The 88,737-nt window shown below is 65.0% G+C and carries 90 protein-coding genes (1 of these 90 cut by a window edge); 49 read left to right on the top strand and 41 right to left on the bottom strand.

Features of this window, described 5'->3' with window-relative positions:
* The 4 genes from CH262_RS23145 to CH262_RS23130 form a co-directional block, all read right to left on the bottom strand.
* Window positions 1-969 (bottom strand): MFS transporter (locus CH262_RS23145; RefSeq protein WP_094718515.1); only part of this gene is annotated, 969 nt, incomplete at its 3' end.
* Window positions 966-1,517, bottom strand: a complete 552-nt coding sequence (locus CH262_RS23140) for a 3-isopropylmalate dehydratase (protein WP_032392540.1) — start codon at window positions 1,515-1,517, stop codon at window positions 966-968. The genes CH262_RS23140 and CH262_RS23145, both read right to left, overlap by 4 nt.
* Window positions 1,514-2,779 carry a 3-isopropylmalate dehydratase large subunit gene (locus tag CH262_RS23135; protein ID WP_371828548.1) on the bottom strand — a complete coding sequence of 422 codons (1,266 nt, stop codon included), beginning with the start codon at window positions 2,777-2,779 and terminating at the stop codon, window positions 1,514-1,516. The genes CH262_RS23140 and CH262_RS23135 overlap by 4 nt, the downstream gene beginning before the upstream one ends.
* On the bottom strand, window positions 2,776-3,636 hold the full coding sequence (locus CH262_RS23130) for an isocitrate lyase/PEP mutase family protein (RefSeq protein WP_027495170.1): 861 nt from the start codon (window positions 3,634-3,636) through the stop codon (window positions 2,776-2,778). The genes CH262_RS23135 and CH262_RS23130 overlap by 4 nt, the downstream gene beginning before the upstream one ends.
* A gap of 149 nt (window positions 3,637-3,785) precedes the next feature.
* Between CH262_RS23130 and CH262_RS23125 the strand changes: the two genes are divergently transcribed.
* On the top strand, window positions 3,786-4,586 hold the full coding sequence (locus CH262_RS23125; RefSeq protein WP_094718514.1) for an IclR family transcriptional regulator: 801 nt from the start codon (window positions 3,786-3,788) through the stop codon (window positions 4,584-4,586).
* A 48-nt stretch (window positions 4,587-4,634) separates the two neighbouring features.
* Here CH262_RS23125 and CH262_RS23120 read toward each other — a convergent pair whose 3' ends face one another.
* Entirely contained in the window at window positions 4,635-5,468 is an 834-nt protein-coding gene (locus tag CH262_RS23120; protein ID WP_094718513.1) for a DUF72 domain-containing protein, read from the bottom strand.
* Between the two features lie 69 nt (window positions 5,469-5,537).
* Between CH262_RS23120 and CH262_RS23115 the strand changes: the two genes are divergently transcribed.
* Window positions 5,538-7,082, top strand: coding sequence for a metallophosphoesterase (locus CH262_RS23115; protein ID WP_094718512.1), 1,545 nt, complete (start codon window positions 5,538-5,540; stop codon window positions 7,080-7,082).
* Between the two features lie 38 nt (window positions 7,083-7,120).
* Window positions 7,121-8,245 carry a S1C family serine protease gene (locus CH262_RS23110; RefSeq protein WP_094718511.1) on the top strand — a complete coding sequence of 375 codons (1,125 nt, stop codon included), beginning with the start codon at window positions 7,121-7,123 and terminating at the stop codon, window positions 8,243-8,245.
* 10 nt (window positions 8,246-8,255) lie between these two features.
* Here the strand turns inward: CH262_RS23110 and CH262_RS23105 are convergent, their stop codons facing one another.
* Window positions 8,256-8,633, bottom strand: coding sequence for a VOC family protein (locus CH262_RS23105; protein WP_032385144.1), 378 nt, complete (start codon window positions 8,631-8,633; stop codon window positions 8,256-8,258).
* Window positions 8,634-8,692: 59 nt separating this feature from the next.
* Between CH262_RS23105 and CH262_RS23100 the strand changes: the two genes are divergently transcribed.
* From CH262_RS23100 to CH262_RS23075, 6 genes are all read left to right on the top strand, one after another.
* The gene (locus CH262_RS23100) at window positions 8,693-9,670 is read left to right on the top strand and encodes an LLM class F420-dependent oxidoreductase (protein WP_179275088.1); all 978 of its coding nucleotides are present in this window, start codon (window positions 8,693-8,695) and stop codon (window positions 9,668-9,670) included.
* A 65-nt stretch (window positions 9,671-9,735) separates the two neighbouring features.
* Window positions 9,736-10,344 carry an AIM24 family protein gene (locus tag CH262_RS23095; RefSeq protein WP_027495163.1) on the top strand — a complete coding sequence of 203 codons (609 nt, stop codon included), beginning with the start codon at window positions 9,736-9,738 and terminating at the stop codon, window positions 10,342-10,344.
* A gap of 1 nt (window position 10,345) precedes the next feature.
* Complete coding sequence (locus tag CH262_RS23090; protein ID WP_027495162.1) at window positions 10,346-11,023, top strand: AIM24 family protein; 678 nt, start codon at window positions 10,346-10,348, stop codon at window positions 11,021-11,023.
* Window positions 11,024-11,032: 9 nt separating this feature from the next.
* A complete protein-coding gene (locus tag CH262_RS23085; RefSeq protein ID WP_032367735.1) occupies window positions 11,033-11,776 on the top strand; it encodes an AIM24 family protein in 744 nt (247 codons plus the stop codon).
* 57 nt (window positions 11,777-11,833) lie between these two features.
* On the top strand, window positions 11,834-12,157 hold the full coding sequence (locus tag CH262_RS23080; RefSeq protein ID WP_027495160.1) for a hypothetical protein: 324 nt from the start codon (window positions 11,834-11,836) through the stop codon (window positions 12,155-12,157).
* Window positions 12,158-12,176: 19 nt separating this feature from the next.
* Window positions 12,177-12,635, top strand: coding sequence for a hypothetical protein (locus CH262_RS23075; RefSeq protein ID WP_094651302.1), 459 nt, complete (start codon window positions 12,177-12,179; stop codon window positions 12,633-12,635).
* Here the strand turns inward: CH262_RS23075 and CH262_RS23070 are convergent.
* Together CH262_RS23070 and CH262_RS23065 are read right to left on the bottom strand one after the other, a co-directional pair.
* Window positions 12,628-13,797, bottom strand: coding sequence for a macrolide family glycosyltransferase (locus CH262_RS23070; protein ID WP_094718521.1), 1,170 nt, complete (start codon window positions 13,795-13,797; stop codon window positions 12,628-12,630). The two genes, CH262_RS23075 and CH262_RS23070, sit on opposite strands and share 8 nt — an antisense overlap.
* Window positions 13,798-13,831: 34 nt before the next feature.
* Entirely contained in the window at window positions 13,832-14,146 is a 315-nt protein-coding gene (locus CH262_RS23065; protein ID WP_027495157.1) for an ArsR/SmtB family transcription factor, read from the bottom strand.
* Window positions 14,147-14,233: 87 nt separating this feature from the next.
* Here CH262_RS23065 and CH262_RS23060 point away from each other — a divergent pair, with 87 nt between their 5' ends.
* From CH262_RS23060 to CH262_RS23045, 4 genes are read left to right on the top strand one after another with little or no spacing between them, the layout of a single operon-like run.
* On the top strand, window positions 14,234-15,517 hold the full coding sequence (locus CH262_RS23060) for an MFS transporter (protein ID WP_094718510.1): 1,284 nt from the start codon (window positions 14,234-14,236) through the stop codon (window positions 15,515-15,517).
* The gene (locus CH262_RS23055; RefSeq protein ID WP_032367733.1) at window positions 15,486-16,073 is read left to right on the top strand and encodes a GNAT family N-acetyltransferase; all 588 of its coding nucleotides are present in this window, start codon (window positions 15,486-15,488) and stop codon (window positions 16,071-16,073) included. Before CH262_RS23060 ends, CH262_RS23055 begins: the two co-directional genes overlap by 32 nt.
* A gap of 9 nt (window positions 16,074-16,082) precedes the next feature.
* Entirely contained in the window at window positions 16,083-18,452 is a 2,370-nt protein-coding gene (locus CH262_RS23050; protein WP_032367732.1) for a lysylphosphatidylglycerol synthase transmembrane domain-containing protein, read from the top strand.
* Between the two features lie 55 nt (window positions 18,453-18,507).
* The gene (locus CH262_RS23045) at window positions 18,508-20,328 is read left to right on the top strand and encodes a bifunctional diguanylate cyclase/phosphodiesterase (protein ID WP_256988931.1); all 1,821 of its coding nucleotides are present in this window, start codon (window positions 18,508-18,510) and stop codon (window positions 20,326-20,328) included.
* Here the strand turns inward: CH262_RS23045 and CH262_RS23040 are convergent.
* Together CH262_RS23040 and CH262_RS23035 are read right to left on the bottom strand one after the other, a co-directional pair.
* On the bottom strand, window positions 20,306-20,602 hold the full coding sequence (locus CH262_RS23040; RefSeq protein WP_032367731.1) for a putative quinol monooxygenase: 297 nt from the start codon (window positions 20,600-20,602) through the stop codon (window positions 20,306-20,308). The two genes, CH262_RS23045 and CH262_RS23040, sit on opposite strands and share 23 nt — an antisense overlap.
* A 39-nt stretch (window positions 20,603-20,641) precedes the next feature.
* A complete protein-coding gene (locus CH262_RS23035) occupies window positions 20,642-22,207 on the bottom strand; it encodes a PucR family transcriptional regulator (protein WP_094718509.1) in 1,566 nt (521 codons plus the stop codon).
* 90 nt (window positions 22,208-22,297) lie between these two features.
* Between CH262_RS23035 and CH262_RS23030 the strand changes: the two genes are divergently transcribed.
* The 7 genes from CH262_RS23030 (at window position 22,298) to CH262_RS23000 (ending at window position 32,205) form a co-directional block, all read left to right on the top strand.
* Window positions 22,298-23,164, top strand: a complete 867-nt coding sequence (locus CH262_RS23030; protein ID WP_094718508.1) for an FAD binding domain-containing protein — start codon at window positions 22,298-22,300, stop codon at window positions 23,162-23,164.
* Between the two features lie 2 nt (window positions 23,165-23,166).
* Complete coding sequence (locus CH262_RS23025; protein WP_032378620.1) at window positions 23,167-23,640, top strand: (2Fe-2S)-binding protein; 474 nt, start codon at window positions 23,167-23,169, stop codon at window positions 23,638-23,640.
* Window positions 23,637-24,989: an 8-oxoguanine deaminase gene (locus tag CH262_RS23020; protein WP_032392547.1), complete on the top strand. Its 1,353-nt coding sequence runs from the start codon at window positions 23,637-23,639 to the stop codon at window positions 24,987-24,989. The genes CH262_RS23025 and CH262_RS23020 overlap by 4 nt, the downstream gene beginning before the upstream one ends.
* Window positions 24,986-27,310 carry a molybdopterin cofactor-binding domain-containing protein gene (locus CH262_RS23015; RefSeq protein WP_256988929.1) on the top strand — a complete coding sequence of 775 codons (2,325 nt, stop codon included), beginning with the start codon at window positions 24,986-24,988 and terminating at the stop codon, window positions 27,308-27,310. Before CH262_RS23020 ends, CH262_RS23015 begins: the two co-directional genes overlap by 4 nt.
* Before the next feature lie 109 nt (window positions 27,311-27,419).
* Window positions 27,420-28,862 carry an NCS2 family permease gene (locus CH262_RS23010; protein WP_094718507.1) on the top strand — a complete coding sequence of 481 codons (1,443 nt, stop codon included), beginning with the start codon at window positions 27,420-27,422 and terminating at the stop codon, window positions 28,860-28,862.
* A 1-nt stretch (window position 28,863) separates the two neighbouring features.
* Window positions 28,864-29,940: an XdhC family protein gene (locus tag CH262_RS23005; protein WP_218829323.1), complete on the top strand. Its 1,077-nt coding sequence runs from the start codon at window positions 28,864-28,866 to the stop codon at window positions 29,938-29,940.
* Window positions 29,941-30,093: 153 nt separating this feature from the next.
* On the top strand, window positions 30,094-32,205 hold the full coding sequence (locus CH262_RS23000; RefSeq protein ID WP_094718506.1) for an HNH endonuclease signature motif containing protein: 2,112 nt from the start codon (window positions 30,094-30,096) through the stop codon (window positions 32,203-32,205).
* Here CH262_RS23000 and allB read toward each other — a convergent pair.
* The 7 genes from allB to CH262_RS22965 are packed head-to-tail and all read right to left on the bottom strand — an operon-like array spanning window position 32,202 to window position 39,635.
* The gene (gene allB, locus CH262_RS22995) at window positions 32,202-33,557 is read right to left on the bottom strand and encodes an allantoinase AllB (RefSeq protein ID WP_094718505.1); all 1,356 of its coding nucleotides are present in this window, start codon (window positions 33,555-33,557) and stop codon (window positions 32,202-32,204) included. The two genes, CH262_RS23000 and allB, sit on opposite strands and share 4 nt — an antisense overlap.
* The gene (alc, locus tag CH262_RS22990; protein WP_094718504.1) at window positions 33,508-34,551 is read right to left on the bottom strand and encodes an allantoicase; all 1,044 of its coding nucleotides are present in this window, start codon (window positions 34,549-34,551) and stop codon (window positions 33,508-33,510) included. Before alc ends, allB begins: the two co-directional genes overlap by 50 nt.
* The gene (locus CH262_RS22985) at window positions 34,548-35,693 is read right to left on the bottom strand and encodes a glycerate kinase (protein WP_094718503.1); all 1,146 of its coding nucleotides are present in this window, start codon (window positions 35,691-35,693) and stop codon (window positions 34,548-34,550) included. The genes alc and CH262_RS22985 overlap by 4 nt, the downstream gene beginning before the upstream one ends.
* A gap of 2 nt (window positions 35,694-35,695) precedes the next feature.
* Window positions 35,696-37,495, bottom strand: coding sequence for a glyoxylate carboligase (gene gcl / locus CH262_RS22980; RefSeq protein WP_094718502.1), 1,800 nt, complete (start codon window positions 37,493-37,495; stop codon window positions 35,696-35,698).
* A 1-nt stretch (window position 37,496) separates the two neighbouring features.
* Window positions 37,497-38,393, bottom strand: coding sequence for a 2-hydroxy-3-oxopropionate reductase (locus tag CH262_RS22975; RefSeq protein ID WP_094718501.1), 897 nt, complete (start codon window positions 38,391-38,393; stop codon window positions 37,497-37,499).
* 9 nt (window positions 38,394-38,402) lie between these two features.
* Entirely contained in the window at window positions 38,403-39,227 is an 825-nt protein-coding gene (locus tag CH262_RS22970; protein ID WP_094718500.1) for a hydroxypyruvate isomerase family protein, read from the bottom strand.
* A 12-nt stretch (window positions 39,228-39,239) separates the two neighbouring features.
* Window positions 39,240-39,635: an allophanate hydrolase-related protein gene (locus CH262_RS22965; protein ID WP_094718499.1), complete on the bottom strand. Its 396-nt coding sequence runs from the start codon at window positions 39,633-39,635 to the stop codon at window positions 39,240-39,242.
* Window positions 39,636-39,868: 233 nt separating this feature from the next.
* Here CH262_RS22965 and uraD point away from each other — a divergent pair, with 233 nt between their 5' ends.
* From uraD to CH262_RS22940, 5 genes are read left to right on the top strand one after another with little or no spacing between them, the layout of a single operon-like run.
* A complete protein-coding gene (gene uraD, locus CH262_RS22960) occupies window positions 39,869-40,408 on the top strand; it encodes a 2-oxo-4-hydroxy-4-carboxy-5-ureidoimidazoline decarboxylase (protein WP_256988927.1) in 540 nt (179 codons plus the stop codon).
* Window positions 40,401-40,739 carry a hydroxyisourate hydrolase gene (uraH, locus tag CH262_RS22955; protein WP_094718497.1) on the top strand — a complete coding sequence of 113 codons (339 nt, stop codon included), beginning with the start codon at window positions 40,401-40,403 and terminating at the stop codon, window positions 40,737-40,739. The genes uraD and uraH overlap by 8 nt, the downstream gene beginning before the upstream one ends.
* A gap of 5 nt (window positions 40,740-40,744) precedes the next feature.
* Window positions 40,745-41,668, top strand: a complete 924-nt coding sequence (gene pucL, locus CH262_RS22950) for a factor-independent urate hydroxylase (RefSeq protein ID WP_094718496.1) — start codon at window positions 40,745-40,747, stop codon at window positions 41,666-41,668.
* A gap of 12 nt (window positions 41,669-41,680) precedes the next feature.
* A complete protein-coding gene (locus tag CH262_RS22945) occupies window positions 41,681-43,081 on the top strand; it encodes a nucleobase:cation symporter-2 family protein (RefSeq protein ID WP_094718495.1) in 1,401 nt (466 codons plus the stop codon).
* A 43-nt stretch (window positions 43,082-43,124) separates the two neighbouring features.
* On the top strand, window positions 43,125-43,886 hold the full coding sequence (locus CH262_RS22940) for an IclR family transcriptional regulator (protein ID WP_094718494.1): 762 nt from the start codon (window positions 43,125-43,127) through the stop codon (window positions 43,884-43,886).
* Here the strand turns inward: CH262_RS22940 and CH262_RS22935 are convergent.
* Genes CH262_RS22935 through CH262_RS22920 form a run of 4 tightly spaced genes read right to left on the bottom strand, consistent with a single transcriptional unit; the run spans window position 43,883 to window position 46,508 of the window.
* On the bottom strand, window positions 43,883-44,701 hold the full coding sequence (locus tag CH262_RS22935) for a spermidine synthase (protein ID WP_094718493.1): 819 nt from the start codon (window positions 44,699-44,701) through the stop codon (window positions 43,883-43,885). The two genes, CH262_RS22940 and CH262_RS22935, sit on opposite strands and share 4 nt — an antisense overlap.
* Window positions 44,694-45,134 carry a cupin domain-containing protein gene (locus CH262_RS22930; protein WP_094718492.1) on the bottom strand — a complete coding sequence of 147 codons (441 nt, stop codon included), beginning with the start codon at window positions 45,132-45,134 and terminating at the stop codon, window positions 44,694-44,696. The genes CH262_RS22935 and CH262_RS22930 overlap by 8 nt, the downstream gene beginning before the upstream one ends.
* A 10-nt stretch (window positions 45,135-45,144) precedes the next feature.
* The gene (locus CH262_RS22925) at window positions 45,145-45,810 is read right to left on the bottom strand and encodes an SDR family NAD(P)-dependent oxidoreductase (RefSeq protein ID WP_094718491.1); all 666 of its coding nucleotides are present in this window, start codon (window positions 45,808-45,810) and stop codon (window positions 45,145-45,147) included.
* Window positions 45,807-46,508, bottom strand: a complete 702-nt coding sequence (locus tag CH262_RS22920) for a TetR/AcrR family transcriptional regulator (RefSeq protein ID WP_032369984.1) — start codon at window positions 46,506-46,508, stop codon at window positions 45,807-45,809. The genes CH262_RS22925 and CH262_RS22920 overlap by 4 nt, the downstream gene beginning before the upstream one ends.
* Before the next feature lie 187 nt (window positions 46,509-46,695).
* On the opposite strand from CH262_RS22920, the gene CH262_RS22915 reads away from it, so the two are divergent.
* The 5 genes from CH262_RS22915 to atzF are packed head-to-tail and all read left to right on the top strand — an operon-like array spanning window position 46,696 to window position 53,399.
* Window positions 46,696-48,243, top strand: coding sequence for an amino acid permease (locus CH262_RS22915; RefSeq protein ID WP_094718490.1), 1,548 nt, complete (start codon window positions 46,696-46,698; stop codon window positions 48,241-48,243).
* A 6-nt stretch (window positions 48,244-48,249) separates the two neighbouring features.
* Window positions 48,250-49,032, top strand: coding sequence for an urea amidolyase associated protein UAAP1 (locus tag CH262_RS22910; RefSeq protein WP_094662307.1), 783 nt, complete (start codon window positions 48,250-48,252; stop codon window positions 49,030-49,032).
* On the top strand, window positions 49,029-49,655 hold the full coding sequence (locus CH262_RS22905) for an urea amidolyase associated protein UAAP2 (protein ID WP_094651324.1): 627 nt from the start codon (window positions 49,029-49,031) through the stop codon (window positions 49,653-49,655). Before CH262_RS22910 ends, CH262_RS22905 begins: the two co-directional genes overlap by 4 nt.
* Complete coding sequence (locus tag CH262_RS22900) at window positions 49,652-51,676, top strand: 5-oxoprolinase/urea amidolyase family protein (RefSeq protein WP_094718489.1); 2,025 nt, start codon at window positions 49,652-49,654, stop codon at window positions 51,674-51,676. Before CH262_RS22905 ends, CH262_RS22900 begins: the two co-directional genes overlap by 4 nt.
* Entirely contained in the window at window positions 51,666-53,399 is a 1,734-nt protein-coding gene (gene atzF / locus CH262_RS22895) for an allophanate hydrolase (protein WP_094718488.1), read from the top strand. Before CH262_RS22900 ends, atzF begins: the two co-directional genes overlap by 11 nt.
* On the opposite strand, the gene CH262_RS22890 is transcribed toward atzF, so the two are convergent.
* Window positions 53,349-53,990 (bottom strand): LysE family translocator, encoded by a 642-nt coding sequence (locus CH262_RS22890; RefSeq protein WP_048318865.1) that lies wholly within the window; start codon window positions 53,988-53,990, stop codon window positions 53,349-53,351. The genes atzF and CH262_RS22890 overlap by 51 nt on opposite strands.
* Window positions 53,991-54,051: 61 nt before the next feature.
* A complete protein-coding gene (locus CH262_RS22885; protein WP_218829322.1) occupies window positions 54,052-54,939 on the bottom strand; it encodes an SGNH/GDSL hydrolase family protein in 888 nt (295 codons plus the stop codon).
* A gap of 252 nt (window positions 54,940-55,191) precedes the next feature.
* Between CH262_RS22885 and CH262_RS27830 the strand changes: the two genes are divergently transcribed.
* Window positions 55,192-55,350 carry a hypothetical protein gene (locus CH262_RS27830; protein ID WP_167328122.1) on the top strand — a complete coding sequence of 53 codons (159 nt, stop codon included), beginning with the start codon at window positions 55,192-55,194 and terminating at the stop codon, window positions 55,348-55,350.
* Here CH262_RS27830 and CH262_RS22875 read toward each other — a convergent pair.
* Complete coding sequence (locus CH262_RS22875) at window positions 55,347-55,535, bottom strand: hypothetical protein (RefSeq protein WP_230593523.1); 189 nt, start codon at window positions 55,533-55,535, stop codon at window positions 55,347-55,349. The two genes, CH262_RS27830 and CH262_RS22875, sit on opposite strands and share 4 nt — an antisense overlap.
* Window positions 55,536-55,826: 291 nt before the next feature.
* On the opposite strand from CH262_RS22875, the gene CH262_RS22870 reads away from it, so the two are divergent.
* The gene (locus CH262_RS22870; RefSeq protein WP_032385174.1) at window positions 55,827-56,816 is read left to right on the top strand and encodes an NAD(P)/FAD-dependent oxidoreductase; all 990 of its coding nucleotides are present in this window, start codon (window positions 55,827-55,829) and stop codon (window positions 56,814-56,816) included.
* Window positions 56,817-56,825: 9 nt separating this feature from the next.
* On the opposite strand, the gene CH262_RS22865 is transcribed toward CH262_RS22870, so the two are convergent.
* Window positions 56,826-57,536, bottom strand: a complete 711-nt coding sequence (locus tag CH262_RS22865) for a Clp protease N-terminal domain-containing protein (protein ID WP_176457183.1) — start codon at window positions 57,534-57,536, stop codon at window positions 56,826-56,828.
* 198 nt (window positions 57,537-57,734) lie between these two features.
* Between CH262_RS22865 and CH262_RS22860 the strand changes: the two genes are divergently transcribed.
* Window positions 57,735-59,957 (top strand): putative bifunctional diguanylate cyclase/phosphodiesterase, encoded by a 2,223-nt coding sequence (locus CH262_RS22860; protein WP_032385175.1) that lies wholly within the window; start codon window positions 57,735-57,737, stop codon window positions 59,955-59,957.
* A gap of 36 nt (window positions 59,958-59,993) precedes the next feature.
* Window positions 59,994-61,916, top strand: coding sequence for a gamma-glutamyltransferase (gene ggt, locus CH262_RS22855; RefSeq protein WP_032385176.1), 1,923 nt, complete (start codon window positions 59,994-59,996; stop codon window positions 61,914-61,916).
* Window positions 61,917-61,935: 19 nt separating this feature from the next.
* Here the strand turns inward: ggt and CH262_RS22850 are convergent, their stop codons facing one another.
* The 8 genes from CH262_RS22850 to CH262_RS22815 all read right to left on the bottom strand — a co-directional run bounded on the left by CH262_RS22850 (window position 61,936) and on the right by CH262_RS22815 (window position 70,588).
* The gene (locus CH262_RS22850; protein WP_032369992.1) at window positions 61,936-62,613 is read right to left on the bottom strand and encodes a response regulator; all 678 of its coding nucleotides are present in this window, start codon (window positions 62,611-62,613) and stop codon (window positions 61,936-61,938) included.
* Window positions 62,610-65,063 carry a sensor histidine kinase gene (locus tag CH262_RS22845; RefSeq protein WP_052056554.1) on the bottom strand — a complete coding sequence of 818 codons (2,454 nt, stop codon included), beginning with the start codon at window positions 65,061-65,063 and terminating at the stop codon, window positions 62,610-62,612. Before CH262_RS22845 ends, CH262_RS22850 begins: the two co-directional genes overlap by 4 nt.
* Window positions 65,047-65,703 carry a potassium-transporting ATPase subunit C gene (locus CH262_RS22840; RefSeq protein WP_032385178.1) on the bottom strand — a complete coding sequence of 219 codons (657 nt, stop codon included), beginning with the start codon at window positions 65,701-65,703 and terminating at the stop codon, window positions 65,047-65,049. The genes CH262_RS22845 and CH262_RS22840 overlap by 17 nt, the downstream gene beginning before the upstream one ends.
* A gap of 2 nt (window positions 65,704-65,705) precedes the next feature.
* Window positions 65,706-67,718 carry a potassium-transporting ATPase subunit KdpB gene (gene kdpB / locus CH262_RS22835; RefSeq protein WP_032385179.1) on the bottom strand — a complete coding sequence of 671 codons (2,013 nt, stop codon included), beginning with the start codon at window positions 67,716-67,718 and terminating at the stop codon, window positions 65,706-65,708.
* Complete coding sequence (kdpA, locus tag CH262_RS22830) at window positions 67,715-69,379, bottom strand: potassium-transporting ATPase subunit KdpA (protein ID WP_032367713.1); 1,665 nt, start codon at window positions 69,377-69,379, stop codon at window positions 67,715-67,717. Before kdpA ends, kdpB begins: the two co-directional genes overlap by 4 nt.
* Before the next feature lie 7 nt (window positions 69,380-69,386).
* Window positions 69,387-69,470, bottom strand: a complete 84-nt coding sequence (locus CH262_RS22825) for a potassium-transporting ATPase subunit F (protein WP_072691966.1) — start codon at window positions 69,468-69,470, stop codon at window positions 69,387-69,389.
* A gap of 117 nt (window positions 69,471-69,587) precedes the next feature.
* Complete coding sequence (locus CH262_RS22820; protein WP_032385180.1) at window positions 69,588-70,046, bottom strand: hypothetical protein; 459 nt, start codon at window positions 70,044-70,046, stop codon at window positions 69,588-69,590.
* The gene (locus CH262_RS22815) at window positions 70,031-70,588 is read right to left on the bottom strand and encodes an RNA polymerase sigma factor (RefSeq protein ID WP_052056556.1); all 558 of its coding nucleotides are present in this window, start codon (window positions 70,586-70,588) and stop codon (window positions 70,031-70,033) included. The genes CH262_RS22820 and CH262_RS22815 overlap by 16 nt, the downstream gene beginning before the upstream one ends.
* 120 nt (window positions 70,589-70,708) lie before the next feature.
* Between CH262_RS22815 and CH262_RS22810 the strand changes: the two genes are divergently transcribed.
* Genes CH262_RS22810 through CH262_RS22780 form a run of 7 tightly spaced genes read left to right on the top strand, consistent with a single transcriptional unit; the run spans window position 70,709 to window position 73,565 of the window.
* A complete protein-coding gene (locus CH262_RS22810) occupies window positions 70,709-71,197 on the top strand; it encodes an Asp23/Gls24 family envelope stress response protein (protein WP_027495128.1) in 489 nt (162 codons plus the stop codon).
* Complete coding sequence (locus CH262_RS22805; RefSeq protein ID WP_027495127.1) at window positions 71,194-71,484, top strand: Asp23/Gls24 family envelope stress response protein; 291 nt, start codon at window positions 71,194-71,196, stop codon at window positions 71,482-71,484. The genes CH262_RS22810 and CH262_RS22805 overlap by 4 nt, the downstream gene beginning before the upstream one ends.
* A 19-nt stretch (window positions 71,485-71,503) precedes the next feature.
* Window positions 71,504-71,788: a hypothetical protein gene (locus CH262_RS22800; RefSeq protein ID WP_162182897.1), complete on the top strand. Its 285-nt coding sequence runs from the start codon at window positions 71,504-71,506 to the stop codon at window positions 71,786-71,788.
* A 39-nt stretch (window positions 71,789-71,827) separates the two neighbouring features.
* Window positions 71,828-72,007: a hypothetical protein gene (locus CH262_RS22795; RefSeq protein ID WP_027495126.1), complete on the top strand. Its 180-nt coding sequence runs from the start codon at window positions 71,828-71,830 to the stop codon at window positions 72,005-72,007.
* Window positions 72,000-72,413, top strand: coding sequence for an Asp23/Gls24 family envelope stress response protein (locus CH262_RS22790; protein WP_032370065.1), 414 nt, complete (start codon window positions 72,000-72,002; stop codon window positions 72,411-72,413). The genes CH262_RS22795 and CH262_RS22790 overlap by 8 nt, the downstream gene beginning before the upstream one ends.
* Window positions 72,410-72,952 (top strand): DUF6286 domain-containing protein, encoded by a 543-nt coding sequence (locus CH262_RS22785; protein ID WP_052053617.1) that lies wholly within the window; start codon window positions 72,410-72,412, stop codon window positions 72,950-72,952. Before CH262_RS22790 ends, CH262_RS22785 begins: the two co-directional genes overlap by 4 nt.
* 13 nt (window positions 72,953-72,965) lie before the next feature.
* Window positions 72,966-73,565, top strand: a complete 600-nt coding sequence (locus CH262_RS22780; protein ID WP_052056557.1) for a hypothetical protein — start codon at window positions 72,966-72,968, stop codon at window positions 73,563-73,565.
* Here CH262_RS22780 and CH262_RS22775 read toward each other — a convergent pair.
* The 3 genes from CH262_RS22775 to CH262_RS22765 are packed head-to-tail and all read right to left on the bottom strand — an operon-like array spanning window position 73,558 to window position 77,171.
* Entirely contained in the window at window positions 73,558-74,538 is a 981-nt protein-coding gene (locus CH262_RS22775) for an endonuclease/exonuclease/phosphatase family protein (RefSeq protein WP_052056559.1), read from the bottom strand. The two genes, CH262_RS22780 and CH262_RS22775, sit on opposite strands and share 8 nt — an antisense overlap.
* 14 nt (window positions 74,539-74,552) lie before the next feature.
* Complete coding sequence (locus CH262_RS22770; protein WP_032385181.1) at window positions 74,553-75,851, bottom strand: lipase family protein; 1,299 nt, start codon at window positions 75,849-75,851, stop codon at window positions 74,553-74,555.
* Window positions 75,852-75,911: 60 nt separating this feature from the next.
* Entirely contained in the window at window positions 75,912-77,171 is a 1,260-nt protein-coding gene (locus CH262_RS22765) for an HNH endonuclease signature motif containing protein (protein ID WP_143547157.1), read from the bottom strand.
* Between the two features lie 161 nt (window positions 77,172-77,332).
* Here CH262_RS22765 and CH262_RS22760 point away from each other — a divergent pair, with 161 nt between their 5' ends.
* From CH262_RS22760 to lppU, 4 genes are all read left to right on the top strand, one after another.
* On the top strand, window positions 77,333-78,235 hold the full coding sequence (locus CH262_RS22760; protein ID WP_032385387.1) for a TIGR04222 domain-containing membrane protein: 903 nt from the start codon (window positions 77,333-77,335) through the stop codon (window positions 78,233-78,235).
* On the top strand, window positions 78,208-79,068 hold the full coding sequence (locus CH262_RS22755; protein WP_094718487.1) for a DUF692 domain-containing protein: 861 nt from the start codon (window positions 78,208-78,210) through the stop codon (window positions 79,066-79,068). The genes CH262_RS22760 and CH262_RS22755 overlap by 28 nt, the downstream gene beginning before the upstream one ends.
* A gap of 311 nt (window positions 79,069-79,379) precedes the next feature.
* Entirely contained in the window at window positions 79,380-80,609 is a 1,230-nt protein-coding gene (locus tag CH262_RS22750) for a molybdopterin-dependent oxidoreductase (protein WP_052056662.1), read from the top strand.
* Between the two features lie 106 nt (window positions 80,610-80,715).
* On the top strand, window positions 80,716-81,315 hold the full coding sequence (gene lppU / locus CH262_RS22745; RefSeq protein WP_094718486.1) for an LppU family putative lipoprotein: 600 nt from the start codon (window positions 80,716-80,718) through the stop codon (window positions 81,313-81,315).
* Here the strand turns inward: lppU and CH262_RS22740 are convergent.
* Genes CH262_RS22740 through CH262_RS22730 form a run of 3 tightly spaced genes read right to left on the bottom strand, consistent with a single transcriptional unit; the run spans window position 81,312 to window position 83,558 of the window.
* Window positions 81,312-82,073 carry a class I SAM-dependent methyltransferase gene (locus tag CH262_RS22740; RefSeq protein WP_052056563.1) on the bottom strand — a complete coding sequence of 254 codons (762 nt, stop codon included), beginning with the start codon at window positions 82,071-82,073 and terminating at the stop codon, window positions 81,312-81,314. The two genes, lppU and CH262_RS22740, sit on opposite strands and share 4 nt — an antisense overlap.
* A 27-nt stretch (window positions 82,074-82,100) precedes the next feature.
* Window positions 82,101-82,550 carry an SRPBCC family protein gene (locus CH262_RS22735; protein ID WP_032385183.1) on the bottom strand — a complete coding sequence of 150 codons (450 nt, stop codon included), beginning with the start codon at window positions 82,548-82,550 and terminating at the stop codon, window positions 82,101-82,103.
* A 54-nt stretch (window positions 82,551-82,604) separates the two neighbouring features.
* Window positions 82,605-83,558, bottom strand: coding sequence for a D-2-hydroxyacid dehydrogenase (locus tag CH262_RS22730; protein ID WP_032385184.1), 954 nt, complete (start codon window positions 83,556-83,558; stop codon window positions 82,605-82,607).
* 29 nt (window positions 83,559-83,587) lie between these two features.
* Between CH262_RS22730 and CH262_RS22725 the strand changes: the two genes are divergently transcribed.
* A complete protein-coding gene (locus CH262_RS22725) occupies window positions 83,588-84,094 on the top strand; it encodes a GNAT family N-acetyltransferase (RefSeq protein WP_032385185.1) in 507 nt (168 codons plus the stop codon).
* Window positions 84,095-84,104: 10 nt separating this feature from the next.
* Window positions 84,105-84,665, top strand: a complete 561-nt coding sequence (locus CH262_RS22720) for a sugar O-acetyltransferase (protein ID WP_032385186.1) — start codon at window positions 84,105-84,107, stop codon at window positions 84,663-84,665.
* On the opposite strand, the gene CH262_RS22715 is transcribed toward CH262_RS22720, so the two are convergent.
* Both CH262_RS22715 and CH262_RS22710 read right to left on the bottom strand, forming a co-directional pair.
* On the bottom strand, window positions 84,657-86,240 hold the full coding sequence (locus CH262_RS22715; RefSeq protein WP_032385187.1) for a hypothetical protein: 1,584 nt from the start codon (window positions 86,238-86,240) through the stop codon (window positions 84,657-84,659). The genes CH262_RS22720 and CH262_RS22715 overlap by 9 nt on opposite strands.
* Window positions 86,237-87,037: an ABC transporter ATP-binding protein gene (locus CH262_RS22710; RefSeq protein WP_052056565.1), complete on the bottom strand. Its 801-nt coding sequence runs from the start codon at window positions 87,035-87,037 to the stop codon at window positions 86,237-86,239. Before CH262_RS22710 ends, CH262_RS22715 begins: the two co-directional genes overlap by 4 nt.
* A gap of 35 nt (window positions 87,038-87,072) precedes the next feature.
* Between CH262_RS22710 and CH262_RS22705 the strand changes: the two genes are divergently transcribed.
* The gene (locus CH262_RS22705) at window positions 87,073-87,876 is read left to right on the top strand and encodes an SDR family oxidoreductase (RefSeq protein ID WP_027495114.1); all 804 of its coding nucleotides are present in this window, start codon (window positions 87,073-87,075) and stop codon (window positions 87,874-87,876) included.
* 32 nt (window positions 87,877-87,908) lie between these two features.
* Window positions 87,909-88,737, top strand: the 5' portion of a protein-coding gene (locus tag CH262_RS22700) for a Na+/H+ antiporter (RefSeq protein ID WP_045841719.1). It continues 737 nt past the right edge of the window; only the first 829 of its 1,566 coding nucleotides appear in the window; the start codon lies at window positions 87,909-87,911; its stop codon lies beyond the right edge, outside the window.

Here is an 88,737-nt window from a genome sequence, read left to right as displayed (position 1 = left end):
CGCAACGTAGCCGCTGAGCAGTACCGGTTTGCGACCGAATCTGTCGGTGAGCATGCCGCTGAGCGGGAAGGTCGCACAGGCCAACGCAATTGCGATCGCCGATGTCCAGTAGACCGAGTCCTTGGAGAATCCGAGGTCGTTGATCAGGTACACGCTGAAGTACGTCAGACCGATGTAACCGGATCCGTTCATCGCGATCGCAATTCCGACGACACGTAGCACCGACCACGGCTGCTTCTTCACGACATCGCTGAGCGGGCTTTTCGCAACCTCGTTCTTGGCTGCCATTTCCTCGAACTCGGGGCTGTCTTCGAGCTTCAGCCGCACTCGCAGACAGACCAGAGCGAGGGGAAGTGCAAGCAGAAACGGAATGCGCCAGCCCCACGACGACATCTGGTCGTCGGTGGTGACGAGGGCGACCACACCGACAACGGCTGCGGCGACCGCGAATCCGAGGGTGGAACCGACCGGCGTGAACGACCCGAAGAAGCCGCGACGGTTCGGCGGTGCAGACTCTGCGATATAGGTTGCTGCACCGCCGATTTCACCTCCTGCAGAGAATCCTTGGGCGAGTCGGATGATGACGAGCAGAATCGGTGCCAGCACGCCCACACTCGAGTGTGTGGGCAGCATTCCCAGGACTCCACACGCGATACCCATACAGACCACTGTCACAACCAGAGCCTGCCGACGACCCTTTCTGTCGCCGAGGCGTCCGAAGAAGATTCCACCGAGCGGACGTGCAACGTATGCGACGCCGAATACTGCCAGGGTCGCGAGTATGGATACGCCGGGGCTCGTGGACGGAAAGAACAGTGGCGCAATGACTACGGCGAGAAATCCGTAGACGGCGAAGTCGTAGTACTCGATGAGCGTGCCGACGCCACCGGCGAGCGCGGCACGGCGCGCGGTGGTGGTGTCGGCTTTCGGTGCGCTGGTGACCGCAGAAGGCTGGTCGACGTTCGTCATCGCGCTGTTCCCTGTCCTGTGAGTGGTTGCTTGCTTCGGTGTTCGGCCAGAAGTAGTTCGTACGATCCGCCGGCCTCGATGACTGCGACAGTACGAGGGCTGGGCGCACTACCTACCAGGGATCGCCCATCGGCAGTGGTCAATGCTGCTCGTCGCCAATCGAGTTCGACGGCATCACCGGTGACGACCGCGCCGGAGACATCCGGAATGGTGATGAGGGGTACTCCGTTGAATGTCTCTCCGCGCCAGAATCCCGGCGAGAACGACTCGGCCACGATGGCCTGGATACCGGCGTTGCGCAGAGCCACCATCGGCGGATAGTGCGGGTGGCCGTAGCCGAAGTTCCGGCCGCCGACGATGATGTCGCCCGGCCGAACGCGATCGACGAAACCCGGATCGTATGCGGTCATGCAGACCGACCTCAGATGCTCGGGATCGTACGACTTGATATTCGCAACGCCGACAACGAGATCGATGTCGAAGTCGTCGCCGAAGACCCAGGCAACTCGGCCGGAGATGATGTCGGGCGGGGGTGGGTAGGCGCTCACGAGCCCACCTGCTGGATCGTACCGGCCAACGCGCTGGCGGCGACGGTATACGGAGAACCCATGTAGATGTTGGCGTCGGAGCTACCCATCCGGCCGGAGATGTTGAGCACGCCGGTCGATATGCAATTCTCGCCCGCCGCCAACGGCTTCTGATAGCCGAAACAGAAGTCGCAGCTCGACACTGCAATGTGCGCACCCGCCGCGCGCAATACGTCGAGCAGCCCCTCTCGCTCGGCCTGATCGTGCACCTTCTGCGACGTGGGCACGACATTGAGCTCCACACCGGGAGCCACGGTGCGTCCGTCGAGCACGAGTGCCGCGGCCCGCAGATCCTCGATTCGTCCACTGGCACAGGATCCGATGAACGCCTTGGTGATCGGAGTGCCGGCGAGTTCGGCTGCTGTGTGGGTGTTGGCTGCACGCGCCGAGCCGGGCTGCACGACCTGCGGCACGATCTGGGCGAGGTCGATGGTGTGCCGAGCTGCGTAGGTCGCATCGGAGTCTGGGTAGACCGGTGTGAACGACTGTCGCGCAACATCGTTGGCGTAGTCGAGTGAGGTCTCGTCCGGTTCGAATATCGCGGACACGGCTCCGGTGAACATCGCCATGCCGCACAATCCTTGCCGGTGATCGATCTTCATCGACCGGGCACCGGGGCCACCGAATTCCATCACCTGGTGTGCGCACCCGTCTGCCCCGACGAGGTCGATGATGGTGTGCACCAGATCGCGGCTGTCCACTCCCGGCGCGAATTCTCCGTACAGGTCGAACCGCGTGGTCGCTGGAATGTCCACGTAGAGTTGGCCGGTCACCCATGCCTCGATCAGATCGCGGCGGATACCCCAGCCCAGCGCACCGAACGCCCCGATTCCGCTGATGTGGCCGTCGAAGTGGACGAGGAAGTCACCGGGGATGGCCAGGCCGAGTTCGGCGGTAAGTTGGTGTCCGATGCCGCGGCCCTCGTGCAACTCGATTCCGTAGTACTCGCACCAGTCTCGGGTGACCTGGTGTACTTCTTGTTCCCGGTCGTTGCGCTTGGTCAACATGTGATCGATGAAGACGACGTACCGAGACGGGTCCTCGAGTGAGGTGATACCGAAGTCGTCGCGCATCTGCCGGAACATCACATCGGTGTACCCGGGAAAGTCGTACGCGATCATCCGCGCCGGTCGTACCGCATGGTTCTCACCGGCACGCACTGGGTCACCGCCACAGGTCCTACCGAGGATCTTCTCGACCATCGTGAACGCGGCCGATGTCATCGGTTCGCCTCCGCAGGAAGGTACTTACGCTGCTGCGCTTCGACTTCGGGAAAACCGATGAGGTCCACGAACTCGTGGTGCTGCAGCGCGTCGGCACTGACGTCGGCGGGAGCTTCGCCTGCGGCCAGGCGACGCAGGGTCTCGCGTGCGGCACCGGTTGCGGCCATCAGCACCTGAGTGGGCAGCAGGGCCAGCCGCACTCCGATCTGTGCCAGAACCTCCGGAGTGAACTCCCGTTCGGTCCAGGTCGACGCGGTGAGCGTGGCCATCAGCGGAACCCCGACCGCTCGGTGACAGTTCTCCCACTGCTCGACGGTCTCGAACGTCTTCGTCACCGGCATGATCATGTCGGCTCCGGCGTCGACGTAGGCCTGTGCGCGCATGATCGCCTCGTCGCCACGTGCGTCGGTGCGTGCGATGAGCAGAACGTCGTCCGGCATGGAATCACGCACCGCCCGAACCTTGCCCGACGCCTCCTCGACGGAGATCAAGTCCACCGGCTCGCCGACGCAGATCGGGCATTTCTTCGGCGACAGCTGGTCCTCCATGAACACACCCTGGACGCCGGCCTCGGCGAACCGCGTCGCGGTGCGCGCGGCGTTGACGGCGTTTCCGTAGCCCGTGTCGATGTCCGCGACGAGGGGCAGAGACGATGCCTCGCGAATGGTCCGGACGGCCTGCAGGTTCTCGGTCATGGTGTAGAGCTCGGCGTCGGGCAGTCCGAGTGCAGCCGATACGGCGAAGCCGGACGCGCACAGCGCCGAGAAGCCCGCCTGCTCGGCCAGCTTGGCCGTCAACCCGTCCCAGACGCCGGGCGCATACACCAGGCCTTGTTCGGTCAGGCCTCTCAAAGTCATCGTCACGAGCACTCTCCGTTTCGTATTGCGGAACGCCTTCCGAATTTAGAGTGGCTCGGATCACAAGTCAATACCCGTGGATCGATAGCGCATCGCGCGTCGGTTCGTAGGATGGCGACGACGCTCCACCCGACCGGAAGGAACAACTCGTGGCAGTTCCCACCGAGTCCGACGCCCAGGCCGGCCGCGACATCGTCGGTGCCGTCGTGAAGGCATGCGCTCTGCTCGACCATTTCGACACGACGCATCCCGTGTGGACGCTCAACGACCTGACGACGGCGAGTCGAATGAACAAGACGACCGTGCATCGTCTGATGACGACGTTGATCCATGCCGGCTGGGTGGACAGAACAGCGGAGGGTTCGTACCGGATCGCCATGCCGGTGTTCGAGATCGGATCGTCCGCGTTGACACAGCTCGACATCCGCGGTGCCGCCCAGCCGTACCTGTCCGAGATCGCCGAAAAGTTCGGCGACACCGCCTATCTGATGGTTCCCGCTGACGAGGGCGCGGTGTGCATCGACCGCCACGAGGGCAGCAATCCCCTTGTGGTAGCGGGTATTTCGATTGGATCCGTTCTTCCGTATCACGCCACGGCCGGGCCGATGGCGATGCTCGCATTCTCCGCTCGCATTCGCGACCGCTGGCTCGGCGGAGAGCTTGCTGCATACACGAGCCGAACACTGACGTCACCAGACCAATTGATGGATCATCTCGACCGGATCCGAACGCAGGGATACGCGCTGAGCAACTCCGACTACCTGGCCGGCGTCGCGGCGGTGGGCGCACCGATTCTCGGACGCGACGGGGTGGTCGTCGCGTCGATCAGCGTCGGTGGCCGCGTGGAGACATTCGAGGGCGACGCCTTGACGGACAAGGTGGACACGATTCTCGCGGCGGCGCGAAGCCTTTCACGTGTCGCAGAGGCTCTACCTGCATCGAGTCAGTAGCTACACGAGTATCGACTTCTCTAGATTCGATCCTAGAGAGACGAATACTCAGCTACCGACGCGCTCGATGAGTTTCATGGCGTCGAAGGGTGCGTAGCCCTTGATGTCGTTGTCGAAGTACACGAAGACGTCCCGGCCCGCCGACGTCCACTCGGAGATCTTGGTGGCCCATCGATCGAGAGCGTCGTCGGTGTAGCCGCTGGCGTACAACTCTTCGTCTCCGTGCAGTCGGGCATACATGAAATCCGCTGTGGGGGTGTCGATGTACGGGTACTTTCCGGCGGTGTCGGCAACCACGATCGCAATGTCGTTCTCACGCAACAGTTCCACTGCCTCGTCGGAGGCGAAGCTTGCATGTCTGGCCTCGATACAGTGCCGCAGTGTCCGAGACGTCGCAGCCGGCAACAGCACTCGGTCCTCGGACAATTTGTCGTCCCGCGACTCCGCCAGAGTTACTGCGGCAGAGACAGTTCTGGGCAACAGGGCGCAGAAGTCCGTCATCTTCTGCGCGTCGAACTCGAGATTCGGTGGGAGTTGCCACAAGAAGGGCCCCAGCTTGTCACCGAGGGTGAGGACCCCGGTGGCGAAGAAATTCGCCAATGCCGACTCGACACCGACGAGCCGCTTGATGTGCGTGACGTACCGCCCACCCTTGATGGAGAACACGAAGTCGTCGGGAGTCTCGTCGTGCCACTTGGTGAAGCTCGACGGCTTCTGCATCGCGTAGAACGTGCCGTTGATCTCGATCGACGTCAGGTGCTCGGACGCGTACCCGAGTTCCTTGCGATGCGCGAGACCGCTCGGGTAGAAATCCCCTCGCCACGGCGCGTACGTCCAGCCGGAGATACCGATCAGAACCCGAGGGCGATGCTGCGCGGACATGAGCCGACTGTAGCCGGGCAGCCCTGCGGTTTCCGCGGCTCCGGCGCTGGTATCGGTAACCTCGATGGCATGAAGCGCCCATCGGCATTCGGCTCCCTGGCGCTGACGTGTGTGCTGCTCGCCCTCACCGGTGCCGATGCGGCTGCCGAGCGCCGCGACCAGCCGACGCCTCGCCAGGCGGCTGCGGTACCGGGGATCGGTTTGACGACGGTGCCCGCGGCGATCACCACGTCCATGGTCGCGGGTGTCGCAGACGCGCCGGATCCGCCGACTCACGAGGTCGGTGTCGAGTCGTCGACGACGGAGATGCGAACCTCGGGGTGGGACGAATATCCCTATCTCCGCTACACCGCGACGTTCGCGCCGGGTACGGACACGGCGACGCTGACGTGGTCCGGCAGATCGGTGAACACCAACGATCTGGCGTTGCATGTATGGGACCAGTCGGGCAACACGTGGGGCCCGGCCATTGCCACGGCCGACCCGGTTGCGCCCGGCGGTTCGGTGGAATTGAGTGCCGAGATCTCCACCGACAGAGGCACTGTCGAAGTACTGGTCATCGACAACCCGCGTGCAGATCGTTCTTTCGCCGAAACCAACGCGCGCCCCGACAGCAGCTTCGCCGATCCGAGCACGTACGATTTCGCGCTCCAGCACATCACCGACACGCAGTACATCGCCCGTGACGATCCCGGCGTGTACTCGGAGATGACGCAGTGGACCGCCGACAACGCCGACGAGCTGAAGATCGACTACAGCATGCACACCGGCGACCTGATTCAGAGCTGGATCAGCCCGGGGCGTCCGGATACTCAGGCGCGCACGGAGTTCGAGGCCGCCAGCGAATCGATGCAGATCCTCGAGGATGCGGGCATCGCCCACGGCGTTCTGCCCGGTAACCACGACAACATCTGGAACGTTGCGGGCAAATTGGTCCCCGGGGAGCACGAGAAGAACCACGCGCTCTACAACGAGTACTTCGGCCCTCAGCGTTATCGGGATCAACCCTATTGGGGCGGTTCGTTCACCGACGAGGACAATTCGGCGCACTACGACCTGGTCGACATCGCGGGTGCCAAATTCTTGATGCTGTACATCGGCTACAACCCGCCGGAGAAGGTCATGCAGTGGGCCGAACGAGTTCTCGACGAGAACCCCGACCGCAATGTCGTCATCGGCACGCACTACTACCTCGACGAACTCGGCGAGAAGAAACTGATGGGGTTCGGCGACATCGGGTCCAGCTCCGGCCAACAGATCTGGAATCGACTGGTCGTTCCACACGAGACCGTCTTCCTCGTCCTGTCCGGGCACGTCGACGGCCAGGTCGCGGTCGTCGACGAGCACGTGGGAGAGACCGACCGCACCGTCGTGCAACTGCTGGCCGACTACCAGTACTTCGAGGTCGACGGCGAACGCAGCACCGGCTTCCAACGCCTGCTCCAGTTCGACGTCGACGGTGGCTCGATGGCCGTCACCACCCATTCGCCGTCACTCGACGCGTTCGACGTCGAGAGCTACGACATCAAGAATCGATACGGCCCCGAGGACGGCGAATTCGTCACCGACTTCACACTGCGCGCCGACGTTCCCCGAGCCGTGATCGCAGACTGACTGGCACGGTGCTCGGCATCGGACCATAATCGATTTTCATGCAGTCGGGTGGGCGAGCGTGGGTACTGACGCTGGTCGCCGCCGGTGTCTGGTTCCTCGCCACGCCGCTGAGTCCCGGAGTGCTGAGTCCCGGAATTGTAGGCACCGACGTCCAGCTGCAGGCCCCCGAGGTCACGTCCATCCCCGTCGTCGAGCCGCCCCCGCTCACTCTCGAGGACCTCTCGGCGCGAGTGAACCCCACCGTCGTCACGATCTCCGCCACCGCCGGCTACTCCGGCGTCGCAGGTACCGGCTTCGTCGTTGCCCCGGACGGCCTGGTGCTCACCAACTTCCACGTCGTCGAAAACGCGACCGAGATCAGCGCCGTGCACATGGGCAACGGACTGATCTACGACGCCACCGTGCTCGGTTACGACAAATCTCGTGACCTGGCGGTCATGCAGTTGATTTCCGCGGCCGACCTGCCGGTGGTCGAGTTCGCTCCGGACTCACCTCCCGAGGTGGGGGATGCGGTCACTGCCGTCGGGAATGCTGCTGGCGCAGGTGTTCTGGTGCCCGCCCCGGGTGCGGTGACGGCTCTGGATCAGCAGGTGCGTACCCGTAGTTCGGTGGACGGTTCGCGGAACACTCTGGATCGGATGATTCGAGTCGATGCCGATGTGCGAGCGGGTGATTCGGGTGGCCCACTGTTCGATGCCTGGGGTCGTGTGGTGGGCGTCAATACAGCGGGGCTTTCGGACGAGGCGCGCACCGGCTCCGAGAGCAGGCCCCCGCAGGCACCCGAGGCGTATGCGGTTCCGATCACGGAGGCTGCTGCCGTACTCGATCAGGTCGTCGCGGGGCAGTCCGGCGGGACGGTTCATGTGGGCCCGACCCCGTACTTCGGGGTGTCGGTGCGAGATGTGTCCGTGTTCGACAACAAGCCGGCGATGGGTGCCGAGGTGGTGACGGTGGCTACCGATTCTCCGGCCTCGGCAATCGGACTGTCCGGCGACGATGTGATCGTCGCCTTCGACGGTGCCGGTGTCGGTTCGTCGTCGGATCTGGCCCAGGCCCTCATCGGACGTCACCCCGGTGATGTCGCCGTCGTCGAGTGGGTCGATCCCCGGGGCGTACGACGTTCCGCGACAACAGCTTTGGCGGAAGGGACCCCGGCTGCCTGAGCGGTCGAGTTCAGTCCTGCAGCACCGACAACACGTTGCCCGCCGGATCGGTGAACCAGGCGATGAGCGGTCCGCCGTGCCGGAAGATCCCCTTCTCGTCGGTGCCCATGTCCGGATACTGTTGGAACACCACTCCTTTGGCGATCAAAGCATCCACTGCGACCTCGATGTCAGCCACCGGGAAGTTGAGGATGGTGTACTGCGCCGGCACGTGACCGGGACGAGGATAGATCAGTACCGTCGCCGCTCCGAGGTGGAGTTCGAGCATCCCCATCTCGTTCTCGGTCACCTCGAGACCGAGGGTGTCCGCGTAGAACGCGCGAGCTGCCGGCAGGTCGTCGACGGCAAATCCGGAGAACGGCGCTCGGGCCAGATCGATGGTGGTCATGGACGAATTATCGCGCTCTCCCACGTGCTGTGGGCCGATATCCGAGTAGCGTGGCTCCCGTGACTATTCGCCTCGGTTACCAGATGCCCAACTTCAGCTACGACGGTTCGGTCGCGGAACTCTTTCCCCAGGTCATCGCGCAGGCGCGTGAGGCCGAAGCGGCCGGGTTCGACACTGCGTTCGTGATGGATCACTTCTACCAACTTCCCGGAATCGGAAAGCCTGACGAGCCGATGCTCGAGGCCTACTCCGCCCTGTCGGCGCTCGCGACGGCTACAGACACCATCCAGCTCTCCGCCTTGGTCACCGGGAATACGTATCGCAACCCGGCGATCCTGGCCAAGACCGTCACCACGCTCGACGTCGTCAGCGGCGGCCGGGCCATTCTCGGTATCGGTGCCGGCTGGTACGAACTCGAGCACCAGAGCTTCGGACTCGAATTCGGTACGTTCACCGACCGATTCGAGCGCCTCGACGAGGCCCTGCAGATCATCGAACCCATGCTGCGCGGCCAGCGTCCCACGTTCGACGGCCTCTGGTATCAGGTCGAGAACGCGATGAACGAGCCCCGCATCCGCGATGATCTGCCGATCATGCTCGGCGGTGGCGGCGAGAAGAAGACCTTCGGCTTGGCCGCACAGTTCGCCGATCACCTCAACATCATCTGCGACGCAAACGAACTGCCCCGCAAGATGGCGGCCGTTCAGGCCCGTTGCGAGGAAGTCGACCGCGATCCGAAGGATCTCGAGACGAGCTTCCTCGCCTTCGTCATCATCGACGAGGACGGCGACAAGGCCAAGGAGTTGCAGCGGGAGTTCGTGCTGAAGCAGGGCCTCGATCTGACGAATCTCTCCGAGGAGGACGCAGCGAAGGCCACCGATCGCCACTTCTGCGGAACGCCCGACGATGTCGCCGAGCAGGTGCAGAAGCGCGTCCTCGATCAGGGCATCGACGGCGTCATCATCAACCTGATCACCAACGGACACCAGCCCGGTGCCGTCGAATTGGCGGGCGAGGCTCTGAAGCCACTCGTCTAGATTTTCTCCAGCAGTAGCCGCGGGGGTGCGAGCGGTGGCATAGTTCCCCCGTGGCTCAGCTGAGGATGAACGGGCACCGTGTCTTGGTCGCAGACCTGACCGGTGACTCTCTGCGCGCGATGTCGGGTTCGATGGTTGCCTACGAAGGCGATGTCGCCTTCAAGAGCGCAGGCATGGGCGGTGGCGGCGGTTTTCGCGCCGCGCTCAAACAGAAGGTGACCGGCGAGTCGTTGTCGCTGATGGACGTGTCCGGCAAAGGCACGGTGTACTTCGCGGTCGACGCCCAGGACATCACTCTGGTCGAGGTGCAAGGCGACAACCTGCACGTCGAATCGTCTCAATTACTTGCTCTCACAGGTCAATTGAAGACGGACGTGAAGTTCTCCGGCCTTCGTGGTGCGACGTCGGGGCAGGGACTGTTCACCACCGTCGTCAGCGGCTCCGGGACGGTGGCGCTGCTGTCGAAGGGTGGGCCGATCATCGCGCTCGCCGTCGATCCGCAGTATCCGCTCGTCGTCGACCCCGACGCCTTCGTCGCCCATCGCGGACAGCTCAACCAGAGCTTCGTCACCGACGTCACGTGGCGCTCCGCGATCGGCGGCGGCAGCGGCGAGGCGTTCTCACTCCGCTTCGACGGCCAGGGCGTCGTCTACATCCAACCCGAGGAGCGCTGACGTGCCACTCGAACTCGTCAACAGCAAAGTCGTCAAATCCGTTCTGGCACCGAATCAGAGCGTGCTCGCTCGACGCGGATCGATGCTCTACTACACCGGCGACGTCCGGTTCGTCCCGCATTCCATGGGCGGCGGCGCGGGTGCCATGCCCGGCATGAGCGGCGTCGCGGGGATGGCCGGCCGCATGATGGCAGGCGAGCACGTGGCGATGATGGCCGCCGAGGGTCAGGGCGAGGTCTTCTACGGCCACGCCGGGCTGTACGTCGAAGTGATTCACCTCGACGGCTCGTCCATGCTCACCGTGGAGGCCGACCGACTCCTGGTGCACGACGGCTACCTGCAGAGTTCCATCGTTGCCCTCACCTCCCAGGGCGGCGTCCGCGGAGCAGTGCGCGGTGCCATGACCGGGCAGGGTCTGTTCACGACGCAACTCACCGGGCAGGGCAGCGTCGCGGTCCTGTCGCACGGCGGCGCGACTCCGCTGCAGGTCGGGCCCAACAACCCCATGGTCGTGGTCGATCCGCAGGCGTACGTATGCCACATCGGCAACATCAACGTCGACATCTCCGCCAACGTCGGTTGGCGTGACGCCGTCGGCAAGGGCAGCGGCGAGGCGATTCAGTTGAAGATGACCGGCATGGGCACCGTGTGGGTGCAGGCGTCCGAGCAGAAGTTCTAGGGAGCGGCAATGAGTTTGGAGATTCACACCCCGTACACCCTGCCGGTCAACGACAACGTGCCCGGCAACGATTACGCGTTCTGCGTCGAACTCGCAGGCCAGCCGTGGTTCACGTCGAAGGGCGCGATGATCGCGTACTACGGCAATGTTCGCTTCGAACCGCTCGGGCAGACGTCCATGCCCGCCATCGTGGCGGCGCGGTTCTCGTCGCCGCTGTACTCGAACGACTGGGTGCTGGCGCAGGGGCAAGGCAAGCTGATCCTCGGGGATCGCGGGTTCAACATCAACAGCTACGACCTCGACGACGGCAACCTGACGATCCGAGCCGCGAATCTGCTGGCCTTCGAGCCGACTCTGGACCTCAAGCAGTCCATCGTGCCCGGCTTCCTGACCCTGCTCGGTACCGGCAAGTTCTTGGCCTCGTCCAACGGCACGGTCATGTTCGCCGAGCCGCCACTACGCATCGACCCGGAAGCGCTTGTCGGTTGGGCGGATTGCCCGTCGCCGTCGCATCACTTCGATGCCGCCTGGATGCAGAACTTCCTCGGTGCCGCGCGCGGATTTCTGGGGGCCAACAGCGGCGAAGAGCGTCAGTTCGATTTCACCGGTGCCGGCACGGTGCTGATCCAGTCGAGCGAGAAGGTTCTCAACGACACCCACCTGTTGCGGCACATCGAATCTCAGACGGTCTCGCTCGGCCAGAACTCACTGCGGGCTCTGCACAACACCATCGGGGCCCGACTGCAGCAGTAGCTGCTCGCCCATTCGGAGAAAACGCGCATACTGGAGTTTCACTCAGGAGGTAGCGCCATGGCCAACCAGGGACCCTTCGGATTCGGATCCGACGACTTCGACAAGTTCGCGCGTGAAGCAACCGAGGGCCTGCGCGAGGTGGTCGGCTCGCTGTTCGCCAACACGGGAGCACCCAAGGCCCCGCCCGAGCCGGAAACCACAGGCCAGAAGGGTGACGGCGTCTGGGCGATCTACAGCGTCGACGATGCCGGCTCGGCGCAGGTCGATCAGCTCTACGCCACCGAACTCGATGCGTTGCGGGCACACAAGGACAACACCGACCCGCGTCGACGGGTTCGTTTCTTGCCCTACGGCGTGAGCGTCAGCGTTCTGGAGGACTGAGTCGGTACCTTTGATTCTCGTGACTACACAGCAGGATGCAATCTCGATTCCGTTGGGCCGGCCCGTGTTCGTTCAGGCGCTGAGGTACACCGCACTGTTCGATCAGAAGCCGTTCGCCGAGGCGTTGTTGATCTACACCGACAACGGCGCGTACAAGATCATGTCTCCGGGAGAAGACCATTACGGAAGCTACGTCTCGTACACCGACCCCGCCGAGAGTCCTCGGCACGTGATCTTCCTGTCGTGGCCGTCGGAGGATTGGGGCCGCAACGTCGCCTCGCACACTCTGACGTTCAATCCCGATTCTGCAGCGTTCACGCAGGTACTCGTTCTGCCCGGTAGCCCGGTGCCGCGCTCGCAGTACGGATACGCGGTACCGATCGCCGGTCCGGAGAGTGTGGACATGACTGCTTCCTGGGATCAGGTCCGCGACACGTACGCCGAGACGTTCGAGGAATTGGCGACGCTGGCTACGTAGCCGCGCCGCCGGCATCGACACCGAATGCTTCGATCGCATTCGCGGCCTGGTCGACGCCGCCGTGCGCGCGCACCTCTGCACTGATCTCACGTGCGCGCGGCGCGAGTCCCCGGGCTTGTTCGACGGCGTCGCGCAGTCCTGTCGCCGTCATCCCGTCGAAGTCGACGTGCACTCCCACGCCGAGTTCGGTGAGCATCGCCGCGTTGCCGAATTGGTCGACCGCCTGCGGTAGGGCAACTGTCGGTACGCCGAACCACAGGGCTTCGGTGCACCCACCCATTCCGGCGTGGGTGACGAACACGGTGGCGGCGTCGAGCACCGCGAGCTGCGGAACATGTTTGTGGACTTCAACATTCGTGGGCAGATCCCCAAGTACGGTGGGGTCGACGCGTCGGCCGATGGAGATCACCACGTGCCAGTCCGTGTTCGCGAACGTCTCGATGCACAGCCGGTAGAAGTCGGGGCGTTCGTTGTACCCGGTGCCGAACGATACGTAGAGAACGGGCCCCTCGGGCGCGGACCACGATCGGTCGTGCAGTCGCGCCGGATCGAGACACGGGCCGACGAACTGCACCGAGCTGGGGACTCGATCGGCGTTCGGCTGCATCACTTTCGGGATCAACGACAGGCAGTGCTCCGGGTACGTGATCCAGTCCCACGGGTCGGCGTCGATGTCGTTCTCTCGCAACCAGGTCGCATAGGTATCGCGATACGCAACGCCGGTTGTCGACTCGCGGATAGAGGTCATCCCGTCACCGAGATCCTCGACGTAGCCGTCCCAGGCGACATATGTAGGGGAGAGCTGCACGGCCGTCACGCCGTACCGGACGCCGAGGATCGGGGCGGTCAGGCCGCCGATGTCGTAGAGGATCACATCCGGCTGATCGTCGTCGTAGAACGCGGTGAGCACGGGAAAGGACGCGATCGCTTCGTCGAGGAACACCTGCATCGCCGACGCCGGGTCGTCCGGCCAGGAGCCCTCACCGTCGGGAAGTATCGAGGGGAACGCCACCACCTCGACTCCAGCCGGTTCCACCAAGTGCCGCAACGACTCACCGACGGCATAGGTGACACGATGCCCGCGTCGGACCAATTCGGCGACGACGGCAAGCGAGGGGTAGATGTGACTCGGTGCCGTCGTGCCGATCATCGCGAAGTGCATGCCGCCCACCGTAGGACGCGAAGAGGGTGCGGGGCTACCGGTTTTCGTTGGCGATCAGATCGAGCAGACCGGGGAATCGCTCTTCGAGCTCGTGGCGACGCAGCGTCACTTTGCGACTGTTTCCGCGATCGACCTGGAACACGAGGCCTGCCTCGCGTAGCACTCGAAAATGGTGCGTCAGAGTCGATTTGGTGACACCGAGCTCGAACGACATACACGTCCGCTCGGCTCCGTCGTCGTCGCCGACGAGTTCGGTGACCACCTGGCGACGCAACGGATCGGCCAACGCGGACATCACCGCACCCAGTTGCATTTCCTCGGGCTCGGGATGCCCGTCCTTGTCCGCCATGCGCTCCTCCTACAAGGTACGACTTGCGCCGTACCTTGAAACCTGGTCTAGTACGACAACCATCGTACCTACGGTTCAGGGGGACACATGAAGGCAGTGCTACCGGTCGTACTCGCGGCTCAATTCGTCGTACCGATGTCCATCTCGGGTACTGCACTCGCCCTTCCGGCCATTGCCGGCGACCTCGGCACCGATCCGACGCCTCTGCAGTGGGTCGTCAACGGCTTCAACATTGCGTTCGCGCTGTTCACCGTCGTCTGGGGCGCGGTGTCGGATCGAATCGGTCATCGCACGTCGTTCCGTATCGGGGTGGCGCTGACGGCCGTCGCGAGTGCGGTCAGCGCCGTCGCGCCGTCGTTGTACCTACTCGATGTCGCGCGGGTGTTCGCGGGCATCGGAGCCGCAGCAGTTCTGGTGGGCTCCACTTCCATTCTCTCGCTTCACTTCCACGGCACGGCCAGAGCAACCGCGTTCGCACTGTTCGGCACCGTGAACGGTCTCGGTCTGGCACTCGGGCCCACCATCTCCGGGTTGCTCGTCGCGGCGTTCGAGTGGCGGGGCGTGTTCGCCGCCCAGGCGGCCGTCCTGGCTGCGGCGGCCATCGGAACTGTCGCTCTGCCGGCTCTGCGAACCGAATCGACGGCGCACCGCCTGCTCGATTTCTCGCTACTGCGCAACCGGAGATTCCTGGCCCTGTGCCTCGTTCCGGTGGCCGGGGCCATCGGATTCGTCACGCTGCTCACGTATCTGCCCGCTGCGCTGAGCGCTGTCGCGTCGCTGACGCCGGGGCTTGCCGGAGTGTTCATGCTGGCCATGACCATCCCCGTTCTGCTCGCTCCGCTGACCGTTGCCCGCCTGAGCCGCATGTTCGACGCCATCACCCCCACTCGCGTCGTGCTGGTCAGCCTCGGCTGCCTCGTACTCGGCAATCTGGGCATGCTGGCGCTGCAACCAGGTGTCCCGCTCGGTGCCGTCGTGGTCCCGATGATCGCATTGGGGCTCGGATTCGGACTCCCGATCGGCTTGGTGGACGGCGAGGCACTGGCTGCGGTGCCGCCGCACAGCAGCGGTACCGCGGCGGGCGTGCTGAACCTGTTTCGCATCGGCAGCGAGGCCCTGATGGTGGCCGGATATGCCTGGTTGTTGACCGTCCTGGTCCGCGGCGAGCTACCCGACCGAGCCGACGCCGATGCCGCGGCAGCCGGACGCCCCGGGTTTGCCGACGCCTACGCGCACGCCTACACCGAGGTCGTGTCGATCGTCGTCGTAGCTCTCGTCGTCACCGCGGCGGTGATCTTCTCGCTGTTGCGAACACCACGCCGGGACGTATCGTCGGCCAATGTCCTTTCTGCAACCGGTGACCCTCACTGACGACCTCGTGACCCTCGAGCCGCTGAGCCGCGACCACCTCGAGGGGCTGTGCGATGCCGCCCGCGACGGCGAGCTCTGGAACCTCTGGTACACGAGCGTTCCGAAACCGGAAGACATGGCCGCAGAGATCGATCGCCGGCTCGGACTGCTCGACGCGGGTACCATGCTTCCATTCACATTGCGGCGCAACGACACCGGGCAGATCCTCGGCGCGACGACCTTCTGCAACGTCGACGCGAACAACCGCCGCGTCGAGATCGGGTACACCTGGAATGCACGCTCCGCCCACGGAACCGGTACCAACGCGTCGAGCAAACTGCTGTTGCTGACGCACGCTTTCGAGGAACTCGGTTGTATCGCGGTGGAATTCCGCACCCACTGGATGAACCTCCAATCGCGGACGGCCATCGCGAAACTCGGAGCCAAGCAGGACGGCATTCTGCGCAATCACCAACGCATGGCCGACGGTTCACTGCGCGACACCGTCGTGTTCTCGATCATCGAATCCGAATGGCCCGCCGTGCGCAACGAACTCCGTCGGCGTACCGCACGGTAAGTTGAGCCCATGCGCGTGGATGGGCGGGACGTTCCCGTAGCGGGAAACCTGCTGCAGCCGCTGGTGAGAAGAACCAGTGACATCATTCGGGTCGTTGCCGCCTCGGTGTTCTTGAGCTTGGTCATCGCCGGCTCGCTCATCACCCGAAATCAGTGGGACGCACTCGAACAATCGGTGTCCAACATCGTCGGCGTGCTCAGCCCCGATCAGTCCAACGCCGTCTACATCGTCTACGGCGTCGCGATCCTCGCCCTCCCGTTCGGAGTGTTGATCGGGCTGATCGCCGGACGTAAATGGAAACTGTTGGCCGGGTACGCGGCCGCAGCTCTGATCGCCGCGCTGGCTCTGTCCATCACCGGTACCGGAATCTCGACTCCGACGTGGGACCTGGACGTGCCCGAGCGACTCGACACGTTCCTGTCGCAATTCCTCGACGATTCGCGCTGGATCGCCATGCTCGCCGCGGCACTCACGGTGTCGGGACCGGGCCTGCCCGCGCGGTGGCGTCGAGCATGGTGGGCACTGCTGCTCGCCTTCGTACCGATACACCTGGTCGTGTCCACGGTGGTCCCGGCCCGTTCGCTGCTCGGGCTGGCCGTCGGTTGGCTCGTCGGTGCGATCATCGTGCTGCTGGTCGGCACTCCGGCACTGGAGGTTCCACTCGACGCGGCCGTGCGCCTGTTCCGCAGCCGGGGCGTCGACGTCCGCAGCTTCACCGTCGTGCGCCCTGCGGGCCCGGGCCCGTTGGTGTTGAACGCACACACCCCGGACGCCGATGTGGTGGTCGAACTCTACGGACAGAACCAGCGCAGTGGTGGTGCGCTGCGCCAGTTCTGGCGATGGATCACCCGGCGCGGCAGCGAGACAGCGCCGTTGCATGCGTCCATGCGCCGCGCCGTCGAGCATCGCGCGTTGATGGGCCTGGCCATCAAGAGTATGAACGCCGCAGGCAGCGACCCGTTGGCGGTAGCAGCACTCGACCGCGGCTGGACGTTGTACGCGCACAGCCAGCCCATCGGCGATCCCATCGAGGCCGAGCTCGACGATGCCGCGCTCAGAGCTCTCTGGTCGGCTCTGAACACGTTGCACGAGAACCAGATCTCGCACGGTGACCTGCATCGGGGTGAACTGCGGCTCCACAACGGCGCGGCACTGTTCTGCGGGTTCGGGCACGCAGAACTCGGCGCGTCGGACGCCCAGATGCAATCCGACGTCGCACAGCTCTTACTCACCACCGCAGACCTTTTCGGCTCCCATCGCGCCGTGGCCACGGCCGTCGAGGTACTGGGAATCGACGTCGTGATCGCGGCGTCCGGTCGATTGACCAAGTCCGCCATCCCCCTTCGGGTCCGCCAGTCGGTTGCCGATGCAGGAAAGACGATGAAGTCCGTCCGGCTCGAAGTGCTCGATCAAACCGGTGCCGCGAGGATCGAGGCCGAGCAGGTCACTCGATTCAGCCGCAACCAGATCATCTCGCTCGTGTTGCTGATCGGATTGGTCTACGTCGCATACCCGTTCATCAGTGCAGTTCCCGCGTTCGTCGTCGAATTGGGCTCGGTCGACTGGTGGTGGGCACTTCTCGGTCTGGCCGTTTCCGCACTGACCTACATCGGTGCGGGTGCCGCATTGTGGGCCTGCGCATTCGGCAAGGTCAGCTTCAGGAATCTGACGATCATGCAGGTAGCGAATACTTTTGCCGCGACCACGACACCTGCGGGCGTCGGTGGCCTGGCCCTGAGCGTTCGCTTTCTGCAAAAGGGTGGATTGGGTACCGTCCGCGCGACGGCCGCTGTGGCACTGCAACAGTCGGTTCAGGTGATCACCCATGTCAGCCTGTTGATCTTCTTCAGCGTCGTCGCCGGAACGTCGTCGGGGCTGTCCAACATGGTGCCGGGCAACACCGTGCTGTACCTCATCGCCGGCGTCGCATTCGGAGTCGTCGGGACCTTCATGTTCGTGCCCAAGCTGCGACTGTGGCTGAAAGTGGCCGTCCGGCCCCAGGTTGCCGAAGTGCTCACCGAGCTCGGCGAACTCGCCCGCGACCCGAAACGGTTCTCGATCATCATTCTGGGTTGTGCCGCAACCACTTTGGGTGCTGCGCTCGCCCTGTGGGCGAGTGTCGAGGCGTTCGGCGGCGGAACGACGTTCGTCACGGTGACAGTGGTGACGATGATCGGTGGCACATTGGCCTCGGCCGCCCCGACGCCGGGCGGTGTGGGGGCCGTGGAAGCAGCCCTCATCGGCGGGCTTGCCGCGTTCGGTCTCCCCGCCTCCATCGCAGTCCCGTCCGTGCTGCTCTATCGCGTACTGACCTGCTGGTTACCGGTGTTTCTCGGCTGGCCGACGTTGCGCTGGCTCACCAAGCACGACATGGTCTGAACGGCTGCATCCCCACTACGGCGCCCGTTGTGGGTGCTAGCGTTCACGCAGGTTAGTGGCTGGTTCTACGGAGGGCGTCACCATTTCCGAACCGGGAGACTTCGCACCCACCGCGGAGGAACGCTGGGTGCGGCTGTTCATCAGCGGAATGACGCTCACGTTCGGCCTCGCCGGGGCCCTGATGGTCCCAGCCGGTCAGTTCTCCGACCCCATGTCGATCGCCGTGCTCCTGGCGTCCGTCACCACGGTGCCGGTGGCGATTGCCTGGTACCTCCGGCCGTGGGCGTCCCCGAGAATGGCGATCGTCTACATCCTCTACGCCGACGTCGGTATCGTGACCGTTCTGTTCGCCTTCCAAACGCACTTCGATGCGATGCCGGGCTGCGCGATGTTCTCGATCGTCGCAGCGTTCATCGTCGTCGCGAGCTCGCACCGTGTCATGTTGATTCACTTGGCAATCGGCGCACTGACCCTCGCGGGCCTCGCCGCTCTGGCTGTCTCGGAGGGCGCCGATCCATGGTCCACCACTTCTCGGATGGTCACCATCGGATCCCTCTACGCCGCCCCCTTCATGATCAAGTCGTACATCGGTCAGCTGCGAACGAGCGCGGCGAGGGCATTGCGAGATCCGTTGACCGGCCTGTGGAACCGACGTGGGCTACTCGATACCGTCGACTCGTTGCGCCTGTCCCCAGCAGAGGATCGCGCACAGCAAGCGGTCGGGGTGACCGTCCTCGACATCGATCGGTTCAAGCACATCAACGACAGGTTCGGCCATCCCTCCGGTGACGCAGTGCTCGTCGAGGTCGCCCGTCGCCTGTCCTCTGCGGTGGGGGACAAGTCCGCGGTCGCACGACTCGGCGGCGACGAGTTCGTGGTCGTCAGCGTCGGAACCAGAGAGTCGATCGCCGAATCGGACAACAGGATTCGCGCTTCGCTGGAGGAATCGTTCGACGGCCCGCCGTTCACCACCAGTGTGGGCTCGGCCGTGGAGACGCCACCCGCCGACACCGGCCTACATGTCCTGGTCCGACGGTTGATCGCTCTCGCCGACATCGAGATGTATCGCTTCAAAGCACGGACCTCGGGAAAGTTTCCGGAGACGGGACTGTCCGCAGCGGACGCCCGCGAACAGGCCAGGCAGAGAATCGATGCGCTCATCGAATCCGGCGGTCCCGACATCTTTTTTCAGCCCATCTGCGACACGGTCACCGGTTCGACCGTCGGCTACGAGGCACTGTCGCGGTTCCCGTTCGGCCACGGATCGCCCCTGTCGTGGTACCGCGCCGCAGCCGAGGCCGGCGTCGGTCCACGGCTCGAACGCGCAGCGCTGGAACAGGCATTGGCGGATGTTCACCTGCTGCCACCGGGGCCGTTCGTGTCGCTCAATGCGTCGGCCGACACCATCCGCACCACCGACCTACTCGACCGGTTGCGTCCGCATCTGGCAACCCGAACCTTCCACCTCGAGATCACCGAGCACGAACGCGTCGACGACTACCGTGCGGTCACCCGCGCCATCGAGAGCCTGCGCGACGCCGGAGTTCAGATCTCCATCGACGACGTCGGAGCCGGATTCGCGGGTATGCGCCACATCGTCGAACTCAGGCCCGACACCCTCAAGATCGACTACGCACTCGTGCACGGAATCGACCGGGACTCGTTCCGTCGCGCCGCGGCCACGGCGATCATCGACTTCGCCCGACAGATCGGTGCCGGCGTGATCATGGAGGGTGTCGAGACCGACGCGGAATTGCGGGTGGCGGCCGATCTCGGTGCCGACATGGTGCAGGGGTTCCTCACCGGTCGACCACAACCGGCCACCGTGGCCGGTGGCCGGATCGACGAATCCGCTACACCGAGGAATCGACGGTGAATTTCGTCAACGACGGTGCTGCGGCGAGCAGCGGCGGCAATTCGACGATCTTGCCCGGTCCGGCGCGGAACTCGCGGTACTTCGCGTCGGCCTCCGCCGACTCCCACGTCTCGTGCGCGACGACGTGCGCTTCGTTCTCTTCGTCGACCCACACCTCGACGCCGAGGCACCCCTCGAACGCGCGGGTGTCCGCGAGGACGGTCCGCAGCAGCGCCCGTGCTTCGGCAAGGGATTCGGGCTTGAACGTCAGATCCAACAGTGCAATGAGAGCCATACCGTCACCCTAGACCCGCTCCGCGAGCGCGTCGCAGACTCATCTCAATCGCAGTGCCAGATAGAACTCGATCCGGTCCTCGAGGCGCGACAGGTCCCGTCCGGTGAGTTCCTCGATGCGCGCAATTCTGTATCGGACCGAGTTGACGTGCATGTGCAGGTGCTCGGCGCACCGTGTCCACGCACCGTTGGTGTCGAGATACACCGACAGCGTGGCGATGAGATCGGTGTGGTGTTGGGCGTCGTACTCGGTGAGCGGGGCGAGCAGGCGAGCCGTGAACATGCGTCGAACGTCGTCGGGGACGTTGGCGAGAAGTATTGTCAGCGTAGCGAGTTCGTCGTGCCCGACGACGGCGCAGTCGCCGCCCCGACGCTCGGCGAGGCGGCGGCCGTAGCGCGCCTCTTCGATCGCGCTCCGCAGATCACCGGGCGCGGCGGGAGCACTGACACCGATCGAGATGCCGCTTCCGGCCAACCCTGGCATCAGAGCACGGACCGCCGACCTGACCGCTTCGGTCCGGTCGGCTGCGGCGTCGATCAGCGCGATCGCCTCACCGTCGACAGTGGCGACGGTGATGTCGAGCGGAGCCACGATTTCGCCGAGCAGCGGTCGCAGCTCACCGAGTCGAACCGTCTCTCCCGATGTTGCGGCAGCGATTGCAGCATACCGAGTTTCGACGTCGAGACCGATGATGCCCATCTGCGCCACGATGTCGGTGGGCAACGCGCCACCGACGATCGATTTGACGAACTCCTGCGCCAGGATGGCCGAACCGGTGCGACGGTCATCGGCCCGGCTGCGTTCGACCGCGACGATCGACGCCAGCTGCCCGGCCAGTGAAATTCTCGGCGCATCCCATGTCTGCCAATCACTTTCGAAGGCGACGAACCAGTCCACCACCCGAGGTGACGCCTCCCCGTCGACCGGAAAGATCGACACACGATGCTCTCGGCTGAATTTCGGTAACCGAACGGCGGTCATGAACTCCTGCGCGAGCGCCTCGGTGTCGGGTGGGCCGTCCGATCCGGCGAGGACGCGTCCCGACGACGTGACGACCCAGCACTTCATGCCCAGATCCGAACTCACCATGTCCAGCAGCGGACCGAGGCCTCCACCGGGCCCAGCACTCGCCACCAGGCGACGATGCCGATCCAGCACGAGGCTCAGATCCGATGCTCGTGCCGTGGACAGCTGCCGGACGACGCTCTCGGTGACCGTCGCGAACGCGATGTCGGCCGGGACCCGGAACAGCGGCAGTCCGTGCTCGCGGCATGCGGCGACCAAGTCGTCGGGAACCACACCGCCGTCGGAGGCCGCCAGTGCCGACACGCCCGCCTTGGAGACCGCCCGGACGAAGGTCTGCGAATCCGCGGGCCCGGTCCGCCACATCAACCCGGTCAGCACCAGTTCTCCGCCGTTGAGGTACCGACTCGGATCGAGCATGTCGGTGGTGACGACCCACCGGATCGTCGGGTCGAAATGATCCGGTGTGACGATCGGCTGGAGCATCAGGTCGGGCAAATCGGCCAGATCACGCAACCGCACGGTGACATCGACCTCGCTCTTCGTAGGATCCTCCAAAAGTAGCACTGTGATCGTCGTCATACTTCGTCGTTCCTGTCCCTCGTTCCCAGCACCGCCGGCGGCTGTACTGGGTGAACACGACCGAAAGACACGTGAGCGGAGAGCAGCACGATGGAATTTCTACGACCACAGACCTGGAGCGACGCGTTGGCCGCCAAAGCCGGCGACGTCGACGTCGTCCCCATTCAGGGCGGCACCGACGTCATGGTCGAGATGAACTTCGACCTGCACCGGCCGGGTGGATTGCTCGACCTGAACCCGATCACCGAACTCACCGAATGGGAAGAGCTCGCCGACGGCACCCTGCGCGTCGGGGCAGGCGTGCCGTACGTCCGCATCATTGCCGAGCTCGGCGATCGCCTTCCCGGGATAGCGCAGGCGTCGCGCACCGTCGGCTCGCCGCAGATCCGCAATCGTGGCACCGTCGGCGGCAATCTCGGGGGCGCGTCACCGGCAGGCGATCTGCACGCGCCCCTGCTCGCTGCAGGCGCGACCGTGGAAGTGGAATCGGCCGAGCGCGGAGTGCGGATGATCCCGGCCACCGAGTTCTACGTCGGCGTCAAGCGCAATTCGTGCGAGCCGGACGAGTTGATCCGAGCCTTTCACGTTGCGCCGGCTGCTGGGCCGCAATACTTCTCGAAGATCGGCACCCGTAACGCGATGGTCATCGCCGTGTGCTCGTTCTCCATCGCACTGTTTCCACAGGACGGCCGCGTCGGCACCGGTCTCGGCTCCGCTGCGCCGACGCCGCGGCGGGCTTACGATGCCGAGAACTACCTCGCGGCCGAACTCGAGTGGGACGGCGCCCTCGATCCTCGGGTATCGGAGGAGTTCGGTCGGTTGGTCAGTGCGGCAGCAAGTCCCATCGACGACGTACGTGGCACTGCCGATTACCGCAAGCACGCCCTGTCCGTGATGGCCCGGCGAACGCTGGGCTGGGCATGGCGAGACCTGACAGCTGCACGGAAGGTGGCCTGAACATGCGAGTCAACTGCACCATCAACGGAAAAGACATGGAAGCCGACGACGTCTGGGAGGGCGAAAGTCTGCTGTACCTACTGCGCGAGCGCATGGGACTGCCCGGATCGAAGAACGCGTGCGAACAAGGGGAATGCGGTTCGTGCACGGTCTATCTCGACGGTATCCCGGCGTGCGCCTGCCTGGTGGCCGCCGGACAGGTCGAGGGCCGCGAGATCCGTACCGTCGAAGGCCTCGCCGACGGCGACAAGCTGGACCCGATGCAGGAGGCGTTCGTCGAGTGCGGAGCCGTCCAGTGCGGCTTCTGCACCCCCGGACTCGTAGTCCAGGCGCACGATCTCATCGAGCGTGTTCCCAACCCGTCGGACGTCGAGATTCGTGAGTCTCTCGCCGGAAACCTCTGCCGCTGTACGGGATACGAGAAGATTCTGGATGCGGTTCGGCTCGCTGCGACACGAAAGGCCGAGGCAAAATGACCACTGTCATCTCGGGTGCCTACATCGCACCCATCGTCGGTGACGAAATCCCGAACGGCTACCTCGTCGTCGAGGGCACCACGATCAGCGCCATCGGATCGGGCACGGCACCGATCATCCCCGGGGCCGAGACGATCGACGCCTCCGGCTGTCTCGTCACCCCCGGCCTGGTGAACACTCACCATCACCTGTACCAGTGGGCGTCCCAGGGCCTGGCCAAGGACAACACACTCTTCGAATGGCTTGTCGCACTCTACAAGCCATGGTCCAAGATGGACGCCGAGGTGGTCGGTGGTGCTGCCGCAGCCGGGCTGGGATGGCTCGCGAAATCGGGCTGTACCACCAGTACCGATCATCACTACATCTTCCCCAAGGGACGAGGCGACCTGTTCGCCGCCGAGATCGACGCGGCCCAGCGCATCGGTGTGCGGTTCCAACCGTGCCGCGGCTCGATGGACCGGGGTGTGTCCGACGGCGGATTGCCGCCGGACGAGGTGGTCGAGTCGCTCGACGACATCCTCACCGCTACCTCCGACGCCATCGACACCTATCACGATGCCTCCTTCGGTTCGATGCTTCGCATCGCGGTCGCGCCGTGTTCGCCGTTCTCCATCAGCAAAGAGCTACTTGTGGAGTCCGCCGGGCTCGCTCGCGCGAAAGGTGTTCGGCTGCATACTCACTTGGCCGAGACCCTCGACGAGGAGGAGCACTGCCTGGCCCAGATGAACTGCACCCCGGTCGAGTACATGGAGCAGGTCGGCTGGCTCGGTGACGACGTGTGGTTCGCCCACGCGGTGCACCTGCACGACTCCGACATCGCGAAGATGGCGGCCACCGGCACCGGCACTGCGCACTGCCCGAGTTCCAATGCACGTCTGGGCGCAGGCATCGCGCGGATCTCGGACCTGCTCGCGGCCGGCGCACCCGTCGGCCTCGGTGTGGACGGTTCCGCTTCGGCCGAGATGGTGCCGCTTGCCGGCGAGGTCCGCCAGGCGATGTACATGCAGCGAGCCAAGTACGGCCCGACAGCACTGACCGCGCGTCAGGCACTCGAGATCGGAACCCTGGGCGGCGCAACGGTACTGGGCCGGCAGAGCGAGATCGGTTCGCTCGAGGTCGGCAAGCTGGCCGACATCGCGATCTGGCGCACCGATGGTTTCTACTCGGCGGTGGACGACCCAGTCGTCGCGTTCGCCTACGGGCAGACGCCACCGCTGGCTCGCTTGATGGTGGGCGGACGGACGATCGTCGAGAACGACGTCCTGACCAGCGCCCCACAGGACGAAATAGGCCGCGCCGGAGCCGATGCGCACCGTCGCCTCATGAAACTCGCGGAGGACGTGCTGTGAGCGCCCCGACCACTACACCCCGGCAAGTACCCGCCGATATCCCCGCCCCGGGCCGCGGTCGCGTAGGCGACAGCCCGCTCCGGCCCGACGGAACGTTGAAGGTCAAGGGCGAGTTCGCATATTCCTCGGATCTGTTCATCGACGGCATGCTCTGGGGCGCAACGCTTCGCAGCCCGCATCCGCGTGCGAAGATCGTTTCGGTCGACATCTCGAAGGCGTTGGCAACGCCCGGCGTCGAGGCGGTGCTCACCCACGACGACGTACCGGGACGCAAGTGCTTCGGACTCGACCACACGTGGGACCAGCCGGTACTGGCCTTCGACGAGGTACGGCACGAGGGTGAGCCCATTGCTCTGATCGCGGCCGACCATCCCGAAACCGCCCGGCGCGCAATGGAAAAGATCGTTGTGGTCTACGACGTACTCGAGCCCCTGACCGACGCTCGACGCGCGGCTCTGGATCCGGACTACCCGAAGGTGCAGGAACGCGGCGGAGTGGCGCGCCATCAGCCGGTGCGTGTCGGCAACGTCGCCGCCGCCCGTGCCCGCGCGGATGTGATCGTCAGCAGCGACTTCGCCGTCGGGATCCAGGATCAGGCATTCCTCGGACCCGAATCGGGACTGGCTGTTCCGGCCGAGGACGGCGGAATCGACCTGTACGTCGCGACCCAGTGGATGCACAACGACCTCGCCCAGATCGGTCCGTGCCTCGGACTGCCCGAGGAAAAGATCAGGATGACGCTCGCCGGAGTCGGCGGTGCATTCGGTGGCCGCGAGGACCTCTCGATGCAGATCCACGCGGCGATGCTCGCCATGCACACCGGCAAGCCCGTCAAGATCGTCTACAACCGTTACGAGTCGTTCTTCGGGCACGTACACCGGCATCCGGCGCAGATGCATTACGAGTACGGCGCCACCCGTGACGGCAAGCTCCTGTTCGCCGACGTCGAGATCATCCTCGACGGCGGGGCGTACACCTCCGCTACCCTCAACGTCGTCGGCAATGCGGCATCGCTGGGCGTCGGACCGTACGTCATCCCCAACATCGAGATCGACGCGTACGGGGTGTACACCAACAACCCGCCGTGTGGCGCGATGCGCGGATTCGGCGCAGTGCAGGCATGTTTCGCGTACGAGTCGATGATGGACAAGCTCGGTGAGGCCTGCGGCATCGGACCCGTGGCAATCCGGCAGATCAACGCCGTCAGGCAGGGATCGATCCTGGCCACCGGCCAGGTCATCGAAGCACCTGCCCCACTGGCCGAGATGCTCGCGCGAGCCGAGGCCATGGAACTGCCGGCCCCCGTGGACGCGTCGGACATCCGTAATCTGCCGGGTGGGGCATCGCAGACCACCCACGGCGAAGGCGTCGTACGCGGGATCGGATACGGCGTCGGCATCAAGAACATCTGCTTCTCCGAGAACTACGACGACTACTCCACTGCTCGCGTCCGTCTCGAAGTGATCGGCGGTGAGGCAACGGCATTGGTCCACACCGCTGCCGCCGAGGTGGGCCAGGGACTCGTGACGCTGGAAGCGCAGATCGCGCGCACCGAACTCGGCGTCACGAAGGTCGTCATCCACCCGGCCGACACCAAGGTCGGCAACGCGGGATCGTCCTCGGCGTCACGGCAGTCGTACATGACCGGTGGTGCCGTCAAGACCGCGTGCGAGGCCGTCCGCGAGGCGGTGTTCGTCCTTGCCGGCCTGTACCTCGGGCGCGCAGTGGCCGACCTGAGCCTCGACGGCGGAAAGATCGTCTCGGCCACCGACGGTGTGCTGGCGACGATCGAGGATGTACTCGGCGACCGCGTCATCGAGCAGACGCGCGAATTCCACCATCGCCCCACCAGCGGAATGGATCCGGTGACCGGGCAGGGCGCGAGCCACACCCAGCTCGCCCTGTGTGTCCATCGCGCCGTGGTGGACGTCGACGTCGATCTCGGGCTCGTGAAGGTGGTCGAGATGGCCGCCGTCCAGGACGTCGGCAAGATCCTCAACCGACTCTCGCTCGAAGGCCAGATCCACGGCGGCACAGCCCAGGGGCTCGGTCTTGCGGTGATGGAGGAGATCGTCGTCGTCGACGGTTTGGTGAAGAACCCGTCGTTCACCGACTACCTCATCCCAACGATTCTCGACATGCCGCCCATGAAGCTGGACATCCTCGAGAATCCGGATCCATTGGCACCGTATGGTCTTCGCGGTGCGGGCGAGCCACCCACCCTCTCGTCGACGCCGGCCGTCGTCGCTGCCATCCGAAACGCCACCGGGCTCGCGTTGACGCGCGTTCCTGTTCGACCCGAACACATCATCAACCCCTGATTCATTCGACGAAACCTTCCAGGGCACAACCGCACCGACGCCAACTCCCCCGGCACGTCGGCCCGGCCCGACGCCCGGCAAGGTTGATCACGCCCTGGGAGGGCCGATCATGACCGATGTACACATACCCAGCACCCGTCGGAGCGGACGAGGTCGATCCCAGATCGACAAGTTCTTCGACATCACGGGTCGTGGCTCCACCATCTCGCGCGAGATCCGCGGTGGTGTGACCACATTCGTGGCCATGGCGTACCTGATCGTTCTCATTCCGTTGATCATCGGCGATGCCCGTGATGTCACGGGTGCGACGCTCGATGCGGCACAACTGTCGACCATGGTCGCTCTGTCCGCCGGCCTGACGACGATCCTGATGGGAGTTGTCGGTAACGCGCCCCTCGCGATGGCGGCCGGACTCGGTGTGACACCCATCGTGGTGTTCCAGGCTGCGCCGTACATGACGTGGCCGCAGGCGATGGGTCTGGTGGTGCTCGAAGGCGTCGTCATCGTCGTCTTCGCTCTCACCGGGGTCCGGCAGCTCATCATGGACGCCATTCCCCTGGTGCTCAAGCAGGCGATCGGGGTCGGCATCGGCGCGTTCATCGCCCTTATCGGATTGGTCGACGCCGGTTTCGTCGGTCATCACGAAGCCGCCTCCACCGCAGTCACTCTCGGCACGTTCGGCAAGTTGGCCGGGTGGCCCGTGTTCGTGTTCTGCGTCGGTCTGATCCTGATGATCATGTTGTTCGTCCGCCGAGTGCCCGGTGCGATGCTGATCGGGATCTTCGTCGCCACCAATCTGGCGATCGTACTCAATGCCGTCTTCGACATCGATCCGAAGGCGTGGGGGCCGGTGGTGCCCAAGGTGCCCGATTCCATTGTCGCCACACCACAATTCGATCTGTTGTTCAATGTCGACTTGTTCGGCGGGTTCGCCCGAGCAGGTGTCGTGACAGCCTCGGTCGTCCTGTTCACGCTCGTACTCTCGGGATTCTTCGACGCCATGGGCACGATCCTCGGAGTCGGCGAAGAAGCGGGCCTGGTCGACAAGCAGGGCAAGATGCCAGGGTTGAGCCGCATTCTGACCGTCGACGGCATCGGAGCCATCGTCGGCGGTGCGATCAACGGTTCGGCGAACACTGCTGTGGTGGAATCCGCGGCCGGTGTGACCGAGGGTGCGAGAACCGGTCTCGCCAGTATCGTGACCGGTGGCATGCTGACGAGTTTGATCTTCTTCACGCCACTGGCGGGGGTCGTACCGGTGGGTGCAGCCGCTCCCGCTCTGGTTCTGGTCGGTGCACTGATGATGACGCACGTACGCAAGATCGATTGGCAGAACACCGATATCGCGATTCCTGCCTTCCTGACGATCGTGCTCATGCCCTTCACGTATTCGATCACCGTCGGAGTCGCCGCTGGCGTCATCGCATACACCGTCGTCCGGCTCGCCAAAGGCAAAGCACGCGAGACGCATTGGCTGCTGTACCTGATGTCGGGGATCTTCCTGATCTATTTCGCCCTGCACCCCATCGAAGAAGCGTTGGGAATCTCGTAACGTGAAAGAGATCGTCGATCGTCTGACCGCCTGGGACCACGCAGGTGTTCCTTACGCGGTGGCGACGGTCATCGCGGTATCCGGAAGTGCCCCTCGGCTTCCGGGTGCCGCGATGGCGGTCAGCGCCGACGGCGAGGCAGTCGGCAGTGTCTCCGGTGGCTGCGTCGAAGGCGCGGTGTACGAGCTGTGCCGAGAGGTTCTCGAAACCGGCGAGTCCAAGCGAGAGTCGTTCGGCTACAGCGACGTCGACGCTTTTGCGGTCGGGCTGACTTGTGGAGGTGAGATCGAGGTGTTCGTGCGCCTCGGGCCTCCGCGAGCAGTGTTGGCAGCCATTGCGTCGGACACTGCAGTGGCGACGGTGACGATGCTCGCCGGGGCCGGGCAGGCGCTTGCGGTCTCGTCCTCGGCAACCATGGGCACTACCGGTTTATCGGACGTCGATGCAGTTGTCGTCGGCGAGGCGTTGGCGATGCTGGACTCCGGGGGTACCGGCATCCGCTCGGTGCGGTGCCGGCCGGATCTCGACGTGTTCGTGCAGTCCTACGCCACCGCCCCGCGGCTGCTGATCTTCGGAGCCATCGATTACGCCGCAGCGCTGGCGCGTGTCGGAAAGTTTCTCGGATACCACGTCACGGTCTGTGATGCTCGACCCGTATTCGCCACTGCTGCACGATTTCCCGATGCCGACGAGGTGGTCACCGAATGGCCGCACAGCTACTTGGCACGTACGACTGTCGACGCCCGCACGGTGATCTGCGTACTCACCCACGACGCCAAGTTCGATGTGCCGTTGCTCGAGGTGGCTTTGAGGCTGCCCGTCGCATTCGTAGGGGCTATGGGATCTCGTCGGACCCATGAGGATCGCGCGGCCCGATTGCGTGACGTCGGATTGACCGAGCAGGAGCTCGCACGCTTGAAGTCGCCGATCGGCTTGGACCTGGGTGCGAGAACTCCCGAGGAAACTGCGCTGGCCATCGCGGCCGAATTCGTCGCGGCCAGACGCGGGGGTAGTGCGCTCCCATTGACACACACCGCCGGCCCGATCCACCACGACGCCGAGACTGCGAAATACGCTTAGGCCCACATCACACCCCACGCACTCCACCCGGACCGAACAGAGTGCTTGCTCACAGGCTCGAGTTGGGCAAATCCGTTTCTTGTCGGTAGGTCGAGATACGCTTCCCCCAGTTCGAACGCATGTTCTGAACTGGGGTCACCGGGGGGGTGAAAAATGGGTGCATTACCGACCGTATCGCTGGAGGCGTTGACCGCTGCCGCGCGGGAAGAGAATCGGCATGCGGCCCGAAAGATCGCTGCCTGCTACGACTTCCACCTCACCTGCATCGCGCAGGATGCGAAGCATCGGCAGTACAGCCGGTACGGACGCACCGAAATGGCACTCGCGTTGAGCTGCTCCGCCACCGTCGCCGAAGCGTACGTGTCCGTCGGCGTGGCCCTACACACCCGGCTTCCTCTGCTGAAAACCGCATTCGAGGCCGGCGACATCGACCTCCCCCGCATACGTACGGTGTGCCGGATCCTCGACAACCTCTCCGACGACATCGTCGATCTCGTCGAAGGCGACATCGTCGAGGCGTCCCGCCGGTCGTCACCGGGTCCACTTGAGAAAGAGATCTGGGACATTCTGCTCCGGGTCGCGCCCGACGAAGCGGCAGCACTACGCGAATTCGCCAAACGATTCCGCACCGTCACCTATAGTCCCGCCGGCGAATTGGCACGCATACGAGCAGAATTGACCGCGCCCGAAGCCGCAGCCGCATGGCAGCTCCTGGAGGAGATGGCCGACACGGTGTGCGTGAAGGATCCGCGCGGTAAGCAGGAACGGCTGTGCGATGCGTTCATGGCCCGGATGCACGGAGAACCCCGGCTGGCGTGCCTGTGCCAACGCGCGGACTGCCCGAAGACCGAGACCGAGACCGTATTGCCGGATCGTCGGGTGCCGTTGACGATGATCACCGTCGACATCGCCACTCTCATCGGACTGTTGGCAAATCCTGCGTACCTGGCCGGGCATGGTTCCATCGATCCTGATCTGGCGCGGGAGTTGGCGCGCAACAGTCAGTGGCAGATCCTGCTCACCGAAGCAGTGACCCTTGCAGAGAAACTCGGACTGGCGGTGCAGAACTCGGAGACCGGGGAGTGGGAACGACGATCGAACAGTGAGAAGGCGGGAGCTGCAACAGGACCCGAGACGGGAACAGTGGCGGAAACCCACGAAGACGCGGACACGGACTCGGACTCGGCTGCAAATGTTGATGCTGATGCTGATGAGGGAATGCGGTCCGCCACGGATTCGGGTAGGCAGGCTGATTCCTCGACCGAACCGACTTCTGCCACTTCACCTGCCCCTGCAACAGACAGCACTTCATCACTGGCACCGGCACCGGCACCGGCACCGGCAGACGATGTCGATGAGTCCGGCGATGCCGGGGTAAGCAACGAGTCCGACGAGTCCGCACCCGTACCTGCAGCCGACCCGTCGACGACTCCCGACCCAGGTGCGGCCGATCCTGTACGGAAGCACGCAGCAACACGCGCAGGGGCACCGGTGACCGACCCGCTAGCGGAGGCAACATCGGAGACCGGCCATGAGGGAGCTGCGTCGCCCGACCAACGCCGCCAGGCATCGCTGGCCTCCGCTGCAGCCCTGTTCTGCACCCACACACCCGTCGGCAAAGGCACACGGCACAGCTCTGCCCTCGATCTGCCCTCCGCGATCCAGCGCAGCAACCGGACAACCCCCACAGCAGCCCACGCACCCGCCAACCGCACGCCCTCCGGCATCTACCTCGGCAACGCGTCCCTCGCCGCGGCCCTCGAAGCCGCCATCGCCGCTGACCCGGCCCTCGGAAAGTCCGTCCGACGCGACCCACTCACCGACCGCGCCCTGATCTATCGGCCCGACGCCCTCACCGCCGCCGCAGTACGCCTGCGCGATCGGCACTGCCGCTTTCCCGGCTGCCACCGACCTGCCGAACGCTGCCAACTCGACCACGTGATCCCGTTCGACCACGCCAACCCGTTGGGCGGCGGCTGGACCACCGTCAACAACCTTCAATGCCTGTGCGAGTTCCACCACAGCGTCAAGACCGCAGGCTACTGGAAGGCAGTCATGCTCCCCGGCGGTGCCATCTTGTGGACATCGACATCGAAGACCACCCGAATCACTCTGCCCGTCAACGGAACATCCGTACCTATCCTCGGCAACGACCTCCGGCCCTGTATCCCCACCAAACCCAGACGATCCGGCATCATCGCCTACCCCGACCCACCCGACAATCTCGAGCCGGAAACAGACGACACGGCAGCACCGCCGTTCTAGGCGCGCGCCAACAAACGCCCGGTCGACGATTCCGAACCCGCGATCCACGACCGTCGCACCACACCCGACAATCCCAGCCGATCGTAGGCACTCACCGGGTTGCGGTGGTAAAGCCGACCCACGTCGACGGTGAACGTCTCGTCGGGCACGAACACCACAAGGTCTGCAGCGCAACCGACCTCGATGCGTCCGCGATCAGTCATGCCCACCTGATCGGCGGTGTTCGTGGCCATCCACCGCACGATGTCGGTCAGCGCGAACCCACGGGCACGCGCCTCGGTCCACACCGCAGCAAGCGAGACCTGCAACGACGCGATCCCACCCCAGGCATCGCCGAAGTCACCGGTGTCGAATCGCTTGAGGTCGGGCGTGCAGGGGGAGTGGTCGGTGACGATGGTGTCGATCGTGCCGTCGTGCAGACCCTGCCACAACGCCTCGCGATTACCGGCCTCGCGGATCGGCGGGCAGCACTTGAACTGAGTCGCGCCCGCCGGCACGCCCTCGGCGTCGAAACACAGGTAGTGCGGGCAAGTTTCGACGGTCACCCGCACGCCGTCCCGCTTCGCCGCCGCAATCATCGGCAGGGCATCCGCGCTCGACAAGTGCAGAATGTGGACCCGACACCCTGTCTGACGGGACAGCTCGATCACCTGCTCGATGGCCCGGTTCTCGGCCGCCCGAGGACGCGATTCGAGGAATCCCGAGTACTCACGGCCCACTGCCGCCGGAGCCTCGGCTATGACCTCGGCGTTCTCGGCATGCACGATCATCAGCCCGTCGAACGACGCGATCTCGATCAACGCCTTCTCCAGTTCCGGCAGCGTCAGCGGCGGAAACTCGTCCACGCCCGACGCCAACAGGAAGCACTTGAAACCGAAGACTCCTGCGTCGTGCAGCGGTCGCAGCTGCTCGACGTTTCCGGGAACTGCCCCACCCCAGAATCCGACGTTGACGACCGACTTCTCGACCGCCACCCGGCGCTTGATCTCCAACGCCTCGACGTCGACCGTCGGCGGAATGCTGTTGAGCGGCATGTCGACGATGGTCATGATCCCTCCCGCGGCCGCAGCTCGGGTTGCGCTGGCAAAGCCTTCCCATTCGGTTCGGCCCGGATCGTTGACGTGCACATGGGTGTCGACCAGCCCGGGCAGCAACACCTCGCCCGGCTCGAGCTCGACCACCGTCGTCGCAGATACGCCGGCATCCAGGGAGTCGATTGCGACGATCCGGCCGTTCGAGACAAACACAGTCGCCGCCACCTCACGCCCATCGATCACCGCGCGGGCAGCCCGAATGACCAGATCAGACTGCACTGGAGGCACTCTGGAGCTCGGCGGATTTCCATGCGACATCTGCCGCGTCGAGGGCATCGGCGTCCAGTTCGCCGAACAGTCGCAATCGGGACAAGCCGCCGTCGGGATACACGTCGAGCCGCAGGTGTGTGTAGGCCTCGGTCGCGTTGAGCAGGAAGCGGTGACGCGTGTCCGGTTGCACCGCGGTGCGCTCGAGGATCTCGGTCCACGCCGTCGGGTCGGAGGTGTGTTGGCGACGAGAATCTATGGCGCTGAGCCGAACCCACCCCGGGGCGTTGCCGACGTAGTAGCTGGTGTCGACCTCGACGAAGCGCGGAGCGCCAGGTGCCGCAAGCTCGAACACTGCGAAGTCGTTGCCGCCGCCACGTCGTCGGGAGTTCTCCCAGCCCTCACCCATGTTGCGTGCCCGTCCGGGCAGGATGATGTTGGCGGGGGAAGAGTAGAAGGCGTCGGAGCAGTCGGTGAGCCTGGCACCGTTCTCGGCGGCGAGCAGATCGATGGTGCCGCCGAGGAAGCGCGGATCCTGCACAACCTCACCGTGCACACGGAACCGGGCCACACCGCCGTCGGGGTAGATCGACAGACGCACATGCGTCCACCGGTGCCGATCCGCCACCTCATAGGTATTCGCTGTATCACCCACTGCCGCAGACTTGTCGACGATGGTGTGCCACTCCGCCTTCAGCACGTCGTCGATGGACGGGTAACCCTCGATCGACGCGGCTTCGACGGAGACGAACGGCGGGTAGTTTCCGGTGAAGTGTGCGGTGTCTACGACTACACCGTGGACGATTCCCGGCGCACCGAGCCGAACGATCGCCCAGTCGTGGCCGCCCTCATCACGTCGGCGTCGAGTTTCCCACCCGTCGTACACCTTTCCCTTGTGGCCGAAGTCCGCCGGATCGAACAGCGGGGCGTCGGGCTTGATCAGGTTCTCGCGCTGCGCGAACAGTTCGTCGTTCGCCGCCGAGACGCTGCCGCCGAGTGCCCGCGATGCGAGATCGGTCAGCGAGGTGAAATGCGTGGTGCTCATGAGATTCCTTCCGAAATGTGAGTGGTGGCCATCGTTTTCCCAACCTCGTGGAGCAGCGTGGCCGCGTCGCGCATGGAGATTCGAGGGTCCGGCTCTAGATCGGACAATGCGTAGGAGGCGACGATCCCGTGGCTGCGCAGCCGGTCCAGGTCAATGACGCTGCGGCCCGCGACGGTGATCACCGGAACACCCGCTTCACGCGCTGCGTGCGCGACTCCGATGGGTGCCTTGCCGTACAGGCTCTGCTCGTCGAGTGAACCCTCGCCGGTGACGACCAGATCGGCCGACGCCAGAGCGCTGCCGAAGTCGATCAGCTCGAGCACCGTCTCGATCCCTGGCTTGGCAACCGCACCGAGTACAGCCATGGCACCGAACGAAGTTCCACCTGCTGCGCCGGTGCCGGCGAGCCCACTGACATCCCGGCCGATCGCGTTGCGCACCAGATGCGCCCACTGCCGCATCCCGTGTTCCAGATACAGCAGCTCCTGCGGTCCGGCACCCTTCTGTGGTCCGTATACCGCTGCTGCTCCGGTAGGGCCTAGCAACGGATTGTCGACATCGCACGCCAACTCGAACACCGCATTCCGAGCCGAAGGCACCAGGCCGGACAGATCGAGGTGAACTGCACCGCGCAGTGGACCACCGCCGAGCGCGACGTCGTTGCCGTCGGCATCGAGGATCCGCGCACCGAGTGCGACGAGCATTCCGGCACCGCCGTCGGTGGACGCGCTGCCGCCGAGCCCGACGACGATACGCCGCGCACCTGAAACAGAGCCGGCACCGAGAGCATGCGCGATGACAGTCCCCAGTCCGAACGTGCTGGCTCCCAGCGCATCCGGCCGTCCGTCCGGCAGGAGCTCGAGTCCGACTGCAGATGCCAGTTCGACGACGGCGGTATTACCACGACGGGCATACGACGTCTCGACCGGCTCACCGGTCGGGCCCGAGCACGTGACTGCGATCCGGTCCCATCCGGCGGCAACGGCTGCGTCGACGGTGCCGTCACCCCCATCGGCGACGGGAAGGCAGACCGTTTCGAGGGACGGGTCGCCCGCAACCAGACCTTCGGCCAACGCCCGCGCGACCTCGGCCGCGGACAGCGAGCCCTTGAACTTGTCGGGAGCCAGCAGAATACGCGTCATCTCTAGTCCAGCAGGAGCAGAGCGGTGGGCGCGTCCGCCGACGTGTTGGCCAGTTCCTCGAACTCACCGACATTGTCGATCTCGGTGCCCATCGAGATGTTGGTGACCCGTTCGAGGATGATCTCCACGACAACGGGAACCTTGTGCTCGTTGGCCAGAGTCCTGGCCCGCACGAGTGCCTCACCGATGAGCTCGGGCTCGGTGACTCGAAGCGCTTTGCACCCCAGGCCTTCTGCGACCTGCACATGGTCGACGCCGTAGCCCTTGGGGATACCGGGCTGAGTGTCCAACGTGTCCTGGTGGTTGATGTTGTCGAATCCCAATTGCACGCAGAAGTCCATGTCGAACGCACGCTGCGCCTGCCGGATCAGCCCGAGGTACGAGTTGTTCACCACTACATGCACATACGGCAGATTGAACTGCGCACCGACGGCCAGCTCCTCGATCATGAACTGAAAGTCGTAATCGCCGGACAGGGCAACGACATTCGCAGTCGGATCTGCGGCCACCGCCCCGAGCGCCGCGGGGATGGTCCAGCCGAGCGGGCCGGCTTGTCCACAATTGATCCAGTTGCGCGGAGAGTAGACGTGCAGGAACTGACCGCCCGCGATCTGGGACAGCCCGATGGTGCTGATGTAGCGGGTATCGCGATCGAAGACCTTGTTCATCTCCTCGTAGACGCGCTGGGGCTTGATCGGCACGTTGTCGAAGTGGGTGCGCCGATGCATCGTGCGCTTGCGCGTGGCACAGTCGCCGACCCAACCGGACAGATCGCGCAGTACCCCTGCGGCGCGGCGCTCTTCGGCGACAGCGACGAACTGCTCGAGGGCCGCCTTGGCGTCGGAGATGATGCCGTAGTCGGGCGCGAAGACGCGTCCGATCTGAGTGGGCTCGATGTCGACGTGGACGAACTTCCGGCCCTTGCGGTAGGTGTCCAAGCCCCCGGTATGCCGGTTCGCCCAACGGTTTCCGATGCCGAGTACGAAGTCCGAGGCCAGCAGCGTTGCGTTGCCGTACCGGTGCGCGGTCTGCAAACCGACCATGCCCGCCGCGAGGCGGTGATCGTCTGGAATGGTGCCCCACCCCATCAGAGTCGGGATGACCGGCACGTCGAGGAGCTCGGCGAGCTGCACGAGCAGGTCCGACGCATCGGCGTTGATGATTCCGCCGCCGGCCACGATCAACGGGCGCTCGGCAGCCAGAAGCATGTCGATGGCCTTCTCGGCCTGAGCACGCGAGGCGACGGGCTTGTGCACGGGCAGCGACTGGTACGTGTCGGGATCGAACTCGATCTCGGCCAGCTGCACGTCGATGGGCAGATCGATAAGCACCGGACCGGGGCGACCGGACCGCATCAGGTGGAACGCCTGCGCGAAGGCCCCGGGAACCTGGGCCGGTTCGAGCACCGTCATCGCCATCTTGGTGACGGGTGCCGCGATCGACGCGATGTCGACGGCCTGGAAGTCTTCTTTGTGCAGCCGCGCGACCGGGGCCTGCCCGGTGATGGCAAGGATCGGAATCGAGTCTGCCATGGCCGAATACAGCCCGGTGATCATGTCGGTACCGGCCGGACCGGAGGTGCCGATACAGATGCCGATGTTCCCCGGTGAGGCCCGGGTGAAGCCCTCAGCCATGTGTGAGGCACCTTCGACGTGGCGGGCCAGCACGTGGCGGATGCCACCGTGATTGCGAATCGCCGCGTAGAACGGGTTGATCGCTGCACCGGGTAGGCCGAATGCGGTTGTTGCACCTTCGAGTTCGAGAATCTTCACTGCGGCATCTGCCGCGCGCATCCTGGCCATGTCAGTTGTCCTTGCTTGTGATCGGGGAGCCCGAGAGGCGAGCGACACCGCGGTACAGCGCCGAATGATCCAGTCCACCATCGCCGTTGGCGCGGGCGGAGGCCATCAGCTGCGCCAGCACTGCACCCATGGGAATCACGACGCCCGCTTCACTCGCAGCCGAGGTGACGATGCCGAGATCCTTGTGGTGCAGGTCGATGCGGAAGCCGGGCTCGAACGAGCGGTCCAGCATCTTCTGGGCCTTCTGGTTCAGCACGGCCGAACCAGCCAGGCCCCCGCCGAGAACCTCCACCGACGCAGCCAGATCGACGCCGTAGGCCTCGAGGAACGCGATCGCCTCTGCGAGCACCTGAATGTTGCCGGCCACGATCAACTGGTTGGCCGCCTTGACCGTCTGCCCGGATCCGCTCGGACCCACGTGCACGACGGTCTTACCGACAACGTCGAGAATCGGCTTGGCCGTGGCGAAGTCGTCCGCGCTGCCACCGACCATGATCGACAGCGTCGCGTTCTCGGCTCCGGCCTGGCCACCGGAGACCGGGGCATCGAGGATCCGGAAGCCGCGCGCAGTCGCGTCGGCCGCCAATGTCGCGGTGACGTCGGGACGGATGCTGGAGAAGTCGATGATCAGCGCGTCGCGTCGGGCATTGTCGAACACCCCGCCCTCACCGGCGAGAACGTCCTGCACATCGGGGGAGTCGGGGACCATGATCGCGACGATGTCGGCGTCGTGGACGGCCTTGGCGATCGAATCGGCAGCGGTGCCGCCGGCCTCGACCAGAGGACCCGTGCGATCGGGGGTCAGGTTGTAGCCGACCACCTGGTGGCCGGCCTTCGCGAGGTGAACGGACATGGGACTGCCCATGATTCCGAGGCCGATGAATGCAATGGTGCTCATGAGAAATCCCTACTTGGTAGTGGTGGCCAGTTCGAGCCACGCGAATGGATCCGGCTGGGTGGCCTTGTATTCGAGTCCGACGTAGCCGTCGTAACCCCGTGCTGCGAGACCGGTGAGCTGCCCGCCGAGGTCGAGCGTGCCGGTGCCCGGTTCTCCCCGGCCGGGGGAATCGGCAATCTGCACGTGCCCGATCAGGTCGTGGTGGGCCTCGAGTGCTGCGGGAACGTCGTCTCCGTTGACGGCGAGGTGGTAGAGGTCGGCGAGCAGGCGGAGGTTGTGTACGTCCTGCTCACGGGCGACACGTCTGATGGTCGCGACGGCACCGGCGGCGGACTTCAGCGGGTAAGCGGGTGCGCCGCTGACCGGCTCCACCAATACGACGCCGCCGATCTTCGCGGCGGCTCTGCCTGCGGCGGCCAGGTTCTCGATCGCGACCTCGTCCTGATCCAGCGGATCCACACCGTCGATGCGGTTGCCGTACAGGGCATTGAATCCTTTGGTGCCCAGCTGCTCGCCGATTCCGACGGTGACGTCGATGTTGTCGCGGAACGCCTGTACCTGCGCCGGATCGGAGAGAATTCCGCGATCACCGGCCGGCATGTCTCCTGCGGCGAAGTTCAGGCCGGTCAGCTGTACACCCGCATCGCGGACGGACGACACGAATGCATCGACGTCGGCATCGGACGGGACCGGGTTCGAGAACGGCCACCAGAATTCGACGGCGTCGAACCCGGCGTCGCGGGCACGCTGCGGGCGATCGAGGAGGGGGATATCGGTGAAGAGGATCGAACAGTTGACGGTGTACTGGAGTCGAGAATCAGCAAAGGGGTTCATGCGCAGTGCCTTTCAGTTCTGAGGTTGCGGCAGTCCGCGGTATCGACGCCAGCTGCCCGCATAGGTGATGTCGGTCAGCTCGTCCGGTTGCGCGTCGAGCACCCCGGGGCGGAGACCGACGCCGAGGACGGAACGCCCGTCCTCGAGCGCAACCACGGTGAGCTCGAGCTCCGGCGGTTCGTCCGGGAGGAACGACGTTCGGATGTCGTCGAGCGGAATGTCGTACAGCTCGCCTTCGATGGCCGCGCCGGCGGTGTGGTCGAGCAACAGAGCCGGGAATTCGTCCCGCACGGAGAAGAACCGGTAGTCGGGTGTGGTGCGCACTGTCCCCACGAACGGGTGGGACGAGACATTGTGGTGCAGGCTGCCACCGCGCATTGCGCCACCGTTGCAGAAGAGTTCCGTCATGAAGTGGTGCCTCCTAGGGGACGACTGTTCGTGTTTAAAGTCCGTCATACGGAATATTGATTCCGTATTGTGTTCCGAGTGTGGCGTGCACCACGTAGCTCTGTCAAGACCCGTACGCCCAGGCGGCCCTTGCGAACCGCCGAATTCCGCAGTGCAGCAACACTGGAAGGCTCGACATGGACTGCTATGAATCAACCCTTGACAGTCGGTGTGATCGGTGTCACGCTCGATTGGTGGAATCGACATTTCGTAATACGGAATCAGAGTCACAGGGAGCCGTTGCCGATCTGAACACGGCCTCCGAGACCGATGCGGTACGCACGCTCTCGCTCTGCCTCGACGTGCCTCGCTGGGTCGAGGGAGTTCTGAGCGCCCGCCCGTTCACCGACGTGCAGGCCCTGCGTCACGCCGTTCATCACGCTGCCGCACCCTTGACGGCCGACGAAGTACACCGCGCACTTGCCGTACATCCGCGCATCGGCGAGAAACCCGACAATCACGATGCAAGTGCGGACTACGCGAGCGCCGAACAATCCGGCGTCGACGTCTCCGACGCAACCGTCGAACAGCGGCTGAGAGCAGGAAATCTGGCCTACGAGAACCGCTTCGGGCAGGTCTTCCTGATCAGGGCCGCCGGCCGGGATGCCGACGCAGTTCTCGACGCTTTGCAGACCAGGCTCGACAACGACCCCGAGACCGAGGCAGCCGTCGTCGAACAAGAACTGCGGGAGATCGCCGAGATTCGCGCAACGGGAAGCCTCGGCGATGCCTGACCCGAGGAGCCATGTGACCGCTCATGTGCTCGATGCAGCGAGAGGCATTCCTGCGCAGGGGATATCGATCTCTTTGACCGACGCTACCGGTGCACAGACGGCCCATGCCGTCACCGATGAGCAGGGCCGCGTCTCCTCACTCGGACCGAACGAACTGATGCCCGGCACCTACCGCCTCACCTTCGCAACCGGTGCGTACTTCGCGGCGCAGAACACCGAATGCTTCCACCCCGAAGTGGTCGTCACCTTCGAGATCACCGCACCCGACCAGCACTACCACATCCCACTTCTGTTGAGCCCGTTTGCTTTCACCACCTATCGAGGGAGCTAGAAACCATGACCATCGTGCTCGGAGCAAACCAGTACGGCAAGGCCGAATGCAGGCTCGTCCGCATCGACCGCGAGACGCCCCGCCACCGGATCACCGACGTCAGCGTCACGTCTCAGCTACGCGGCGACCTCGACGCCGTCCACACCGAGGGCGACAACGCACACGTCGTTGCCACCGACACCCAGAAGAACACCGTGTACGCCTTCGCCCGCGACGGCATCGGTGCCATCGAGAACTTCGCACTCCGTCTCGGCGCGCACTTCACCGGCAACTTCGACTGGATCACCGGTGGACGCTGGGAGATCGAGCAGTACCAGTGGTCGCGTATCCCAAAAGGTGAAGCAGGAGTGGAGCCTGCGGAACGACCCGGTTCGAACGGATACGACCACTCGTTCGTCAAGGCGAGCGACGAGAAGCGGAACACCATCGTCACGGTCGACGGCGACAACATCTCCATCGTCTCCGGAGTCAGTGACCTCGTGGTCCTCAACTCGACGGCGTCGGAATTCTGGGGATACCCGAAGGACCGCTACACCACATTGAAGGAGACCACGGACCGAATTCTGGCCACCTCGGTCAGCGCCCGCTGGCGGTACCTCACCACCGAGCTCGATTTCGACAAGACCTTCGACGACGTCCGTTCGATCATGCTCGACGCGTTCGCATCGACTCACTCTCTTGCGTTGCAGCAGAGCCTGTTCCAGATGGGCAAGCAGGTTCTCGAGGCACACCCGGAGATCGGTGAGATCAAGTTCTCGATGCCCAACATCCACCACTTCCTCGTCGACCTAGAGCCGTTCGGACTCGACAACCCCGGTGAGGTCTTCTACGTCGCGGATCGCCCCTACGGTCTGATCGAGGCCACAGTGGAACGCGACGATGCCCCGGACGCAGGCCGCGCCTGGGATACCGTGCCCGGATTCTGCTAGGAGCGAGCCGACATGAAGCTGACGAAACGCGCGTCGACCAAGACCCATACGCCGCACGACCCCGCCCGTCCCGAGGACGAGCGTTTGTCGATCGGCAGGTCGTACGTCTACGGATTGCAACACATCCTGACGATGTACGGCGGCGTCATCGCACCACCTCTGATCGTCGGCGGCGCAGCGGGATTGACCGGCACCGAGATCGCGCTGCTGGTCTCGGCCGCGTTGTTCGTCAGCGGAGCGGCCACGTTGCTGCAGACACTCGGAGTGCCCTACTTCGGCGCGAAGCTACCACTGGTGCAGGGCATTTCGTTCGCGTCGGTGTCCACGATGGTGGCGATCGCGAGCGGGCCCGGCGGGCTGAACTCGGTGTTCGGAGCCATCATCGCCGCCGGTGCGATCGGCATCCTCATCACTCCGTTCTTCAGCAAGATCGTGCGCTTCTTCCCACCGGTGGTGACCGGCACGATCATCACCGTCATCGGCATCTCGCTACTGCCCGTTGCGGTTCGGTGGGCCATGGGCGGTGATCAGCAGGCCGCCGACTGGGGCTCGATGTCCAACATCGGGCTCGCGGCCTTCAGCCTCGTGGTGGTTCTGCTCGTCAGCCGACTCGTGCAGGGCACACTCTCGCGCCTGTCGATCCTCATCGGCATCATCGTCGGCACCCTGTTCGCTGTCCTGGTCGGCAAGGCCGATTTCTCCGGCGTGAGTGACGGTGCCATCTTCAGCTTCCCCGAGCCGTTCGCGTTCGGAGCACCGACATTCCAGGTGGCGGCCATCATGTCGATGGTCGTCGTCATCCTGGTGATCATGACCGAGACCACCGCCGACATCCTGGCCGTCGGCGAGATCGTGGGCACCGACGTCGATGCCCGACGCGTCGGCGACGGACTGCGAGCAGACATGGTCGCCACCACCATCGCTCCCGTGTTCGGCACCTTCCCGGCCAGTGCGTTCGCCCAGAACGTCGGACTCGTGGCCGTCACCGGAATCAAGAGTCGCTACGTCGTCGCAGCCGGCGGCTCGGTGCTGCTGTTCCTCGGCCTCTTCCCCGTCCTCGGGCTCGTCGTGGCATCGGTTCCACTGCCGGTACTCGGCGGCGCGGGCATCGTGTTGTTCGGCTCGGTGGCGGCCAGCGGTATCCGGACGCTGTCCAAGGTCGAGTTCGACGGCAACCTCAACCTCGTCATCGTGGCGGTGGCCATCGGATTCGGTGTCATTCCCATCGCCGTGCCGGGCTTCTACGCGGCCTTCCCCGACTGGGTCCACGTGGTGCTCGACTCGGGCATCAGCGCCGCGAGCATCGTGGCCGTCGTGCTGAACATCCTGTTCAACGTCATCACGAAGGGTCAGAAGCCCTCGCCCTCGGTGGTGACCGCTGCACCGCCGGTGGCGACGCGGCATCACCAGTAGAGTTCTTCGGGACGGGTACGACTACGACGGTGCGAGGTGGACTGTGGCGGCAGGCGGCGGGGTGCAGTCCGTGGAGCGAGCGTTCGAGTTGCTCGACATCATGGCCTCCTCGGGCGGATCCATCGGCATCAGCGAACTCGCCGAGGGCACCGACCTGCCGATGCCGACGGTGCACCGACTGATCGGCACCCTTGTCTCCCTCGGCTACGTCAGGCGTTTGCCGTCACGCCGATATGCATTGGGCACCAAACTGATTCGATTGGGTGACAGCGCGTCCAAGCTCATCGGTGGATGGGCCAAGCCGTATCTCGCCGAGCTGGTGCGGATCACCCACGAGACCTCGAACATGGCATTTCTCGAGGACGACATGGCCGTGTACGTCGCGCAGGTCCCATCGGAACACGCGATGCGGATGTTCAACGAGGTCGGTCAGCGCGTGTTACCGCATTCCACCGGCGTCGGCAAGGCATTGCTGTCGCAGTTGGACGACGACGCCGTCCGCGCGATCGTCGGCCGCCTCGGCATGGCCCCACGCACCGTCAACACCATCACCACACTCGACGCGTTGCTCGAGGATCTCGCACTGATCCGCGAACGCGGGTACGCCGTCGACGACGGTGAACAGGAGGTGGGAGTGCGCTGCTTCGCCGTTCCGGTGATCGGCGCTCCGACGCTCACGGCGATGTCCATTGCCGGGCCCACCGCTCGGGTTACGCTCGAGTCGGCCGAGGAGTTCGTACCCCTGCTGATCTCGGCCGCGGAACGCCTCGCGAAAGATCTCGCGAGCAACATCCCAGCGCCTTAATCTTTCAACACTCTCGCGTCGCCGGCGAAGGACCGCACCTGCTCGGTCAACCAGACGTGCGCCGGAACTGCGCCGCCGAGAAGCTCCCGCGCCAAAGCCGGGGAGTCTCCGATCGGGACGTCACTGCCGGCGATGATGATGTTGCCGTAGCGCCTGCCCTTGAGCATCGCAGGATCGGCCACGATAGCCGTGTGCGGAAAGATACTTCCGACGGTCGACGCCTCCTGCTTTGCGAGCGACAGGTCTCGGCGGTCACCGCAGTTCACGACGTACATGCCGCCCGGCGACAGGACGCGTCGAACATGCTCGGTGAACTCGGCGGTGAGCAGCGGGGCCGGAGTTGTGGCTCCGGCGAACACATCTCGCACGATCAGGTCTCGGCTGTTCTCGCTCAGCGTCTCGGTGACGGCCCGTGCCTCGCCGACGCGGATACGCAGCAGCGGTGCCCGAGGGAGGTCGAACCATTCACGAACCAGCTCCGAGAGCTTCCCGTCGAGCTCCACCACCACCTGACGCGCACCGGGAAACTCCGCGGTGAACGAGCGCGCCAGTGTGCACGCTCCGCCCCCGAGATGCAGAGCCCGCAGCGGGAAGCTCGAATCCCATTGCGCTCGAACCAGTCCCGAGATCCACCGCATGTACTCGAACTCGAGCACCGTGGGGTCGTTCATGTCGATGTGCGAGCTCGGGACGTCGTTGACGTTGACTACCCACCCGTCGTCGGAGAAGGTATCGCGCACCAGTTCGCAGGTGCCCGAGTCGATTTCGAACAGGCCGGGCTTCAGCCCTCCAGCGGACTCACGCTTCCTACCCATGGGAGTCCTCGAGCCGGAAGTCCTCGAAATCGAATCCCGGGGTGACGATGCAACTGACCAAGCTCGGCTCGTCGCCCATCGGACGCGCCCGCTGCCACACCGACGGTGGCACGATCTGCTGCGGAGATTCGGGTGCAACCAGCAGCGTGGTCACCTCACCCGGCTGGGTTCCATCACTGCCCAGGTCGAGTTGCACCGGACTGCCCCGGTGATAGAGCCACATCTCGGTGCCGCGAACGGTGTGCCAGGCCGACTGCTGACCGGGCATGAGTAGGAACAGAATTGCCGTCCCTGCCGCGCGGGGACCGGGATAACCGTCGGGCAGAGCTGCCTGTGGAATCGTGATCTCGCTGCGCCAGGTCTCCTTGAACCATCCACCCTCCGGGTGGGGTGCAAGGTCCAGGCTCTGAGCCCAGTCGGGCAACGATGTCATGGACGCAACCCTAATCCGTGGCGACCTGAACCCGGAACCTGTCGCGCTCGGTGTGCAGGCTCCACAGCTGCTCGGCGAGAGCCTCCGGGCTCTTCTTCGGATCGCTACCGTCGATAGCACCACCGATGATCAACTGCGACACCTGAATTCCCTCCGCGGCCAACTCCTCGTTGAGCAGCTGCGCGTACGCGGCCTGGCCGGCGAACGCGATGGACGTGCCGGTGACCGTACGACCGGGCTTGACTGCGGAACCGCCGTTGACGAACAGGATGGTGCCTTTGTTCTCGCCGAGGAAGCGCATTCCCGGCAGCACCTGATGAACGGCGGCGATGGGTCCGTAGATGGAGAACTCGACCGGACCGACCATGTCGGCCGGGGTGGTCTCGAGCACGGGCCGCATGAAGTCCTTCTGCGGAAGCGGGCTGTACTGCAGCACCTCGATGGGGCCGAGGGTTTCTGTGACCTGCTCGAGCGCTGCGGCGATGGAGGCCGGATCGCGCACATCGGCGACGAATCCCTTGGCGGATACACCGTCGGCAGCGAGCTGATCAGCGAGTGCGTCGACACGGGACCGGTTGCGGGATATCAGGCCGACCGAGAAGCCCTCCGCGCCGAACTTACGCGCCACTGCTGCTCCGAGACCTGCACCTGCTCCGACTATTGCTATCGATGTCATGTCGAATGCAAGGAGCGAGAATCCTCGACTATTCCGACGACCGCCTCGAGCAGGGCTTCCGCACTCTCGTGCAACGCGCTGACATCCGCGGTCCAGCCGAGCACCCGCAGGGCGGCCTCGGCAATCCCCGCCGCATCCACCGTCGGGTCGCGCCGTCCGTTCTCGCGGTCAGCACGCGCGTTCACCACGGTCTCCACCAGACGAAACGGCAGGTCTTCCGTGCCCGGTCGGCGCTCGGAGCCGAGTTCAACCAGCGTGTCCGACGCGATGGCCGCATACAGGCTCATCAGTGTGTAGCGGTGATCGCGAAAGGCCTCGAAACGCTCACTGCGCAACTCGGGCAGCAGATAGAGCGCACCCAGATTCCAGGTGGACGCGGCCAGCTGCCCGGCGTCGAAGTAGGCGAGGGCGTACATCTGGGTCGGGGCCTCGGCTCCGGAATCGCGGATTCGCTGCGCAACGGCCAACGGCGCGTCGACGGTGCCGCTGAGAAGTGCGTCGAGGATGTCGTCCTTGGTGGCGAAGTGGTGATAGAGCGAGGCCTGACGCAGTCCGACAGCGTCGGCGATGACGCGGGTCGAGGTGTTGGTGAATCCGCGAGTGGTGAACAGCTCAGCCGAGGCGTCGAGTATTTCCTCGCGAGCGGTGTCCCCTGCCCGCTTCTTTGTGCTCAGCCGTGGTCTGCCTGCGCCGGTCATGACTGCATATTGTCAGGTCCACGTGACGGTGAGATTTCTGTCATCTGATCGAAATAGACGAAACGAGCTTGTTTCACGACGGACACCGCCCGGGAACGGCGGTGCCGAAAACTATCAACTGACAGAAACCCGCCTCGGCGATGCAGCGGGCGGTCACTCACCACCCACCTCGCCCGTAGGAGTGAACATGAGCTCGACAACATTGCCGGCCCCCGGCGCGGGATCGGAACCGGTTCGTACGACGGACCATTCGGATCTTGCTGCCCTCGGGTACGACCAGCAGCTGCACCGTAGCCTCGGCAAGTACGCGTCGTTCGCCGCCGGCTTCTCGTTCGTCTCGATCCTGACCACCATCTTCCAGCTCTTCGGCCTCGGCTTCAGCTTCGGCGGCCCGGCCTTCTTCCTGACCTGGCCGCTGGTGTTCCTCGGCCAGTTCATGGTCGCCTTGAACTTCGCCGAACTCGCCGCGCGCTATCCCATCTCGGGGGCCATCTACCACTGGTCCCGGCGCATGGGCGGTGAACTGGTCGGCTGGTTCGCTGGGTGGTTCATGATCATCGCGCAGATCGTCACCGCCTCCGCCGCCGCAATCGCGTTGCAGGTGGTGCTGCCCAGCATCTGGGGCGGATTCCAACTGATCGGCGAGGACACGGCACTCACCTCGCCGAGCGGTGCCGCGAATGCCGTTGTGCTGGGATCGATTCTGCTGGTACTCACGACCACCATCAACTGCATCGGCGTGAACTGGATGTCGCGCATCAACAGCATCGGCGTCACCTGCGAGATCGTCGGCGTCATCGCCCTCGTGCTGGTGTTCTTCACCCATGCCGAGCGCGGCCCGCAGGTGGTCTTCGACACCGGCAGTGCCGGAGCAGATCCCGGCTACATCGGGGCCTGGATCGTCTCGGGTCTGATGGCCGCATACGTCATGGTCGGCTTCGGCTCGGCGGGCGAACTTGCCGAGGAAACCCGCAATCCCCGACGCGTCGCACCGCGCACCATCCGCCTGGCCCTCTCGGCATCGGCTCTCGGCGGTGGCCTGATGATCGTCGGCGCACTGATGGCCGCACCCAGCCTCACCGACGGTCAGCTTGCGACGCAGGGACTTCCGTACGTCATCGATTCGATTCTCACCTCGCCGTGGGGCAAGGTCCTGCTCGTCGACGTCGCCATCGCCGTGTTCATCTGCACCCTCGCCATCCAGACCGCAGCCTCCCGGTTGATGTTCTCCATGGCCCGTGACGGACGACTGCCGGCATCCGCTGCACTGGCCAAGGTCAACTCGCGCACCGGAACTCCCATCGCACCCTCGGTGCTGATCGGCCTCGCCTGCGTAGCCATCCTCGCCGTCAACGTCGGGAACTCCGCGATCTTCACGACCCTGTCGAGCGTCTGCATCGTGCTCATCTACCTCGCCTACATGATGGTGACCGTCCCGCTGCTGATCCAGCGACTCAAAGGCTGGCCGCACGGCGGAGTGCAGAAGGACGCCGACGGCGAGAAGCTCTTCACCCTCGGCCGCCTCGGCCTGCCGGTCAACATCGCCGCAGTTCTCTACGGCGGGCTCATGGTGGTCAACCTATCGTGGCCACGAGCCGAAATCTTCGACCCCACCGGCGAATTCCCGCTGCTGCGCTGGGCCGCACCCCTGACCGTCCTCGCAGTGATCGTCGTGGGCATCGCCTGCTTGCCCCGCGGCAAAGCCCACCCGAAGCCCGTCACGATCGGAGCCTGAAGTCTCATGAGCACAGCAACCACCCATTCGGCCAAGGAACACGCGCGGTCGCAGGCGACCCTCGCACCGGCCCCCACCGCACCGGAGGGCGTGTCGGAACTGACGTGGGCAGAATCGGTGCCCGGCGGCAGCTACACCACGAAGGTTCTGGCTCGCGGAACCCGCTTGCGCCTCGTCGACGTCGACGGTGCCGCCTGCGCCAACCTGCTGCTCTATCGCGTCGACGCACCGTGGGAGCGCCTCAATACCGCCGACACCGTCAAGGTTCCGTGGCAGGCGTACCTGAGCGCGGGCCACCCCCTGCTCTCGGATCAGGGCCGCGTGCTGGCGACCATCGTCGCCGACACCTCCGGTCACCACGACGCGCTGTGCGGTACCACGTCCACGGCGACGAACATCGCCAAATACGGAGTGAGCGGACCGCATTCGTCCGCTCCGGCCGGACGCGAGCTGTTCACCCTTGCCGCGGCCAAGCACGGACTCGAGCCGCGCGACGTCGGACCGTCACTGTCGTTCTTCCACGGCGTCACCGTCGCCGCGGACGGGAGCCTCGTCAGCACCGGCTCGGCCGGACCGGGCTGCTCGGTGGATCTGCTCATCCACCTGCCGGTGATCGTATTGCTCGCCAACACCGCTCACCCACTGAACCCCAGTCCCGAGTACGACACGACGACACTCGACGTACTGGCCTGGCGCGCACCGGAAGAGCTGCTCACACTCGACAACACCGAGCCGGAATACCAGCGCGCAGTGCAGAACACCGAGAACGCATGGAAGGCAGCGCAATGACTACCAGCACAGTGAACACGGTGACAGTGAGAGACGAGATCGCTCCCGCGTTCGGCCCCTGGTCGGCAATCGTCGAGGCCGGTGACATCCTGACCATCGTCGACCTCTACGGCAATCAGGCCGTCGACACCCTGCTGTACGCCGCACACGACCACTCGCTCCGGTACTCCGCGGCCGCGACCGTCACCGCGCAACAGAACCTGTTCCTGACCACCGGAACCGTTCTCCGCAGCGATGATTCGACACCCCTGATGACGATCATCGACGATGAGGTCGGCAACCACGACACCGTCGGCGGTGCGTGCTCCAAGGAATCGAACACCCTGCGCTACGGCCATCACACCCAACACCAGCACGCGTGCGTCGAGAATTTCCTCATCGAGGGTTCCAAGTGGGGACTCGGCAAGCGAGATCTGGCCCCCAACATCAACTTCTTCATGAACGTCCCCGTCGACGCCGACGGCACCCTCGGCATCGTCGACGGTCTGTCGGCCCCCGGTAAGACGCTCTCGCTGCGCGCAGAGATCGACACCCTGGTGTTGGTCTCGAACTGCCCGCAGATCAACAACCCCTGCAACGGGTTCGACCCCACCGCAGTGCAGATGATCGTGACGCGATCATGACCGCTGTGAACAGTACGGCCGCCAAGATGACCGTGCAGCGGCCCGGCATGATCACGACCGTGCAGGACTGGCCGGGACGCGTCGGATATTGGAAGGTGGGCGTGCCGCCGTCGGGACCGATGGACGATCTGTCGTTCCGGCTCGGCAACACCGCGCTCGGCAATCCCGAGGGCGCACCCGGCCTCGAATCGACCATGGCCGGACCGGCATTGACGTTCGACGCCGACACCTACGTCTGCGTCACCGGTGCCGCAGTGCCGGTGCGCATCGACGGCCGACCGGCCCCGCAGTGGCGACCGGTTCTGGTACCTGCCGGAGCAACACTGGACGTGGGCACCACCACCGGACACGGCCTGCGGGTGTACGTGCTGATCCAGGGCGGCCTCGACGTGGACGACTACCTCGGCAGCGCAGCCACATTCACGCTCGGGAAGTTCGGCGGTCATCGCGGCGGCATCCTGGGCGAGGGAGACATCATCGGACTGGCCGGCCGCTCCGACAACTCCGCCGTCCTCGGGCCGATCCCCATGGAGCACCTGCCGGTGCTCACGTCCAACTGGGACATCGCCGTCACCGAAGGCCCGCACGGAGCACCCGAGTTCTTCACCCGCGACGACATCGACACCCTCTACGCCACCCGTTACGAGGTGCACTTCAATTCCGATCGCACCGGAGTTCGGCTGATCGGACCCAAGCCGCAGTGGGCTCGCGCCGACGGCGGCGAGGCCGGATTGCACCCGTCGAACATCCACGACAACGCCTACAGCGTCGGTGCCTTGGACTTCACCGGCGACACCCCGATCCTGCTCGGCCCCGACGGCCCGAGTCTCGGCGGATTCGTCTGTCCTGTCACCGTTGTCGCGGCCGAACGTTGGAAGCTCGGCCAGCTTCGTCCCGGCGACACCATCCGATTCGTGCCGGTCCGAGCTGCAGCCACCGCGCCGCTGGGATCGCTCGGCCTCGCACGGCGCGCATCGCTGCCCGCAGTCTTCTCCGCCGGCGGCGACGGGGACGACGGCGTCATCGCTCGGCGCGACGCCGATACGTGCGTCACCTACCGGCGATCTGGGGACGACAACGTCCTGGTCGAATACGGCGACATGAAACTCGACCTCACCCTGCGAGCTCGGGTACACGCGCTGCATCAGCGTGTCGAAGCCATCGCGCCCCGAGGCCTGATCGATCTGACCCCCGGCATCCGCTCACTGCAGGTCAAGGTGAATCCCGATGTGCTGTCCATCGATTCGCTGATGGGACTGCTCGCCGAGGTGGAGGACGATCTGCCCGCAGCCTCGGAACTCGTGGTCCCCAGCCGCCAGGTTCGGCTGCCGCTGTCGTGGGACGACCCGTCGACCAGGGAAGCGATTCAGCGGTACATGCACGGCGTGCGCGCCGATGCCCCGTGGTGTCCCTGGAACATCGAATTCATCAGGCGGATGAACGGACTCGATTCCGTCGCAGACGTTTTCGATACCGTTTTCGCGGCGGACTACATGGTGCTCGGGCTCGGTGACGTGTACCTCGGTGCCCCGGTGGCGACTCCGCTGGATCCGCGCCACCGCCTGGTGACGACGAAATACAACCCGGCACGAACCTGGACGCCGGAGAATGCCGTCGGCATCGGCGGGGCATACCTGTGCATCTACGGCATGGAGGGTCCTGGCGGATACCAGTTCGTCGGCCGAACCACGCAGGTGTGGAACCACAGTGCCACGTACAGCGGAGGCCCGTTCGAGGAAGGAACCCCGTGGCTGTTGCGGTTCTTCGACCGAATCTCCTGGTACTCGGTCGAACCCGAGGAGCTGATGGACCTGCGCGCGGATCTCGCGGCAGGCCGAGGCGGTGGAGTCGAGATCACCGACGGTGAGTTCTCGCTCGCCGAGCACGAGAACTTCCTCGAGTCCAACGCCGAATCCATCGCGGAGTTCCGCGCGACTCAGGCCGTGGCCTTCGGGGCCGAGCGGGACGCGTGGTCGGCAGCCGGAGAATTCGACAAGAGAGGCAAGATCGATGCTGCCTGAGGTACGAGAACGAGTTCTGCAGGCGTACAAGCGAATCGCGGAGGTCGACCGACCCGAGGTGTGGATCACCCTGCGCGACGAGGACGACGTACTGGCCGAGGCGGTGGCGCTCGAACGCGCACTGGAGGCAGGTGCAGAGCTGCCGCTCGCCGGCGTGCTGGTTGCCGTCAAGGACAACATCGACGTCGCCGGTCTGCCCACTACTGCGGCGTGCCCCGAATTCGCCTACACACCAGCAGTCTCCGCCGTCGCCATCGAGCGATTGACGAGCCAGGGCGCATTGGTGCTGGGCAAGACCAACCTGGACCAGTTCGCCACCGGACTGGTCGGCACCCGTAGCCCCTACGGCGCGGTGCGCTGTGCCTGGGACCCCACGCTGGTCTCGGGCGGATCCAGTTCCGGCTCGGCGGTGGCGGTGGCGTTGGGGATCGCGGACATCGGAATCGGCACCGACACAGCCGGATCCGGGCGAGTCCCCGCCGCGTTCCACGGACTCGTCGGCATCAAGACCTCACTGGGGATCGTGCCGAACACCGGGGTAGTGCCCGCGTGCGCCGACTACGACTGCGTCACCGTGCTGGCTCACGACCTCGACAGTGCCGCGGCGGCCATGAAGGTGATGGCCGGCACTACCGAGACCGATCCACGCAGCCGGGCCTGGCCCGCCGACGTTCGACTGGCCGCGTCACCGGAACCCAGGGTCGCCGTTCCGCGTGCCGCGGATCTGGTGTCGCTGAGCCCGGCATACCGTCGGGCATTCGAGGAGACGGTCGCAGGCCTGGCCGAGAAGGGCTTCACCCACGTCGAAGTCGATATCTCGGGGCTGCTCGATGCGGCCACACTGCTGTACGACGGAGCCATTGTGGCGCAGCGTTATTCGGCCGTCGGCCAATTTCTCGACACCGCGCCGGACGGTGCCGATCCCACGGTCGCTGCCATCGTCCGCTCTGCAGCCGGCCCGTCCGCGCACCGGTACGTGGACGATCTGGGCACACTCACCCAGGCCAAGACTGCTGCCCGCGAAATGCTACGAGACGTCGACGGTCTGCTGCTGCCCACCACCACCGAACACCCGAGCATCGCTGCAGTGCAGGCAGATCCGCTCGGCATCAATCGCCGACTCGGCACGTTCACCAACTTCTGCAATCTGCTCGACATGGCCGCGGTGGCCGTTCCCGGCGCCCCGACGCCCGACGGCACTCCATTCGGAGTCATGTTCGTCGTGCCTGCATTCGAGGATCAGATCGCCGTCGACCTCGCTGCTCGGCTGAGCGAAGCGCCGTCACCCTCGTTGATCGACGACGGCATCGAGGTGCTGGCCGTCGGGGCACACCTGCGCGGGTTCCCGGTGCACAGCCAGCTGACCGATCGAGGCGCACGATTCAGCGGCGAGGTGACCACATCTGCGGACTACCGACTCGTGGATCTACACACCACACCGCCCAAGCCCGGTCTGGTGCGGCGCGAAGGGGACGGCGCACACATTGCCGGAGAGCTGTACCGGATGTCCGCTGCCGCGCTCGGCACCTTCCTCGCCGGGTTGCCCGCGCCGATGGGCCTCGGTCCGGTCGAGTTGTCGGACGGACGCTGGGTCACCGGGTTCTGCTGCGCCCACGACGCGGCCGAGAACGGCACCGACATCACCGAATTCGGCGGTTGGCGTACGTACTGCTCACGCGGGAACGGGCCTGCTGCCGTCGGTTGCGACGCGGACAGCCAGTAGCCCGAGCACGGTGCCCATGAGGTAGCGCTGCATCTTCAGCCAGGTGGGCCGGACGGCGAGGAATCGGGCGATCGATCCGGCCAGAACCACGATCACCAGATTGATCACCACCGCTACGGCGATCTGTACGCCGCCGAGTGTGAAGCCCTGCAGCAGAAGGCGGCCGGCCGCAGGATCGACGAATTGCGGAATCACGGAGATGTACATGATCGCGATCTTCGGGTTCAGCAGGTTGGTCACCAGACCCATCGTGAACAGTCGACGGTTCGAATCCTGTTGCAGTGCAGTCGCCTCGAAGGCGGAGGCCGTTCCGCGTAGGGCTTGCACGGCAAGCCAACCGAGGTAGACCGCGCCGGCGAGCTTGACCGCGATGTACAACGCGGGCACGGCCGTGAACACCGCTGCCAGGCCGAGATTGGTGGCCGTCAGGTAGACCAGAAAGCCGACAGCCACACCTACGAGGGACACCATCCCCGCCCGCCTGCCTTGCGAAATGCTGCGCGAGACGAGGTAGATCATGTTGGGACCCGGTGTCAGAACCAACACGAGGGCGACGGCGAACACGCCGAATACTGCGGACCACGAGACCATACGGTCGACACTTCCCGATAGTCGAACGCCCGGGTAGAGCCAGTTACCTTCCCGTGGACACCTATTCGCTTCGCACGATCGAGGCGATCTCGTCACCGATGGCGGCCATGCCGGCTGCCGTCGGGTGCAGTGGCGCAGCGGGGTTCTCCGGGATGACGCCCTCGAAGTACCGCTGATCGACTGCCGCACAGACATCGTGGCCGACGCTGAGTGCCTCGGTGTCGACGAACTCGGCCCCGTGCTCCTCGGCCTGTGTCTTCAGCGCCTGGTTCATGGCGGTGATGCTGCTCTGGATGTAGTCGGCGTCCTCGGGGAGAACCGGCTGAGTGGGGAAGCAGCCACCGTCGGGGAGATACGTTCCGTATCCGACGACGAGGATCCGCGCGTCGAGCGCACGCTCGGCCACCGCGTCGAGCATCGCGCCCCAACCCGGAGCCTTGTCCGCGATGGCGGCGGCGACGGTGTCGACGCCGCCGGCGGTGAGCCGGTCCTTGCAGACGTTGCCTGTCGAGGAATTCGCGAACGTCAGGCAACCCACCGCGGTCGAGACGAGCCCGATGTCGTTGCCACCGATCGTCACCGTGACCAGATCGGTCTCGGGCGTCACCGCGTCGAGTTGGACGGGCTGATCCCCGCTGGAGGTGCTCTGGGGCGTCGAGACGAGGTTCTCGGTCACGGCCCCGCCGCACGTGACGTCGACGAACGACGCGACCTCGAGCTGAGCCGCGACGACGTGCGGGTAGTTCGAGTCGGACTGCTCGCAACCCGGTACGCCCACCTGCTCCGGGATACGTGGCCCCGACGCCGCCGAATCACCCAGCGCCACATAGTTCAGTGAGGCCGAAGCCGGGGCGTCCGGAACGTCGGCGTCGGGTGCACTGGGCGAAGAACACGCCGCCAGCAGACTCACGGCAACAGCAATCCCGACGTAGATCCCAGGGTTCCTCACAGGCTCGACGCTACCGCGGCCGGTAACCTCGACCGGGTTGTCCCACGAGTACGTCTACACATCGAAGGAAAGGAACATCGCATGATCACCAACTTCATCAACGCGATCCTGGCCGGCTTCGGCTCCATTTCTGCTGGTAGCAGCGGCTTCGAGCTGGCACCGGGAACGCTGCCCTTCGGACTGTAGGACCGGCAGTTCGCCATCCGTGCGGTGCCGACGGTTCGTCCGGCACCGCACGGGTACACCGCACACATGACTGATCCGAAGCACGACGAGAACTCTGCCCCCGACGCCGACAAGGACGTGCAGTCCGACCCGGCTGCGGACGCAGACACCAACGACTGGTCCAGCGAGGGCGGGGCCATCGAAACCGGCCCGGCCACCGACGACGAGCGAACCGACGGCAGCTAGCCGAACAAGCGGCGAGGCGCTGACCGCACCGTCCGGACGTCACCGTCGGCCACGATGTGCTCCACCGCTTCTCCGCGCGCTCGCATCGACGGGTCGGCGGTGAAGTCCACTCGGGCGTCGCCGAGCCAGTCGATGCCTACGACGATCCCCACGGTTCCCTTGGGAATGCCGCTTCGCCAACGCACGCGTCCCAGATTTCTGATTGCGACGACCGTATCCCCGATTTCAAGATTCCCCATTGCGCCCCCAAATTCTTCCTGCCGATCAGTAGACCGCACCCGAACGGCCTGTTCAAGCGGTAGATCCGCGCTTACTGCCACCGATGGCAACCGTCGGTTCGGCCGACGCGGGGACAAACAGGGCAGCTACCTCGTTTTGTGCGCCCGGCTAGGGGCAGCGGTATTTTCGTCTTCGACAAGTTGCTGTTCCGGCAATTTTTCTTGCCAACCCTAGAGTCCTGTCCGCACACTGCAGACATGACTTCAGACAACGCATACCCAGCCCCCGTCGAGAATGTCCCCGTCGACGCAATCATCGTCGGCGGCGGAGTCGCGGGGCTCAGCGCAGCCGTGGCTCTCGGACGCTCCCGCCGATCCGTGGCGATCGTCGACGCCGGCGATCCGCGCAACGCTCCGGCCGCCCATTCCCACAACTACCTGACGCGCGACGGCGAATCTCCGCTCGAGCTCGTTCGTCTCGGCCGTATCGAGGCCGAGCACTACGGCGTCCGCATCGTCGACGGCAGCGCGACCTCGGCTGCGCGGACCGACTCCGGGTTCGAGGTGTCCCTCGCCGACGGCACCGTCGTTCGAGGCCGTCGCCTTCTGGTCACCACCGGTCTCACCGACATTCTTCCCAGCATCCCCGGGCTCGCCGAGCGCTGGGGTCGCGACGTACTGCACTGCCCGTACTGCCACGGATGGGAAGTCCGAGACCGGGCGATCGGCATCATCGGCAGCGTCATGTCCGGGCATCAGGCTCAGATGTGGCGTCAACTGTCGGAGAACGTCACAGTGTTCACCCACACCGCAACGGAATTGAGCCCCGAGGAGCTGACGCGGATGCGCGCCCGCGGGATCGTCGTGGTCGAAGAAGAGATCACGCGAGTCGACGTCGAGAACGACGCCATCGTCGGCGTCACGTTGGCGAACGGCGTCGCCGTCGCGCTCGACGCCGTCGTCGTCGGCCCCAACTTCACCTCCCGCGCAGACGTTCTCGAGTCATTGGGACTCGAGACGACCGAGATGATGATGAACGGTCACGTCTTGGGCACCTACATCGAGGCCGACCCGGTCGGGGCGACGTCCGTGCCGGGGGTGTGGGTGGCCGGCAACGTGGCGGCACCCATGGACACCGTCGTCGCGGCCTCGGCGGCAGGCGTGAAGGCCGGTGCCGCGATCAACGGTGACCTCATCGAGGAGGACGTTCGGTTCGCCGTGGAACGGGCCGAAGCAATGGCCTCCTGACGTCGGACATCAGCTTCCCAGTGCGGTTGCCAGTCCGCTCTCGATGGCGTCTTTGCGGACCCCGAGTTCGGCCAGGGTGGCATCCTCGTTCTCGAGCAACGCCAACAGGATGTGCTCGGTGCCGATGTAGTTGTGCCCCAACCGAAGCGCCTCACGGAAGGTCAATTCCAGTGCCTTCTGGGCACCGGCGTCGAAGGGGATCAGCGCCGGCAGGGGATCGGCCGGTTCGGGCAGCGTCGCCGTCACCGCGGTACGGATCTGCTCGTCGGTGAGCCCCTGCGCACCCAGTAGCTTCGCGGCGAAGCCGTCGGGCTCACCGAGCAGGCCGAGGATCAGATGGCCGGTGGTGATGTGATCGTTGCTCGTCGCCCGGGCCTCGTTCTGGGCCCCCACCACCACATTTCGTGCGCGTGGAGTGAAGCGCGAGAAGCCCTGACTGGCGTCGAGTTCGGCCGGGTCGTCGCCACCCTTGGCCACGAAGCGCTTCTGTACCGCCTGCTTGCTGACGCCCATGGACGCGCCGATGGCAGTCCAGGACGCACCGGACCGACGCGCACGATCGACGAAGTGGCCGATCAGATGGTCGGCGATGTCGCCGAGCGCATCGGCGGCGATCACCGCGTCGGAGAGTTGATCGAGTGCGTCGGTGTGCACCTTCTCGATGGCGGCGATCAGGTCGTCGAGTCGGACTGGGTTGGTGATCTTCGTCGATTCGGTCATTCGTCAACTCTAGGTTGACGCCAGCCCGTCGTCAACCTTCGGTTGACGACTCTGTGCCGAGAGTCGGTGGAGTCGAAGTTTGTTCGGGGGGAAATAGTGACCCTGATCACCGTTTTGCTGGCAAAGACGTATATTCACCGATGAAGGCGTCAGTCGGGGCGGTGCGAGTCCGCACGCGAGGGGAAGTGGGGTCCTTCGATGAATGCGAAGGCCTCTGCGCCCTTCGCCGTGCCGTCGGTGCGGACCGCGTTCCTGGCTGCGGTGGCCGTCATCGCGGTGACGGTGTTCGTCCAGGGCAGTGCCGACGTGCGTGCCGGCGTTCTGGCCGTCGTCGCCGTGGGATCGGTCGTGGCGATCAGTGCGGCAATTCGTCGCTACCGCCCGACCGACGCCCGATGCTGGTGGGCTCTGTTCGGAGCCTCGGTGCTGTTCATGTTCGGAGTCTCGTTTCGCAGCGACCCGAACGCGCTGGATCGATCGTTCTCGCTGCTCCCGGATCTGTTCACTCTCACCGGGTACGCCCTGGTGGGATACGCCCTGTCTCGGTGGATCCGAGACCGCCGATCGATCGACGACATCACCCCACTCGTCGATGCAGGCCTGATCTTCCTCGGCACGCTGTTCCTGTCGTGGTTGCTGCTGATCTCTCCGGCCCTCGACCTGCCGCGTTCGTCCGTGTCGACGGTGGTGAACGGGATCTATCCGGCGATCGACGCGGCGCTGATCACGTTGACGACATATCTGCTCTTCTCCTCGAAACCCCGCTCCGCCGCGCTGTTCTGGGCGCTGCTCGCCCTGGTGGCGACATTCGTCGGCGACGTGTCCTACGCCTTCGCGGCGACGACCGACGACGCTCCGTCCTCGGGGTTGCTCGACGGCATCTACCTGTTCGCGTACCTGTCGCTGGCGATGGCAGCGCTCGATCCGTCCATGCGCACGGTGTCGCACCGGCAGACCCCCGCACCCGCCCACAGCAGCCGTCGGGTTGTCTTCGTGGTGTTGTTGTTGGTGGTCTGCGCGACCGTGCCGCTGCTCGGTTCGGCGGTCTCCACCGGCGACCTGATCGTCCGCTCGCTGTTGCTCGCCTCGATCCTGGTCGGTGCCTTCCTGCGCGGTGAACGCGCCCTGGCCCGAGTGCAGACCGGCGAGGAGCATGCCCGCTACCTCGCGGCACACGACCTGCTCACCGGACTGCCGAACCGCACGACGCTCGACGCGGAGTACGCCCGACACGAACGCGCTCAGCGGCCCGGACGCACCTGCACTCTGTTCGTCGACCTCGACAACTTCAAGATGGTCAACGATTCGTACGGCCACCGCGTCGGAGACGAGTTGATCGTCGCCGCGGCACGTCGCATCCGCGCGGCCGTCGGTGCCGCCGACACCGTCGTTCGGTATGCCGGCGACGAGTTCGTGGTGCTCACCCGCCGCGACCGTTCCGGTTCGGAACTGTTGGCGCGCCGCATCATCGAACGACTGAGCGAGCCGTTCCCGCTCAGTGCTGCCACCGCCTACGTCTCGGCCTCGGTGGGCATCGCCGACGCCGAACGACTGCACGACGCCATCCGCGAGGCCGACACCGCGATGTATCACGCGAAATCTCTCGGGGCGTCTCGCTACGCGTTCTTCGACGAGTCCTTGCGTGCGCGAGCAACATCGGCGATCGAGACCGCCACCGCACTTCGCGGCGCGATCCGGCGCGGGGAGCTCGAGGTCTACTACCAACCGATCGTCGCGACGAAGTCCCGCAAGACCGTTGTCTACGAGGCGCTCGTGCGCTGGAACTGGCAGGGTCGAGTACGGACGCCGAACGAGTTCATCCCGATTGCCGAATCGACCAATCTCATCGAGGAGATCGGTGAGTGGGTACTGCGCACCGCGATCTCCGATCTGGTGACACTGCGCGCGAACGGGCAGGACGTCACCATGTCGGTCAACGTCTCGCCGATGCAGTTGCGCGACGACTCGCTGCCGGGCATCGTCCAACGGGTGCTCGATACCTTCGGCGTCGCCGGTGCGGACCTGGCGCTCGAGATCACCGAAAGTGTTCTGATCGACGACGTCGGCGCAGCGAAGACCGTGCTCGATCGGCTCGCCGCCATGGGCGTACTCATCGTCCTCGACGATTTCGGTATCGGCTACTCCTCGCTGAACCGGTTGCGCAAGATGCCGATTGCGCTGCTCAAGATCGACAAGTCCTTCGTCCACGAGATCGGCGTCTCCGATTCCGACGTCCAGCTGATTCGCGCCATCACCGCCATGGCGTCCGCGCTTTCCGTGACTACCGTCGCCGAGGGGGTCGAGACCGAAGAACAGGCCGCGATCATCGAGCAACTCGACTGCCGTTTCGCGCAGGGCTATCTGTACGGCAGGCCCGCCCCCATCGCGCATTGGCTTCTCGAATCCGCGCAGCAACGGTGACCACGGTGTTAGCGTCGAGCGGTGTCTGCAACCGGAATGCGCCCTGTTCGCTACACCGCCCTCGCCTGTGCTCTCCTGCTGGTGCCGCTCGTCGCGTGCAGCAGTAGCGACGACGCCGGTACCGACACCGCCGCGGCGGACAGTTGCGTACTCGGTGCCAGTGGCGGCACCCCGGTAGGAAAGGCCCCGAGCACCGGTTCGGGTGACATCTCCACCAATCCGGAAGTGGCGACCGGATATCGGTCGAACATGACTCCGGTGGAGACGCCGTCGTACTCGGTCTCCACCGCCAACCCGGTCTCCACAAAGGCCGCATGTGAGGTACTACGCGACGGCGGCACCGCGGCCGACGCCCTCATCGTGGCGCAGACCGTGCTCGGGCTCGTCGAACCCCAGTCGTCGGGAATCGGCGGCGGCGCTTTTCTGATGTACTACGACGCCGCGTCGGGTGAGGTGCAGAGCTACGACGGCCGCGAGACCGCGCCGATGAGTGCCACCGGCGACTACCTGCGGTACATCGACGACGTCAACCGCACTGTGCCGCAACCCGATGCTCGGTCCAGTGGCCGATCGATCGGCGTGCCGGGTGTTGTGCGCATGCTCGAGCAGGCGCACGAGGATCACGGTGACAAGCCGTGGGGGGATCTGTTCCGACCCGCGATCGAGCTCGCCGACAACGGAATCGAGATCAGCCCGCGCATGGCCTCGTCCATCGCGGACTCGGCACCGAAGCTCGCACTCGACCCGGCGTCCAAGGACTACTTCCTGCAACCCGACGGTACCGGTAAGCCCGCCGGCACGGTGCTGAACAATCCGGCGATGTCGAAGACGTTGTCCGCCATCGCAACCGACGGTGCCGATGCCTTCTACACCGGCGACATTGCCCAGGCGATCGTCGACGCGACAGCAGATACCACCGCCGGCCGTACCCCGGGGCAGATCACGGTGGACGACCTCGCCGGCTACGAGCCGAAGACCCGTACCGCAGTGTGCACGCCGTACCGCGATCACGACATCTGCGGAATGCCGGGGCCGTCCTCCGGCGGCATCGCGGTGGCGTCGACGATGGGCATTCTGTCCAACTTCGATCTGGCGCAATACGCCCCGACGGACATGGACGCCAACGGCGGCAAGCCGACCGCCGAGGCCGTGCACCTGATCTCCGAGGCCGAGCGTCTGGCGTACGCCGATCGCGACAAGTACGTCGCCGATCCGGATTTCGTACCCCTACCCGGCGGCTCGCCCGACGCCCTGCTCGACCCCGAGTACCTCAGCAGCAGAGCAGGACTGATCGACGAGGGCAAGTCGATGGGTACCGCGAAACCGGGCGACTTCGGGCCCGTGCAATTCGCCTCGTCCACCGATCCCGAGCACGGCACCAGCCACATCTCGATCGTCGACGGCGAGGGCAACGCGGCCTCGATGACGACAACTGTCGAGTCGGCCTTCGGCTCGTTCCACATGGTCGACGGCTTCCTGCTCAACAATCAGCTCACCGACTTCTCCGCCGCGCCGGTGGCCGAGGACGGAACTCCCATGGCCAACCGCGTCGAGCCAGGCAAGCGCCCGCGCAGCTCGATGGCCCCGACCCTGGTGTTCGATCGCAGCGACGACGGCACACGCGGAGATCTCGTTCTCGTCGCAGGCTCACCCGGCGGGTCTGTCATCATCCAGTTCGTCGTCAAAACACTGGTAGGACTTCTCGATTGGGGAATGGACCCGCAGCAGGCGGTGTCGATGGTCGACTTCGGAGCGGCCAACACCCCGTCCACCAACTACGGCGGCGAACATCCCAACGTGACCGGAGAGAACGATCCGGTCGTGGTGACGCTGCGCGAGAAGGGCCACCAGGTCTCGGTTGCCGACCAGTCGAGCGGGCTGAGCGCGCTGCAACGCACCGACGGTGGCTGGATCGGCGGAGCGGACCCACGCCGCGAAGGTGAGGTACTGGGTGGGTAGGTGCGGGCGCGGGTAGCGCTCAGCTCACGAATCGATAGCCCATGCCGGTCTCGGTGATCAGATGCACCGGTGCCGCCGGGTCTCGTTCCAACTTCTGGCGTAGTTGGCCGAGATAGATTCGCAGATAATGCGTTTCGCGTTCGTGCCCGGGTCCCCACACGGTACGCAGAATCTCTTTCTGCGACACCAGTTTCCCCTCGTTGCGGACGAGCAGTTCGAGGACGCCCCATTCGGTGCGGGTCAGGTGCACGTTCTCACCCTGTCGAACAACGGTTTTGGCGGCGAGGTCGACCGTGAAATCCGCGGTCTCGACGATGGGGTCCGGCACCGACTGCGGACCGCGGCGCAGGGCCGCGCGCAGTCGCGCCAGCAGCTCGTCCATGCCGAACGGCTTGGTCACGAAGTCATCCGCTCCGGCATCGAGTGCCTCGACGGTGTCGGCCGAGTCGGTCCGCGCCGAGAGCACCAGAATCGGCACATCGGTCCATCCGCGCAGACCTGCTATGACGTCGATACCGTCGATGTCGGGCAGACCGAGATCCAGAATCACGATGTCCGGGTGGAAGTTCGCGGCCACCCGCAGTGCTTCCCCACCCGTAGCCGCGCTGACGACCTCGAATCCGCGGACGTTCAGATTGATCCGCAGCGCCCGCACGATCTGTGGTTCGTCGTCGACGACGAGCGCCCGTACCTTCACCTGCTCGCCGCCTTCAACTCGACCGTCATCGTCAGCCCTCCGCCGACGGTGTCCGACGCCGTGACGGTACCGCCCATGGCCCGCACGAATCCTCGCACCACCGACAGGCCGAGTCCGACCCCCACCGAGTTGTCGCGATCGCCGAGGCGTTGGAACGCGTCGAACATGGTCGCTTCGGCCCCGGCGGTGATGCCGGGGCCGTGGTCGACGACGGAGATGGCGGCCATGTCACCGTGCACTGCGGCGCGCACGGTGATCTCGCCGGTGGGGGCGTAGCGGGCACTGTTCGCCACCAGGTTCGCGAGCACTCGTTCGAGCAGACCCGGATCGGCGAGCACTTCGACGTCACCCACCTCGACCCGCACCCGCTCGTCGGCCCCCACCAGCGCGCCTGCCAGTACGTCGTCGACGAAGACGGGACGCAGACTGGGTTGCACCACACCGGCTTGCAGCCGCGAGGAGTCGAGCAGATTGGTCACCAATGCCGTCAACTGGTCGGCCGACTCGTCGATGGTGGCGAGCAGTTCGTCGGTGTCCTCGGGCGAGAACTGAACGTCGGTGCTGCGCAGCGACGACGAGGCTGCCTTGACCGCCGACAGCGGCGTTCGCAGATCGTGGCTGACCGCCGAGAGCAATGCTCGACGCAACGCGTCGGCCTCGGCCAGTGCGTTGGCGCGGCTGGCTTCCTCGGCCAAACGGGCTTGGCGCACCATGCCCGCGGCTTGGTTGGCCACGGCTGCGAGGACGCGGCGATCGTGGGCGCGGGTGCGTTCGCCGACGAGCAGCAGCGTGAAATCGCCCGCGTCGATCTCGGTGTCGGCCCCGTTGCGATCGGTCGGCGGGTGTTCGCCCGAGCTGCCCACGATGGACCGGGACTGGTTGTCCCACAGTGCGACGCCGGACTGCCGATACGTCTCCCGTGCGCGCTCGAGCAGCGCGCCCAGATCGGCACCGCGCAGGACGGACCCCGCGAACAGGGTCAACAGTTCGGCTTCCTGCGTCGCCCGGCGTGCCTGACGCGTCCGACGAGCGGCCGCATCCACCAAGGCCGCGACTGCCACAGCGACCAGCAGCAGTACGACGGTCACGACGAAGTTGTCCGGCTCGGCGATCGTCAGGCTGTATCTGGGTGTGGTGAAGAAATAGTTCAGCAGAAATCCTGCGATCAGCGCCGAGAGTGCCGCCGGTGCAACACCTCCGAGCAGCGCCACACACAGCACCACCATGAAGAACAGGGCGCTCTCACCGCTGGAATCGAAGTCCGGACCGACCGTGCTCAGCACTGCAGCGGCCAAGCAAGGCACGAGAACCGCGGCGAGCCAGGCGATCACCCGTCGACGACCCGAATCGACCTGCAGACTCCGCCGACGGGCCTGCTCGGCGTGAGTGACCATGTGCACGTCGATCTTTCCCGAGTTCTGCACCACGGCCGCACCGATACCCTCGTCGAGAATGCGGGCGGCACGTGACCTTCTCGAGGTACCGATCACCAACTGCGTGGCGTTCACTCCGCGCGCGAAATCGAGCAGAGTGGTGGGCACGTCGTCCCCGACGACGCTGTGCACACTCGCACCGAGGCCGGCGGCGAGCTTGCGCACGGAACCCATCTGCGGTGCGGACACGCCCATGAGGCCGTCTCCGCGAACGATGTGCAGCACCATCAGTTCGGCACTGGACTTCGAGGCGATCCGACTCGCCCGCCGCAGCAGGGTTTCCGACTCGGGGCCGCCCGTCACCGCGACCACCACCCGCTCGCGCGCCTCCCAGGTGTCGGTGATGCGATTGTCCTTGCGGTACTTCACCAATGCGGCGTCGACCTGGTCGGCGATCCACAGCAGTGCGAGCTCACGCAGAGCCGTCAGGTTGCCGCCGCGGAAGTAGTTGCTCAGCGCGGCGTCTACTTTGTCGGCGGCGTAGACGTTGCCGTGCCGCAGCCTGCTCCGCAGCGCCTCGGGTGTGATGTCGACCAGCTCGACTTCGTCGGCGGCCCGAACCACGCTGTCGGGAACCGTCTCTCGCTGCGGAACACCGGTGATCTGCTGCACCACGTCGTTCAGCGATTCGAGGTGCTGCACGTTGAGGGTGGAGATGACGTCGATGCCCGCGTCGAGCAGCACTTCGACGTCCTGCCACCGCTTGTCGTGGACGCTGCCCGGAGTGTTGGTGTGCGCAAGTTCGTCGACGAGCACCACCTCGGGGCGACGCGTCAGGACCGCGTCGAGATCGAGTTCCTGCGCAGAGGATCCGCGATAACGGACCGTGGCCATCGGCAGGACCTCGATGCCCTCGAGCGCCTCGATGGTTCGCGCCCGGCCGTGCGTTTCCACGACGGCCGCGACCACGTCACGTCCGCGATCCTGCAGCCGACGAGCTTCGCCGAGCATGGCGAAGGTCTTGCCGACGCCGGGCGCGGCACCGAGGTAGATCCGCAGCTCACCCCTGTCCGCCACAGCCTGTCTCCTCACCCGGCCGGTATGCGTCCCGCAGTGCCAGGTTCAACTCCGGGACATTCACCGCTTCGGCACCGAGTACACCGTACTGCGGGCCGCGGGTGTACTGGTCGACCAGAGCCTCCACCTCGCTCACCGGCGCGCCGTTGACCTGCGCCACCCGGGCGACCTGGAGGGCCGCGTAGGCGGGACTGATGTCGGGATCGATACCGGATCCGGAGCCGGTGACGGCGTCGGCCGGAATCGCGGACGGGTCGACGTTCTCCCGGGCGGCGATGGCGGCTCGACGCTGTTCGACGAACGACGCGAGTACCTCGCTCGACGGGCCCTGATTGGTCGGTAGCGCTGCGGCCGGATCTCCCGGCGCGAACGCGTCGTCGTCCGATACCGAGCCCGTGACGCGGGTGTGGAAGAACGGATCCGGCTCTCCCGGAGCCACCTGCGGATCGACGCCGATCAGCGAGCTGCCGACGACACAGCCCTGTGCGTCACGCAGCGGCGACCCCTCGGCGGAGTCGGTGCCGATGCGGCTGATGCCCCAGACCACAGCCGGATACGCGATGCCGAGGATCACGGTGAGCGCCAGCAGCACTGCGAAGCCTGCAACGACCTGACGGAGAAATCCCTGTACGAAACGCATGGTCAGCCAATCCCTGGAATGAGTCGAACGAGCAGGTCGATGAGCCAGATACCGACGAACGGACTGATGACGCCGCCGACGCCATAGACCAGTAGGTTCCGCCGCAGCAACGCAGCTGCGGACGCCGGGGTGTATCGAACACCTTTGAGTGCCAACGGAATCAGCGCGACGATGACGAGCGCGTTGAAGATCACCGCGGACAGGATCGCCGATTCCGGGGTCGCCAGGTGCATGATGTTGAGCCCGCCCAGCTGGGGATAGACGGTGGAGAACATCGCCGGCAGAATCGCGAAGTACTTCGCCAGGTCGTTGGCCAACGAGAACGTCGTCAGAGCACCGCGCGTGATGAGCAACTGCTTACCGATTTCGACGATCTCGATCAGTTTGGTCGGATCGGAATCGAGGTCGACCATGTTGCCGGCTTCCTTGGCGGCCGAGGTGCCGGTGTTCATCGCCACGCCGACGTCGGCCTGCGCGAGAGCCGGGGCGTCGTTGGTGCCGTCGCCGGTCATCGCGACGAGCCTGCCGCCTTCCTGCTCCTGCCGGATGAGCGTGAGCTTGTCCTCGGGAGTGGCCTCGGCCAGGTAGTCGTCGACACCTGCCTCGGCAGCAATGGCTTTGGCGGTCAGCGGGTTGTCGCCGGTGACCATCACGGTTCGGATGCCCATGGCCCGCAGCTGAGCGAACCGTTCGGCAATGCCGGGTTTGACGACGTCCGAGAGTTCGACGACACCGAGAGCGCGAGCAGCAGAACCGGTTTCGCGTACCGCGACCACCAGCGGAGTGCCGCCGTTCTGGGCGATGTCGTGCACGGTACCGTCCAGATCGGCCGTCCCGCCGCCGTCGCGAATCCAACTGTAGACCGAATCCGCTGCACCCTTGCGGATCTCCATGCCCGGTAGATCCAACCCGCTCATCCGGGTTTGCGCCGTGAACGCCACGAACTCGCCGCGCTCGGATTCGCCCTCTGCCGTGACGGAGTCGAAGTCGCGCTCGACCAGTTCGACGATGCTGCGTCCCTCGGGGGTGCCGTCGGCCAGCGACGACAGCCGAGCTGCGCGAGCCAATTCGGCGGCGTCGATGCCCGTCGCCGGATGCAGGCCGGTGGCGCGGCGGTTACCGAAGGTGATGGTCCCGGTCTTGTCCATCAGCAGGGTGTCGATGTCGCCTGCCGCCTCCACTGCCCGGCCGGACATTGCCAGTACGTTGCGCTGCACGAGGCGGTCCATGCCCGCGATACCGATGGCGGAGAGCAGTGCCCCGATGGTCGTGGGGATCAGGCAGACGAGCAGGGCAATCAGCTGGATTGGATCCTGTTGCTGTCCCGCGTAATTCGACATCGGACCGATGGCGACGACAGCGAAGAGAAACACGATGGTCAGCGACGCGAGCAGGATGTTCAGGGCGATCTCGTTCGGCGTCTTCTGCCGCGCCGCGCCCTCGACGAGGGCGATCATCCGATCCACGAACGTCTCACCCTGCGCTGCAGTGATTTTCACGACGATCTCGTCGGACAGCACGATCGTGCCGCCGGTGACGGCCGACCGGTCACCTCCGGATTCACGGACCACGGGAGCCGATTCACCGGTGATCGCCGATTCGTCGACGGTCGCAATGCCCTCGATGACATCGCCGTCGCCGGGAATGACCTCACCGGCCGAGACGACGACCTCGTCGCCGACCTTCAATTCGGCACCGGCCACCTCGGTGATCACGAACTCGGCACCCGACGCCGTGCGTCGTCGAGCAGTAGTGTCTTGCTTCACCTTTCGCAGGCTGGCCGCCTGCGCCTTGCCGCGGCCTTCGGCTACGGATTCGGCGAGGTTCGCGAACAGCACCGTGAACCACAGCCAGCCGGTGACGAACCAGGCGAACACCGACGGCTGAGCGATCGACAGGATCGTCGTGACGATCGAGCCGAGAAAGACGACGAACATGACCGGGTTGCGGGCCAGGTGACGCGGATCGAGTTTGCGAAACGCGCCGGGTAGTGCGGTCTTCAGTGACAGGTTCATTGCATGGCCTCTGCTATGGGTCCGAGAGCAAGTGCGGGGAAGAAGGTGAGGGCCGCGACCAGGATCGAGGTACCGATCAGCAGCGTGCCGAACAACGGTCCATCGGTGGGCAGGGTGCCGGCGTTGGGTGCGCTGCGTTTGGTCGTCGCAAGCGAACCGGCCAGGGCCAACACGAAGACGATCGGCAGAAAGCGGCCGAGCAGCATCGCGATACCGAGGGAGATCTGGAACCAGTCGCTCGTCACGGTCAGGCCGCCGAACGCGCTGCCGTTGTTGTTCGATGCCGATGCGTAGGCGTAGAGCACCTCGGTGAAGCCGTGGATGCCCGGGTTGCCTTGATAGCTCGTCGTCGATTCGAGTATCACCGTGATCGACGTGCCGACGAGCACGAGGATCGGCATCACGAGAACCGAGAGCGCGGCCATCGTGATGGCCCGTCGACCCAGCTTCTTGCCGAGGAATTCCGGAGTTCGGCCGACGAGCAGACCACCGACGAAGACGGCGATGACCGCGAGCACCAGCAATCCGTACAGACCGGTGCCGACGCCACCCGGCGCGATCTCGCCGAACAGCATGTTCAGCAACACCGCTCCGCCGCCCAGCGCAGACATACTGTCGTGGGCCGAATTGACTGCGCCGGTCGATGTTCCGGTCGTCGACACCGCGAACAGCGCAGACGCCGGGATGCCGAAGCGAACTTCCTTGCCTTCCATCATCGCGCCCGCGGCCGTTGCTGCCACTCCACGGGTACCGGATTCGGCGAACAACGTCACCGCCAACAGCGTCGCCCACAGCGTCGCCATCACCGCAAGCAGCGTCAGACCCTGCTTGCGGTTGCCGATCATCGTGCCGAACGTACGAGTGAGGGCCACCGGGATCAGCAGCAACGAGATGATCTGCACGATGTTGGTCAGTGGTGTCGGGTTCTCGAACGGGTGCGCCGAGTTGGCCGCCAGAATGCCACCACCGTTGGTGCCGATCTCCTTGATAGCCTCCTGCGAGGCAACGGGCGCAAGCGCATTGGTGACCGTCTGCCCATCGAGACCGGTGGAGGTGAAGCCGGACGAGAACGACATCACCGTGCCCTGAGTCAGCATGATCACCGCGACGAGCACAGAGAGCGGCAGCAGAATACGGAGCGTCCCGCGCGTGAGGTCGACCCAGAAATTGCCGAGCTCACCGCCCGTCGACACCCGAACGAAGCCGCGCACGACGGCGATCGCCACCGCGAGACCGACTGCAGCAGAGACGAAGTTCTGCACCGCCAGCCCCAGCGGCTGCGTCAGATTCGACAGCGTGGTCTCGGGAACGTACGACTGCCAGTTGGTGTTGGTGACGAACGACGCCGCAGTGTTGAACGCCATCGCCGGACTCACCCCCGACAGGCCACCGTTCAGCGGGAGCACACCCTGAATTCGCTGCAGTACGAACAGGAATACGACCCCGGCGAACGAGAACCCCAGCAGGCTGGTGGAATAGCCGACCCAGGTCTGTTCCGACGACGAGTTCACCCGGGCCACCCGATAGAGCAGACTCTCGACTCGAGTGTCGTGGGTAGAACCGAACACCCGGGCCATGTAGTCACCGAGCGGCACGTACGCCGCCGCCAACACGACTATCACGATGCCGATCTGAAGACCGGCAAGCAGAGCAGGATTCATGGCGCCGTCAGAACCTCTCCGGATCGAGAAGAGCGACGAACAGGTAGACCGCGACGAACGCGGCCACCGTGAGACAGAGCAATTCGGTCATTGCTCGATCTTGAATCCCACCAGCGAACGAAAACGCGTTCCTTACGCTTTCCTACGCCCACGACCTGCGGTCATGACGGGGTTTTTACGCTAGCGCTCCTCGGGCAATCGCGATCCGCTAGCGCTCCTCGATGTCGTCGACGCGGATTTCGACCGCATCCCTGCCGAGGGTGACGCCGAGCAGGTCCGCAACCACGTCGATGGCGATCGATGCCAGTTCTTCGCCTGCCGCCTGCAGATCGTCGCCGTACACGCCGATCACCGCGACGAACAGACCTGTGCAGGCGTGATCCTCGAGATCGAGGTCGATCTCGGTGGGCTGTGCACCGTGTACGCCCGCGAGGGCACGGCGCAACGTCGTCTTGACGATGTGATCGCTGATCCGCAGTGAGTCCCGTGGATCGGCCGCTGAACCCGCCGGGAAGACGCTGTCGATCGGCCAGGTGCGACGCGTCGTATTGCGCACTTTCGCGAGGATGGACGAGCTGATGTCCACCCAGTTCGGTTCCTGCGGTGCCTCCCGAAGCTCGGTGGCAGCACGCGCGAGAACCGCATTCGGTTCTACCGGGTTCGCCATGTCGCCAACCTTTCGCTCAATGTTGCTCGTGCTCTGGTCAATTGACCTCGTACTGCTCCTGCGGACAACGTCATGATCGCGCCGATCTCCGGATGGGTCAGGCCCTCGACCTCCCGAAGCAACCAGCAGGCCCGTTGCCGATAGGGCAACTCCGCCAGTGCCACACCCAATTCGGCCATGAAGCTGTCTGCTTCGACGTCCGCCTCGGGATCACTTCCCGCGCCCGTGCTCTTGCGCTCGAATACCCAGTCTTCCGCAGGAGGAACGCTGCGACGCCGGCGATGATCTATCACTTTGTGCGAGACCAACGAGAACAGCCAGGTGCGCAGAGCCGACTCGCCACGGAAGTTGTCGAGCCCCTTCCACGCTGCGACGAACGCGTCCTGCACCACCTCCTCTGCTGCACCCTGATCGGACAGCATGTTTCGGGCGTACCGAAACATCTCCGGTCCGTATCGGCCCACGATCTCCTCGAACGCATCCGTCTCGCCGAGCGCGGCTGCGCCGACGAGTACGCGGTCCGACGCATCTCTCCACTCCATCGGGCCCCCAGACGTAATCTATGACGTAGGTCACTTTATTTGTACGTGCGTTTCGGTGATCGAGCTACGACCAACTCCTGACACACACTGTGCACCACAACTCAGCGAAGAGAGGCAGTCATGAGCTCCACGACGGACACCAAGGCAACCGTATCCGCAGCAGGCGAAGGCAAAACCGACATCACCACGAAGTCGGATTCCGTGCTCGTCAGCTCGCAGGGCCGCACCACCATTGCCGATACCGTCGTCTCGAAGATCGCCGGCATCGCCACCCGTGAGGTCCAGGGCGTACATGCCGTCGGCGGCGGAGCGAGCCGCGCGATCGGTGCCCTGCGCGAGCGTATCCCGGGTGCCCGCGTCAACCAGTCGCAGGGCGTCTCGGTCGAGGTCGGCGAGCGTCAGGCAGCGGTCGACATCGACATCGTCGCCGATTACGGCGTCTCGATCGCAGACCTCGCAGCAGGCATCCGTCGCAACGTCATCAACGCCGTCGAGCGCATGACGGGCCTCGAGGTCACCGAGGTCAACATCGTCGTTCACGACATCTACCTGGACGACGGCTCGGACGAAGAGGAGACCACCGAGACCGCCTCCACCCGAGTGCAGTGACCGACCCGAACCCGACGGACCGTGACAAGTCCGAGGACATCGCCGACGCCGTACAGGCGATCGACGGTGTCGTCGGGCTGCACGGCGGCATGTTCGGCGAGGCTGCGACCTATCTACCCGGACGCCGCGTCGCCGGCATCCGGATCGCAGACGACGGCACCGAGGTACACGTCACTCTCCAGTTCGGCTACGCCGTACGGGAGACCGCCGAGGCAGTGCGTAGCACCGTCGCGGCAATGGTCGACGGGCCCGTGCACGTCACAGTCGAGGATGTCGTGCGGGTCTGAATTGTGCGAGTCTGACCAGGTGAACGAGCATTCAGCGCGCGACCGGGCCGCCGCGTACAAGGCGGCCCGGCGCGCTGTGGCCCGAGAACACCACCCCGACATCGGTGGTGATCCCGCCCGGTACATGGCAGAGCTCGCGGAAGTCGACCGCCGGTTCGCCGTACTTCCGTCGACTCCGATCAACACTGCCAGCGCACCGACAGCGTTCCGTTCGTCCTCGGTACCGACGCCACTGCGCACACTGCCGAAACGCATCGCCCGGCTCCGCAAACGCGTCACTCGACGCAACTACTTCGACATCTGAACTCTCGACATCCGAACACTCTGACTGGAGATCAAGACCATGACCACTGCAACCATCGGTTTGTTCGTGGGACTTCTGCTGGCCATCGCCGCAGCAGCCGGCGGCTTCACCGGCTTCCTCATCGCCATCGTCCTCGGCGGACTCGGTTTCTTCGTCGGCCGCTACATCGACGGTGAACTGGATCTGAACTCGATCATGCGTGGTCGCGGTCGTGACTGACACAGCAGCAGCCCCCACGACCCCCGGGACACCGGCAGCAACCCCGGGGTCACTCGCGGACCCCGGCGATCGCGGTTCCCTGGAGATCAAGCACAAGGCAGTCGAACGCCTGGCCGTTCTGGCGGCCCGCGGCACCGACTCCGTCACCGACCGCCAGCCCGGACTGCACCTCCTCGGTGGGCGTGATCTGCCGAAGGCCGATGTGACGATCACCGGCGAGCGCGTGCGAGCAAAGGTCTCCGTCGGAGTCACCTGGCCCTCACCGTTGGCGAAAGTGGCTGCGAACGTTCGCGCCGCCGTGGCCAGAGACCTGTCCGAACTCGGTATCTACACCGTCGACCGAGTCGACGTGACCGTCGAATGCATACCGGCCGAGCCCACCAGCGAAGAAGGGAGAGTGCAGTGACAGAGCAAGCAAGCAAGAAGCCGGTGGCCAACCCCACCGCAGCTGTTCCGGCCGTCCTGTTCGCTCTCGTTCTCATCGCCGCCGGAGTCGTACTCGGACGCGAGGCGCTGCTGAAGCTGGGCGCTCTCGACGGCTCCGAGTGGGTCGGCCCGGCCGCATCGAACCTCGACGGGCTCACCGCTCAGCAGTGGATGCTGCCCGCAGGTATCGCGGCCGTCGTCATCGGATTCGTTCTGGTGTTCGTGGCAATTCGCCCACGTCGTCGCACCCACCGTGCTCTCACCGAGCAGGGCGTCTGGCTTCGTAAGGGCGACGTCGCTGCCGTCGCGCGATCTGCCGCCCTCGACAGTGTCGGCGTCGACACCGCGTCTGCCAAGGCAGGCAACAAGAAGGTCACCGTCGCCGTATCCACCGTGGCCGGTACCGACACCTCTGCTCTGAAGTCCGCGGTTGTGACATCCGTGGACGACGCCCTCCGCCCACTCGCGTCGGCACCCAAGGTGCGCACCCGAGTGCGAACGACAGGACAGGCCTCATGAAAGGACAGCAGCTGTGAAACGTGCAACCGCATCGCTCGACCGCACCGGCACAGCCGTCGTCGGGCTGGCTCTGATCGCTCTCGGCGGCGGAGCCATTGCCTGGGAACGCGGCGAGCTTCCCGGCCGCGAGCGGCTGGACGCCGCGTTCGTCGACACCGCCGTCGACGCCGGTTGGTGGCCCTGGGCTCTCGGCGTCGCCGCTGTCGTGCTGATCCTGCTGGGTCTGTGGTGGTTGCTCGCGCACCTGCCGCGCCGATCGGTCGGGACCGTGGCCTTCGGATCCACGTCGGCCGACGTCACGAACGTGGAGGGAGAGCAGGTCGACGGCAGGCTCAGCGTCGACCTCGGCACCGCCGCCCGTAGTGCAGCCAAGTCGCTGGCAGGTCACGACGGAATCGTCTCGGCCTCCGGTCGCTCTGTCTCGGACAGGGGACAGCGCGTGGTCGAGATCGTCGCGACGCTCGACCCGGCCGTCACGTCCCTCGAGCAGGTGTCGGGTGCCGCAGCACGGACCCGTGACGACATCGTGACCTCACTCGACGGAACTCCAGCCAAGGTGCGAATTCTGTTGCAGTGCGGCAAGTCTCGCAAGCAGTCGGCGCGCGTCAGCTGACTCCGGAGAACTCGATCTCCCCGATCAGACCGTGGTGGTCCGATCCCGGGAGGTCGATTCTTTCCAGTGATCGGGCGTGCCCGGAATTGGTGAGAATGTGGTCGATGCCGACGACGGCCGGAGTGCCCTTGTCCGTGGGATAGGTCGGTATCAGCCCCATCCCCAATTGTGCTGCAGCGTCGGAGTATCCGGCATCGAGTAGGTTCCTGAACTTCTTGTGCGAATACGTGGTGTTGAAATCACCGCTGACGATGACGGGACCGATCGCAGACACCGCCTCGAGATCGCTACGGAGCGTGTCCAATTCGGCGGTCCAGATATCGGCCGGGGTGACGTATGCCGGGCCGGGATGGACGGCCAGCAGCGTCACTGGCTCCGATCCGGGAACGTCGACGGAGGTGGCCAGGTTCACCGGCCCGTAGCCGTCCAGTTCGCGGTTGTCGGACAGCGGTGTGCGACTGTAGATTCCGGCACCTCCGCCACCCGTCGGCAACGCTCGCAGGTAGCTGTACGGAAAGAGTTGCTCCATGCCGGCATCACGCAGCCCGAGCACCGACGCATCGGTCAGCTCTTGGATCGTCACGACGTCGACGGCGTTGTCGCGTGCCGATCCGACGACGACCGACGGATCGGCGCTGCCCACCATCAGGTTGGCCTGCATCACCCGCAGCCGGACGGCATCGCCGCTCGCCTCGTCCTGAGATGCCGCGTCGGCCACGTACAGAGGTGCGTACGCCACTGCGGCTGCTGCCAACACGACCGCCGACACCGCCGCCAGAATCCATTGCCTACCGATCAGCGCGACGACGGCACCGACCACGACAGCGACGAGCATCAGGGGAACGAACGATGCCAGCGCGATCAGAACGTTGATGCGAGTGTCGGTGTAGTACGCCCCCATCGCGACGAGTCCGGTGACGATGCCCAGCGTCGCGATCGTTCCGGTGAGAATCCGTACCCAGGTTCGCTGCATCGCACCGAGAGTAGCTACGCCCTGACGCCGACGGTCAATGCTCGGACGGTTGTCCAGGTCAGAGACATCAAGCCCCGTACAGCCGCGAACGAGAACGCCGTCGACCACACCGTTCTGGTCGCCGGTTCGGCAACAGGAAGGCCGGCGAATCGATCGGCCAGCCAATCGAGGGTCAGGGGCGCACTGAGCGGATGCAGCGACAGGTGCTCGCTCAGCCGATCTCGCAGGTAGGTCACGTGTGCGCCGGCTTCGAGATACCGATCGACCTGGCCGTCGACGTCGTCGACGGCAATGATCTGGTCGTGCACGGCCTGCACGACCAGCAGCGGCACCGATGGAGCAGTGCGACCGGGCTGGATGTCGTGGAACACCTGCACGATCTCGGGTAAGGCGAGCAGGTCGGCGAGCGGAATGTCGATGTAGTTGTCGAGATCGTGCCGAGCCAGCCGTCTGACGGCGCGAACGGTCGTCATCGATTCGACGGAATCGAGAATGCGCATTCCGTCCTCGCTGACGTACTGACGCACCACGCGATCGAGATCGGGGTAGGTGCGTCGCAGTCCCGCGACAACAAGCGTCGGCAGAGCCGCGTGCAGCGTCGCGTTGAGCCTGGTGAATGCAGAACCCGGATCGCCGACGGGGGAGCCGAGGGCGGCACCGACGAGCTCGATCTCCGGCGCGTATTCGGGGGCCATCTCCGCGGCCCACGACGTCGCGAGCCCGCCGCCCGAATATCCCCACAATGCGACGGGTGTGCTCTCGTGCAGTTCCAACGACTCGAACGAGAGCGCCGCGCGGATCGCGTCGAGTGTGCAGAATCCTGGTTCCTGCGGCGACCCCCAATGTCCGTCCGGTCCCTCGTGGTCGGGGATCGAGATGGTCCATCCGCGGCGCAGGGCATGCAGAACCAGCAGAAACTCGAACTGGGGAACTGCGCCGAGGGCCTTCGAGCCGCGTCGAAGCGCGTAGGACGGAAAACACGAGGACGCGACGCCGTCGATGGCGCACTGGTACGAGAGCAACACCGGTTCGGCATTCTGCGGCCGCAGCACCGTCGTCACACTGGCCTGCGGTACACCGCCCAGATCGGCGGTTCGGTAGAGCAGCTGCCACGCGTCGACTCGCTGGCGCACGTGGCCGAACATCGCGACCTCGACCGGCCTCACCTTGAGGATCGACCCCGGTAGAGCTGCTTCGTACCCCTCGGGCGCGGCGTAGAACGGGTCGTTCTCAGGCCTGGTTGCATCCTCGCAGCTCGGCCATTGTTCCACCGGCCAGGACTGTTCGTCCGCCATCGATCTGTCGACGCTCATATCCCACCGCTTCTTGTCCGAGTCTCTTCGTCACACTAACTTGCCCTGAACGGCCCCTTTTCATGCAGCCTGCTGCCAGTTGGTGATCAGAACGTCGGTCGCATAGCTCAGGTCGAGGCCCTCCCCGCCCCAGTTCGGGACAATGGCGTCGGGTTCGATGTGCTGATATTGCCGCCGGAGGACCTCCGCGTCTCCGGACAGCGCCGGCGCATGAACCATCTCTGCTCCCGATGGGTGCCGGAACGTGAATCGTTGGTGGCCGAGGGATTCGATGAGGAAGTAGCCGTCGTGCAGTGCTCGATGGTGTTCGCCGCACAGCAGGACCAAGTTGTCGAGCGAGGTCGCACCTCCCCGCGAGCGGTAGGTGACGTGGTGAGCATGCAGAAACCGGGTGCGCCCGCACCCGGGCACCGAGCAGCATCGATCGCGAATGATCAACTGACGCAACTGGGTTCGACTCGGAGCTTTGGCCGTGGTACTCCACCGCACAGTTTTTCCCAGCCGGCCGTGACCGACGACTCGCATCACCGACGAACACAACACCTGGGCGAGAGTTTCGTCGTCCAGACCAGGTCCGTCGTCGAAATGAGCATGATCGCACCCTGCTTCGGTGCTGTCGCCGAGGTGGACCAACACCTCCGCGGCAGGTGAGACGACCGGAGAATCGATGGCGTCACACACCATCTCCGCCATTGCGACGAGCGCAGGAACGGGGTTCGGCGGTGCCGGGGCCGACCGGTCACCCTCGGATTCCACCTCCGTGCGAGTGCGCTCGTACTCGGCCCTGGTCACCGCAGCCAGAAATCGCTTGCCGTCCTCGGGCCGAAAGCGCGCCGTCACCACGAGCGAGCCGTCCTCGTCGTCCCAGCGCCACCGTCCCACACACGGATCGAGGTCGACACCGTTGCCTCTGGTCGGCCGCATCGCCTTCTTCAGACCACGGCAGAGACGTTCGATGTGCGCGGCGGGTGCATCGAGCGCCTTCTGCAACAGTGACGCTTCGTTGTCGGCTGTTGCGACACGGGTCATCGCGCGCACCTTCGAATACGACACCGTGCCGCTCAGGTACGCAGAGGTGATCATGGGCAGCTCTCGCATCGCCTTGGCCACCCGTACCTGCTCGCGGGCAGTGTGCAGATCGACTCCCGCGCGCCAGGACAACCAGTGCGCACAGGACCTCGTCTCCCACGCGGCCCACCCACGTCGATCATCGAACTCACCGACCAGGATCAGATACTGCGCAGATGCAGCCGCGATCTGGCCCGCCAGCGCGCATATCTCCGTCTCGATGTCTGCAATCTCGACCATGAATGCCCCCACTCGTCGAATGTATGTTCGACGAACAGTACGACGAGGCACCGACAAGAACGGCGGGAAACCGACGCACCCGTCCCCGCGGGGACGTCGTCGGGGTTGCTTTCTCGCCCACGGGCCCGATACTGAGCATCAGATGCTGGATCCGACGGAAAGTGGGTGTGGCCATGAGCGGTTCGGACACCTGGGGCATCCCCAGCTCGGACTTTCTCCGCTGGTACCTGCTCGCGGCCGTTCTCGCAATACTCCTGACGATGGCGGGGAACTGGATAGCCGCTCACCGATCGACCCCGGTGACGTCGGCGGGGCGCGTGCTCACACCCCCCGAAGTAGGTGTGCTCACCAGCGACTCCCAGGCGGTGATGGCGTCGTTGGCCATACTTCGCGGTGCCGAGATCATCGACTCGCAAGGAAGGAAGCGCCGCGAGCTGAGCGCCACCGAGCGCACCCAACTGGACTGGTTCACCCGCACCGTCCTCGAACGACTCGGTAGCGGTAAGGCCCCACTGGTTCGCTCCCGGCTGGTGGCGAACATGTCCGGAACCTGCGCGCAACTGCGGAGCACTCTCGTCGACGAGGGTCTGCTGCACGGCGCACGCGGCTCCGCCGTCACTCGGGCATTCCCGGTGCTTGTCGTCATCGCAGTCGGGATTGCCCGCATCGTCGCCGGCACCGCGAACGGCAAGCCCGTCTGGTTTCTCGTCGCGATCGTGCTCGTCCTGTTCGCGGCGGTGCCGGTTCTGCTTCGTCGACGCCGTCGGACAGCTGCGGGCGATACCGAACTACGCCGACTCCGCGCCGAGAACGACTACCTTTCACCCCGCGCGCGACCGTCCTTCACCGCCTACGGGCCGACTCGTGCCGGAATGTCTGCAGCCATCTTCGGAGCAGGGGCCCTGCTGATGCTCGATCCGGCGATGGCCGGTGCACTCAGCTACGGCACCGCCCAGGCCGGTGGGGCCGCGTCGTTCGGCTTCGGCGGCGACAGCGGAGGCAGCGGAGGCGACGGCGGCAGTAGCAGTTGCGGCGGTGGCGGTGGGGGATGCGGCGGCGGAGGTTGTGGAGGTTGAACATCGACACAGTGCCCGTCGGGCTCGGAATCGGTTGGCGCTCGGAGATATCCGGCATCGTCTCGGAACTCCCGGGGCTGTCGTTCTGCGAGGTCATCGCCGAATCGATCGGTGAGCAGGCACCCGATCGCCTCGTCGCATTGGGAGTTCCCGTCGTCACGCACGGAATCTCGTTGTCCTTGGGCGGTGCCGAGCCGGTGGAACACCGTATCGACCGACTGGCACGAGTGTCATCCATGCTCGGATCCCCGCTGGTGAGCGAGCACATCGCCTTCGTCCGCGCCGACGGCATCGAGGCCGGTCATCTGCTTCCGGTACCACGCACCCACGAAGCCCTGACGGCGCTCGCGCGAAACATCGCACGAACGCAGGATGGTGTGCCGGTTCCGCTGGCGGTGGAAAACATTGCAGCCCTGTTCGATTGGCCGGAAGACCAATTGACCGAGAGTGAGTTCCTGGCAGAACTCGTCGAGCGGACCGGCGTGAGCCTGGTGCTCGACATCGCCAACGTGTACGCGAACGCACTCAATCGAGGCCGCGACCCGTGGACCGAACTCGAACGCCTGCCGCTGGATCGAATTGCCTACTGCCACACCGCCGGTGGCACGGTCCGTGGCGGCATCTATCACGACACCCACACTGCGCCCGTGCCCGACGAAGTCCTCGAATTACTACGGACCTTTGCGATGGCCGGTCATCGCACGCCCCTGATGCTCGAACGCGACGGTCACTATCCACCCGAGGCCGAGCTACTCGCAGAACTGGATGCGATCGCGGATGCCGCGGGACTCGATCGCATCACCGGGGTACGGACGTCCGGGTACGCGAGGTGAGCGACGACCTGGCGCGCCGTCAAGAAGAGTTGGTACGCGCTCTCGTGGCAGGTGGGCCACTGCCCGCCGAATTCGATTCTGCGACAGTGGACACTGTCCGGGCGGCGTTGCTGAACAAACGAGCGGCCGAGATCGCGGCACGCTATCCGGCACTGCCCTTGGCGTTGGGCGACCGATACGAAATGTTGTTCCGCCGATGGGCGTCGAGCCGCCCCAAGGTGTCGACGGCCGAGGATGCCGAGGCCTTCTACCGAGCCATGGAACAGGAAGGGGAACTCGCCGCCACACATCCGGGACGGGTCGGGCAGCGAATGCCATACATGGCCGACGCACCCAACCCGCTCGCGCGCTTTCGCAGTCCGCTGCGCAGCACGTGGTTGACGTCGGTGTTCGGGGCGGTGCTGCTCGTTGCGCTGCCGATCGTGATTCTGACGGGCTTACTGTCATACAGTGCGTACGGGCCGCAGTTCGGCCAGGCCAAACCAGGTGCCGTCGGGTGGTTGCGCTTACCGTTCTTCGACTGGCCGACTAACCCGGCCTGGCTGTACCAGCTGACGCAGGGCCTGCACGTCGGGCTGGGCCTGATCATCGTCCCGCTCGTCATCGCCAAGCTCTGGTCGGTGATGCCCAAGCTCGTCGAACTGCCGCCGGTGCGGTCGCCGGCACATGCACTCGAACGACTGTCGCTGCTGGCACTCGTCGGAGGTCTGCTGTTCGAGATCGTGACCGGCGTGCTGAACATCCAGTACGACTACGTGTTCGGCTTCGACTTCTACGCCGCTCACTACTTCGGTGCCTGGGTTTTCATCGCCGGATTCCTGGTGCACCTCGGCCTCAAGGTGCCGCTGATGTGGCGGACCCTTCGATCGGAATCGTTGATGGACGTCCTGCGCGCCCGCAACGAAGCGCCGAGCCGGCCACACCAGACCATGAGCCGACGCGGTGCGATCGGATTGGTCGCCGCCGGAATGGGTTTCGTGGCCGTGTTGACGGTGGGGCAGACCGTCGGCGGCGTCCTACGCAAGGCAGCAATTCTCCTTCCGCGGGGACGGTCGTACGGCGACGGGCCCAACGACTTTCAGATCAATCGCACTGCCGAGGCGGCCGGAGTCACCGAAGAACAGACGGGCGCAGACTGGACACTGTCCGTCGAAAGTACCTCGGAGAACATGGAACCGGTGGTTCTCTCCCGCGGCAGGCTGCTGTCGATGACTCAGCACACCGCCGAACTTCCCATCGCCTGTGTCGAAGGATGGTCGACCACGCAGAGTTGGACGGGCGTTCCGTTGGCCGAACTCGCAGCACTGGCAGGTGTACCCGCACCCAGGTCCGCGGAAGTCATCTCGATAGAACAGGGTGGCCCATTCGGTCGTGCTGTGCTGCAGGGTAATCAAGCGCTCCATCCCGATTCACTGTTGGCATTGAAAGTCAACGGCGTCGATCTCTCGCTCGATCACGGCTACCCGGCACGCGTCATCGTTCCCGCGCTTCCCGGTGTGCACAACACCAAGTGGGTGGCGCGCATCGTGTTCCGTTCGTGACTTTGCAAAACCGCCCGGATGGTCGAGAATCTTTCATCGGTGGCCCGCGGGGCTGCCGACGAAGGAATGCTCCTTCGCCTGGACGAGTCCAAAAGGTCATGCCACGATGCACGCACTATCTCGAGGCCTTCTCGCCGCGGGTGCAGCCCTCACGCTGATGCTCGCCGCGGGCTGTTCGTCGTCCGACGCCGGCACTGCCGTTGCCGCAGACACCACCGCCTCCAGCAGCTCCGCAGCCCCCACCACCACCGACAACGTGTCCGGCCAGGAAGGCATCGACGCCGGTGGCTCCACCGACATCGACGTCGAGATCGGCCAGTGCGTCAAGCTCGGCGGCACGATGACGGCCGCCGAAATCGACAACGCCGAATGCGGCAGCACGGAGTCCAACTACAAGGTCATCGCCAAAGCCGCAGAGAACGAGCAGTGCCCCACCGACGTCAACCAGACGTACTACGAGACTCTGAACGGTGTCGAGCAGGGCGCACTGTGCCTCGACGTCGACTGGGTGATCGACGGCTGCATGAGCGTGCCGAGTACCGGAATGGACGAGCCCGCCCGAGTCGATTGCGCAGACCCCAGCGCGACGAGCGTCGAGAAGGTCACCGAGATCAAGACCGGTACCGCGGACCCCAACGACTGCCCCGAAGGCGGATTCGCCTACGAGGCACGGCAATTCGTCGTCTGCACCACGACGGTGGCCTAGCCTCGAGTCGCCGTCATCATCTGTGTGACGTACTGATAATCGAGGTGGCCGTGGCTGTCGATAGCCGCATGAACCGCTCGGAGCACTTCCTGCCGTCGTGTGTCGGTGAGAATCAGGTGACTCGAATATGTCGCGGCCATCGCGCAGAATTCGTCTGCGGAGTAGCGCTGAACCCACTCGTACGTCGACGTGGACCAGGGGCCGAAGCCGACCGCGCGGGGTACCGCGGTCTCGGATTGCACGCCGAGGGAGTGCGCCAACAGCGGTGCGGCGTCCGGCTCGGTGGCGATGTACGCAGCCCGTACCGACTCCCACACCGGGCCGTCGAGCTGACCGGGCATGTTCCACCACAACCGAAGTGATCCCCCGGGGACCAACGCACGAGCCGCCACCGCGGCTCCTCGATCGGGGTCGACCCAGTGCCACGCTTGAGCGGCCACAACGACGTCGAACGATGACGGCGCACCGACGAAGTCCTCGAACCGGGAGACCTGAACATCGACGTCCATGTTCTCGGTGCGGCGTCGGATCACCTCGGCCATACCCGAATCCGGCTCGACCGCAACCACCGAAGCGCCGCGTTCGGCCAACGCGACGGTGGCTTTTCCGGTGCCGGCTCCCGCTTCCAGCACGCGGGTCGCACCGCCGGCAAGAACATCCGTGTACAGCGCCGCCGGGTATCCAGGGCGAGCCCGGTCGTACTCCTCGGCGACTCTTCCGAAGCTCAATCCGCGGGGTCGTTCCGGCTCGTCCGTCACGTTAGCCAGAGTACCGATTATTCGGGACTACCGATGTTCGGCCGCTTCCAGCTGCGATCGGAGAGTGGACTCGGTGTGCCGAATCGCCTGCCCGACGACGGGCTCCACGACGGCCCCGAGAACTTTACCGGCGATGCCCCCGGGCAAGCTGTAACGGAAGATGACGTCGAGACGGGTTTGGCCCTCATCCAGGTCCGTGAAAGACCAGGTCGAGGAGTTGGACAGGCCTTCGACCGATTCGAGCGTGAGTCGCTCGTTCTCGACCCATTCGGTGACGCGCACGATCGAATTCAACGATTTGGGGCCGATCTGCATGGTTGCGTCGTACGTCGCCCCGAGACCGGAGGTGGTCTCACTCCTCGGCTCGAACCGCGTGATCCCGAACATCCACCGCGGGACGTTTCGATAGTCGTCGAGGTAGGCGAAAGCCGCATCGCGGGGTGTCGACGCGACCGCCGAATGGTTTATCTCACGCATTCCACCGACACTAATACACGCGACGGCGTGTTACACATAGATTGACGTCGGCTTCTACCGGCGGACGTAGCCCGCCTGCTTGTCCACCACATTGACCAGGGACTCGTTCCGCCGGTACCTATCGAGATTGTCCTCGAACAGCGTCCACAGCCGATCGGCGAAGTCGTCGGCGTCACCGGCCAGATGCGCCGTCAGAATCACGTTGTCGAGCTCCCACAGCGGACTCGACGCCGGAAGTGGCTCGACCTCGAAGACATCCAACACAGCCCATCCGATCGCCGCGGAATCCAACGCCTCACACAAGGCCTGTTCGTCGACAACGGGACCACGGGCGATGTTGACCAGCCCCGCGTCGTGACGCATCGCCCCGAGCACCTCTGCATTCACGAGCCCGCGAGTCTTCTCGGTCAGCGGCGCGGACAGCACCACCACGTCGTATTCACCTGCGTAGGAAGGTAACTCGTCCACCGAACGAATTCTCTCGAACTCCGCATCTCCCGGCCGCTCGGATGTACCGGCCGCGTCGACACGCATGCCGAGTGCACCGAGAACGCGACCGATGGCGCGGCCGATCGCACCCGGACCGACGACCAGCACCCTCCGATTGTGAATTCCACTGGTGAGGCGATGCTCCCAAACCCGTTCACGTTGTCGCCGAAGCGCTTCGGGCAGCTTCTTCATCGACGCCAGAATGCCTGCAGCGACGTATTCGGCGATCGCACGGTCGAGAATGCCGCCGGAGTTGGTCAGCACCCACGGACTGTCCCGCAGCACCGGATCCAGCACCCGATCGACCCCGGCGCTCGACACATGAATCCAGCGAAGCTTGTCGGCGTGCGGCCACACATTCTGCAGGTCGACTGCCTCGAACGTGCGAAACAGTAGAACCTCCGCCCACGACACCGCATCGACGAGTTCGGGGATCGTGCAACTGCGGAAGTCGACTCCGCCAATCGACGGGAAGGCCTTTCGGTCCGAATCACTTTCGACCACAAGCACGTTCACCATAGGACTCGTCACCTCCGTACGATGGCAGGGTGCTCACCGTAGAACTCGCGTCTGCCGCCGACGCAGCAACGATACTCGACCTCCGGCACGCCGCCGAGGACTGGTTGGCCGCCCGGCGAATCGCTCAGTGGGCACCGCGCGAGGTACCGCTGTCGACTGTTGCGGCCCAGATCGAGGCAGGGCAGTTCCACATCGCCCGACGCCACCCCGCTGGCCCGATTGTCGGAGCCCTACGACTGATCTGGGCCGATCCAGCCATCTGGCCGGAGCCGGACAACGACGCAGGCTACGTGCACGGACTCGTGATCGACAGAAGCGAAGCCGGTACGGGACTGGGGACGTCGCTGCTCGAGTGGGCGTCGCAGCGGACCCGACAGGAAGGGCGAGGGCTGCTACGGCTGGACTGCGCCGAGACCAACACTGATCTACGCAACTACTACGTTCGGCAGGGTTTCCAGAACGTCGGCCGTCGCGACTTCGAGGGTGGCAGTTCGTGGTTCAGCGTGGCGCTGTTCGAGAAGCCGACCGCTCGATAGTGTCGGGTCCATGAGCGAGAATCGGGACCGGATGTTGCGCGGCGAACTCTATCGAGACAATGATCCCGACCTGGTGGCGTCTCGGGTGTCGTGTGGAAAGCTGCTCGACAGATTCAACGCAACCGAGGCGGACCAGGACGCAGAAAGACGTGAACTGCTCGGCGAGCTACTCGGTTCCATCGGAGCGGACTCGTGGATCATGCCGCGATTCCAATGCGACTACGGCACATACATTTCCATCGGGTCCAACAGCTTTCTGAACTACGACGCAATCCTGTTGGACTGTGCTCCGATCACGATCGGAAACGACGTCTCGATCGGTCCGCGTGCGCAACTACTGACGGCGCTGCATCCCATGGAGGACCATGACGCTCGTCGATCTCGTTGGGAGAGCGCCCTTCCCATCACTATCGGAGACAATGTCTGGCTCGGCGGAGGCGTCATCGTCTGTCCCGGAGTCACGATCGGAGAGAACTCGGTGATCGGAGCCGGAAGTGTCGTCACCCGCGACGTACCGCCGCATACGTTCGCTGCAGGGAACCCGTGTCGGGCGATCCGCGCACTACCGTGAGATCACCGAGTTCAGGATTCTGTCGGAGTCACGAACCAGCGTGCCGACTGCCATTCGCGCGCCCCACCACATCCCCAGCCAGCCGATCGCTACGGCCACCAGGATGGACAGATACGCCCACGCTCCCGGAAGGAGCAGTGCGAGAAGCAGTGCGGGCACGACCGACACGGCCAGGACCACTATCCCGAGGATGAGGAAGACGAATGCATTTCCTGTGAACGACCCCCGTGTGTTCATCGAGAACGACTTTGTAGCTTCGGGCACCGGGTAGGCACCGCGTACGGAGTTCACGGCCGTCAGACCGGCGCTGACTCCGAGCATCGAGATCGTCACGGCGACAGGGATCTCCCATCGGTCGAGCCCGAGATCGCTGAACACTCGAACCACCACGACCGGCACGATCGCGAAGGGAGTCGCGACCAGCAACCAGGCGATCTGCCGACCACGGATGTCGTCGGGGAGGGCCTGCGGAATCATCACCAGGTGCCACATCGAACCACCGTCGAGACCGTACGAATTCGATCCCGCACCCATCGCCATGAAGATCGCGATCCAGGCGCCCCAGGCTGCGCTGAACGGAATCGAGTCGGTCACCAGCGGGCCGATGCCGGCCAGCACTGCGAAAATCAGCACCGACAGCAGCTGACTCCGACGACGCATGTCACCGCGCCACAGAGACAGCTCTCGCGTCACTACCGCGCCGACGCGCGTTGCCCGCCACCCTGTTGCACCGTCGCGGCCCTTCTCTGCCGTCTGCTTACGGGTCGATCCCGACGACGTCGAGACCCGCCCCTCGAAGTGGCGTAGAACCAGTCGCTGCCAGGCCCACACCAGTGCGACGTCCAGCAGCAGCAATCCCACCACCGCGCCGATCGCCAACAGCCAATTGCCCTCCAGCACAGCATCGACGCCGGTGATACCCCAGCCGAAGGGAATCGAATGGGCCAGTGTGAGCGGCCACGTCACCTCACCCGACAGCACACGATCGAGATTCTGCGTGATGGGGAACTGCAGGAAGTACAGGCCTCCGAAGACAGCGCCGAACGCCAGCAACGCGAACTCGCGGCTGCGGCGACTCTTGAGTAGTTGCGACATGGCCAGTGTCACCACCCGTGACAGCGTCACGAAGAACACCACCGTCGCGGGCCAGGCCACCAGCGCCAGAGGCACTGCGGCAACCGACCGCGACAGAGCGTAGATCGGAATGGATGCCGTCGCGACGATCGTCAGCGGAACCACCATGCCGATCACCGACGTGGTCAGCAGCGCACGGGCCAGTCGCGCAGGATCGACGGACAGCAATGGGAAGTGGCGGGGCTGGATGTTGTCGTCGGAGATACCCGACAGCACCGGGAAGAGCACCCAACTCAGGCCCGTCAGGGTCAGTCCGAGGCTTGCGGTGCCGCCCACCAATACCTGCGACGCGTCGGTTCGGGCCGCCATCACGCATGCGAGAACCGCGAGGGCCAGCCCCAGCAACCCGAACACGGTCTTGACCACTGCTTGTCCGCCCTTGAACTGCCTGCGGTAGAGCGTGATTCGCATCTGCAGGACGGTGCGACCGACCGACTTCACGAGCGCATCCAGGACAAGCCGTCCGGGTTCTGGTCTCGGGAGCCGACGAGGCGCACGAAGGCGTCGTCGAGGGTGCCACCGGCGCGGACGTCGTCGACCGTTCCCGCCGCCACGACTCGACCACCGGTGATGACACCGACGTGGGAGCACAGCCGTTCCACGAGGGCCATGACATGACTGGACAGGATCACCGAGCCACCGGAGCGAACGAACTGAATCAGGATGTTGCGGATCGTCGTGGACGAGATGGGATCGACGGCTTCGAAGGGCTCGTCCAACACCAAGAGGCGAGGCCCGTGCAACAGCGCCGACGCCAGTCCGATCTTCTTGGTCATTCCGGCGGAATAGTCGGCGATGACGGTTCCGCCGGCATCGGCGAGACCCAACGCGTTCAGTAGCTCGTCGCGACGTTGCGCGATGACGTCCTCCGGCATCGCGCGCAGTCGACCGATATAGGTCAGGAGCTCGTGGCCGGTGAACTGGGAAGGCAATGTCAGTCCGTCGGGTAGCACGCCGAGCAGCTCCTTCGCCGCGATCGGATCGGCCCAGACGTCACGCCCGAAAACGAGGCTTCGGCCGTACTGCGGTCTGAGCAGCCCGACCGCCATGGACAGACATGTCGTCTTACCAGCACCGTTGGGGCCGACCAACCCGAACATCGACCCGGGCGGAACCATCAATGACAGGTCGTCGACCGCAATCTTCGGGCCGAAGGCCATGCACATGTGCTCGAGCAGCAAAGCGGGAGGATTCGTTTGCACGGGTAACAGACTAACCGGTATGGGCGTTTTCGTCATGCGCTACGAACCGACTGCACCGGTACCATCTGGGCATGAATCGCACCGCAGTGGTCACCGGAGCTTCGTCGGGCATCGGAAGGGCCGTCGCGTCGGCGCTGGTTGCCCGCGGCTACCGAGTTATCGGCACTTCTCGGAATCCGGATTCGATGACCTCCGATCAGCGGGCAGCAGGCGTCGAGTACCGCGCTCTCGATCTCACCGATTCCGCGTCGATCACCGCATTCGTGACCGAGCTCGGCGCCGTCGATGTTCTGGTCAACAATGCCGGAGAGAGCCAGTCCGGACCCTTCGAGGAACTGCCGACCGACGCCATCGAGCGATTGTTCCAATTGAACGTGTTCGGCGCAGTGACGCTGTCGCAGAACGTGATTCCCGGCATGCGTGAGCGCGGGTACGGCCGCATCGTCATGGTCGGGTCGATGCTGGCGAGCTTTCCGCTCGCCTACCGCTCCTCGTACGCGTCGACGAAAGCAGCCATCAAGGGCTTCTCCGACGCAGCGCGGCTGGAACTCTCTCCGTTCGGCGTGTGGATGACCACCGTGGAGCCGGGATCGATCAACACCGGAATCAGCGAACGCCGCACCAAGTACATCGCAGCGGATTCGGTCCACCGTGACGACTTCCACACAGCGATCTCGTCACTGGATCGTAAGGAAGGAACCGGAATCTCCGCCGAGGACGTCGCCGAAGTAGTACTGAAGGCCATCGAGGCCGACAAGCCGAAACCCTTGTACGCCAGAGGAAGCAACGCACCGGTCGTGTTTCTGGCGCGACGGTTGCTGCCGGCGACATTCATGGAGAAGACGATTGCGAAGATGTTCGGGCTGAAGAGATAGTTTGAACCCCTGACCTGGTGGAATACAGCCGGGTGATAGAAACTCTGGGCCTGGTCCTGGCTGCTACGGGTCTGATCGTCGCCGCGCAGGTGATCTCGAAGAAGACGGCGCTGCCCGCGGCAGCGTTGTTGACCTTGGCCGGCCTGGCCGTCTCGGCGTCGGCGTTGCCCGACATTGTTCTCGACCCCGAAGTCGTGCTGACTCTGGTGATTCCGCCGCTGCTCTACAGCGCCGCGCTGAACTCCTCGTTGATCGCGATCCGCCGCAACGTCTGGACGATCCTGAGTCTGTCGGTCGCCCTCGTGGTGGCGACCGCCGCCCTCGTGGGCGTCGGCATGTGGTTGCTCGTTCCGGGCATCACCCTGGCCGCCGGTATGGCGCTCGGTGCCGCGGTTGCGCCGCCGGACCCGGTCGCCGCCCTTGCGGTAGGTCGTCGCGCCGGTATCCCACCGAAACTCGTCACCCTCATCGAAGGTGAGGGACTGCTGAACGACGCGACGGCGCTGACGATGCTGACCGTCGCGATCGCCGCAATATCCAGTCAGGACATGACCTTCGTCCACGCGGGTGGGTTGTTCGTGTTGGCTGCGGCCGGCGGAATCGTCGTCGGATTGGTCGTCGCCCTGCTGATTCGCCTCGTACAGCGCTACGTTCACGATTCACTGCTGCTCAACATCGTGTCGCTGGCGACGCCGTTCGTGGCCTACCTGGCGGCAGAGGAAGTTCACGCCTCGGGTGTTCTCGCCGTGGTCGTCGCGGCTCTGGTGATCGGGCACCACACCCGCCACGCCATCTCCGGGGCCAGCCGACTGCAGACCAGCGCTGTGTGGCGACTGATCGATCTGCTGCTGGAGGGATTCG

The sequence above is a fragment of the Rhodococcus sp. 05-2255-1e genome, from assembly GCF_002259025.1.
In the GTDB taxonomy this organism is placed as follows: Bacteria; Actinomycetota; Actinomycetes; order Mycobacteriales; family Mycobacteriaceae; genus Rhodococcoides; species Rhodococcoides fascians.
The sequence above is the reverse complement of the archived record's forward strand: the minus strand, read 5'-3'. Positions and strand labels throughout refer to the sequence as shown.

Excerpts from the sequence above, each read along its gene's own strand:
- CH262_RS23135 (WP_371828548.1), bottom strand. The coding sequence starts at position 2,779 with ATGACATCGGCCGCGTTCACGATGGTCGAGAAGATCCTCGGTAGGACC.
- CH262_RS22750 (WP_052056662.1), top strand. The coding sequence starts at position 79,380 with ATGCCATACATGGCCGACGCACCCAACCCGCTCGCGCGCTTTCGCAGT.
- CH262_RS23095 (WP_027495163.1), top strand. The coding sequence starts at position 9,736 with ATGAACGGGCACCGTGTCTTGGTCGCAGACCTGACCGGTGACTCTCTG.
- CH262_RS22970 (WP_094718500.1), bottom strand. The coding sequence starts at position 39,227 with ATGAACCCCTTTGCTGATTCTCGACTCCAGTACACCGTCAACTGTTCG.
- CH262_RS23115 (WP_094718512.1), top strand. The coding sequence starts at position 5,538 with ATGAAGCGCCCATCGGCATTCGGCTCCCTGGCGCTGACGTGTGTGCTG.
- CH262_RS22900 (WP_094718489.1), top strand. The coding sequence starts at position 49,652 with ATGACCGCTGTGAACAGTACGGCCGCCAAGATGACCGTGCAGCGGCCC.
- CH262_RS22890 (WP_048318865.1), bottom strand. The coding sequence starts at position 53,990 with ATGGTCTCGTGGTCCGCAGTATTCGGCGTGTTCGCCGTCGCCCTCGTG.
- CH262_RS22705 (WP_027495114.1), top strand. The coding sequence starts at position 87,073 with ATGAATCGCACCGCAGTGGTCACCGGAGCTTCGTCGGGCATCGGAAGG.
- allB (WP_094718505.1), bottom strand. The coding sequence starts at position 33,557 with ATGTCGCATGGAAATCCGCCGAGCTCCAGAGTGCCTCCAGTGCAGTCT.
- CH262_RS22905 (WP_094651324.1), top strand. The coding sequence starts at position 49,029 with ATGACTACCAGCACAGTGAACACGGTGACAGTGAGAGACGAGATCGCT.
- CH262_RS23050 (WP_032367732.1), top strand. The coding sequence starts at position 16,083 with ATGCGCGTGGATGGGCGGGACGTTCCCGTAGCGGGAAACCTGCTGCAG.
- CH262_RS22775 (WP_052056559.1), bottom strand. The coding sequence starts at position 74,538 with ATGCAGCGAACCTGGGTACGGATTCTCACCGGAACGATCGCGACGCTG.
- CH262_RS22870 (WP_032385174.1), top strand. The coding sequence starts at position 55,827 with ATGACTTCAGACAACGCATACCCAGCCCCCGTCGAGAATGTCCCCGTC.
- CH262_RS22910 (WP_094662307.1), top strand. The coding sequence starts at position 48,250 with ATGAGCACAGCAACCACCCATTCGGCCAAGGAACACGCGCGGTCGCAG.
- CH262_RS22760 (WP_032385387.1), top strand. The coding sequence starts at position 77,333 with ATGAGCGGTTCGGACACCTGGGGCATCCCCAGCTCGGACTTTCTCCGC.
- CH262_RS22810 (WP_027495128.1), top strand. The coding sequence starts at position 70,709 with ATGAGCTCCACGACGGACACCAAGGCAACCGTATCCGCAGCAGGCGAA.
- CH262_RS23130 (WP_027495170.1), bottom strand. The coding sequence starts at position 3,636 with ATGACTTTGAGAGGCCTGACCGAACAAGGCCTGGTGTATGCGCCCGGC.
- CH262_RS23105 (WP_032385144.1), bottom strand. The coding sequence starts at position 8,633 with ATGACCACCATCGATCTGGCCCGAGCGCCGTTCTCCGGATTTGCCGTC.
- CH262_RS22975 (WP_094718501.1), bottom strand. The coding sequence starts at position 38,393 with ATGAGCACCATTGCATTCATCGGCCTCGGAATCATGGGCAGTCCCATG.
- CH262_RS22920 (WP_032369984.1), bottom strand. The coding sequence starts at position 46,508 with ATGACCGGCGCAGGCAGACCACGGCTGAGCACAAAGAAGCGGGCAGGG.
- CH262_RS23120 (WP_094718513.1), bottom strand. The coding sequence starts at position 5,468 with ATGTCCGCGCAGCATCGCCCTCGGGTTCTGATCGGTATCTCCGGCTGG.
- CH262_RS23020 (WP_032392547.1), top strand. The coding sequence starts at position 23,637 with ATGACCACTGTCATCTCGGGTGCCTACATCGCACCCATCGTCGGTGAC.
- CH262_RS22945 (WP_094718495.1), top strand. The coding sequence starts at position 41,681 with ATGAAGCTGACGAAACGCGCGTCGACCAAGACCCATACGCCGCACGAC.
- CH262_RS22930 (WP_094718492.1), bottom strand. The coding sequence starts at position 45,134 with ATGACATCGTTGCCCGACTGGGCTCAGAGCCTGGACCTTGCACCCCAC.
- CH262_RS22730 (WP_032385184.1), bottom strand. The coding sequence starts at position 83,558 with ATGGTGAACGTGCTTGTGGTCGAAAGTGATTCGGACCGAAAGGCCTTC.
- CH262_RS22815 (WP_052056556.1), bottom strand. The coding sequence starts at position 70,588 with ATGGAGTGGAGAGATGCGTCGGACCGCGTACTCGTCGGCGCAGCCGCG.
- ggt (WP_032385176.1), top strand. The coding sequence starts at position 59,994 with ATGCGCCCTGTTCGCTACACCGCCCTCGCCTGTGCTCTCCTGCTGGTG.
- CH262_RS22860 (WP_032385175.1), top strand. The coding sequence starts at position 57,735 with ATGAATGCGAAGGCCTCTGCGCCCTTCGCCGTGCCGTCGGTGCGGACC.
- kdpA (WP_032367713.1), bottom strand. The coding sequence starts at position 69,379 with ATGAATCCTGCTCTGCTTGCCGGTCTTCAGATCGGCATCGTGATAGTC.
- alc (WP_094718504.1), bottom strand. The coding sequence starts at position 34,551 with ATGAGCACCACGCATTTCACCTCGCTGACCGATCTCGCATCGCGGGCA.
- pucL (WP_094718496.1), top strand. The coding sequence starts at position 40,745 with ATGACCATCGTGCTCGGAGCAAACCAGTACGGCAAGGCCGAATGCAGG.
- CH262_RS22795 (WP_027495126.1), top strand. The coding sequence starts at position 71,828 with ATGACCACTGCAACCATCGGTTTGTTCGTGGGACTTCTGCTGGCCATC.
- CH262_RS22770 (WP_032385181.1), bottom strand. The coding sequence starts at position 75,851 with ATGAGCGTCGACAGATCGATGGCGGACGAACAGTCCTGGCCGGTGGAA.
- CH262_RS23085 (WP_032367735.1), top strand. The coding sequence starts at position 11,033 with ATGAGTTTGGAGATTCACACCCCGTACACCCTGCCGGTCAACGACAAC.
- CH262_RS22925 (WP_094718491.1), bottom strand. The coding sequence starts at position 45,810 with ATGACATCGATAGCAATAGTCGGAGCAGGTGCAGGTCTCGGAGCAGCA.
- CH262_RS23000 (WP_094718506.1), top strand. The coding sequence starts at position 30,094 with ATGGGTGCATTACCGACCGTATCGCTGGAGGCGTTGACCGCTGCCGCG.
- CH262_RS22865 (WP_176457183.1), bottom strand. The coding sequence starts at position 57,536 with ATGACCGAATCGACGAAGATCACCAACCCAGTCCGACTCGACGACCTG.
- CH262_RS27830 (WP_167328122.1), top strand. The coding sequence starts at position 55,192 with ATGACTGATCCGAAGCACGACGAGAACTCTGCCCCCGACGCCGACAAG.
- CH262_RS22965 (WP_094718499.1), bottom strand. The coding sequence starts at position 39,635 with ATGACGGAACTCTTCTGCAACGGTGGCGCAATGCGCGGTGGCAGCCTG.
- CH262_RS23110 (WP_094718511.1), top strand. The coding sequence starts at position 7,121 with ATGCAGTCGGGTGGGCGAGCGTGGGTACTGACGCTGGTCGCCGCCGGT.
- CH262_RS23055 (WP_032367733.1), top strand. The coding sequence starts at position 15,486 with ATGTCCTTTCTGCAACCGGTGACCCTCACTGACGACCTCGTGACCCTC.
- CH262_RS22720 (WP_032385186.1), top strand. The coding sequence starts at position 84,105 with ATGAGCGAGAATCGGGACCGGATGTTGCGCGGCGAACTCTATCGAGAC.
- CH262_RS23080 (WP_027495160.1), top strand. The coding sequence starts at position 11,834 with ATGGCCAACCAGGGACCCTTCGGATTCGGATCCGACGACTTCGACAAG.
- CH262_RS22985 (WP_094718503.1), bottom strand. The coding sequence starts at position 35,693 with ATGACGCGTATTCTGCTGGCTCCCGACAAGTTCAAGGGCTCGCTGTCC.
- CH262_RS22840 (WP_032385178.1), bottom strand. The coding sequence starts at position 65,703 with ATGCGTTTCGTACAGGGATTTCTCCGTCAGGTCGTTGCAGGCTTCGCA.
- CH262_RS23040 (WP_032367731.1), bottom strand. The coding sequence starts at position 20,602 with ATGGCTCTCATTGCACTGTTGGATCTGACGTTCAAGCCCGAATCCCTT.
- uraH (WP_094718497.1), top strand. The coding sequence starts at position 40,401 with ATGCCTGACCCGAGGAGCCATGTGACCGCTCATGTGCTCGATGCAGCG.
- lppU (WP_094718486.1), top strand. The coding sequence starts at position 80,716 with ATGCACGCACTATCTCGAGGCCTTCTCGCCGCGGGTGCAGCCCTCACG.
- gcl (WP_094718502.1), bottom strand. The coding sequence starts at position 37,495 with ATGGCCAGGATGCGCGCGGCAGATGCCGCAGTGAAGATTCTCGAACTC.
- CH262_RS23060 (WP_094718510.1), top strand. The coding sequence starts at position 14,234 with ATGAAGGCAGTGCTACCGGTCGTACTCGCGGCTCAATTCGTCGTACCG.
- kdpB (WP_032385179.1), bottom strand. The coding sequence starts at position 67,718 with ATGAACCTGTCACTGAAGACCGCACTACCCGGCGCGTTTCGCAAACTC.
- CH262_RS22735 (WP_032385183.1), bottom strand. The coding sequence starts at position 82,550 with ATGCGTGAGATAAACCATTCGGCGGTCGCGTCGACACCCCGCGATGCG.
- CH262_RS22935 (WP_094718493.1), bottom strand. The coding sequence starts at position 44,701 with ATGGGTAGGAAGCGTGAGTCCGCTGGAGGGCTGAAGCCCGGCCTGTTC.
- CH262_RS23035 (WP_094718509.1), bottom strand. The coding sequence starts at position 22,207 with ATGACGACGATCACAGTGCTACTTTTGGAGGATCCTACGAAGAGCGAG.
- CH262_RS23010 (WP_094718507.1), top strand. The coding sequence starts at position 27,420 with ATGACCGATGTACACATACCCAGCACCCGTCGGAGCGGACGAGGTCGA.
- CH262_RS22825 (WP_072691966.1), bottom strand. The coding sequence starts at position 69,470 with ATGACCGAATTGCTCTGTCTCACGGTGGCCGCGTTCGTCGCGGTCTAC.
- CH262_RS22755 (WP_094718487.1), top strand. The coding sequence starts at position 78,208 with ATGCGGCGGCGGAGGTTGTGGAGGTTGAACATCGACACAGTGCCCGTC.
- CH262_RS23030 (WP_094718508.1), top strand. The coding sequence starts at position 22,298 with ATGGAATTTCTACGACCACAGACCTGGAGCGACGCGTTGGCCGCCAAA.
- CH262_RS22820 (WP_032385180.1), bottom strand. The coding sequence starts at position 70,046 with ATGGCGAACCCGGTAGAACCGAATGCGGTTCTCGCGCGTGCTGCCACC.
- CH262_RS23070 (WP_094718521.1), bottom strand. The coding sequence starts at position 13,797 with ATGCACTTCGCGATGATCGGCACGACGGCACCGAGTCACATCTACCCC.
- CH262_RS22915 (WP_094718490.1), top strand. The coding sequence starts at position 46,696 with ATGAGCTCGACAACATTGCCGGCCCCCGGCGCGGGATCGGAACCGGTT.
- CH262_RS22710 (WP_052056565.1), bottom strand. The coding sequence starts at position 87,037 with ATGACGAAAACGCCCATACCGGTTAGTCTGTTACCCGTGCAAACGAAT.
- CH262_RS23025 (WP_032378620.1), top strand. The coding sequence starts at position 23,167 with ATGCGAGTCAACTGCACCATCAACGGAAAAGACATGGAAGCCGACGAC.
- atzF (WP_094718488.1), top strand. The coding sequence starts at position 51,666 with ATGCTGCCTGAGGTACGAGAACGAGTTCTGCAGGCGTACAAGCGAATC.
- CH262_RS23065 (WP_027495157.1), bottom strand. The coding sequence starts at position 14,146 with ATGGCGGACAAGGACGGGCATCCCGAGCCCGAGGAAATGCAACTGGGT.